The sequence below is a fragment of the Bacillus sp. ISO11 genome (genome assembly GCF_003458115.1).
Classification (GTDB): Bacteria; Bacillota; Bacilli; order Bacillales; family Bacillaceae_G; genus Bacillus_A; species Bacillus_A cereus.
Genome location: NZ_QXCO01000007.1, coordinates 115,343 through 230,685, shown reverse-complemented (window position 1 = coordinate 230,685; position 115,343 = coordinate 115,343). Strand labels below are relative to the sequence as shown.

Sequence of the window (115,343 nt, the reverse complement as noted above, 5' to 3'; positions counted from 1 at the left end):
ATCGGGTTTTTCCAGTTTGACTTAGTAGCAGCCATTTTCGGTGGACAAAATTCAGCTCTTGCACGTATTATTTACGGCATCGTTGGTATATCTGGGCTTATCAACCTTGGTTTACTGTTTAAACCATCTGAAAATCTTGGTACGCACCCAGAAACAAACGAAATTCGATAATCAGTATGTCCTTTCACCTCCGACATACGAATATGATTGCATGCAATCATATTTGCAAATATATATCATAAGATAAAGTAAAAGAGGAACGCTCATATGCGTTCCTCTTTTACTTTGTTAACTCGGACTCTTCAATCCATTCTGCCAACTTTTCTCGCAGCGTATTAAATCCGTTTTCAGATGGGTTCGGTATAAGAATCCTTCCTTGTTTTCTTTTCGCCGCTTTTAACGATAAACTCATTTTTCTGTGCTCTTCATCAATTGAAAGTACCTTTACTTCTACTGTATCGCCGACCTTTAAAAAGTCATGAATATCCTTTACATATCCATTTGTAATTTCAGATATATGCACAAGCCCTTGTGTTTCTGCATCTAACGCTACAAACGCACCGTAATCTTGAATTCCAGTCACTTTCCCTGTTACAACCACTCCTGTTGTATATTGTTCTGACATATGAAACACTCCCATACGTTTACCATTCTCTCTACAATTATAGAGAGCAAAGCAGATATATTTATTTTAAATATCCGATTGGTTAGTACGCATTCTAGATAACGTTATCTAGAATGCGTATACCTTATATTAGTAAATTATACCACTATGACAGAACTCATTCAAAATTCATGAAAAATTTCCCTTAAAGAAGTATAATTATCCAATATTGGGATAGACTACTAACACATGGCTTTCTAGTATTCCCCCCCTTTTATGGACAAAACGTATTACGTTTTGTCCTTTTTTTATTCTCTACAAACCGTTCCATTCTCTTCATTGCTTCCATAAGTTGTTCAAGCGATGTTGCATAAGAACAACGAATAAAACCTTCACCACTTTCGCCAAATACGCTACCAGGGACAACAGCCACTTTTTCTTCCAGCAATAACTGTTCTGCAAATTCCGCTGAAGATAATCCTGTTGAAGATATAGAAGGGAAAACATAAAATGCTCCGCCTGGCACATGACACGTTAAGCCCATTTCATTGAAAGATTTCGTCATGAAGTTACGACGCTTCTTATAACTATCTCTCATTCGAATCACTTCATCGTTCCCTGCGCGTAACGCCTCAAGTGCTGCAAACTGAGACATCGTCGGTGCACACATCATTGAATACTGATGGATTTTGAGCATTAATTCTGAAAATTGAACAGGAGCTGCAATCATACCGAGACGCCATCCTGTCATCGCAAACCCTTTTGAAAATCCCGAAATTAAAATCGTATGCTCACGCATATTTTTAATACTCGCGAAACTTGTATATACTTCGTCGTATACAAGCTCTGCATAAATTTCATCAGATAATACAATTAGATTGTACTTCTCAACAATCACTGCTATTTCTTCAAGCTCGGATTTATTTAGCATTGCACCTGTCGGGTTATTTGGTGAACAAAGCAAAATCGCCTTTGTTTTCGCTGTAATAGCTGCTTCAATTTGTTCTGGTAGTACTTTAAACTCATTTTCTAAAGTAGTCGCCACAGGAACTGGAACTCCTCCAGCTAATGTCACAAGTGGTGCATAAGAAACGAAGCTTGGTTCAATAATGAGCACTTCATCATCAGGATTTATAATGGCGCGCATCGCTACATCTAACGCCTGGCTCGCTCCAACTGTAACAATGATTTCATCACTTGGGTCATAAGATACTGCAAATTGTTTTTTTAGATACTTTGCTATTTCTTGACGGAGCTCCAATAATCCTGCATTTGCTGTATATGACGTATACCCTTGTTCCAAAGAACGAATACATGCTTGCCTTACATTCCAAGGGGTAACAAAATCTGGCTCTCCTACCCCGAGGGAAATAACACCTTTCATATTTGCTGCTAAATCAAAAAATTTTCGAATACCAGATGGTTTTAAAGATTCTGCTGATCTAGATAGTTCAAATTGCTTCATGGTGTCACCACAATTCGCTTATCATCATCGTCTTTTTCATAAATAACACCCTCATGTTTATACTTCTTCAAAATGAAATGAGTAGTTGTAGAAACGACAGATTCAATTGTTGCTAATTTCTCAGAAACAAACATCGCTACTTCCCCCATCGTTTTCCCTTCTAATGTAATAGAAAGATCATATGTCCCTGACATTAAATAAACGGATTTCACTTCTGAATAACGATAAATTTGCTCAGCAACCGCATCAAACCCAACGCCGTGCTTTGGCGTAACTTTCACATCGATCATTGCCGTTAAACCTGTATGTTCTTTCACTTTCGTCCAATCAATATGTGTTACATAATCCACAATAATCTGTTCATTTTCTAATCTCGCAACCATCTTCTTTACTTCTTCTACTTCTATATTTAACAGCTTCGCTAATGTATCTACAGATAATCGACTACTCTTTTCAAGACAAGCTAATAATTCTAATTCTTTTTCTGTCACCATATAAATCATCCTTCCTTTTCGTTTGTGTCTAAATTATACAAATACCCTTTCCAGTTTGAAAAGAAGATTTTTCTATTGAATTATGTCAAAATAAAGTGAAACTTTAATCATCGAAATGCTTCACCACGCTGATTATCAGCCCACACCAATCGGGCTTTTACGGACAGTTGCTCTCCCACCTAACCTCTTTGCTTGAGCTGCTTTTTGAGGTGGGAGACTTACTGTCCGTTAATGCGGGGTAAAGTGAAACTTTAATCAGCAGAAAAATACGTGATAAAGCGAAAGGGGATGGAACCGTGAAACCAAAAGTTTATATTGCTGAACCAGTTCCAACATTTGTAGAAAACTATTTATCAGAACACTGTGATTATGAAAAATGGGATCAAAATGAGAAAGTACCTCGTGATGTTCTATTAGAGAAAATACAAGATAAAGATGGGTTATTAAATTTCGGATCTGCTATTAATGAAGAATTACTGACAGTAGCTCCTAACTTAAAAGTAGTGAGCAACATTTCTGTCGGTTACGATAATTTTGATTTACAAGCGATGAAAAACCGAAATGTTATCGGAACGAATACACCCTACGTATTAGATGATACAGTAGCTGATCTCGTTTTCGCCCTTATGTTATCAGCTGGGCGCCGCGTTTGCGAACTCGATTCTTACGTGAAAAATGGTGAATGGAACGCTGAAATCGGAAAAGAACACTTCGGACTAGATGTACACCATAGCACAATTGGTATTATCGGTATGGGCCGAATTGGAGAAGCCGTTGCAAAACGAGCAAAATTCGGATTTGATATGAATGTTCTTTACTATAACCGCCGTCGTAAAGAAGAAGCTGAACAAAAATTCGATGCTACATATTGTGATTTACAGATGCTACTGAAGCAGTCTGACTTTATTGTTCTTCTTACTCCATTAACAGATGAAACATATCACCTTATCGGAGAAAAGGAATTTTCATTAATGAAAGACACAGCAATCTTCATTAATGCTTCTCGCGGCAAAACAGTAGATGAAAAAGCGTTAATCCATGCTTTAACAGAAAAGAAAATCTTTGCAGCAGGTATCGATACATTTACACAAGAGCCGATTCAAAAAGATAATCCACTCTTATCATTACAAAATGTTGTGACTTTACCACATATCGGATCTGCAACATTAAAAACTCGTCAGCAAATGGCCATGACCGCCGCTGAAAATTTAGTTGCAGGGTTACAAGGAAAAACACCGCCTAATATTGTTCGCGGGTAATGCTGAATAAACGAAAGGCAAGATGACATCGTCATCTTGCCTTTTTTTGTTAACATATTTTCTTCTTCCTTGGAGATGATATGAACAAAAATCAATGGAGTGACAAAAAATGAATCATAAATATACTTGTCCTTATTTCACTTTTTCCACTCGCGGCACTACTGTTCATTACGAATTGTATGAACATGATAATAAAACAGAACGTCCTACTTTCATACTCGTTCACGGCTTTTTATCTTCCTCATTCAGTTACCGCCGTCTCATTCCTTTACTATCGAAGGAAGGAACAGTCATTGCTCTTGATTTACCACCGTTCGGAAAAAGTGATAAGTCTCATCTGTTTAAGTATTCTTATCACAATTTAGCAACGATTATTATTGATTTAATTGAACATTTATCTCTCTCAAACATTGTATTAGTTGGGCATTCTATGGGTGGGCAAATTTCTCTCTATGTAAACCGTATACGTCCTGAACTCATTTCAAAGACGATTTTACTATGTAGCTCGAGCTATTTAGCTCGCGCAACCTTACCTTTACTATACTCTTCTTATTTACCGTTCTTTCATTTATACGTAAAGAACTGGATTATAAGGCGCGGCATTGTTCATAACTTAATGAATGTCGTTCATGATCACTCATTAATTGACGATGAAATGAAAAAAGGTTACTCCGCTCCTTTTTATGACGACCGTATATTTCCCGCTTTAACTCGCATGATACGAGACCGTGAAGGTGACTTATCTTCAACTGAATTACAAAAAATCGAAACACCTATCCTACTCATTTGGGGTGAAAAAGACCGCGTCGTCCCTGTACATGTAGGTCATCGTCTACACAAAGATTTACCGAATTCAAAATTTATTTCTTACGAAAATACAGGACATTTACTACCTGAAGAAAAGCCTGAACATGTTTATGAAGAAATTATCGCTTTTTCCGCGCAATAAAATGAAACTCTAATCAGCCTCCACCTAACTTCTTTGCTTCCACTAAATTTTGAGGTGAAGGTCTTACTACCCAGCAAATAGCGGGATAATATAAAAAAGGCTGTCGGAAATCCGGACAGCCTATAATGAACAGCTTCCGCCTTCTTTTATTACAAGTAATTCCACAGCTAATTTCTCACATTTTTCAAGCGCAGGTACTTCCTCAAAAGACATAAAGTATATATGTTGAATCTTCTTTGCGATATATTTTGGATCGTCAAACACACTTATGACGCTCACAACATCGCTCGCTTCTGTTTCATAAAACTCCGGTCCCATTTGAAACGGATCCCAATTCTTCACAACCTCTATCATCTTTTCATATGTACCCATTCGCTTCCCGCCTTTTCACTTTTTAATACTTTTCTTTATCCTATCACATCAGCTATTCTATAAGAAGAGAGAGAACTTTCATAACTTATTGGTTTTACAGAAGAAGGGAGCAAACTTATGCAACTATTTCATAAAGCAATCAATCGACGTGGAACGCATAGTATAAAATGGGATACATATAAAAACGAAGAACTTATCCATGCTTGGATTGCTGATATGGATTTTGAAGTACCAAAACCAATTCAAACTGCCTTAAAACAACGAATCGAACATCCGATTTTTGGCTATACACTTCCTCCCGAAAATATTGGAGATATTATTTGTAACTGGACAAAACAACAATACAACTGGGATATTCAAAAAGAATGGATTGTCTTTAGCGCCGGAATCGTTCCAGCTCTTAGTACGAGCATACAGGCTTTCACCAAAGAAAACGAATCTGTTCTCGTACAACCACCTATTTATCCTCCATTTTTCGAAATGGTCACAACAAACAACAGGCAGTTATGCGTGAGTCCATTACAGAAACAAAATGATACATATGTGATAGACTTCAAGCATTTAGAAAAGCAGTTTCAGCAAGGCATCAAACTCATGCTTCTTTGTAGCCCTCATAACCCAATCGGACGCGTTTGGACGAAAAAGGAACTTGTGCAGCTCGGATCGTTATGTACTAAATATGACGTAATCGTTGTGGCGGATGAAATTCATTCCGATATCATTTATGCAGACCATACACATACACCGTTCGCTTCTTTATCTGAAGAATTAGCAGCTCGCACGATTACTTGTATGGCTCCAAGTAAAACATTTAATATCGCTGGATTACAAGCGTCGATCATTATCATTCCAAACGAAAAACTCCGTCACGCCTTTACTGCTATCCAGTATAGACAGGGCTTCCACGGGTTAAATATCTTCGCTTATACAGCGATGCAAAGTGCCTATACAGAATGTAATGATTGGCTAAACGAAATTCGATTATATATAGAAGATAATGCTCAATTTGCTTATGAATATATTAAAACTCACATACCTGCTCTTTCCGTAACGAAGCCAGAAGGTAGCTTTTTATTATGGATTGATTGTTCTCGTCTAAAGCTTTCTCAAAACGAGCGTACCGCACTACTTGAGGAAAAAGGAAAAATCATCGTTGAACCTGGTGAGAAATACGGGTTAGGTGGCGAAGAACATATTCGAATTAACATCGGCTGTCCACGATCTGTTTTAGAAGAAATTTTAAACAGACTGCATCATACGTTTTCATAATAAGAAAGGAGTCTGCCCCTAATCATTCTTGGGGCAGACTCCTTTGTCATATTTTGTCGGTAAGTCGATATATTTCAATAATCGCTGATATATTTCAAGTTACGGTCTATATATTCCAATAATCGCCGATATAATTTGAGTTACAGTCGATATATTCCAATAATCGCTGATATACTTTCAATTACATTTCACAAAGAAAGCTACCATTCACGGTAGCTTTTACTTTTTCTTCATATCCGATGCTTTTTTTACAATTACGCCACAAGCAATTCGATCCCCTGATTTACCTGTCGGTTGTGTCATACCATCATCAGGGTTTTCTGTAATAATAATAGACGCTCCATCTTTTCTATGAATCGTCGTTTTTCCTTCTTCGAGCGTTATATGCGGCGCATCGATTTCTGCTTTAATTTTCCCAGAACCGTCTGCAATTACGTTCGGTAAATCACCGTTTTCTGCACCCTTCGGATTGAGCAGTCCATGCTTTTTATTATCAGGGTTAAAATGATTCCCAGATGATTCAAAACGCGGTGCTTTACACTCACCAATTTCGTGCACATGTATGGCGTGCGGGCCTGGCGTGAAACCTTCCCCTTTAATCTTAATTTTCACTCCGCTTGTTTGCTGAGTTACTTTCGCAGTCCCCACTTCATCACCTGAAGCATTATGTAATTTCACGTCAATTTCTTTCGGCTTTCCTTGGTCACAACCTGCCATCAGAAATAGTAAACAACAACTGAAAAAAAGCCGTTTTTTCATTTTATTCCCTCCAAAATATATTCTGCCCTTAGATTGTCCGAGCATAGAGGGAAACATACAAAAATGAGTTACTGTTTCTTTTCAGCTAACAGCTTTTCTTCAACTTTCTGTAATCGCTCTGCTTCTCGTTTTGATACACGAATGAACATACGCCACGTAGCAATCGCACCGATGATAAATAGAACACAAACAATCCCCGGAATAATATATTCTGTTTTATCTTCCGGAAAATATAAAGGCATCATACGGAACACTCCTTATTATAGGATTCGAAAAACATCAGAATTTTCTGTTATATCACTTTAAATTATAGTTGAACCGGTCCATATTCTCAAGGGTCGTTCCGAAAGCGAATGATTTCTTTGACTCCTTCCCTCACTTTCCTTACTATAAACTTGAGGTGAAAAATATGAGAGAAACATTTGAAATTGGCGAAATCGTTACTGGTATTTATAAAACAGGAAAATACATTGGCGAGGTTACAAATAGCCGTCCTGGCAGTTACGTCGTAAAAGTATTAGCTGTTTTAAAACATCCGGTGCAAGGTGACTTACATAACGTAAAACAAGCTGACGTACCATTTTTCCACGAAAGACGTGCTTTAGCTTTTCGTGAGCAAACGAACATTCCAGAACAAATGGTGAAGAAATATGAAGGAGAAATTCCGGATTATACAGATTCACTAAAATTAGCATTAGAAACTCAAATGAATTCATTTTCTGAAGATGATTCACCTTTTGCAGAGCGTAGTCTAGAAACATTAGAACAGTTAAAGAAAGACTACAAACTCTAAAAAACAAAACGACCAAATTACATAATGTGCAATTTGGTCGTTACTGTGTGCTCACTTTCTTTAACACTTTTGAAAAATCAACAAGTTCTCCTAATGTTGGAGGTGCTGGTTTTACTAAATACTCTTTATCTTTTTCTACTAGTTTAAAAATGTTGTACGTCGTCATTGCATCATCAAGCGCACAATGATGCTTCCCTGTCCCTACTTTTCCATACGCCTCAATTGCTTTCCATAATCCTGTTTGATTTCTTTCTCCAAAAAACTTCTTATACTCAAGCGATAAATCACGACACTGTCCGAAGAATGGAAAAGCTATCCCTGCCATTTCACAATTATGCTTCAGCACTTTCATATCCATATTTCCCCACGTTACAATTGTCGGTTTACATTTCGTTTCGTATTCTGAAAGCTTCTTAACGAGTTCAGGAAATGAAATCCCTTTATCCACGACTTCTTGTTTTATTCCTAAAAACTTCTTACATCGATCCGTTAAAGAGGGAAATGTTTTCGGCCTAACATGTGATGAATACGTATCTTCTACCTTACAGCCAGCAACTGAAACGAGTCCTACCTCAATAATCTCTGGAAAAAATCCTTTCGGTTTCTTTCTATGCTGGGGCATCGTAAACTCAAAGTCTAAAAATAAAAATCGTTGTTCATCCATACGATCCCTTCCTTATCATTTTTGTCATTCCTTTCTATTTGACACTCCTACACGAACAAGCTCGAATGCTAATTCCATTTTAAATATTCAGATTGGATGTATCTTATATATATGTCAAATGCCCACAAATATTTTAAAAAATAAGAAAAAATGACCTATGCAGAAAATATGACAAAATCTCTCCTTTCATTTACATCCGCCATTTTCCTACTTTATAATGACGTTATGTGTGTTTCTTCTAGAGCATTTTTGACACACTAAGAACAAGTGAATGAAAGGAGATGAGATTTTTGCACGAAACAACGCAAGAACTCGCTAACTGGCAGTATTATTTTGCTATCGCAGTCTTTTTAATTACATATGCCATTATTATTTCTGAAAAAATTAATCGCGCTGTCATCGCACTTCTTGGTGCAGCACTCATGGTAATTGTGGGGGTCGTCGATTTACATAACGCCTTTACGAAACATATTGAATGGGGAACGATTACGCTACTCATCGGTATGATGATTTTGGTGAACATTACGAGTAAATCAGGTGTCTTCCAATACGTTGCCATTAAAGCAGCAAAAGGGGCACAAGGAAATCCAATTAAAATTTTAATTTCACTTTCCTTACTTACCGCGCTTGGCTCCGCATTTTTAGATAACGTTACAACTGTACTTCTTGTTGTTCCAGTTACTTTATCTATTACGCGCATACTGCAAGTAAATCCTGTTCCTTATTTACTTTCTGAAATTATTTTTTCAAACATTGGAGGAACAGCAACATTAATTGGTGATCCACCTAACATTATGATTGGTTCTGCAAATAAGCATTTAGACTTCAATGCTTTCCTATTGAATCTAGCACCTATTGTAATTATTATTATTGCAGTTACAGCGATAATACTTTACTTCATGTATCGCAAACAATTAATTGCCGATCCTGTACAAGTTAAAAAATTAATGAGCTTAGATGAAAAACAATACATTAAAGACCCAGTATTAATGAAAAAATCTTTAACGGTACTTGGACTTACGATTGTAGGTTTCATGACTCATTCTATTTTCCATATCGATGCCGCTATTATCGCCTTAACTGGTGCTACTGTACTTATGTTAATTGGTGTGAAAGAGCATGAAATTGAAGAAGTATTTGCAAGCGTAGAGTGGGTAACAATCTTCTTCTTCGCAGGGTTATTCGTACTTGTTGGAGGACTTATCGATATCGGTCTTATCAAAATGTTAGCTCAAAAAGTAATTGGTATAACTGGCGGAGATATTTCTTACGCATCCATCCTTATTTTATGGGTATCTGGTATCGCCTCTGCAACAATTGATAACATCCCATTCGTCGCAACAATGATTCCACTTATTAACGATATGGCAGTTGGGCTAGGCTTATCACCATCTGACGCACAAATCGATGTATTATGGTGGGCATTAGCACTAGGTGCTTGTCTGGGCGGAAACGGAACATTAATCGGAGCTTCTGCTAACGTAATCGTTGCAGGTATCGCGAGCCGCGAAGGACATAAATTTAGTTACATGGACTTCCTAAAAGTCGGTTTCCCAATTATGATCGTTTCATTAATCATTTCTCACATTTATATTTATTTACGCTACCTTATGTAGTAGAAAAAGCGCTCTGATAATCAGGGCGCTTTTTTACTTATAGCTACTTATCAACAAAAATGAAAAATCTACTCTTTATATCTCACCGGTTCATTTCGAATAATAAATAAGTGAATCGGTAAGAACACCGAAAATGTGATTACATGAATAATCGTAAATAATATAGAGTTCGTTCCGTATCTGTCTAAAATAGCGTAGATAAGATAAATGGACAATACAATCGATACAGCTGTTGCTAGTAAACTTATAATTGGTACGAAATTAAAAATGAAACATGCAACATATATGCCGAATACTTTCCACCCTGCTTCTTCTTTCAAAAAATCTGGTAATTTATCTTTCGCTAAGTCCCCCCACGTCTTACTATTCAAAAACGGAATAAACGCAAGCACCCCGTCCGTTGCACCATCATTTTTCGCCATCGAATAAAGTGCAAAAGCCGTTAACAAATATGAAATAATTGCCCAAATCAATATAACAAGAATAAACGCAAAACTAAGAGCAAAGAAACCTGCTAGTACGCCTTGATCCTCCATCTTATCCTCTCCTCTCTACTTTCAACATATTTCATTACATTGCAAGTTATGTTTTAAAATTTATCCAAACTCTTTGTATAATAAGAGAAGAAAGAGAATAAGAGAGGAGAAACACGTATGCATCCATTTGTAAAAGCATTACAAGAGCATTTTACAGCTCATCAAAATCTTGAAAAAGCAGAACCCATGGCTCGTTATATGAAAAATCACTTCCCATTTCTAGGTATTCAAACACCGGAAAGACGCCAATTATTAAAAGACATCATTCAAATACATACTCTCCCAGATAAAAGAGACTTCCAAATTATCGTACGTGAACTTTGGGACTTACCAGAACGTGAATTCCAAGCGGCTGCACTTGATATTATGCAAAAATATAAAAAGCATATAAACGAAACACATATCCCCTTCTTAGAAGAATTGATTGTAACAAAATCTTGGTGGGACACTGTCGATAGCATCGTACCTACATTTTTAGGTAATATCTTTTTACAACATCCAGAATTGATTTCTGCCTATATCCCAAAATGGATTGCATCAGATAACATTTGGTTACAACGTGCCACTATTTTATTCCAACTCAAATATAAACAAAAGATGGATGAAGAACTTCTTTTCTGGATTATTGGACAACTACATTCTTCAAAAGAATTTTTCATTCAAAAAGCAATTGGCTGGGTCCTTCGTGAATATGCAAAAACAAATCAGGATGTAGTTTGGGAATACGTGCAAAACAATGAGCTCGCTCCATTAAGTAAGCGTGAAGCAATTAAGCATATTAAGCAAAATTACGGAATAAATAATGAAAAAATAGGCGAGACTCTATCATAGATAGACGCGTTCCTCTATTGAGATTTAAAAAAGAACGTGTTAGAATATGTTCATTATTATTAATATAAGTAGCGATGACGGACTTATAAGTACTTGCATAAAAAGCGATTCAGGGATAGTGAAAGCCTGAAGACGCAAGGAAACGGCAGTCTCGAGCAATACATGATAAAGTGGATGCACCTTTTGTGTATCAACTAGGGTGGAACCGCGGGCAAACGCTCGTCCCTAGGCAAATAAGCCTTGGGATGAGCGTTTTTTTATGTTCTTTTTAACATATACTGCCCGTTTCCAAAGTATCAGAGTATGTCATCGCCAATACGTTAACTTTCAAAAGGAGGATTTTCTTATGTATTCAATGGAACAAGTTGTAAACTTAGCGAAACATCGCGGTTTTGTTTTCCCTGGTTCTGAAATTTACGGTGGTCTTGCAAACACTTGGGATTACGGTCCACTTGGAATCGAATTAAAAAATAACGTTAAAAAAGCTTGGTGGAAAAAATTCATTCAAGAATCTCCACACAACGTTGGTTTAGACGCAGCTATTTTAATGAACCCTAAAACTTGGATCGCTTCTGGTCACGTTGGTAACTTCAACGATCCAATGATCGACTGTAAAAAATGTAAAGCTCGTCACCGTGCTGACAAATTAATTGAGGATGCTTTAGATGCAAAAGGCATTGAAATGGTTGTTGACGGTCTTACTTTCGACCAAATGGCTGACTTAATGAAAGAACATGAAGTAAAATGTCCTGATTGCGGTAGTGAAGAATTTACTGAAATCCGTCAGTTCAACTTAATGTTCAAAACATTCCAAGGTGTTACAGAGTCTAGCACAAACGAAATCTTCCTTCGTCCTGAAACAGCACAAGGTATTTTCGTAAACTTCAAAAACGTTCAACGCTCTATGCGTAAAAAGCTTCCATTTGGTATCGGCCAAATCGGTAAGAGTTTCCGTAACGAAATCACACCTGGTAACTTCACATTCCGTACACGTGAATTTGAACAAATGGAACTTGAATTCTTCTGTAAGCCTGGTGAAGATTTAGAGTGGTTCGCATTCTGGCGTGAAACTTGTAAAAACTGGTTACTTTCACTTGGTATGTCTGAAGAGAGCATGCGTCTTCGTGACCACGGTGAAGAAGAGTTATCTCACTACAGTAATGCAACAACTGACATTGAATTCAAATTCCCATTCGGTTGGGGCGAACTTTGGGGCGTTGCATCTCGTACAGACTTCGACTTAAAACGTCACATGGAACACTCAAACGAAGACTTTAACTATATCGATCCACAAACGAATGAGCGTTACGTACCATACTGCATCGAGCCATCTTTAGGCGCAGACCGCGTAACATTAGCATTCTTATGTGATGCATATGAAGAAGAGCAATTAGAAAACGATTCTCGTACAGTTCTTCGTTTCCACCCTGCTTTAGCACCATACAAAGCAGCTATCTTACCATTATCTAAAAAGCTATCTGAAGGTGCTACTGAAGTATTCGCAGAATTAGCTAAAGACTTCATGGTAGACTTTGATGAAACTGGTTCTATCGGTAAACGTTACCGTCGTCAAGACGAAATCGGTACACCATTCTGTATCACATACGACTTCGACTCAGTTGAAGACAAAGCTGTTACAGTACGTGACCGTGACACAATGGAACAAGTTCGTATGCCAATTAGCGAACTAAAAGGTTTCTTAGAGAAGAAAATCCAGTTCTAATTATAAGAAAAAGAGGCTGCTCATAAGAGCGCCTCTTTTTTATTTTTCACGTTTTTCTTTAATTGCTACTGTACATCTTGATATACATAGTAAATCATCATTTTCATCAATAATGCGAACATCCCAAACCATTGTCGATTGTCCTCTATGTATTGGTGTTCCAATCGCTGTTACAATTCCATCTTTCTTTGAGCGAATGTGGTTCGCATTAATTTCTAATCCGAAACAAATACATTTTTCTTGATCAATTAAATTATATGAACCAACACTTGCCACTGTTTCTGCTAATGCAACCGATGCACCACCATGTAAAAATCCAAATGGCTGATGCGTACGCTCATCAACAGGCATCGTAGCAACCACCTTATCTTCTGTCATCTCTAACAACTCAATTCCAAGTGAATCCATTAAAGTTTTTGCCATATCGCTTCCCCCTTCTCTTACTTTAATTAAATGTATAATTTTACCTATTTATTTTCAAACTACTTATAACACTTATATAAGGAGGCTTCACCTAAATGAAACAGAAATTTTGTATATTACTGCTTATGTTCTCCTTGCTGACTATTGTACCAAATTGTGCAATAACAGCCAAAGCATCTAACCTGACAATCGATGTTAAGACTGTAACGCAAAAAGGTAAGAAACCTTATATAGAATATCAAATAAACAGGCCTTCTTTTCAAAAATTTTCTGACTCTAAATTTCAAAATAAACTCAATTTATACTACAAAAAATCCACTGACAAATTTAAAACCAAATTAGAAAAAGAAGCAAAAAAATATTATAAAGAGACAGAAGGATCTAGTACACCATTTCATCCGTACGTAGCAAATGTTGATTATAAAGTCTCTTTAAACAAACCACCTTTTCTTAGCCTATATGTGAATTACTATCAATATACTGGCGGAGCACACGGTCTTTATACGTGGAAGGCAAATACATTCGATTTAAACGAAAAAAAGGTACTGCACTTAGACGATTTATTTGAACAAAAGGATAAATATAAAGATGTAATCCGTGCGGAGATTGTACGACAAATTAAACAAAATGAAAGCATTTATTTTCCTGATGCAACTGAAAAAGTAATGAGTATGAAAAAATTCCACTTCTTTTTAGAGCCAGACAATCTCGTCATTTATTTCCCTTTATATGAGATTGCTCCCTATTCAAGTGGAATTCCGCAATTTCGTATTCCATATACGTTGCTAAGAGACTATTTAAAGCCTTCTTATCAAAATATTTTGATTGACAACAAGTAAATATTTTCGCTACGATAATGTTAACCTAAAAACAACAGGAGGTTAACATTATGAGAAGATTTCATGTTTTAGATTTAGCATTAGCTGCCATGTTCGTTGCTCTTATGGCAATCGGTGCAAATATTGTATCTTGGGCACCATTCCTTCAAGTAGCAGGCATCCCATTATCTATGCAACCATTTTTCGCAATTTTAGCAGGTCTTCTTCTTGGAAGTAGACTTGGTGCCTTATCCATGACTGTATATATGCTCGTTGGCGTAGCCGGCGCACCAATCTTCGCTAACTTCAAAGCTGGATTTGGAGCACTTTTAGATCCTACTGGTGGTTTTATTATCGCATTTATTATCGTTGCTTACGTATCCGGAAAACTAGTAGAACAAAAAGAAAGACCAACATTCATTACATTTGCAGTTGCCTCTTTCACAGGAATTATTTTAACTTATATAATCGGTACTACTTACATGTACGGGGCAGTCAATCTCTTTATGGGCGGTAATATGAGCTATAAAGCTGCTTGGATGATTATGATGTGGTTTGCAGTAAAAGATATTGCATTTACAATTATCGGTGCTATTATCGCACCTCGCATATATTATGCTGTGCGTCGTTCTGCTTATCAGCATTCTCATTCGACGATTTCATAATAAAAAAATGAGTTATTTCAGTATACTGAAATAACTCATTTTTTATTATGACTCTTGATTCGCTTGTTCTTCTAAAATTTTCTTCATCATTGCAACCATGTCATCACGTAATTCTGGGTGTTGCAGGGCCATTTCAATTGTCGTTTGAACGAATCCTAGCTTTTCACCTACGTCGTAGCGCTTTCCTTCGAAATCGTAGGCAAATACACGTTGGATTTCATTTAAGCTTTGGATTGCATCTGTTAACTGAATTTCACCACCAGCACCGACATGTTGCTGTTCTAAGAACATAAAGATTTCAGGCGTTAAAATGTAGCGCCCCATAATCGCTAAGTTTGAAGGAGCTGTACCTTGTGCTGGTTTTTCAACGAAATTGCGAACTTGGTAACGACGACCTTCTTGTTCTAATGGATCGATAATTCCATAGCGATGTGTTTCCGACTCCGGAACAGTTTGTACACCAATAACAGAAGAAAGTGTTTTTTCATACTCATCCATTAATTGACGTAAACACGGTTTCTCAGCTTGGACAATATCATCACCTAGTAACACTGCAAATGGCTCATCACCAATGAATTTACGTGCACACCAAACAGCATGTCCTAGTCCCTTCGGCTCTTTTTGACGGATGTAATGAATATCTACCATTTTTGAAGAAGCTTGTACTTTTTCAAGCAACTCATATTTTTTCTTCTCTAATAAGTTTTGTTCTAGTTCAAATGCGTTATCAAAATGATCTTCGATAGAGCGCTTTGTTTTACCAGTAACAATAATAATATCTTCGATTCCCGATTTCACTGCTTCTTCTACAATGTATTGAATCGTTGGTTTATCTACTATCGGTAACATTTCTTTCGGCATTGCTTTCGTTGCTGGTAAAAAACGTGTTCCTAATCCAGCTGCTGGGATTATCGCTTTTCTTACTTTTTTCATCACAAAATACCCTCTCTCCTGTCGGAATCAATAGCAAGCATTTCCTACATAAAACAAAAGGGAGATTTCGCTCCCTTTTGTTCCTTACTACTTAAAATTACTTTGTATTATAAACGATTCATAATGTCTTCTTTAATAGTAAGTAACTTTTGTTCACTATTTTGTAAAGAACTATCTTTTACACCAAAGTAAAACTTAATCTTCGGCTCAGTTCCAGATGGGCGTAGGCAGAACCATGAACCATCCTCTAATTGATATTTTAACACATTTGATTTCGGTAAGTGAATCTCTTCTTTATGTCCATCTTGTAAAGATGTAACGATGCTTGCTTTATAGTCTTCCACTGCTACGACTGTTAAGCCCGCTACTTCTTTCGGCGGATTCTCACGGAACGTTGCCATCATCTCTTGGATTTTTTCCGCTCCATCTTTTCCTTTTAACGTTAACGATACAAGGTCTTCACGGAAGAAGCCGTATTTCTCAAATACTTCTAATAGACCGTCATATAACGTTTTCCCTTGTGATTTGTAGTATGCAGCTACTTCACATGCAAATAGGACAGATTGTACTGCATCTTTATCACGGCAGAATGGGCGGATTAAATAACCATAGCTTTCCTCATAACCGAATTGGAATTCATATTGTCCGCTTTCTTCATACTGTCTAATTTTCTCACCGATAAATTTAAATCCAGTTAACGTATCAACTGTATCTAAACCGTATGCTTTTGCAATTGTACGACCAATTTCAGACGTTACGATTGTTTTTAATACGACACCGTTCTCTGGAAGCGTTCCGTTTTCTTTCTTTTGAGATAGTAAGTAATCAAGCATTAATGCACCTGTTTGGTTTCCTGTTAATACTTGGAACTCACCATTATGATTACGCACTGCTACACCAAGACGGTCTGCGTCAGGATCAGTTGCGATTAATACATCTGCGCCTACCTTTTCACCGTCACGAATTGCATACTCAAACGCTGCGTGCTCCTCTGGGTTCGGTGATTTTACTGTAGAGAAGTTTGGATCTGGTAACTCTTGTTCTTTTACAACTGTTACATCTGTAAATCCAACTTCTTTTAAACCACGGCGTACAGAAATATTTGATGTTCCGTGTAATGGTGTAAAGACGATTTTTAAGTCTTTACCAACCTTTTGTACCATTTCTTTATTAATGATGACATTGTTCAATTCTGCAGCATATGCATCATCTACTTCTTGTCCAATAATATGTAATAAACCGTCAGCTTTTAATTGCTCTACATCAGCGACTTCAACTGTTAATTCATCTTCTACTGCATTTACGTAGCTAATTAACTCATCTGCCTCTTTTGGAGGTAACTGTCCACCATCTTCACCGTATACTTTGTATCCGTTATATTCAGGCGGATTATGGCTTGCCGTAAGAACGATTCCACTTACTGTATGTAAATGACGAACTGCGAAAGAAAGTACTGGCGTTGGACGTAAGCTTTCAAACACATATGTTGTGATACCACGTGCACCAAGTGTAGCAGCGACTTCCATTGCGAACTCAGGTGATTTATGACGAGAATCATAGGCTACAACAACACCGCGTTTTTTCGCTTCCTCACCTAACTTTTCGATAAAGCTTGCTAATCCTTTTGTTGCTTTACGAACTGTATATACATTTAAACGGTTCGTACCAGCACCAAGTTCACCACGCATACCACCTGTGCCAAACTCTAGATTTTTATAAAAGCTATCCTCGATTTTCTTCTCATCTTGCTTCATATTTTCTAGCTGTTCTTTTAATTCTGCATCTAATTGTGCGTAAGAAAGCCAGCGACTAAATTCTTGTTTCCAATTCATTCTTCTCTCTCCTCTCGCTCGTCATACCTTTATTATATGAAAAAAACATGCTGTATCTCAATATTTTATAAAATCTAACAGGATTTTACTAGGAATATTTGTATACACTATTATTAAATACTCCACTAAAGGGAATGAGGATTATGCACGAATGGGGCTTGTCAGAAGAGCTCAAAATACAAACAAAGCAAATGATTGAAATTGCTGAAAAAGAACTATCGATTATGAGGAACGCAATCGATAAAGAAGACGAATGTATTTTATGCAAAATGGAAGATATTCATCATATGTTAGCAAATGTACAAACATTAGCAGCTACATACTATATTCAGGCATATTTATCACCTTATACGGAAAGTTCATCTTTTATTACGACAGCTATCCAACATTTAAGCGCCAGAAAACATGGTGCTCTTATCGTCGTGGAACGAAACGAGACGCTTGAAGCTCTCATTCAAACTGGAACGACATTAAACGCTCATTTAACTGCGCCATTACTCGAATCAATATTTTATCCAGGTAACCCCCTTCATGACGGTGCCGTTCTCGTAAAAAATAATCATATTGTCTCAGCTGCTAATATTCTTCCTTTAACGAAAAGTACAGAAGTTGATCCTGAGCTAGGAACACGTCACAGAGCTGCAATTGGCTTATCAGAAAAGAGTGATGCACTTATATTAGTTGTCTCTGAAGAAACGGGCCGTACTTCTTTTGCTTTAAATGGGGTTTTGTATACGATTTCTTTATAAAGTGAAACTTTAATCAGCCCTCACCAATCGAGCGTTTACCGGCAATCCGACCTAACTGCTTTCCTTTCGCTGAATTTTGAGTTATGGGTCTTACTACCCGGCAAATAGTGGGATAAACAAACCTATAAAAAAGAAGACTGTTCCAAAATATCGGAACAGTCTTCACTTATACTCTTATTCTTCTCCAAAACGCTCCACAAGTGTTGCAAGTGTACGTACCATTGCGCCAGTTGCTCCAGCTGGACCTAAGTCGTGCGCACCTTTTGTTTCTGATGTTCCAGCGATATCTAAGTGTACCCATGGTGTATCTTCAGCGAATTCGCCTAAGAATGTACCTGCCATAACCGCATGTCCTTCACGGCCTGGTGAGTTATTTAAATCAGCAAACTTACTGTTTCTCACACGTTCTTTATCACGATCAAAAATCGGTAGTTGCCAAATTGGCTCATCTGTTTCCATAGAAGCCTCTAGCACTTGCTCAAATAACTCTTCATTATTTGTCATTGCGCCTGTCGTATAGTTTCCAAGTGCAACAATTACACCGCCTGTTAATGTTGCAACATCAACAAGGTAGTTTGCACCAAGTTTTTTCGCATACGTAATACCGTCAGCTAAAGCTAGACGACCTTCTGCATCCGTATTTAATACTTCAATTGTTTTTCCGCTCATAGATGTGATTACATCGTCTGGCTTAAATGCCGTACCACTTACAACGTTATCAGTTGAAGGAATAACAGCGATCACATTTTGTTCTGGGCGAAGTTCACCGATAATTTCCATCGCACCTAATACAGCAGCTGCACCGCCCATATCACCTTTCATACCAACCATGCCTTCACGTGGTTTTAAAGAATAACCACCAGTATCGTATGTAATACCTTTTCCAACGAACCCAATGACATCTGTCCACTCTTCTTTTCCTTTATAAATAAGAGCAATCATTTTTGGTGGCTCTACACTACCTTGGTTTACTGCAAGTAACGCACCCATACCAAGGTCTTCCATCTCTTCTTTCTCAAGAACTTTATAGTCCATATCATATTTCTCCGCTAATTCAACAGCATACTCAGCAAGCTTTGTCGCTGTTAATACGTTTGGCGGCATATTTACAAGTGTACGAGCTGAATTTGTTGCACGTCCATGTACGTAGCCAACTGTTAATGCTGCTTCAATTTCTTGTGCATCTTCCGCTGTAATAGCCGTGAACTTCTCTAACTCTACACGATCCTTTTTATCTGATTTATACGTTTGTAACTCATATGTACCAAGGCCTTGTACCTCTGCCGCAATATGAGCGACATCAATCGCGTCTAATTCCTCTGTTACGAAAGAATCAAGTAAGATTGCTGCATCTCGTACTTTTGCTGCTTGCAGTGTTTTAAACGCCTTACCAAGAGCCGCACGTAACGTTTCTGTCGTGTAAGATTCTTTCTTTCCTAAACCAACAAAGTAATAACGTTTCACATTTGTTTTCCCTAAGCTATGTACTTTCGAAATGGCCTTTTTCTTCGTAGATAATTCTTTCTCTTCTAGTAAAACTTGTAATTGCCCTTCAAACGCTTTGTCCAGTTCTTGTACAAAACTACTCATTTTCTCTTCTTCAAATAAAGCAACAATTACCGCTTCATGACCTGCTAATTCTTTTTGTACTTGAAACATGTTCAGACCCCCTAAATTTCTCTACCACCATTATAACTTTATTTTCGATAAAATGCGATAATTCTAACTACAGTTATATGGCGTGTAAAATCGCAGATCCAAAATCTCCTCTATCATGAAATAAGCCAAGAAAAAAAGTCTAGCGTAATTACGACTAGACTATCTTTGTTTTAAATATTGACCACGAAACACTTGCATCGTTTCGTCTTGATTTAACATCGTTAACTCTTCTTCTGTAAACTTACCATTTCCTACTTTTACTACGTACACATTTACTTTTTTCTTACCCCATTGGCTATAAACATCTTTCACCGTATCATAATATAGATCAAGACGGTTTCCTTTTATTGCACCGCCCTTATCAGCTACTACACCATACCCGTAACCTGGCACGAAGAGAATCGTTCCAATCGGGAATACGCGTAAGTCCGCAGCAATTGTGGAATATAAATCCCTTTTCACTTTGACACCTGAATATGTAATACCATACTCTGGATGCCCTGGCCTCTTACCAGTTGACTCAATCCCCGATGTATAACCTGTTGCAGTCATTTCAATTGAACGATATTTAGACCAGTCGTTTGCCTGCTCTAAAGCATTTATCACTTCTTTACTCGGAGCAACATTTCTCTTAACTTCTGCTGCATGTACTTCTTTTGCACTCATTCCTTCATATATCTTTACAATCTCTAATAAAGAAACTCCTGTGAAAGCATTCCATGTTACGCATAATGCAATTGCAAGTAAACAAGTCATCATAATGCGAATACAATATCGTTTTAACATTTTTATATTCCACACTCCTTCATCGTTAATCATTCCCTATACGATGAAGGAATATGCAAAAAAATAATCTCCAACTTAATTGGAGATTAAAACATTTGATATCCGCTTTTCCGAAGTTTCTTGATTACGACTCCTGCTAAAGCAGCCCCTACTAATCCAGTAGATAGAATAAATACGTCTGCTTGTCCTAAGTGCGATACACTTGTCCCAAATGAAGAAAATGCTTCTTTCGGTTTTGAAAAATAATCCCACATACTCGCTTTATTAATAATAAGCATACAAACAATCGGATACACAATAACCATTACCCAAGTAGCTCGCAAAATCATATTGAGTAAAAATCCAATTCCAAAGAACAAAATAAAGAATAACATCATTGAAATAAGTAGTACCGGTATACTCACTCTTTTCCCCTCTCCTCCGCACGTGCCGTAAATACGTGATAAGCTGTATAACCAAATGGTTCACCTGGATTTAATGTTTTGTCCACTTCAAGATGTAGTTCTGATCTTCCTTCTAACAAATATTTAATAAGCACAGACGTATTCGGATCGTCTACAATCTTATCCGGATGTAAGAACGCCACTTCAGACAATTCTTTCTCCTGTACAATAATATTTTCTCCTTCAGGTTCCAAAAGGAAAATAATCATATTATCACTAATCTCATTACGAATAACACCCGATCGAACACCAATAATCCCCTTCACATGAGCAACAATGCCTGTCTCTTCTAACACTTCGCGTTTCACAGCTTCATCAACCGTCTCACCTTCATTTACAAAACCAGCCGGTAAAGACCATTTCCCTTTTAATCCACTGTATTTCTTCTTAACAAATAGCCACCTACCATCTTTTGTAGCTACTAAACCACTAACAGCTAGCCATACCTTCCCTCGTTTCTCCATGATGTAATAACCTCCTCCATCAGAACGGACAGAATATTCTTTCTTTTTTTATATATTATACTATATTTTTAATATGAAAAAAGCAGAAACAGCTCTTAGCCGTTTCTGCTTTTTCTACTATATATTAAAAGAACTTTAATTTACCTTTTTTAAGAACTAATAAAGGTCCACCTAATAAGAATAGGTAACGGTTATCGATTACTTTCTTCATGAAGGAAGCTTTCCAACCTGTTAACTTTTTACCCATAACAACGCCCATTGCATCGTCATGACCTAAAGAACATACAGATCCTTTATTATCGAATGCGAATTTCTTCATTTCGCCCTTGCCACGAACTAATACAGTTAAGTTGTGTGCAATATTGTAACCTTGTTGAATTGCAATTTGTGCTGTTGGTGGGTAAGGACGGTTAATTTCTTCATTAATGATTAACGCTGCGTCACCAACCATGAATACATCTTCGTATCCTGGAGCGTGCATGTACTCATCAACTTTTACACGTCCGCGCATTGCTTCAAAGCCAGACTCTTCCACAATACCATTACCACGAACACCTGCAGCCCAAACTACTGTTTCAGACTTAATTAATTCAGTGTCATCGCCATTCGCAACGATAATACCTTCTTCAGTTGCTTCTTTAATTGCTGTACCGATGCGGAATTCTACACCTTTTTTCTCAAGCTGTTTTACAGCGTATTCTACTAACGCTGGATCGAAACCTGGAAGTGCTGTTGGAGCAGCTTCTACACAGATGATACGTGCTTTTTCACGTGGTACATTATACTCTTTGCAAAGTTCAGGAACACGGTTTGCAAGCTCACCTACGTACTCGATACCAGTAAATCCAGCACCACCAACAACGATTGTTACTAACTCATCGCGTTGTTCAGTTGCATATTTAGAGAAACTAGCTTCCATATGCTCACGAATTTCACGAGTTGCATTAATGTTAGCGATTGAGAATGCATGCTCTTTTAATCCTGTAATTCCGAATGTTTCTGATTCGAAACCAAGACCAATTACTAAGTAATCATACTCTAACTCACCATCTTTTAAGATAATGCGTTTTTCAGCAGCTTTAATTTCTACTACTGTGTCTTGTACAAAGTTCACTTTATTTGTATCAATAACGTCTTGAATATCTAGACAGATTTTTTCATCTTGTAATGTACCAGCTGCGCTCTCATGTAACCAAGTCGCTTGGTAGTGATAGCTGTTGTTGTTTACTAGCGTAATTTCAGCTTCATTTACAGATAATGCTTTTTGCAGACGAACAGTCGTAATCATCCCGCCATAACCTGCACCTAAAACTACGATTTTTGGAGTCTTCACCAAATCACAACCCTTTTCTTTATATAATAGTAATAAAAAATAATACCAAGTACTAAAAACTCTATTTGTCAAGAATGTGGAATTTATCACATTCTATATCATAACAAAACGCAGTCAAAAAATCGTACGAATTTTGTCATAGAAATTTAACATAATACTTCCCTATATTAGTCGGTTTTATTCCAGAATTCAAGCGTCTGGAGAATTATCAATATTTTAAAATAACATAGCGTTTTCAAGGGTTTTTTAGCCTTTTTTTCATGTATTTTCCTTTCTGTATATTTTATACAATAAAAAAGAACCGATGCGAAAACTTACACACAATTCAGTCGTTTTCAGAAGTATTATGAACTCAAATATGCTATCATTTATTTGAAAGTGTCATCATTTGCAGGATTTTCGTGTACATATGAACAATATATGAAATCAATATCAAAATTCCATCTATAGGGGGAATGAAAGTGGCAGAAAATCAAAAAGTTTACGACATAACAATTATTGGTGGTGGTCCAACGGGACTGTTCACAGCATTTTATGGCGGTATGAGACAAGCAAGTGTAAAAATCATTGAAAGCTTACCTCAACTTGGCGGACAATTATCCGCACTCTACCCTGAAAAATACATTTATGATGTGGCTGGATTTCCAAAAGTGCGCGCACAAGAATTAGTTGATAACTTAAAAGAGCAAATGAAGAAATTTGACCCAACTGTTTGTTTAGAAGAAGCTGTCGATACGCTTGAGAAACAAGCTGACGGTATATTTAAACTTGTTACGAATAAGCAAACTCACTATTCTAAATCAGTTATTATTACTGCTGGCAATGGTGCTTTCCAACCACGCCGCTTAGAATTAGAAGGTACAGCGAAATACGAAAAGAAAAACTTACATTATTTCGTTGATGATATGAATAAATTTGCTGGTAAGCGCGTCGTAGTATTTGGCGGTGGCGACTCAGCAGTAGACTGGACAATGATGTTAGAACCGATTGCTGAAAAAGTTACAATCGTTCATCGTCGTGATAAATTCCGTGCGCATGAACATAGCGTAGAAAGCTTAATGAATTCTCGTGCAGAAGTAAGTACACCATACGTTCCAGTAGAACTCATTGGTGATGACAAGATTGAACAAGTCGTTCTTCAACATGTAAAAACGGAGGAAAAAATTATCATCGATGTTGATGACGTAATCGTAAACTACGGCTTCGTTTCTTCTCTTGGCCCAATTAAAAACTGGGGCTTAGATATACAAAAAAACAGCATCCTTGTAAATTCAAAAATGGAAACAAATATTCCTGGCATTTACGCTGCTGGTGACATTTGTACATATGAAGGAAAAGTAAAACTTATCGCTTGTGGATTTGGCGAAGCACCGACAGCAGTAAACAATGCAAAAGCTTACTTCGATCCAAATGCAAAACTTCAACCGATGCATAGCTCAAGTATGTTTTAATATGCAAAAATAAAGCTCCTTCCATACGTGGAAGGAGCTTTCCTTTTATATAACATAAAAGCACACTGAGTCCAATAAACTATCGAACTCAGTGTGCTTTTCGTCTAAAAAATTATTGTTTTCTTCTTCTACCTAATACGAATAATACTCCGCCAACTAAGAATGAAATTCCCGCACCAACTGACATCATCCATGAATGTGCTGCCCCTGTTTTCGGTAATTCTTTTTCTACTTTTACTTGCGGTTCTTTAATTAACTTTTCCAGTCTTACTTCCGGTTTCTCCGGTTTCACTTCTGGTTTCTTCAGATCTTTCGGTTCCTCCGGTTTCACTTCTGGTTCCTTCGGCTCTTTCGGTTCCTCCGGTTTCACTTCTGGTTCTTTCGGCTCTTCTGGCTTCACTTCTGGTTCTTTCGGTTCTTTCGGCTCTTCCGGCTTCACTTCTGGTTCCTTCGGTTCTTTCGGCTCTTCCGGCTTCACTTCTGGTTCCTTCGGTTCTTTCGGCTCTTCCGGTTTCACTTCTGGTTCCTTCGGCTCTTCCGGTTTCACTTCTGGTTCTTTTGGTTCTTTCGGTTCCTCCGGTTTCACTTCTGGTTCTTTCGGTTCCTCCGGTTTCACTTCTGGTTCCTTCGGCTCTTCCGGTTTCACTTCTGGTTCCTTCGGCTCTTCCGGTTTCACTTCTGGTTCCTTCGGCTCTTCCGGTTTCACTTCTGGTTCCTTCGGCTCTTCCGGTTTCACTTCTGGTTCCTTCGGCTCTTCCGGTTTCACTTCTGGTTCCTTCGGCTCTTCCGGCTTCACTTCTGGTTCCTTCGGTTCTTTCGGCTCTTCCGGTTTCACTTCTGGTTCCTTCGGCTCTTCTGGTATCTTAAGATCTTCTTTTGTTTTCGGTAAAATTGTAACTGTAGGCTCAAGTGGTGGATTTATTTTATCGTCCACTACCGCTCTATTTGTTATCCCTTTACTTGGTGCTGCTTTTACCTTCACTTTAAAAATAATACTACGTTCTTTCGTATCTGTAATTTCTAGATACTTTGCTATTACTTTTCCAAACTCCATTTTTAACTCTATTGGATTTGGTTCAGCCCCTTCAAATCTAATGCTATCTTGCACGTACTCTAAACCGGCTGGAATTTCATCTTCTACCTTTACCTCTGCTAGTTTGCCGTTTTCTACCGTATTTTTGAAACTAATTCGGTATTCTACTTCTTCTCCTAGCTTCGGTTCTTTATTATTTACTGTCTTCGTCGCTTTTAACTTACCATCTTTATATTCTGGCTTTATTGTCGCTGTCGGTTCCATAACTGGATGATCTGGATCATCTACATGAATGATCGCTTTATTTGTTATTTCCTCTCCAACTTTTACTGATTCTTTTACCTTTACTTTAAAGATGATACTTCTTTCTTTCGTATCCGTAATTTCTGGATACTTCACTGTTACTTTTCCATTCTCGATTTTAAGTTCTGTTGGCACAGGCTTATCACCTACGGCCTCCAGACTTTCTTTCACATACTCTAAACCAGACGGAATTTCATCTTCAATCTTTACATCAACTAACTTCCCGCCATCTACTGTGCCGTTAAAAGTAATTCGATATTCGATTTCTTCCCCTAGCTTTGGTTCATGGTTACTTACTTCTTTCCTTGCCTCTAGTTTCCCATCTTTATATTGAGGTGTAATTGGTATAAGTGACTCAACTGGTGGATTTGTCGGATTATTATCATCCACAACCGCCTTGTTTATAATTTCTTTTCCTACTTGTACCGTTTCTTGTACTTTCACTTTAAAGATGATACTTCTTTTTTTCGTATCCGTAATTTCTGGATACTTTGCTGTTACTTTTCCATTCTCAACTTTAAGTTCTACTGGATTTGGTTCCGGCCCATCAGACTTTATACTATCCTGTACGTATTCTAAACCAGCTGGAATTTCGTCCTCTACTTTTACCTCAGTTAGTTTGCCGTTTTCTACTGTATTTTCAAAACTAATTCGATATTCTACTTCTTCTCCTAACTTCGGTTCATGGTTACTCACTGTCTTTTCAGCTTGTAATACACCCTCTTTATGTTGAGGTTGTATCGCGACATTCGGTTTCTCTGGTGGATTTATAGTATCTTCCACAACCGCCGTATTCACAATCGCTTCGCCAATTTTAGCTTTTTCTTTCACTTTTGCTTTAAAGACGATACTTCTTTCTTTCGTATCCGTAATTTCTGGATATTCTGCGAGTACTATGCCGTTTTTCACTTTTACATGCAACGGTTTTGGATTATCCCCCTCAGCTCTTTCGCTACCTTCTACAAACTCTAAACTGTTTGGTAATTCATCCTTAATTTTCACCTTCGCTAATTTTCCGTGCTCAACTACGTTACGGAACGTAATTCGATACTCTACTTCTTCTCCTAATTTTGGAGCTGGGTTATTTACTGTTTTCTCAGCTTTTATTTTTCCATTCTTATACTCCGGTGTAATAATCGCTTCTGGTTTTTGCGGAGGATTCTTCGGATTATCATCATCCACAATTGCCGTATTCACGATTTTCTTCCCGACTTTTACTGCTTCTGTTACTTTTACCTTAAAGATAATGCTACGCTCAGCTGTATCAGTAATATTTTCATACTTCGCTGTAATTTTTCCAGCTTCTTCTTTTAACTCTACCGGATTTGGTTCATTACCTTCTGCTTTTAAACTATCCTTCACATACTCTAATCCATTTGGTAGTTGATCCTCAATTTTCACTTCTGCTAGTTTTCCATTTTCTACCGTATTTTTAAAACTAATTCGGTACTCTACTTCTTCTCCTAGCTTTGGATCTTTTTTACTTACCTTTTTATTAGCTTTAAATTTACCATCTTTATGCTGCGGTGTAATATCTACTTCTGGTCGCTCTGGTAGATTTTTTGTATCATCAACAATTGCTTTATTTACAATCGCCTTGTCCACTTCAACGGAATCTTTCACCTTCACTTTAAAGATAATGCTTCTTTCTTTCATGTCAGTGATATTTTCATACTTCGCACTAACCTTACCAGCTTCTTCTTTCAACTCTACTGGGGCCGGCTTATCACCTTCTGCTTTTAGACTATCTTTCACATACTCTAAACCAAACGGAATTTCATCCTCAATTTTAACCTCTGCCAGTTTTCCATCTTTCACCGTATTATTAAATGAAATTCGATATTCGATTTCTTCACCTAGCTTCGGTTTATGATTATTCACCTTTTTATGAGCAGCAATTTTACCATCTTTATATTGTGGTGTAATTTTTGCTGTCGGATCAATTACTGGATGGTTCGGATCATCAACATGGATAATCGCTTTATTTGTAATGTCCTTCCCTATTGTAACCGAATCTTTTACCTTCACTTTAAAGACAATACTTCTTTCTTGCGTATCCATAATCTCTGAATACTTTGCCATTACCTTACCATTTTCTACTTTCAACTCCACTGGTTTTGGCTCTTCACCTTCAGCTTTTTCGCTTCCTTCTACAAACTCTAATCCAGCTGGAATTTTATCTTCTATTTTTACCTCTGCTAGTTTTCCATCTTTCACCGTGTTATTAAAAATAATTCGATATTCGATTTCCTCACCTAACTTCGGTTCATGGTTACTTACTTCTTTTCTTGCCTCAATTTTACCATCTTTATATTGTGGTGTAATCGGTACATAAGGCTCGTCTGGCAGATTCTTTGTATCATCTACAATTGCCTCATTTACGATTTCTTCTCCCACTTTTACGCTTTCTTTTACCTTCGCTTTAAAGACAATGCTTCTTTCCTCTGTATCTGTAATTTCTGGATACTTTGCCATTACCTTATTATTTTTCACATGTAGCTCTACTGGTTTCGGTTTAGAACCTTCTGCCGTGATACTGCCTTCCACATACTCTAAACCATTTGGTAATGCATCCTTTATATTTACCTCTGCTAGTTTTCCGTTTTCTACCGTGTTTTTAAAACTAATTCGGTATTCTACTTCTTCTCCTAATTTCGGTTTTTTATTGTTTACAAATTTCTCTGCTTTAAGCTTACCGTCTTTATATTCTGGCGTAATTGTTACTTCTGAAGTTGTTGGATCTTTTGTATCATCAACAACTACTTTATTGACAAGGCCTTCACCAACTTTAAATTCTTCTTTTACTTTCGCTTTAAAGACGATACTTCTTTCTTCTGTATCCGTAATCTCTGGATATTTGGCGATTACTTTTCCATCTTTCACTTTCAGTTCTACTGGATCCGGCTTAGTACCTTCCGCTCGTAAACTATCTTTCACATACTCTAATCCATTTGGTAAATTGTCTTCTATTTTTACCTCTGCTAGCTTTCCGTTTTCTACCGTGTTTTTAAAACTAATTCGGTATTCTACTTCTTCTCCTAACTTCGGCGTTTCATTATTTACCGTCTTCTTCGCTTCCACTTTTCCGTCTTTATGCTGCGGAGTAATTTCTGCCGTCGGTGTTTCTGGTTCATTTTTCGTATCATCAACAATTGCTTTGTTAACGATTTTTTTACCGACTTTCACTTCTTCCTTTACTTTCACTTTAAAAGTGATACTTCTTTCTTCTGTGTCCGTAATCTCTGGATACTTCGCCATTACCTTACCATTTTCCATTTTCAATTCTACTGGATCCGGTTTAGTACCTTCTGCTTTCACACTGTTTTCTACATACTCTAAACCTTCTGGTAAAGTATCTTCTATTTTCACCTCTGCTAGTTTTCCGTCTTCTACCGTATTTTTAAAACTAATTCGGTATTCTACTTCTTCTCCTAACTTCGGCGTTTCATTATTTACCGTCTTCTTTGCTTTCACTTTTCCGTCTTTATGTTGCGGAATAATTTCTGCTGTCGGTGTTTCTGGCGGATGTTTCGTATCGCTCACAATCGCTTCATTAACAATTGAATCGCTCACTTTACCTTTTACTTTCACTTTAAAGGTAATACTTCTCTCTTTTGTATCTGTAATCTCAGGATACTTTGCCATTACCTTACCGTTTTCAAATTTTAATTCCACTGGATCTGGCTTAGAACCTTCTACTTTTAAACTATCTTTCACATACTCTAATCCATTTGGTAAATCATCTTCTATTTTTACCTCTGTTAGCTTTCCATGTTCTACCGTATTTTTAAAGCTAATTCGGTATTCCACTTCTTCTCCTAACTTCGGCGTTTCATTATTTACTATCTTTTTTGCTTCAAGTTTTCCATCTTTATACTGAGGAGTAATTTCCGCTGTCGGATTAACTGGCTTATTTTGCGAATCATCAATAGTTGCTTTATTAATGATTTTTTTACCGACTTTTACTTCTTCTTTTACTTTCACTTTAAAAACGATACTTCTTTCTTCTGTATCCGTAATTTCTGGATATTTTGCCATTACTTTACCGTTTTCAAATTTCAGCTCTACTGAATCTATTCCGGCACCTTCTGCTTTCAAACTATTTTCTACATACTCTAAACCTTCTGGTAAAGTATCCTCTACTGTCACGTCTGTTAGCTTTCCGTTCTTTACCGTATTTTTCATACTAATTCGGTATTCTACTTCTTCTCCTAACTTCGGTGTTTCATTATTTACGATTTTCTTCGCTTTAATTTTTCCATCTTTGTGTAATGGTGTAATTTTCGCTTCTGGTTCTTTCGGATCTTTCATATCATCAACAATTGCCTTATTGATGATTTCCTTCCCCACTTCCGCTTCTTCCTTCACCTTTACCTTAAAGACAATACTTCTTTCTTTCATATCCGTAATATTGTCGTATTCAGCAATAACTTTTCCATCTTTCACACTTAACTTTAATGGAGCTGGTTTATCACCTTCAGCCTTTTCACTGCCTTTTACATACTCTAAACCGTTAGGAATTGTATCCTCTATTATTACCTTTTCTAGTTTTCCATTTTCTACCGTGTTCTTAAAGCTAATTCGGTATTCTACTTCTTCTCCTAGTTTTGGTGATGGATTATCTACTGTCTTCTTTGAATCAATTATTCCATCCTTATGTTGCGGAGTAATTCTTTCCTCCGGTTCAATCGGTGGATTTTTCGTATCATCAACAATTGCTTTATTGACAATCTCTTTATCTACTTTTACTTCTTCCTTCACCTTTACTTTAAAGACGATACTTCTTTCTTTCATATCCATAATATCGATATACTTAGCTTTGACTATCCCATTTTCAACAGCTAATTCTACTGGTTCAGGTGCTTCTCCTTCGGCCTTGATGCTATTTTCTACATATTCAAGACCTTTTGGAATTGTATCTTCCACTCGCACCGTTTCTAGTTTTCCGTTCTCAACCGTATTATGAAAACTAATGCGGTACTCGATTTCTTCACCTAACTTCGGCTTCTTATTATTAACTACCTTTGTAGCAGCAATTTCACCTTTTTTACTTTGCGGTGTAATAACAACCTTCGATTCAACAGGCTCATTTTTCGGATCTTTTGCAATTGCTTTATTTACAATTGCCTCCCCTACCTTTGCCGAATCTTTTACTTTCACTTTAAAAACAATACTTCTTTTTTCTGTATCCATAATCTCTGGATACTTGGCCATTACTTTGCCATCTTCCACTTTTAGTTCTACTGGCTCTGGTTTTATACCTTCAGCTTTCAAACTATCTTTCACGTATTCAACACCTTTAGGTAGTGTATCTTCTACTAGCACCGTTTCTAGTTTTCCGTTTTCTACCGTATTATAAAATGTAATTCGGTATTCCACTTCTTCTCCTAGTTTTGGTGTTTGATTCGTTACGTTTTTTTCTACATCCACTTTACCGTATTTATAATCCGGCGTAATCTTTTCTTCTGGATGCTCAGACTGTCCATTTGGCTCACTCACAACCGCTTTATTAACAATCGTTTCTCCCGCTTTTGCCTCTTCTTTTACTTTCACTTTAAAGGCGATGCTTCGCTCTTTTGTATCCGTAATCTCTGGATATTTTGCGATTACCTTACCATTCTCTACTTTTAACTCTACTGGATTTGGTTCAGTACCTTCAGCTCTCTCACTGCCTTGAACAAATTCTAAGTTAGCTGGAATTTCATCTTCTATTGTAACTGCATCTAGTTTTCCGTTTTCCACCGTATTTTTAAAGCTAATTTGATATTCAACTTCTTCTCCTAGCTTCGGCTTCTTATTTGTTGCTTTTTTCTTTGCAGCAATTTTACCGGCCTTATGCTGTGGTGTAATCTTCTCTTCTAGATTCTTTGGTGGATTTGTTTTATCTCTAACGGTTGCTTTATTAACAATTTCTTCACCAATTTTTGCAGTTTCTTTTACTTTTGTTTTAAAGACGATACTTCTTTCTTCCATATCCATAATTTCTGGATACTTTGCAATTACTTTTCCATTTTCAAACTTCAGCTCTACTGGCTCTGGTTTTACACCTTCAGCTTTCAAACTATCTTTCACGTATTCAAGACTACTTGGTAATTCGTCTTCAATGGTCTATACATCTAGACGTCCATCTTTTGTCTTATTTTTAAATGTAATACGATACTCTACCTCATCACCTAACTTCGGTGTTTTATTAGAAGCTATTTTTCTCGCCTCTATTTCCCCTGGAACTTCTTTTAGGGTAGTAACCGTAACATTTGCATCGTCCTCAGTTTCATACTTTATCTCGGCACTATCTTGTCCCTTTACAACAACGACATTTTTTACTGTTGTATCTGATTGTACAGAATCTTTCACTTTTACTTTGAATGTAATAACGGTACTTTCACCAGGCTTTAAAACACCGCCGTCTTTAGCATTAGCACCTTCACCAACACGGAAATCAATTTGATTATTTACAAACTCCGCTTCATCATCGCTTGCATCATCTGTTTTATTTCCTTTACTACTTCCAGAAACATATTGAATAGACCCTGGAACATACTCTAAACGGTCATCTAATTTATCAAAACCTTTTACATTCGATACCGGCGCTTGATTATTTTTCGTATCATTTTTCACTTCAATTTGATACGTAAACTCTTCACCAGCTTTAATTTCCTTAACTTCTTTACCGGTACTATCTAATGCCTTTTTATCAACTTGTAAGTTTGGAGCATTATGTTCTGTAACGAATGTGGAGTTGTTTAATACGTAAATATCACCGCCACCACCATATGCTCTAAAACGCATTTTTCCTTCTTTCAAATCATTCTTTACTTGAGTGGGTCCTTCAAGGTGATACGTATGAATATCTGTACTGAAAGAATTTGTCCAATCTGGATTATATCCTGGGTATTTTTTCGTAACAAATTCGTTAGTGCCATCTACTTGTACTTCTGTCATAGATGAGTCATTAACATCATTATCTTTACCTTTAATATTTTTAAACTTTTGATACCCTAACCCAAAATCATACTCTCCATAATCATAGGCATATCCATCATTATCAGCTGGATCACCTTGCGATGAAAAATAACTAAATTTCGCCTTAAAAGCGCCTTCTTTTGGTGTGTTTATTTTATTAACACTAATATCTGTCCAGGCTGTACTTTTTTGAGAGACTAGCCCTTCCCAAATCTTCATGTCTTTTACTGTTTCTTTATAGTTTTCATAAACTAATATAAGATTCCAGTTACCCCAGTAATAGCCGCCACCTGTTACATCTTTAATTTGTGGCACATTTGCAACTGTCAACGTTTGAGAAATACCTTGCTGTGCAATTATATTTGTTACATCTGCATACGCTACATATCCTGCGCCACTACCTGAGTAATTAGAAATATAAGGTAGATAATCAGCTTTTCTTATGCTATCAGCAGTTACCTCTGCATATTCTTTATTTCCCATTCTCATTTCGACTGGTTGCCTTACTTGATCCTCGGTAACCTTTCTATCAGCGATATTTCCTGGTAACCCCATTGCTGCTGTCCAGAATAAGTAAGCCTTTTTCACTTTACTTCCAGCAGGAATGTTAGGAAATGCAACTGTTGACGAATTAAAAGTACTATCATCGTTATCAACATCAACCGTCATTTTATTCGTTTTATAACCCATACTTTGTCTGCCATAATGATCAGATGTCAAACCAAGCGTCACATTACCAGTCTGTACTAAATTACCAGGAGCAATTGTAGAATACAACGGGTCTCCAAATCCTTGTTTATCTCCTGTTTGGATTTGAACCTTCGAAGCATTTTCTGATGCAGCTTGTACTTCTGCATCACTCTGCTTTACTGCTAAAGGTGATTGCTTTTTCTCTTTTTCTAGTTGCTTCTCAGCCTCAGGTTGTTTTATCTTCTCTATTTCTGTTTTTTGTGCAGATGTATTTTTATCTTCTACAGATACTTTTAATTTTCCATCCACTTCTTTAGTTTTTGAATCAGTTGTTGATCCGATAGCTTTCTTACTACTGTCAGCCTCATCATCGGTATTAGCTTCTAACTTCTCTTCAGAAGGAAGCCCTTCAACATCTACAGACATGTTTCCTATTTGTAGTTGATCCTTTTGCACACTAATTTTTTGCTTATACTCTTTATTAAAATGTTGCGCACGACGAGCCTTTATTAATACAGTCATTTTTTCATGTGATTTTAAATCTTGAATTTTAAGATTAGAAGAAAGAACCTTTCCTCCATTATCTTTTTCCTCTACATAGAAATCCGCTACCTTATTTTCAAGTAACTTCTCTCCGTTTACTTTCACAGATTGCGAAAGAAACTCAATTCCATTGTCATTATTTTGTTTAATTACTAATTCTCGGATTGGTGTATCTCCCGTATTTTCAATCTTATATTGAAATACGTGCTCCCTCTCCGCTACTTCTCCCTTATACATTTCAGCATTCACTTGATCTGCCTTAATTTTCACATCATTTCCTTGTAACTCATCCCAGCTTTTTTTATTTATCTCTGTAGCAAAAGCACTGGGCGAAGGCAATATGATGGATAGAAGAAGTGTGATCATTGTTACGACATTAAAACACTTCAATACTTGCTTCATATTTTCTACCTTTCTCCTTTCTATATACTTGCTATCCGCCTACTTCATTTCAGTAACCCTTTCATTTAGTAGCCGAATACATAGCAATATATATCCACTCGCAACAATCCGACCTACGAAAATGTATCGTTGAAATCCCAATGTCAACAATATAAATCTCATAGAATATTACTATTTTAATTTATCAAAAATAACATATATACCGGACACTTATACAAACCTTTACCATACTTTTAATATAGTAAAAACACCGTGCTGTATAGGTTTATATAACAGTTAAAGGATACTTAAAAATTTTAACATACTCCTCATCCTATTTATACATACAATAGAAAATTTACCATTTTTTAGTTATTTTCAGTTTGTTTTTTATGATTAAAATTTTCTAAAAATAACAACCGTTACATGTAAAAATATGTTATATTAAAACAAGAACAAATGTTCTTTTTTTTTAAAAAAGGAGGAATTTTTTATGCTACACGAACCTATTATCGTAAAAAAAGAAGCTTTCCACGCAATCGGCGTTTCGGTTACGACGACTAATGAAAAAGAGGCATCTACTGAAGGAAACATTCCACAACTTTGGAACCGATACTTTCAAGAACAAATGATGCATCACATCCCAAATCAACAAACGAAAGAAACATTCGCTTTCTACTCAAACTACGAATCAGATGAAACCGGTACATATCAATTTACAATCGGTATGCCTGTTTCTTCATTAGAAGACGTTCCTGAAAATATGACAACTTTAACAATACCTGCCGCTACATATGCGGTATTTACAACAAGAAAAGGACCAGTTGCTGAAGTCGTTTGTGAAGCTTGGGAATATATTTGGAAATGGTCGAAAGAAAATAAACGTGCCTTCACAACAGACTTTGAGCTTTACGATGAAAGAGCGTTAGATCCAAACAACGTTCAATTGGATATTTATATTGCGTTAGCCTAAAAAAAGATGCCCATTCGGCATCTTTTTTTGTCGTTAAATAGCTACTGGGCAAATTCATTATTATTGTCTACAATGAGAAAGTGCAGTATAGAAATATTAGAAACTGTATAAAACGATTGTTAATAAGTTTTTTAGTTTAAATTCGTCACATAGAAAGGAAGCAATATGGAGGAACTACAACAAAATAAAACTGCTTTAGAAGGAAGCGGAAAACCGTTATTAAAAAATACGAATTTCCTTTTTCTTTGGGCAGCTACTCTTTTTTCAAGCTTTGCTTTAGCCTTTTTTACTTTTTCACAAACGTGGTACATAGCAAAAACATTAAACCTTGAAGCTTCACTCGGTGTTGTTTTCGTAGCTCTTAGTGTTCCAAGGCTTATTTTTATGATTGTCGGCGGCGCTGTAGCTGATAAATTCCCGAAAAAAAACATTATGTTTTACTCCAATATCATTCGAGCGATTCTTGTCGCAACCATTCTCACATGGTTCATTGTCGGTGATGTAACACTATATACATTTGCTTTATTCGCTTTATTCTTTGGACTTGCTGATGCTTTCTTCTGGTCAGCAGATGGATCTATCTTACCGGAATTGGTAGAAAAAAGCCGGTTAACACAAGCAAATTCGCTTACACAAATGACGAACCAAGCATCGGTCATCTTAGGCCCTGTACTTGGTGGTATTCTCATTAAATTTACGAACTATGAGACAATCTTTTCCATTACGATTTTATTACTGATTGTCGCTGCCATACTCGTTCAAAAAATACAATTTACGATGCCAGAACAAAAAGATACAGATAAAGGTATGTTCACTTCCATTAAAGAAGGAATCTTATATGTAAAGGAATCGCCATTCCTTTCAACTTTCCTTATTTGTAGCGCTTTTTTAAACTTATTTTTAATCGGCCCGATGCAAGTTGGTTTCCCTCTTTTTGTTAAAAACGTTCTGCATGGTGATTCGCTCCAGTTTAGTTACTTAGAAGCATCTGTAGGCGGCGGAATGGCAATCGGTGCTATCATTGTAGGTTTAAAAAATATTAATCGTAGACGCGGTCTATTTTGTATTATCATGATGCTATTGTCTGGTGTATTCTTCTTAGCTATCAACTTTAGCACCGTACTTTGGCAAGCACTATTAGCCGGCATGTTTTATGGTATTACAATCGCAATGGCGATTGTACCGCTTATGGCAATGATTCAATCGACAGTAAAAGAAGAAATGATGGGACGCGTAATGAGTTTACTTATGCTATCATCAATGGGCTTTATCCCGCTCTCTTATGCATTCACATCACTTGCACTTGCAATGGGAATTCCAATCGTAACCGTTATGAAAAGTGGTGCGATAGCTGTTATTGTATTCGTACTATTTGTAGCGATTCGTGTTCCAGTTGTAAGGAAGTTCGATTAGCCACTTAGAGTCATGTATTATACGCATGGCTCTTTTTTGAATGGATCAAATAGTGATATTCCCTTACTTCTCCTTAATGCTGCTCCCCATTCTAATCCAACCTCTAAAAATAAATCTCGCACTGTACTGTATAAAAGTGCCCCAATGTCTTTACGAATTTCCCCATATTTATATGCTCTTACAACACTTTTCACGCGCCAAATTAAATTTCCATACACTTCTTCGTCAGCTAATATTTGCTCTAGTAAAACACCTTGTTCTAGTAACCCACTCTTTTTATACGCAAGCTCGACCTTACTCCAAAATATATTAATTTTCTTCGGATTACTCGTCATCGGCACCAGTGCGTATATAAAAGGCTTCGGTATATCATGACGGCAATACGTCTCATCAAGCTCATACGTTCCTTTTCTTTTCTCTTTTATTTGTGAAATGTTTTTAGAAAGAATTGTTTCCCCAGCAATTTTTTGCTCATTTTTACTACAGCCAGTTGCATTATCCTCAGTTTTACAAGCGGACATTTTCATACGGTCATCCATGCGGTCAATCGCAGATGTAAGAAATACATATAAGTTCGCACTATACCCGCCGCGTTTATGCCTTTCTTTTGTTGCAACACGCTTTATAATTCCTAGTTCCTCTAACTTTGCAATTGAACGGCGTACTGTACGAATACTCTTTCCAACATTCGTCGCAATCGTCCCCATTAATGGACAAGCAACCCCTACTGTTTTTTGTTTCTCATTCACCGCATATTTTCCTAAAAAATGAATAATGATAGAATCAGTTTTATTCAATTGAAATCGGTAGCACTTCAAAACTTGTTTTTGATATGTATTAAACTCTTCTTTACTTCGAAATTCACTATATGGTTTCATTAAATTATATAAGCTTCCCATTTATATCACCTCATTTATAAGTAAGAGGCAGGAAGCGAAATTGGCGTGATAGTTAATATTTTTTAATGGAGATGAAAATATGATCGTAATTAGCGCTTGTTTAGGTGGGATTGCTTGCCGTTATGACGGGAATGACAATCGCGTTTCAAAAATAGAGGAGCTTCTGCAAAAAGAAGATACAGTCCTCATTTGCCCTGAAGTATTAGGAGGACTACCAACACCTCGTCCTTCCGCTGAAATTATTGGCGGGAATGGCGACGACGTTTTAGACGGAAAAGCGAAAGTGATAACAAAAAATGGTGAAGATGTCACAGCAGCTTTCGTAAATGGTGCTTATAAAGCATTAGAACAAATTAAAGATTTACACCCAGAATATATTATTTTAAAAGAACGCAGCCCATCTTGTGGTAGTTCTACGATTTACACTGGAGAATTTAACGGTAATAAGCAAACTGGTTTCGGAGTGACAACTGCTTTATTTAAAAGACACGGATTTAAAGTCATTTCAGAAGAAGAATTTGAAAACAAAAAAAGGAATTGACCCTGTTCGTCAATTCCTTTTTATCTGTCTTATTTCACACTTAGTTTTTCTTTCACTTTCGCTGGAAGCTCGTCTTTTTTCACTTCTTCCCAAGCTGTTACACCTTTTTTATCTGAGTGGTATACGCGTAGGAATGCTTCTTTACGAAGATTTTTTTGAGCTATAAATTCTAATTCTTTCTCTTTACCGTCTTTATCAAAGCCAGTCAGCTTATATTCATAATCTTTAAATTTCTGCCCATTACTAGCTTTACTATCAAATTCTTTTCCATCTACTGTAATTTGAACATAATACTCATCTTTACCCATACGGTTTAAATCACAACCAACTAACAAACTTGCAAATACAACTAAAATACTAAATAGTGCAATGTATCTTTTCATTTCCTTCACCTCATATGTTTTTTCTTATATTCTTATCTTAAAGCCCGGAGCTTAAAGAAGAAATTCAAAAACATGACATGAACATTACACTTTTGTAAGATAATAATTATTTCTTCACTTTAGAAATTGTCATTCCATTAAGCTTCTGTATAACGTTTTTGTTTCTCACGCTCATCAGCTATACTACCGCCAATAACGTCTTTCACGCCAATTTCGCCACTTATCACGTAATTTCCTTATACCGTTTATTACGCCTTCTATTATGCCCTCAATTATAATCTCTATTACAAGATATCTCACTAAACTAATAATAGGTTTAATTACGTATCTCCCTATAAATTCAAGAATATCCTCCATCATATTTTCCTCCTTCTTTTAAAAGGAAGCTGCTACTCCTCCGCGTCCAGTTACAATTTCTGCCCTACTGCGGTATATATCAACAAAGATAATACGACAACAACATCCACGATAACGCTATTGAATTTGGAAGAAACTTCGGTAAATACTAATACTGTAGTTAACATGGCTAAGAGAATTATTTTTTCACCTATATTCGGAGATGCTCCCAAAAACTTTATAAAATCAAAGACAACTTTACTACAATTCTTCCCGTAACTAATTTATTATCGTGGTAAACCGTCTTCCACTACATCCGTAACAGTTCCATTCGGTTCAAAGATTACACGTAATGATCCTTCTCCACCATAACCAGTATAGTCATATACTGAATAAGATTTATATTTCTCAATCACATGTGGCTGTCCAATTGCAGCTTTTACCTGATTCGCGGGCATACCTTTTTTGATTTTCAAATAATGATTGTAACTTACTGCTGCCGAATTGTTATTTACATCTTTATACCACGGTACACGATCGTTTTTTTCTTCATATTCCTTTACAGGCTCTTCACTACGTTTCGTAAATACCTGATTCTCTTTATCTGTATCTTTATCCTTTATAGCAGTACGTTCAATGTTTACAACATAACCATATGTATTTAATTCAACCATAATTTCATATGTACCATCCGTATCTTTTTCAGTATAAAATACGCGTTTTTCATGGTTATTATAATGTTTTATGTTCTCACCACCATAGTCAATCGTATTAAGAATATCCGTATACGTCATCCCTTCCTCAATCTTTTGAGATTCATCATGAGAAATATAACGCTTTTGTGATGATGGTGCATCCTCATTTTTAATACTTTCACGTTTGCTCGTAGTCATAGGTGTTTTCTTCTGATCTTTTAGTACTTCACCTTCCGCCTTCGCTGGTTGCTTTGCTCCTGCTTTTGTTAATACGTCTGTATCGCTAGAACAAGCTCCCAAAATCGATACTGTAGTCAACGCCATCCCTACTATAAGTACTCTCTTAAATGACTTCACTCTAATCCCCCCGGTGTTTTTTATATCTAATAATCAACGTATTTTAATTAATACGGAACTATTCAGTTCTATACAATTTGCTATAGCCTTCTCGCTCATGCACCTTTTTTGTATAAAGTGAAACTTTAATCAGCCCTCGCCAATCATCTTCGTTACAAATATTAACATTAAATATAACTAATAAATAGTATATTTTTGCTAATCATTTACATTTTTTCTACATAATCTTATCTTAAAATGAACAATATGAATCTCGAATTCACAGCATTAATCATATATACCATATATAATAACATTTAAATTAATATCTAAATTAACTTTACATACATTTCCTGTTTTAACGCAAAAAGAAAAGACCTTTCTAACGATTTTATTCTATCGCTAAAAAGGTCTTTCTCTATTTCTGCTAAAAACTTAGCACTCTTCTGGCTTACCAGCATTCGATGCTGTACGGAAAGATGATCCACATCCGCATGATGCGATTGCGTTTGGATTGTCGATTGTGAATCCGCCGCCAAGCATAGATTGTTTATAGTCAATTTTTACTCCTTTAACAATTGGAGCACTTTCTGTATCGATAACAAATTCAACACCGAAAAACTCAAGCACTGTGTCGTCTTCTTTTGGTTCTACTTCAAATCCTAAGCCGTAAGAAAGACCGCTACATCCGCCGCCGTGTACAGCAAGGCGCACATACTTCTCTCCATCTTCAGCATCTTTTAACATATCTTTAATTTGAAAAGCTGCTTGTTCTGTTACTTCAATCATGAAATACACCTTCCTTTCTGTTCTTAGTCCATTATACATCTTTACGCTTCTATCTTGTACTCATACACTCCGCGGCAAATTACTTCCGCAGGTCCTTTCATCAACACGTTTCCTTCTTCAGTCCACGCAATCATTAAATCGCCGCCAGCTAAATGGACTGTAATTTCCTTACCACGTTCCATCTTTCCATTTAAAATAGCAGCTACAACTGCAGCGCACGCTCCTGTTCCGCAAGCTTGCGTTACACCAGATCCACGTTCCCAAACGCGGAAGTTCATCTCGTCATTATTCAAAATTTCGATAAACTCAACATTTACTCGCTCTGGGAACATTTCATGTGTCTCGAGAACTGGTCCAAGTGTTGTAAGAGGTGCTTTTTCTACATCATCAACAAAAATAACCGCATGCGGATTTCCCATTGAAACAGCTGTAAATGCATAACGATGATTATTGTATAAGAAGTTTTCACGAATAAATGGTGTTTCACCTTCACCAAGCATCGGTATTTCTGCACGTGTTAGACGAGGTGCTCCCATATCGATTTTTGCTAATGTCACGACACCATCTTCTACTGTTACTTCAGCCGTTACAATACCAGCTAACGTTTCAATTGTGAAAACTGTTTCTTCTACTAGTTTATGCTCATACGCATATTTCGCTACGCAGCGTAAACCGTTACCACAGCTCTTTCCTTCAGAACCATCATTATTAAACATACGCATCTTCACCGGAGCTACGTCTGAAGGGCAAATTAAAATCATCCCGTCTGCTCCAATACCAGTATTAATATTTGAAACCTTTTCGGCCACAAGGGCTAAATCTTCTTCAGGAATTTGCTCTTCAAACATATTTACATATATATAACTATTGCCAAGACCATGCATTTTTGTAAAAGAAAATTGGCTCATTTATATTCACTCCAAAAATAATTTGTTATGTTAAGTATAAAATGCATGCTTTTAGAACACAATATGAATGTCCCCCGTTTCTCATATTTGACAACGTTTGGCGATGAGCCACTCTTACACAATTTGTGTAAGAAAAAAGCCCTTCTAAAAAGGGCCTTTTTTTATTTATCCTACTATTTTCGATTGGGGAAGACTAATACTCAGTATTAGTCTTCCCCACGAAATAAAGTTTTATCTAATGAAAAAGGTGCTGCTAATTCGCAACACCTTAAAACATTGGATTTTCATCCAAATACTCATATACATTATTAACAAGCTCTTCTACTGTTGCACCTTGTACAACTTCACCATTTACAAGTGCAAATGGTCCTTCAAAACAAATGCCACAATAGCCTAAACAACCATACTCCATTACATCTAAATTCGGATCTTTTTCTAATTTTTCTAGAGCTGCTTGTGAACCACTTGCAAGGTTACCTACACAAAATTCAATTAATGGTTTAATCAAAATTCTCCCCCCTGTACTACAAAACAAATTACCTTTTCACTTTATCTATAAGAAGAAAACTAAGCTGTTTCTTGTTGTTTTCGTTACACAGTCTAAACTATTTAGTTACTTCATTACTTCACTTCAAAGTAGATGATTTCTTCTATATAACATGCTACTTACAATGAAAGAGTAACTTAAAAAGAAAAACAGTTTACTTTTCTTCTTATTGTACAACAGAGTATTCATTCATGCATTGTTATTTGTTCACAAATTCGATATAATTTGATTGAGTAAAGTCAAAATATTTTATTAATATAAAATTTTATGATTAGGGGATATTTCAACAGAAAAGGGGTAATCCATCATGAAACACCTCGTAATACTAGGTGGCGGCTACGGTGGAATGAGAATTCTGCAAAGGCTACTTCCAAGCAACCAACTTCCGGATGATGTACAAGTGACATTAATCGACAAAGTACCATATCATTGCTTCAAAACTGAATATTATGCATTAGTTGCGGGTACTATTTCAGAAACGCATATTCGTATACCGTTTCCTGAACACCCACGCCTCAATATTCAATACGGCACAGTAACAAATATTGACCTCGAAGAAAAAGCTGTTCATCTTGATGGCGGCGAAGCGATCCAATATGATGATTTAATTATCGGACTTGGCTGTGAAGATAAATATCATAACGTTCCTGGAGCTAGAGAATATACACATAGTCTACAATCAATTGAACAAACACGTAAGACATATGAACAATTAAATAGTCTAGAACCAAATGCAACAGTAGCTGTCGTTGGTGCTGGCTTAAGTGGCGTTGAAGTAGCAAGTGAACTTCGTGAAAGCCGTTCTGATTTAAAAATCTATTTATTTGATCGAAAAGATAGAATTTTATTCCCATATCCAGAGAAATTAAGTAGATACGTAGAAGAATGGTTTGTAAAGCATAAAGTTAACATTATACGAAACTCTAACATTACAAAAGTAGAACCAAATATTGTGTACAACCACGATGAACCACTTGAATGTGATGCAATCGTCTGGACAGCTGGTATTCAAGCAAATGAAGTTGTTCGAAACCTTCCAGTTGAACAAGATGGTAGCGGACGGGTTGTCTTAACTAAATATCATAATATTCCAAATAACGATCATGTTTACGTTGTAGGAGATTGCGCAGCACTTCCACATGCACCATCTGCCCAACTGGCTGAAGGTCAAGGAGAACAAATTGTCCAAATATTATTAAAACGTTGGAATAATGAACCACTCCCGGATGAACTACCTGTTATTAAATTAAAAGGTGTTCTAGGATCTCTTGGTAAGAAGCACGGCTTTGGTTTACTAGCAAACCAACCATTAATGGGACGTGTACCGAGATTATTAAAATCTGGTCTTCTTTGGATGTACAAATATCATAAAGGTTAATACTTTACAGGCTGTCTACTATGTAGGCAGCCTCTTTGCATCAGTTTTTAAAAATTATCAGACACATCTTTCTCAATATTTATAATGATTTATTTTTCATTTTTATATTAAAAAATATTGATAAACATTGTATGCTATTTGTAAGTTGTTTTATTACTTCCTTTAAGACCGAGTTCATTCGGTCTTATTTTTCATGTGATAAATACTTTTGTAGGAGGCATTACATTCCACTTATGAACTTATCGAAACTAAACAATCGAATAGAAGCGAAAAAGAAAGAGCTAATCTATCTCGTTGAACGATACGGATTCACTCATGATAAAGTGATTTCTTTCAGCCAAGAATTAGATCGTTTACTTAACTTATTAATAAAACTCAAGACGAAGAAAAAACGTTGTTCGTTATAACCATTTTCCCCTCTTTTTTTGATACGATATAACTAGAATCAGAAAGGAGCGATTTATGTTTATATTAAAAGACGTTATATATAAAGATATACTACACATTCCTTATTTACAGATTCAAAAAGAAAAGATTACTTGTATTATCGGTGAAAGCGGAAGCGGAAAAAGCACATTACTTCGCATGTTAAATGATTTACAATCCCCAACATCCGGTACAATTGAATATAACGGAAAGTTAATTTCTGATTATTACCCTATTCAATTACGTCGTGACGTAGTTATGCTTGGGCAAACTCCACCTATTTTTGATGGAACCGTTAAAGACAACCTATTAATGGGACTTCGTCTTTCTGAAAAACCATTTCCAAATGATGATGCCCTGCGGAGTGCATTACAAACCGTTAGCTTAGACAAGCAATTAGAAGATAGCACCTCCTCATTATCCGGCGGTGAAAAACAAAGACTTGCCTTTGCACGTATTGTACTTATGGATCCGCCTGTCTATTTATTAGATGAACCCACTTCAGCATTAGACAGTGATACAGAACGCCGCGTTATGAAACAATTTACTGAACTAGCACGAAAAAAGAAAAAAACAGTTATCTTCATCACACACTCGCAACAACTTCCAGAAGAAATTGCAGACGATATTATTGAAATTAGCAAAACAAAGGGTGCAACTAGAAAGGAAGTGCTCTCAGTTGAAGGGCGTTATTGAACTCCAAATTTGGCAACTTGCAGCTGCCTATATTTTCATTCTTATTTTAATTGGACTTGTAAAATTAAAAGGAATACCTCGCGAAAAACAAATCGCGCTCGCAACATTCCGTATGACGATTCAGCTCGTACTTGTTGCATATGTCCTTACATACGTATTTGAAAACAGTAATCCATTTTATACAATCGCTCTCATCACTTCTATTACTACCTTTGCAATTTTTAATATTTATAAACGGGTTAACATCCCAATGTCTAAAGAATTAAAACGAGTAGCCGCCCTTTCCATGATCGCCGGATCAATTGGACCACTTCTACTATTTATCTTTGTTATTATCGGTCATGACCCTTGGTATGCTCCGCAATATATCGTCCCTATTACAGGAATGTTAGTTGGGAATGCCATGACTGGTGTTTCTCTTGGTGCAAATACGTTCTTAAACAATATGAAATCGCAAAGAGGTCAAATTGAAGGTGCACTTATGCTCGGCGCAACACCGAAAGAAGCAGCTGCTCCGCTCATTCGAGACGCTTTTGACTCTGCTATTTTACCAACAATTAATTCTATGGTCGGAATGGGAATTATAAGCTTACCAGGCATGATGACTGGTCAAATATTATCCGGTGTATCACCATTCACAGCCATTCAATATCAAATCGCCATCATACTCGGTATTTCTGGAAGTACTGCCTTTGCTGTCATTATCTTTTTACAGCTTGGATATAAAACGTTCTTTAATAAGCGATGTCAGTTGAAAGAGGTTGACTATGATGCGAGGTAAATCGTAACTTTCGCTCAGTAAATGATGCATCGTTCTCGGTGAGTGAAATTATATTAACGATTTTTTCAATATATCTATCATAACTTGCAATATATCAACGATTTTTCAAATATATCTATCATAACTCAGAATATATCAACGATTTTGTACGAAATATCGATTTACCGACAAAAAGTGACATAATAAAAAGAGGAGGCTATTCGCCTCCTCTTCTATTTACTTACGCCTTCTTAACGAACTGTGATTTTAACTTCATAGCTCCGAAACCGTCGATTTTGCAATCGATATCGTGATCGCCATCAACTAGACGGATACTCTTTACTTTCGTACCGATCTTCACAACTGAAGAAGTTCCTTTTACTTTTAAATCTTTAATAACAGTAACAGCATCGCCATCTTGAAGAACGTTTCCGTTCGCATCTTTTACAACTTTTGCACCATCATTATTTTCAGCTTCTGCTTCTTGGCCCCACTCATGAGCACATTCTGGACATACGAAAAGAACGCCATCCTCATACGTATATTCTGAATTACATTTTGGACAATTTGGTAAAGTAGCCATAAATTCATTTCCTCCGTTCATTATTTATACGTAAAAATCAAAATTGATGTTTACATCTCGATAAATAAAATTTGTATAGCATTTCTTTATAGTGCCATAGTCTCACGTTATTGACAACCCTACCTCAAATTCTCATTTTTTATTGTATTTTACAAAATTTCAATTTGTATGCCGTTTTTCTATTTGCTCTTCTACTAATTTTAAAAATCTTCGTTGTGCATTTTTATTTTTTACGAGCAATCGAACTCTTAGCTTACTTTGTAAATATGAGCGAACTTTGTAGTTCGTAATAAATAACTTTCGATACTTCTCGTCTTCATATGTCATTCGAAACCATTCATACTGCCGCAAGTAACGTATGTAACATCAATCTTTTTCGTGTGTAAACCCGTACTTAAACTAATAGATCCTATTAGAGCTTCTATTCATGCTGAAATCATTTCTCTCCCCCTAATAAACAAAAGAAGAACCTTCACAAGATTCTTCTTTTCAAAATGAATGAGTTCCCTCTAGAACCCCCAATTATTTTCTTCAATGTAAATTTGATATTCTTCTACTTCTTCTTCACTTAACTTCTTATTATCTTCATATATCTCTTGCCACTCGAAATAATCTTCATCGAAATAAACAGCAAATTTAATTTTCACGTTTTTCTTCTCTGTATAATCATAACCAGTAAACTCTACTACGTCATAATCTTTTTCTTTCTTCACAAACTTCCAAGTTGGATTATCAGTCATAATCTCTAACGTAACCCCTTCACCACTTGAACGAACAACGTTTTTAATATTCGGTTCAGTTGGTAAAAAGGACAGCCCGAACGCAGCTAACCCAAACACAATCCCGACTATAACTTGTAAACCAATCATACCAGCAATACTCACGCCACCCTTTGATTGTAAGAAATACGCCTTCTCATGATCAGACGCATCTTCTCCCTTACGAAAAACACGAACAGCATGCTTGTAATATAAACGGTTTCCTTGCCATCCAGTAAATATCATCATTCCTAATTGAAGAGCTAAATTAAATGTTACATAAATCCCATCTGGAATATCTATAAAAGGGGGTATAACTATACTAGGTATAGCCAATAACGCAAATATAATAAATAACTTATACATTTTTCGATAAGCTAACCAAAAAGTTGGGAAGAAAAAGGCTACCCAATTCCATGTATTCCCTTGCGCTGGATTTTCTACTTTCCCCCACTTAAAGTCATAATAAGCTGTATTCTTTTGAACAACTTTATGTAATTCTTGTGGAGAAATCGTTTCTTGTAAAACAGTGTCCTTCACGTACATCATCCTTTTCTTATTTCTATATACATTTATTGTATATGCACAAAATGAAGGAATCTAACAAAAAGTACACATATTTCATAAAAATGAACGGAAATCGAATATATTCCGACAATTATCCGTTTCTTATTTCATTTTACTTTTAAATATATTAAAATAATCATGTATCATATCTTTAATACACTAAGTTAATTATTTTATATATTCACTAAAAAGGATGCATCAAAATCATTTTTATACATCTTTTTTAGTGAATATATACTACTATTTTAAAACAAACATCTCGACTTAAAAGAGCTCACAAATTAGCCTTCTACTATTTCAAACATATTTCCACTTACACAACTCATGAATAGTTCATTATTAACTTCCTCTGCATAATGTTTCACATGAAACTATCAACATTCCGGGTTACCTTTCTACTATTTTCGACTGGTTTCAAACGTGGACATCTTATGAAAATTTAGTGGAAATAAATATACATTCCATTACTCCGGTACTAGCTGTCGTTCCAATATTAGAAGAAAAAGCGTTTCTACTTCTTACCTGTTTTTCTTTCTACAAATTAAAACAGTACGAACAAGCTAATCACTATTTACAGCAATATTTACATTGCGCCGTGCATCTGAATACCGAGGAAAAAGAGCCCGTATTCTTTCATGAAATTGATATGTATATAAAAAAACTAGTAGAAAGTGCAATGTAATTTCACATTGTTCTTTCTACTAGTCCTTTATCACAATTTTATATCCTATCCTACAACTCCCAAGTAATATTCATTTCTGCAAATGACTCCTTACTAGCTTCCAATCCTTCGCTATCTTCCGTTCCAATCATTGCTACTTCTTCTTTAGACAACTTAATTTCCTCATTTGGCCTTTGGATTTTTTTCTCATACACGAGTTGTAAAAGCTCTATTTGTTCCTCTGTCAGTTCATACTCTTCTTCCAGTCTTTCCATTGCTGATTCTGTATCAAGTAATGGAATTTCTAATAAGAATCCACCGTGCTCTTCCATCTCTTCAAATGAATCAATTGAATACGCACCACTATCCTCAATCCAAAATGCAGTTGTAATAAAAGGAGCTGTTTCGCCTTCTACTTCTTCTAATACGTATTGAAGTGCTTCTTCTTTCGCAATATCTATTACTTCCGAAGGTGCCCCTTCAAAATAACTTTTCGCATCAATCCACTCATCCATTCTCTCACTATTCACATCTTGAAGACATACAATCGTGTAATTCGGATGAAACGTAATTGCCCCTTGTCCGCCTTGGCTATCTTGCATACTATAGTTAAATCCATCCCATGAACTTTCATGTGAGAAATCTGGACAATGCGCTACATTAATTGCATGGGCAATCGAATTTAAAACGCATCCTTTCCATAATTGTTCTCTATCTATATGTAATTTATATTTACTCATCATCTTCCCCCATGCACATATTTTTTCTATTATCTTTCCTCTACACAATACTTGTAAATACTTTTCTATCTACTACAAAATGAAAAAGACAATACACCCCACTGTATTGTCCATTTTCTTCCCTACCATTTCTCTCTACACGTCTCAATTAAATGCAGTAAGTACCTCTTCGTCATATCTGCCCTTCTCCACCTTGAGATCATTCGCTTTTCTTTTGGGTTCTGCCGTATTCTAGCTACTTCTTTTAATAAAAGCTCCCATTCTTCCGCTGAACGTTGTGACAAGTATTGCAAGCCTCTATCTTTTGAAACGATTGTTTTATGATCTAGTGTATATAAAATACGTCCCATCGTAACGACAGCTGATTCTACCCACTCTTCTATAAAAAATAAATATGGCTTCTTCGCCTTTTCACTCCAGTACTGTTCTACGTTATATTTCATCGTATTTACTACATCATTCCATTGTATTTGCAGTGGAAGATCTTCTGCTTCTTTTCCGGTAACTGTCATGCCTTGATTTTTCAACGTCCACCATGTGACCGCATTAATGTCCCAATGACCAACATTAGCTTTACCATCTGCACAATACACATACTCGTTCATTTCATCATTGTATTTCCCTAAGTCAGCAAGCGGAATATACATACCGTCCATTCTTTTACCTAGCATATTATCACTAAGTTTCTTATGTAGTTCCACAAGCTGCTGTTTTTCAGCTTCATTCACGGAATCATTTATCACTGTAACAAAATCAACATCGCTCGTTTCCTTATGAAATGCACCTAGTGCGATGGATCCGTAAATATATACCCCGACTATTTTTTCATCCAAAAAAATTTCTTTTAATTCTACTGTGTACCGCTCCATTAACTGCTCTACTTCCGTTGGTAACGCATGCTTCACTCCATTTTTCATATCTATCCCTCCAATAAAAAAAGCCTTTGCAAATTCGCAAAGACTTCTTGTTTTATAAATATTTCTCGATTTCTTCGTAAACATCCTTCAAACGAGGATTTCCTTCTCCAACAATTTCTCCATTTACAAGAACGACCGGATAAAATAAATCTTCTTCCACTACGCGCTCTGCGAATGCTTTTTTATCCGCATCTTCTTGTTCTTCCTGGAAATCAATATACTCGAAATTAAATTTATTTTCTTGTCCTTCATATTTACGACCAATTGCCGCTTGTAACCATTCAAACGTTTCTGTTGAAGATGGCATTCCAACACAGCTCGCACAAATTACTTTCGTCCCATACACTTGAACATTAACCATTTCTTCTCCCCCACTTCTTGTCCCAACAGTATATTCAGATGTCTTATTACATAAGCACATCATTTTACAAACTTATTCCATACCCCTATACTGAAAAAACACGACACAATATTTCGACAATAAAACAAGAAGAGAAAAAATAGATTTTCCCCTCTATCTTGATTATAATAAAACTGATGAAAGGAGTCGATAAAAATGGAAAACCCACATATGCAAGAACAAGTATTAGAAGTATTAGATAAATTACGTCCATTCTTACTTCGCGATGGCGGAGACGTTGAATTAGTAGACATTGAAGAAGGTATCGTAAAACTACGCCTTATGGGTGCATGCGGAAGCTGCCCAAGTTCTACAATCACACTAAAAGCTGGTATCGAGCGCGCGTTACTTGAAGAAGTACCAGGCGTTATCGAAGTAGAACAAGTATTTTAATTAAAAGCGGAAGCGGCTCGTTCAGAACAGGAGGTCATTGGAGCTCCTGACGAAGAGGCGCTTTTGCCTCACAGGAAGGCGCGAAATGGCCGACTGTTCTAGCCGCTGGAGCTAGATACTAATCTAAAAGCGGAAGCGGCTCGTTCAAAATGTGAGGGGGATGGAGCTTCTGACATAGAGGCATTTTTTGCCTCGGCGGAAGAAGCGAAGCCACCGAACATTTTAGCCGCTGGAGCTGGATATTATCTAGCGACTCGTTCAAAGTCACTTGCTAAAAGGAGACCAAATTTGGTCTCCTTTTTTTATTCAAATCACATTTATCCGTTAACATCATAAAACAAAATTGGAAATCCCTCTCAAAAAATGCGATAATTAATACTATATAGTGAATCGTTCACACATATAAAGTAAAAAACATAGGGGGACGACACATGCCAAAAATGGGGAACACTTTTTTAACAATTCAAGAACTAGAAAAGAAAAAAGAGTATTTATTAGGCCTTTCATCCGCTATACCAACGTGGAATACAAGCTATCAATTTTTATTTAAAGAAATCCAGCAAGAATTATTGGGTAAAGTAAATGAAAAGCTCGAAAGGCATCAATTCGTTTTAAATATATGTACAGATCAGCAGGTAGGGGCATAATGTATTACATAAAATTGTGGTATATAAAAAAGAGACCTCACTCGGTCTCTTTTTTATATTTTTAAGATAACCAATCTAATTTTCTAATCCCAAGCTTATCTACTGGTAAACGAAGTGAGCCATAAAAATGCTTCATAAATTGCTCTGAGCGGTTCACATCGTGTAAAATGGCTTCTAAGCGATCTCTATATATGCTTTTTTGTTCTTCGTTTCCAGTTTGGTAATATCGTTCGACCGTTTCAAAATAGTGAAGCGGGAACAGGAGCCTTGCAAATAATAAGCGCCAGCCAAATGAGGATAGCGAATAATTCCGTTCATAATCTGTAACAAATTGAACGATTGTTTGCTCCCAGTCTTTCTTTTTTTCTATCGTCATATGGCGGATCCATTCTGCAATATCTCGACTCGGGTGATCATACACCCAATCAAAAGGGAGTTTGAGCCGCTTCGTTTGATGCCATAATAAAGGTGTGAATCGTTCTTGGCAAATTGTTGCTGCATCCGTTAGTTGCGGCGTATCATCCATTTCTGTATCGACAACATATTGAATGGCATTTTCTGCAACTCCTAAGTAATACGGGAAGGATTCAATAAACAATTGATCGAATACATCTGAAGGGTGGTTCATCACTTGTGATTGCCAAAACTTTTCTAATTGATCGAGCCTTTTTTCCCATAACGCTTTCCATTCACCAATTCGGCTTAATTGCTCAATTTCTTCTGGAAAGAATGCACCTCGTTTATGGAATATAGAAAGCTCACTTCCTAATGACATAGCATGTCGTTCTAACGTGCGCATACCTTTTAATAAGCAATAATTTTGTTCTTCTATCTCACTTACATAGTAGCCGTGTATAGTCGGAACGAAAGTCGCTACAGTTATATCCCCTTGCTGGTTCATATAATCACTGAGCTTTTTCATCTCTACAAGTACTTCTTCCTCCATTTCTCCAATTGGAACAAGTACATAAATTTTGTTGCGAATCCAAAAGCTTTTATAGGGGCCAAGGGGGATTAATTCTTTAACATGCATGTGATAATGCTCATAAATATGCTGAATCATCGCAGTCGCCACCTATGGTTTTTCTTTATATATATGAGCTTGTGCTCGCCTTTCATTCCTATGCACATGATAAAGCAACGAAACGTATACAAATACTAAAAAGAAAAAAAGGTGATAAACATGAAAGAATCAAATCAACTACAAGAAAGAGCATTAAAACTATTACAAGAACGCGGTGTAACAATTGACGATATTGCTGAACTTGTTCATTTTCTTCAAAAAAAATATCATCCAAATTTAGAGATGTCAGAATGCCGTTACAATGTAGAACGTGTACTATCAAAACGTGAAGTACAAAACGCACTGATTACTGGTATCGAGCTTGATGTCCTTGCTGAAAAGGGAATGCTAAGTGAACCGTTACAAGATATTGTAAAACGTGACGAAGGCTTATACGGAATTGATGAAGTTATCGCACTTTCTATCGTGAATGTGTACGGCTCTATCGGTTTCACGAACTTTGGATATATTGATAAATTAAAACCTGGTATTTTAGAATACTTAAATGATAAATCAACTGGAAAGGTGCACACGTTCCTTGATGATATCGTTGGCGGAATCGCTGCCGCTGCTTCAAGCCGTTTAGCACACCGAGCTGAGCACTCAGAATAATAGTGTTTTCTAGGCCGTCAGGTTCATGCTGACGGTCTTTCATATTCCATCAGCATAAATTCTCTTCCGCGACTCAAAAAAATAGGCCCTTGCTTAAATCCGATATTTTTATATAACGTAATCGCTCTTGTATTAAATGTCGCTACGCTTAATCGAAACATTTTTGCATTAAACTCTTTCGTGGCAAACGCTATTCCAGCTTGGAAGAATTCTTTCCCCATTCCTTTCCCAGTTAACGCCGGCTTCATGCCAAGTCCAATATCAATCACATCTTCTCCACCATATAAATGAGCATCTCTTCCACCTGGTACTTGTGCATTTGCTCCAAAACAAAAATAACCGATGAGGTCTCCTTGATCATCACAACAGCCATAATACGTTCCATCTAATAACTCTTCCATTACTTCTTTCTCGCCTGAAAAACTATATAAATTATATGGTTCCTCGTACGTCCAAGTATTTATCTCATTTGCTTCTACCTCTGTTAATTTATGTATATCCACTTTCTCTTTCCCCCTATTATATTTCTATTAACAATATTCGATATTCATCTTATAATTCATCTTTCTCAATATATTTTTTTAATTTCTCGCTTCATTTTCATGGAAGATTTTTCTTATTATGTTACGATTAAACAGAATCATTATAAATAAGGTGGTGACAATTTGAATTACTTTTCTTATCTCTCCTCAGAAGAACGGCAAAATTTTTTCTATAAAGAACCTCTTAGTTTTTCAAAAAATATAGGAAAAGAACAACTAGCTTACGCACTAGGCGCTACACTATATACTCCTGGCACGAAAGAAACGATTGCGGAAGATATAATTAGCAGGAAACATGTGGATGCTATCTCAATTATTCTTTGTCTAGAGGACGCTATCAGCGATGAGGAAGTAAAACTTGCAGAGCAAAACATCGTCGTTCAAATACAGCAAATCGCTAACTTAGTCAGTGCCAACATACTAAATCAAGCAGACATCCCACTTCTTTTTATTAGAGTTCGACAGCCAAGTCAAATGAAGAAAATTGTTACTGAATTAGGTAGTGCTGTTCATTGTTTATGTGGTTTTGTCTTTCCAAAATTCACACCGATTAACGGAAAGACTTATATCGATCAGCTTGCATATATAAACGAGTTATACTCATTATCGCTATATGGCATGCCGATTTTAGAATCACCCGAAATTATGTATAAGGAAACACGGGCAGAATCATTATTACAAATAAAGGATTTACTAGATTCTTATCACGATTACATCTTAAATGTACGTATTGGTGCTACTGATTTTTCAAGTATATTTAGTATTCGGCGCAATAAATACACACCTATCTATCATATTACTGTTGTCCGTGATTGTATTTCAGACATTATTAACGTTTTCTCAAGGGCAACAAATGAATATATTATTTCAGGATGTGTATGGGAATATTTTTCTAATGATCATGAAGAAGGGCTTATTCAAGAGGTATCACTTGACCATGCAAATGGCTTAATCGGAAAGACAGTTATTCACCCATCTCATATTAAAGTTGTACAGGCAATGCATATCGTCACAATGGAAGATTATTTAGATGCGAGATTAATTTTACAAAATGCAGATACGTATAATGGAGTGCTAAAAAGCAGTTTTTCTAACAAAATGAATGAAGTAAAACCTCATTATGGCTGGGCTCGCAAAACCATTTTAAAATCTAATATTTACGGGGTGCTACATGAAAACAAACAATTCACCGATCTCCTTATTGCAAAAGCAAAGCAACACGTATAACGTTTTAAATAATATACAAGTTCATGTAGAAGTACGTGATAATCCATATAATTTAGCGCTAGACAATCTTTTTCAAATGGCTGCGAGAATAAATAAGAAACGTAGTTTTTTATTTGTGAGTACAATCCTTGGAAAGCATCTTCCTATTAAACCTGCAGTCTCTCTATCAAGTGGAGTTGCTCTCGCTGCAAGATATATGGAAATACTACATAATATTTCTCATCCATTTCAAAAAGAAATTTTAAATCTCATTTCATTAGAAATTGATGAAATCCCAGAGGAAGTATTTCGTTATCAATATCCTCTGCAAAAAGAAGTTTTGTTCATCGGATTCGCTGAAACAGCGACATCACTTGGTCATTCTATGTTTCAATGCTTTCAAAATGCAAAGTATGTACATACAACTAGGGAATCGATACCCCACCTAGAATCTGTCATTACATTTGAGGAAGAACATTCTCATGCAACATCACACCGTTGTTATGTAGATGAAAGCTTTTTTCAAAACAACAATCCAATTGTTCTCGTAGATGATGAGATGACAACAGGAAAAACAGCATTAAATATTATTAGATCTATTCAAAATAAATTCCCACGAGAAGAATATATAATTGCTTCTTTGTTAGACTGGCGTTCTCATACTAATAGAAAACAATTTAAACAATTAGAAAAAGAACTTCAAATTAAGGTTCATGTTATTTCTTTATTAGAAGGCAGTATTCATACAACTGGCCAACCATTAAATATTACAAAAACAGAGATTCAAATTGAAGAAACAAAACCTGATTTCAAAAAACATACCCTTACCTGCCCAAAATCACCCTATACATCAAATTATATAAAATATACTGGGCGATTTGGCATTTCAGCATATGAACAAAAGCACATTCATTCTTTCGCCCAAGAAGCAGGAAAAACTTTAAAAAGAGAAAGAATGGGAAAACGAACACTCTGTCTCGGAACGGGTGAATTTATGTATATCCCAATGAAAATTGCTGCTGAAATGGGTGAAAATATTTTATATCAATCTACAACAAGAAGCCCTATCCATCCTGTTTCAAATGATGTGAACTATGCCATTCATAATCATTTCTCATATCCAAGTCCTGAAGATTCTACTATTACAAATTACTTTTATAATATTTCACCTCATGATTACGATGAAGTATTTGTTTTTATTGAGCGTGATTTAGGAGAAGAAGCCCTGTTTCCTCTTCTACAGCAGTTACAAACAGTTATTCCTTTTATTCATATCGTCTCATTTTCAAATAGCATAGAAAAGGAAGGTTGATAATTATGGTAAAAGTAAATTCTCATATTAGTAGTTACAATCCAAATGATGCTATTTTTCTATTAAAAGATATTAGTGATTTAATGAAAGAAAGTTCCACGGAAACTAGAGAACAAGCAATTCAAGCTGGCACACATTATTCCGAAATGTTACCAATGGAATATAAACCCTCTAAAGCGTATATGGATTTATTCTTTTCTTCCCTGCAACAATACAAACACAAACTAGCCATCGCTGTTGGAGTTGTCGCCGAACAGATTATACAAACTAAAGGAACTAACCTTGTCCTCGTTTCATTAGCTCGTGCTGGTACACCTATTGGCATTCTTATCAAACGCTACATACGCTATCAATACAACCTTGATGTACCTCACTATTGTATTTCTATTGTTCGCGGACGCGGTATTGATGAAAATGCACTCCATTATATTTTGGAACATCACCCTAAAGAAACAATTCAATTCATTGATGGGTGGACTGGAAAAGGTGCAATAAAAAAAGAATTAGAATATGCAGTACACACATTTAACGAACGAAATAATACACACATTTCTCATTGTATGGCTGTGCTTGCTGATCCCGGTTACTGTACTTCAATTTACGGTACACGTGAAGATTTTCTTATTCCTAGCGCTTGCTTAAATGCAACAGTCTCTGGACTAATTAGCCGCACTATACTAAATGACACCTATATCGGTCCAAATGATTTTCATGGTGTTAAATATTATAAAGAGCTAGAGCAAGAAGACTTATCAAATTTCTTCGTTGATGAGGTAACAGATTTATTCCCTTCTGTTCATTCTCATATAGATAATCAATTACGTTATATTACTTCAACTTACACTGATCCCTCTTGGCAAGGATTAAAAGATATACAGTCTATCCAAAATCACTTTGAAATTGACGATATTAACTTAATTAAACCAGGAGTCGGTGAAACAACTCGCGTATTACTCCGGAGAATACCGTGGAAAATTTTAATACGTAAGCAAAACAATCCCGATTTAAAGCATATTTTACTTCTTGCTAAAGAAAAGAATGTCCCTATTGAAATCTATGAGAATATGGCTTATTCATGTTGCGGGCTCATTAAGCCTCTTAAGAGGGAAACGATATGATTTTCGCCAGTGATCTTGATCAGACGCTTATTTATTCCCGGAAATCGTTTCGTGCCCCTATAGAAGATGAATCAATTCAACTCATTGAAACTTTAGATGGGAAAGAAATTTCTTTCATATCACATAAAACCATTTCACTACTAAAAAAATTGCAACTGCACTCACATTTCATCCCAGTTACAACAAGAACTATTGAGCAGTTTCAGCGTATTTCTTTATTCCAAGACGAAATCATTCCCGAATACGCCATTACAAGTAACGGCGGTAATATCCTTCATAACGGTAAACAAGATGGTACTTGGAACAGGATAGTAAAAGAAAGACTATCGTTTGAATGTATAGAGGGAAACGACATACTAAAGGAATTTGGACAAATAGCTCATAAAGATTGGGTTATATCACAAAAAACAGCTGATGATCTATTCCATTATTGCATTATTAAACGGGAGAACATTCCTTATGATGAATTATCATCCTTCACTTCCTGGTTAGACAAACAAGGCTGGAATCATTCACTTCAAGGTAGAAAGCTATACTTTGTACCAAAACCAATTAACAAATGGGACGCCGTGCAATATATAAAAGAAATTTTGCAAATAGATACGATTATTACAGCTGGGGATTCTTTACTTGATTTATGCATGCTTGAAAAGGCGAACCATGCCTTCGCACCACTTCATGGTGAGTTAGGGGCAATGCATGATAACTTACAACCTCATATTTTAAAAACAGACGCAATCGGCATATATGCCGCAGAAGAAATCGTAAATAAATCACTTCAAATTATTCACAGTTCATTACCTACCTCATGATCATAATATGCACAATTGCATACGCACCACAATTAAACAAATGGTACAATCTATTTGAATCGCTGTTGCTACACTTCTTGATTAAAGAAAAGGCGTTAACACGGAAATTAGCGTCTTATCAACCTCAAGCAATTGGCACATTTTGTCATCTTAAAAGACACTCCACGAGTGTCTTTTTTTCTATATCCAACAAGGACTTACTCATTTCAAAGTATAAATACATAAAATAATGTAAATCATTACACGCATGAATCACTTTCTAAAAGTTATAAAGTAGATTCAAAATAAAAAAGCACTCTTAACTAGAGTGCTTTTTACTTTCAAACAAGGAGGCTATATATATGGATAGTACTCTCGTATTTAACTTCGGCATTGGTATTGTCATTATTTTATTTGTCTTTTTTGTACTTTGTATGAGCGGGGTATAAAAAGGCGATTTTCGGGCGTCTTTTTATACATACATATGTATTACTTGACTTCTATAAAGGTAGTAACCATAATAGTTACAGATATACAAATAACTATTCACATATCCACAAATAGGAGGAAGAAAAATGAAACATGTAATCGTTTATGCACACCCGAATACAGAAAGCTTCAACCATGCGATTTTAGAAACGGTAAAAAGTGAATTAGAAGGAAAAGGTCACGAAGTACGCGTTCGCGATCTATACGAATTAAACTTTAATCCAGTATTAGGCGCTTCCGATTTCATCTCATTTTCTAAAGGAAATACACCAGAAGATATTAAAGAAGAACAAGAGCATATCTCTTGGGCTGACAGCATTACATTTATTTATCCAGTTTGGTGGGCGGGACTTCCTGCTATTTTAAAAGGATACGTTGACCGTGTGTTTAGCCATGGATTTGCTTATGCTTACGGTGAAAACGGTATTGAAAAGTTATTAAGCGGTAAAAAAGGATTGTTATTATCTACAATGGGTAATACGAAAAAGGCATACACAGCAGGCGGCATGTTTGATGCAATGAAGAAAACAGCGGATGTTGGTATTTTTGAATTTACAGGCATTGAAACAATTGAGCATACATTCTATACAAGTGTTCCTTCTGTGGATGACAGTGTGCGTAAACAATATCTTGAAGAGGTTAAAGACGTTGTGAATCGTGCATTCTAATAAAATTATATCAGTGATTTTCTAAATATATCAGCGCAACTCATATTATATCAGCGATTTTCTAAATATATCAGCGCAACTCAGATTATATCGGCGATTTTTCAAATATATCGACTTACCGACAAAAATCGACACTAGTCACAACTGAATGTTAGCCCACACCAATCGGGCTGCCCGCAAATATTAGAAAAAAAGCTGTTCCAAAGTTTGGAACAGCTTTCTTCATTACATCTTCTCAATCCACTCCGTCAAGTTATGCACAACTTGCGTTGGTTGTACTTCGTATTCTGTTAACTTCTCCACAGTTGTGACTCCAGTGTGGACAAGAAGGGTATGCATGCCAGCATTTATTCCTGCTAAAATGTCTGTATCGTAGTTATCCCCAACCATTAATGCTTCATTTTTTTCTATGCCAAGTACTTTTAAAGCTTGTTCCATAATGATTGATTCTGGTTTTCCGATAAAGATTGGATCCACACCTGTTGATACTGCTACAACTGATGTTAATGAGCCGTTACCTGGTAATAATCCGCGCTCAGTCGGAATGGCAATGTCTCCATTTGTGGAAATAAACGTTGCGCCGTTACGCACAGCAAGACACGCTTTTGCTAACTTTTCATATGTGATGTCACGATCTAAACCAACAACAACGAAATCAGGATTTTCATCCACAAGTTCAAATCCTTTTTCCACAAGTGCATCGTGTAAGCCTTCTTCACCAATCATATATACAGTTGCGTCTTGTTTACGTTCATAAATGAAGTTCGCAGTCGCCATACTCGTTGTGAACACTTGCTCTGCTTTCGCTGGAATATCGAAACGAACAAGTTTTTCTGCCACTTGTTCTGGTTTACGCGTTGAGTTATTCGTAACGAATAAATAAGGAATGCCGCGCTCTCCTAATGCTTTTACGAAGTCGCTTGCCTCTTCAATTTGTTCTTCTCCGCGATACATCGTACCGTCTAAGTCAATTAAGTAACCTTTATACATCGATTATGTCTCTCCTTCTATGCTAACGTTCTCACCTTATCATACCACTCTTATATTACCCGCTTTTTCCAAAGAAAAAAACGCTTTACCTAAAAGCGCCCCATAACGTTCATTTTTTCTCTTTTACTTGGTAAGAACAACTACAATCGCCCTCACACATATTTGCTAACGTCTTTACATCTGCTCCTGCAAATAAACGCTTATACATCTCTTTTTCATCTTTACATACTTGCGGGAATCTCTCTGCAATTTCCTTTAACGGACAGTTTTGTTTTTCAATTACGAAAGAATTCTCTCCATCTCTCTTTATTTGAACCATATAACCGTTTTTCTCTTGCATAGCTGCTATCTCTTGCACTTTATATGCTAAATTCTTTTGATTACTCACTCTCTTTTGTAACTGTTCTTCCATTCGCTTCGTTCTCTCTTTTAAAACGTAACGAAGTATTTTTTCATCACCCATTCGAGCTAAATCTTCTAGCATATCAATTGCAAATTGCTTATACTCTTTCGGGAATGTATCTTCTCCCTTTTCACTTAATCCATACAAATAAGTTGGTCTTCCGACATGTTGCCTTACCATCTTAGAATAAATGAGTCCGTCTTTCTCAAGATTACTTAAATGTCTTCGGATCGCCATTTCTGTAATCTCTAAAACGTCAGCTAGTTCAGCTACCGTGTGCTCTCCCTTTACTTTCAACAATTGTACAATTTCGTCTTTCGTCGTACGTGCTTCCCCCATACTTCACCCTTCTCCCTTTTCTTTCTCACATACAATATAAGATCCCCAAAAGGCATTCTCTGGGGATCTTATAAGCATAATTATTCTGGTACAAATGCAGATACAGGTCCTAATTCCTTTTCTAAATAACTGCGAACATTTGCTGGGTATTTCTCTACCACTGCAATATGTTTTTGAATCGTCTTATATAATTCATCATGATTCATTTGAATATAGTCTTGCGTAAGCATTTTTCGAAGAAGGATAATTTCTTTCATCCCTTGTCCATCTTCTTCACTTATCACTCGCTCGTCCATTAAAATATCAATAATATCTTCATAGCTTCCTGGATCGCGCATAATAAACCCATCAATCATCGCATTCCCGGCATCTAATACAGTATCAATAATAAGATGGGCTATGCGCTCTAATGCGTAAAATTCAAACTCGGTTTCATATATCTTTTTCTCTTGAAATGTACTTGTTGCTCGTTCTAAACATACTAGCATTTGTTCTATTTTCTTTCTGTCTACAAAATACATGAATGTCACCTACCTGGAAATTAAAGCATTTACATTTTAATTGTAACGCTTTCTTCTGAAAAAATCGACAATTTTTCGAATTCACCTTTTCTCCGTTATTTGTTATAGTTATATTTGTATGATTTTTGAAATTGGAGGAATGGAATCTTGGAACGTGAACTCGCACTAGAAATTGTCCGTGTAACAGAAGCAGCAGCCTTAGCATCCGCACAGTGGATGGGCCGCGGAAAGAAAAATGAAGCAGATGATGCAGCAACTACAGCAATGCGTGATATGTTCGATTCAGTAAACATGGCAGGTACAGTTGTAATTGGTGAAGGAGAACTTGATGAAGCACCGATGTTGTATATTGGTGAAGAACTAGGAACAGGTAACGGTCCAGAAGTAGACATCGCCGTTGATCCATTAGAAGGTACAAACATCGTTGCAAAAGGTCTTGCAAATGCAATGGCAGTTATTGCAATCGCAGACAAAGGGAACCTTCTTCATGCTCCTGATATGTACATGGAAAAAATCGCGGTTGGTCCAAAAGCAGCTGGTAAAATTAGCTTAGATGATCCAATTGAAAAAACAATTGAAATTGTAGCAGAAGCTAACAATAAAAAGATTCGCGATCTAACAGTTATCGTTCAAGAACGTGAACGTCATCAAGATATTATTGACCGTGTTCGTGCAAAAGGTGCACGCGTAAAATTATTTGGTGACGGTGATGTTGGTGCGTCAATCGCAACAGCACTACCTGGAACGGGTATCGACTTATTCGTAGGTATTGGCGGAGCTCCAGAAGGTGTTATTTCTGCAGCAGCATTAAAATGCCTTGAAGGTGAAATGCAAGCTCGTTTAGTTCCAATGAACGAAGAAGAAGAAGCTCGTTGTCGTGAAATGGGATTAGAAGATCCTCGTCAACTTCTTATGTTAGATGACTTAGTATCTGGGGATGATGCAATCTTCTCAGCAACTGGTGTATCTGCTGGTGAGTTATTAGACGGTGTTAAATTCCTTGGTGGAGATTTAGCTGAAACATACTCTATCGTAATGCGTTACAAAACAAGAACAGTACGATTCATTAAAACACATCACCATTTAGATCATAAGCCACACTTAAACTTAGATATTTAATAAAGGAGCCATGTGTATGGAAGAACGTTTCTTTCTGTACGACGATACTGTCGCTACAAAAACGCGTTTCGTTAGCTTTATGGGAGAAAATGAGCGTCACGATTTAGCGCTTTTATACTCTGATCGTCATTACGGTAAAACAATTGTCCTTGATATGCAGCGCAATAAATTTGCAATCATCGGCGCTGACGATTTAAACGAACCAGGCTACTTAGAGCACGCATTTTCTATGACTGAAGAAATTGCAGAAGAACTACGCTCATTTTTATTTGAACTTATATAATTTATCTTAGGCACCAGCTGTTTTAGCTGGTGTTTTTTCATTGTAAGTGTTTTTAATTTTCAAACTAATATGTTATAATTAAGAATAAATCTATTTGGATAGAAAGGACGTTATCTACGTATGCCAACATTTACTTTGTAATGGACCAGCAATTGGATAGCATTACTCTCAAAAAAGCACCACGCTTTTTCAAGGGAGTAGTCTGCCCATTCCCATTACAAAGGAACGTAACGCATCTGTAGTATGATGTTTACGGAGGTTCCTAAGGGAACCTCCTTTTATTTTTGTCTTTTTCTCATGTCTTCATACTACAAGACATCCAAATAGCTGTATTACGTTCCTTTGCCACTACTATAAGAGGTGAAGGAAAATGCAGAAAGTACAACTTTCTTGGAGTTTATATGAAAATGAACAAAACACAATCGAAAAGTATTGTAAAAATTGCAGACGCACTACCCTATTTACCGACACAAATATTCGTAGGCATAACGCCAACGGAAAAAACATATACCGCTTTGCCATTTATAAATGTCCGAAAGATCATACGTGGAATCAAAAACTGCGTATTTATAAATCATTTACTGATCACGTTGAAACAGTCGATATGACGCAGCAAGATCAAGCCGAAACAACTACTACTATTTCCATTATGCAACATAAAGAAAACGGCATAGCTAAAATCACGATCGTATTAGACATCGTTTTCGGTTCCCACCGCATCGATAAAGCCTTATCCACATATATTTCCGACTGGAGCCGTACACTCATTGTGGATAAAATTAAAAATGGGGATATTCAATTGAATGGACAACAAATGAAGCCAAATACAATACTATCTGAAGGAGATTATATCTCGATTTGTTTATAATGCAAAAAATCCTCTTACAATCGTAAGAGGATTTTTTTATTTCTTCACTTTTCGCAATACGAAGTGTGCACAACCGAAGTTACAGTACTCGTATAAATACTCCGTTAACGTACTAATTTTCGTATCATATGTCGCACGCTGGTTACTATCATCAAAGAATCCGCGCAGTCTAAGTTGCTCATATCCCCAGTCTCCAACGATATAATCATATTTATTTAAAATTTCTGCATAGCGCTCTTTAAATGCTTCTTCACTAAAACCGTCACGAAAGTTTTTAATTACTTCGTACTGAACATTATTAATGCTCACCGTAGCATGAATCTCTTGCTTTTGCTCCATCATTAACTTCCTCTCTAAGCATTCTTCTTTTTATCGTATCACAAAGCATAACAACCAACAATTTCAAATACAAAAAATTGAAAATTAGTACATGCTATGGAGAAGGAGGTGATACATCGTGAAAAAACAAATTTTACTTTCCCTTCTCACTATTTCCTTATTTGCAGGCTGCCAATCAGCGAACAAAGCTGAAATGGAACGTGAAGAAGGAAGCCGTGTTCTTGTTTCCAATAAAAATGACATGTATCATACGGAAAATACAAATACACGGCTCACAAGGGTCGGCTATTCATCTAAACAAAAGCATGAAGTATCTAACAAACAAGTAGGAGCCATTAACCGTGAGAAAGTTGCTGAAATGATTACAAGTATGACAGTCAAACTTCCTGACGTTACAAACGCTGCTACGCTCGTTACCGATGATGAAGTATTTGTTGTATACCGTGCAAACACAACGGATCCAAAACTCGTAGCAGATCAAGTATATAGAGCTGCTTTGTCCATCGTCCCTCGCTATTATAAAGCATATGTATCAACAGACCAAAAGTTGATTTCCCAAATTCAAGGTCTTCAATCTGGCGCATTAAATGATACAGAATATACGCAAAGCCTCGATATGCTAAAACGTGAAATGAGTAAAAATCCTCATTTGAACAATACGGGAGATCAGACTTTGAATGATATGATTAAAAAGTAAAACAGGTGGAGAAAATCTCCACCTGTTTTACTTTTTATTTTTTATTACGATTCGCATAAACCTCCATCGCATCACACATAAATTGCGCTAACCCCTCACCAAACTTATCGATATTTTTCGTGAAGCGCTCATCAGCGACGTACATTTGACCGAGTCCTTTAAAAGCATCTAATGAATATGCACCGAAGTTTTGCAAGTAATCGTACCACACTCCAATTGCTTCTTGTGCCTCTTTAGAATCTGGTGCTCCGTGTCTAAGCGCTGCTAAATTTCTATAAATAGCATTAAACTCCTCTTGGTTCTCTTTTGACATACCTTTTGCATATTCGTTCGCTTTATCTACAGCTGCATCTCCCCATTTTTCACGTGCTTCTTCTTCATATGGGTTATGGCTGAAATCGAATCCTTCAAATTTCTCTTTGTTCGTCATTTCAATCTCTCCTTTTGTATGCTGAATTGTTTTATCAATCGTCGCAATCACTTTATCTAATCTAGCACGCTTTTCAAGAAGCATTTTCTTATGAAGCTCTAGTGCCTCTTCGCGATCAAATGATGGACTCATGATAATCTCTTTAATTTTTTTCAAAGGGAAGCCAAGCTCTTTAAAAAACAAAATTTGCTGCAATGTCTCTAAATTTTCATTGGAATACAGACGATATCCAGACTCTGTCGTCTCGTCTGGGGTTAACAACCCAATTTCATCGTAATGATGCAGTGTGCGCACACTAATTCCAACTAAATCAGCTACTTCTTTTACTCTCATTGTCATTTGTATCTCCCCCTTAGTACATACGATAAAGTATGACGCAACGTTAGAGTCAATAAGTAAATTCATTTTATCTTAAAAAGTTTCATCTCTCCTATATTTGATGCATAATAGTTATGTACATATATTAGAAAGCGGTGAAAGTATGGTTTCAAATACTGTAATTGCCAGCATCATCTTTCAACTCATTGTCTCGATTCTGGTCCCAATTATTGTACTCGTTTATTTCCGTAAAAAATATAATATGAATTGGAAAGTAGTCGGCATTGGTGTTCTTATCTTTATCGGATTTACTCAAATTCTTGAAACACCATTCCACCTATTTATGCGCGGTAATCCAACAATCGCTCCATTTTTAGAAAATCCGTTTGGCTTCGCAATTTATGGCGGATTGACTGCTGGTATTTTTGAAGAATTAGGACGCTTCGTTGCCTTCTTCTTCTTACTAAAAAAATATCTAGAATATAAAGATGGCTTCGCTTATGGAATTGGTCACGGCGGAATTGAATCTATTTTAATTGGCGGTTTTTCTGCATTACAAGCATTAATCTTTGCTAATTCTATTAACGATGGTAGCTTCGCTCGACTGATTGAACAAAAACCCGAGCTGAGCATTTTACAGGACATGTTAATTCAGCAACCTGCCTACTTATACTTCCTTGGTAGCTTAGAAAGAATTATGGCACTCGTGCTTCAAATTGCCTTTACAATGCTTGTTTTATACGCAGTAAAACAGAAGAAATATATCTTCCTAGTATACGCTATACTATTCCACGCATTTGTAGACTTTTTCGCGGCACTTTACCAAACAAAAACAATCAATATCTTCGTTGCAGAAGGAATTACACTTCTTTGTACAATTGGCGCTGTCGTTCTTATTCGCAAAATGAAAGCGAAATTAATGAGTGTACCGGAGTAAAAAATAAACCACCGATTGGTGGTTTATTTTTTATGGATTGTCGCAATTATGATAGCTTTTTCCTTCTTGCAGCTCCCTCTTTGTTTCTGCATCTATAACGATATATTTATGAAACTCTTCTACTTCATTTTGAGAAAAGGAAGCAAAAAAATAAACTTGGCGATCAGGATGAACAAAAAAATCTTGAAGCATCACACTACTCCGACAACCCACGGCTGTTTTTTGTAGGAAAGAAAATTCTTCATCGGGCACTTCTTTAAATAAGATTTTTTTTCGAACACTATATGCTGCATTATTGTATTCTTTATAAATTTTCTTATCTAACTGTTTATAAAAAATATCCTCACTCACAAATGACTTATTTCGATTGCTTGGATAATTTACTTTTTGATTCGACTCTGCATAAGTTGTGGACAAGTGTATAAAAAAAACAAAGACTAACTACAATACATATCATTTTATTCATGATTGCACCTCAAATGTTCATTATCCACATTACTTTTCCACATATTTAAATCCATATGCCGTTTTCCAAGAAAAAGGAATTATTTCCACATTTGTCGAAGTATATAGCGTCAACTTGAAAGATGGGGATGAATTATGAAGAGAATTATTGTAATACGACATTGTTCAGCAACTGGGCAAAAACGTGATGCTGAATTAACGACCGATGGAAAAGACCAAGCAAATACCCTTGCTACATTTCTCTTAGAAAATCATCTACAAATCGATCATATTATTTCAAGCCCATTTGTCCGAGCTATCGATTCCATTCGGCCCTATGCGCTCCAAGCTAACTTATCTATCCAAGAAGATGAACGATTAACTGAACGCATATTGAGCAACGTTCCAATGGATGATTGGATGCAAAAACTAGAATCTACTTTTACAAATATAGATATTGCCTTTTCAGGCGGAGAGTCAACAAAACAAGCAACAGACCGTGCCATATCGCTTATTCAAGACGTTTTACAATTAAACCATACAACAACACTACTTGTTACACATGGCAATTTACTTACGCTCATTTTAAAGCATTTTAATCATACGATTGGCTTTAATGAATGGAGAACTTTAACGAATCCTGATATTTACGAAATTACAATCGACGAACAATGTATCATAAAACGCTTATGGGAAGCATCGTCTAAGTAATATCCCTTTCCAAAACATTCAGTTGACGCCACGAGAAGAAACTGTACTAATAATAGAAAGGGGTATCACTCCATATGTACGAAGATGTACTTGCTCTACTACATAAAACAAATGTTTCTTATGAAAAATTTGAACACGAACCAGTACTCGATTATGAGACAGATCGGATTGTACGTGAGAGACTCGGCTTACAAGGCACTCCAAGTAAAAGCTTATTTTTAAAATCAAAGTCTGGAGATTATTACGTATTTTTTACGTTAGAGGGCACAAGGCTCAACCGGGGAGAGATGAAAGAACTAACAGGAGAACGCTTATCTCTCTGTTCTCCTGATGAACTGCGAGACAAAACTGGTTGTACGCCGGGATGTGTGGCTCCTTTCGGATATTCACACGATGTAACAATTATTGTGGATAACGCTATTTATACGTACGATAAAATTTTAATTACACCTGGTGTACCTGAATTTACAATTGAATTATCCACAGAAGAATTAAAAAAGATTTTATTAACATGTCCAAATACCGTTTTAGAGTATAAACAAAAAGAGAGCTAATCGTTAGCTCTCTTTTTTCATTATTTAGCTTCTGCTGTTTTTTCTTTTGCAGAACGTACTTGCTCATCCGCATGGTAAGAAGAACGCACAAGTGGGCCAGCTTCACAGTGGCTAAATCCTTTGCTAAGTGCAATTTCTTTAAGCTCTGCAAATTCTGCTGGTGGGTAATATTTAAGAACTGGTAAGTGCTTCTTAGATGGTTGTAGGTATTGCCCAAGAGTTAAAATATCCACATTGTTTGCACGTAAGTCATCCATTGCTTCAATTAAATCTTCTCTCGTTTCACCTAAGCCCACCATAATGCTCGATTTAGTTGGAATATCAGGCTGCATTTCTTTCGCTCGACGTAAAAACTCTAATGAACGTTCATATTTTGCTCTAGCGCGAACTCGGTCAGATAATCGACGTACTGTTTCAATGTTATGGTTTAAAATATCTGGTTTTGCATCCATTAACATTTTTAAGTTTTCTTCTACTCCACCCATATCAGATGGTAATACTTCGATAGACGTGAATGGGTTTTTACGACGTACTGCTCGTACTGTTTCAGCAAAAACAGCTGCTCCCCCGTCCTTTAAATCATCACGTGCAACCGCTGTTATAACAACGTGCTTTAAGCCCATTTGTACTACTGAATCTGCCACGCGTTCTGGTTCTTGTAAATCAAGCTCAGTTGGTAAGCCTGTTTTAACCGCACAAAAACGACAAGCACGTGTACAAACCGCACCTAAAATCATAAATGTTGCTGTTTTTCTTACAGCCCAGCATTCATGAATATTCGGACATTTTGCTTCCTCACAAACTGTATGAAGATTTTTAGAACGCATCATTTTCTTTAAGCCTGTATAGTTTTCATTCGTGTTTAACTTAATTTTCAACCATTCGGGCTTGCGCTTATATTCTGTTTGTTTTGTCATGGTTATCAACTCCGCACAATATGAAATAGTTTACCGTGTTCGCTTCTTTCAATGTAACATATCTATTCTAACGTATGAAAGCGATTTGCTCAAATGAAGATTCTAAGATTTTTTCCAATCGTTCCCTATAATGAAATACTCCGTATATCCCACACTAAAAAGAGTGATGTTGTGAAAGGAGTCTATTTCATGCTTCGAAAAATTTCTCTTTTGCTTTCTATTTGTTTTCTTCTCCACCAAAACATCGCTTACGGTGAAGATAATCAGCAAAGCATATACGAAAAGCGCATGGCACTATATAAAGAAACCGAGCAGTCTTCAGGCATTCCATGGTATTACTTAGCTGCAATGGATCAATATGAAAGAAATATACGGAGCGTAAGAAAAGATATTCCGAAAAAACCAGATGCCATCATTTCCCTTTATTTCAAACCAGAAATATGGGCTGGACCTATTAATAGTAACGATACTCTTCCCCATACAATTTCTCTATTTGGCGGAATAGGTTTAGATGGTGACAAAGATGGATTTGCAAATGCAAATAGCGACCGTGATCTTCTGCATACCGCAGCGACTATTTTAAGGAAACAAGGAACATCAGAAGACCGTATTAAAATTATGCTCTGGGAATACTATAGACGTGCCAAAACAGTTGATTTAATTAGCGAATACGCCCAAATTTATAAACATTATGGACGTATTAATTTAGAAGGAAATGCTTTTCCTCTTCCGATCCGTAGTGACCATAGCTACCGTAGTACTTTCGGCGCTGGAAGAAGTTTTGGCGGCAGAAGGATTCATGAAGGAACCGATATTTTTGCCGGATATGGCGTGCCAGTAAGATCGACTTGCTATGGCATTATTGAAACGAAAGGTTGGAACCGCCTTGGTGGATGGCGCATTGGTATTCGCGACCTTCATAACAATTACCATTATTACGCTCATTTAGGCGGGTTTTCAAAAGAAATACAGCTTGGACAAATTGTTGAGCCAGGGAAAGTAATCGGATTTGTTGGTAGCACTGGTTATGGACCTCCTGGTACAGCCGGAAAATTTCCGCCCCACTTACATTTTGGCATGTATAAAGACAATGGCTATACAGAATGGGCCTTCGATCCATACATGCATTTAAGCCTTTGGGAGCGCAAAGAACGAGCAAATACAAAACGATAACCGTAGCTGCATTGCTACGGTTATTTTTTATCCAGTAAAAGTCTGACTGAGCCGGGTTTCACTTTATTTACAACTAACTATCTGTTTTCTTTTTATCAGGTACAGCAACACTTCCGCTTCCATAATACGTAGGCACTTCCCCTTGAACGATACGCGTCGCAATCGGAACATTTTGTTTCACCTTTATCTCTTTCGTATGAAATGGAATAATCACTTGCAATGTTACTTCCATTTCCATAACAATTTGAATCGCTGTAGTATTAATCCCATGCGGCTCAATTTTTTGTTTAATATCTGTATTCACATGTCCAACTGGCGTGAAATGAATCGGAATATCTGGTCCTATATTACCAAGAAGTGCATTATCAGTTACACGCCCAAAAGGAACTGCCATAGTCGCGCCGTTTTTTTCAGCAATACCTAGCTCCTTCAACTTCCCTTGTTCTACTTGCTGCAAATATTTTTCTATGTATGTGGTCGTTGATGTTACGATTTCATTTACTTGCTTTGTATTTAAATTAATTGTGGATACTTTTCCGTTTTTATCATTCTGTACTTTCATTAATGAATCTACATCGAATCCTTCATTAATTCGATCCTTTACTGCCTTCGTCATAATTGCCGTCGCCATTTTATGTGTCTCTACTTCCCCATATTTAATTAAGGTCGGCTGAATATTATTATTCACAATCCACAACCCTTGCGTAAGTAATATAACAAAAAGAATAAACGACATAAGCAGTATATACCGAAAGGCAATAGGTCCCCTTCGAAACCGCGAGTTTTTCGAGCGAAATATACTCATAAAAAAACCTCCTTCTTATATCATTTCTATGCAAGAAGGAGGGACGATATATGCTTATCTCATTTTTAATAATGCTTCTTTTCCAATCGTACCTGCTGGAATGCCTAATGCTTCAGCTCCAGTCGTTACCGATTCTAGTGGCGCTTCAAGAAGTTGTTCAATCGTTCTTACACCAACCGCACGGCCAGCAATAATTCCTCGATCACCTAATTTCTCATTTAAAAGACCTACATCTAATGCACCACACATAATATATCCTTTATCGCTCATTACAGCTAGCAAATTCGTCTTTGGAAGTTTCACGCTAACTGCAATAAACGTATAATTATCAATTATAATTGGCTCCACATTAACCATAGTTCACACTCCTCTCTTTCTTATCTGTATGACAAGAGAAAAATGAGTGTTACAAGTTAACTAGCCTATAGTTTAACGGAAGATGTATAAGTTATTAACATATCTGTTAACACATCTCTAAGTAGTTCTGGCATATAATATTGTTTGTCAGAAAGTGTGGATAGCTCTGGGTATAAGTAGCCAAATGTAAACATATCAATCGTTCCTACTGTATATATACGATCTAATTCCAGCGATTCCCCGTTAATTAATACATCTTCGAGTAAAATTTTATTCCCGGGAATCGTATCTGGAATGACTTCTACACCAGCGTAAATCATTTTCCCCATCACTTTTCCCCGAAATCCGAATCCTTTCACCTCAAGATTCTCCATATTCGGCTTACGTGCTTTCAAAATAACTTCTCTTAATATCTTTCCTGGAACTTTCAAAGCACACGGATTAATTGGATGTGGACAAATTCTGTGAATATCTCCGCGCGTTACAACACCCTCTTCTAACCCTTCAAGAAGTACACCAGCGTTCACCATGCCAATCTCTGCATTGCACCATGTTTTCAGCGCACTTGCTAACATGTGAGAAAACGGCGTCTCATGAAACCAATCAACCGGTAATGACTCTTTTAAATGAACGACAGACTCTGCCATTATATGCTCACTTTCTTCCTGCAGTATTTCAATTGTGGATAACGGCTCGCTATAAGCACCTAAACGTTCCGTCTTAATCGCCCTACCGTCTTTTTTCAGCAATTTCTTCATCTCTATATCCACAGTAAGCTGTACGTGACCAATGTAACGCCCCCACTTTTCACAACAACAAAGTAAAGTATTATTCAGTAGAATACCACGCTCAAATAAATGATGCGTATGTGCTCCTAAAATAACATCTATATCATAATGCTCTGCCATATACTCATCCATACTTTTTCCAAGGTGAGAAAGGACAACCGTAATATGAGCCTCATCTTTCACTTCTTCTAAAATAGACTCTAAATGAATAATGGGATCTTCAATATGCCAATCGAGCATCTGATAAAACTCTGGATAAGCTACCGTTAATCCGATAAAAGCAATGGTAATCCCATCCGTCGTTGTATGCAATTTATAAGGCCTTGCCCATGACGGACGTACCCCTTCTTTTTCAAATAAATTTGCGACAAGTATTTCAAATCCAGCATCATCATAGAGCCGATTCAAATGCTCCTTCGCTAACGTAATTCCTTCATTATTTCCGATCGTTACATAATCATATAACGCCTCATTTAAAAGCTTCGTATTCCCAAGTCCATTCGTCGCTTCCGAAATACTATGAAAACGATCCACATGATCGCCGATATCAACCGTCAAAACAGTCTCTCCCGCTTCCTGTCTTCGCTTTTTCTCCCCTAGAACAAACCGAGAAATTTGCGGCCAATTTTCAAAATGACTATGTATATCGTTTGTATGATAAAGGTGGATGATTGTTTCTTTATTTGTATTCAGAGAAAAAACCTCCTCTCAGTTCCTTACTGCCATTTACGCTATGCGCACACAATAATCCTGTAAATACTTTTCGTCTTTTCTTGCTATTTTACATTGTACTCGCATTGTGAGAAAAAGCAAAAGATTGTCCTTTTTATATGAGAAACTTTATTTTTGCCAGTGTGGGGATTAGTTGGTAGAGCGGGGATTTGTCAGAAAGTTAGCCGTGGGGATTTTCCCATAAGTTCTTTGCTGCATTTGTCAGTATTTTAATCTAAATTACTTCCAGTCGCCCTCTTTATGTATAAATGCTCCTTTCCTTTTTGAAGGGTGCGGGGTATTCGTTCCTCTTGCTATGTCGTAATTTGTTGATAAGTCGATATCCCTTGTCGAATCGTCGATATATTGAAATAATCGCTGATATATTCCGAGTTATGGTCGATATATTTGAAAAATCGCTGATATATTTAACTGAACACCCACCCGGGTATCCTCTCCCAAGCCAAGACAAATCCGCAAAACAAAAAAGCGCCCTGCACAGCAGGGCGCTTTCTTCATACATATATTATCCAGCTTTGCCTCCTAGACCCTCATGTCTAAGAACCTTCCGCACGAGAAGATAAAAAGCATCTTCTGTGCGAAAGAACCTTAGCCAACGGGTCTGAACAGTCGGCTCCGCATTTCTATTTAACCAATAGAACCTTCCATCTCAAACTTGATTAGGCGGTTCATTTCAACTGCGTATTCCATTGGAAGTTCGCGAGTGAATGGTTCAATGAAGCCCATTACGATCATTTCTGTAGCTTCTTGCTCAGAAATACCGCGGCTCATTAGGTAGAATAATTGTTCTTCTGATACTTTAGATACTTTCGCTTCGTGCTCAAGTGAAACGTAATCGTTTTTGATTTCGTTGTAAGGAATTGTATCAGATGTAGATTGGTTATCCATGATTAACGTGTCACACTCGATGTTAGAGCGAGAGTTTTTCGCTTTTGGTCCGAAGTGTACGATACCACGGTAAGTTACTTTACCACCATGCTTCGCAATCGATTTAGAAACGATTGTTGAAGACGTGTTTGGTGCTAAGTGAATCATTTTCGCACCAGCATCTTGGTGTTGGCCTTTACCAGCAATCGCGATAGATAATGTTAAACCACGAGCGCCTTCGCCTTTTAAGATAACTGCTGGGTATTTCATCGTTAATTTAGATCCGATATTACCGTCAATCCATTCCATCGTTGCGTTTTCTTCACAAACCGCACGTTTTGTAACTAGGTTGTATACGTTGTTCGCCCAGTTTTGGATTGTTGTATAACGGCAATAAGCATCTTTTTTAATGATGATTTCTACTACCGCACTGTGAAGTGAGTTAGTAGTGTAAACAGGTGCTGTACAACCTTCTACGTAGTGTACGTGTGCGCCTTCGTCTACGATGATAAGCGTACGCTCGAATTGTCCCATATTTTCAGAGTTAATACGGAAATACGCTTGAAGTGGTGTATCAACTTTAACACCTTTTGGAACGTAGATGAATGATCCACCAGACCAAACTGCAGAGTTTAATGCAGAGAATTTGTTGTCTGTTGGTGGGATTACTTTTCCGAAATGTTCACGGAAAATATCTTCGTTCTCTTTTAATGCGCTATCTGTATCTTTGAAGACGATTCCTAGAGCTTCTAGGTCTTCTTTCATGTTGTGGTATACAACTTCAGATTCGTACTGTGCAGATACACCAGCTAAATATTTTTGCTCAGCTTCTGGAATACCTAATTTATCAAATGTTGCTTTAATTTCATCAGGTACTTCATCCCAAGACTTCTCAGATTTCTCAGATGGTTTTACGTAGTACGTAATTTCATCGAAATCTAAGTCGTTTAAGTCGCCGCCCCATTGTGGCATTGGCATTTCGTAGAACTTATCCAGTGATTTTAAACGGAAGTCTAACATCCACTGTGGTTCTTCTTTCATACGTGAAATTTCTTCAACGATTTCTTTTGTTAAACCGCGTCCAGCACGGAAAATCGAAACGTCTTTGTCTTTGAAACCATATTTATAATCGCCGATATCTGGCAGTTGCTTCGCCATGTTGGTGTGTCCCTCCTTAGATAACCTCGTTTTTAGGAACCTGTAACATTACTTATCTTCGTTTAAGCCCTTTTCTAACGCTTTCCACGCTAATGTTGCACATTTAATACGTGCAGGGAACTTGCATACGCCTTGTAATGCTTCAATATCTCCTAAATCGATGCTGTCATCGTACTCTTTTCCTAGCATCATGTCAGAGAAAATTTTCGAAAGCTGAAGTGCCTCTTCAATTTTCTTACCTTTTACTGCTTGTGTCATCATTGAAGCTGAAGACATTGAGATTGAACATCCTTCGCCTTCAAACTTCGCCTCTTGCACAATACCTTCTTCTACTTTCATCGTAAGTTGAATACGATCGCCGCAAGTTGGATTGTTCAAGTTAACGGTAACACTATCTTCTAACACGCCATGGTTACGAGGATTTTTGTAATGATCCATAATAACTTGACGATATAACGTATCTAAATTATTAAATGACATTTGTGAAATACTCCTTTGTCTTGATTAGCGAGTCAACAAATGTATCAATTTCTTCTTTTGTATTATATAAATAGAAGCTCGCACGTGCTGTTGAAGAAGCTTTTAGCCACTTCATAAGCGGTTGTGCACAGTGATGTCCTGCGCGAACTGCAATGCCTTCTACATCTAATACAGTCGCTACATCGTGAGGATGTACGTCTTCAATATTAAATGTAACAAGACCAGCGCGATGCTTTGGACCATAAATTGTAACGCCATCTACTTCTGATAGTCTTTCTAAAGCGTATTGCGCTAATTCATGCTCATGCTTTTCAATATTATCAAGACCGATTTCTTCTAGGAAATCAATTGCCGCACCAAGTCCGATTGCATTACCGATAATCGGTGTACCTGCTTCAAACTTCCACGGAAGCTCTTTCCAAGTAGATTCTTGTAAATCTACGAAATCAATCATTTCACCACCAAATTCAATTGGCTCCATATTGTTTAGCAATTCTTTTTTACCATATAATACGCCGATACCTGTAGGGCCACACATCTTATGAGCGGATAATGCGTAGAAATCACAGTTTAAATCTTGTACATCTACTTTCATGTGAGGTGTACTTTGTGCACCGTCAACGACCATAATTGCGCCATTTTCGTGTGCAATTGCTCCGATTTCTTTTACAGGGTTAATCGTTCCAAGTACGTTAGAAACATACATGATAGAAACGATTTTTGTATTCGGTGTAATTGTTTGACGAGCATCTTCTATTGAAATTGTCCCATCTGGTTGAAGCGGAAGATATTTTAAAGTTGCACCAGTTTTCTTCGCAACTTGTTGCCACGGAATGATATTACTATGGTGCTCCATGTAAGAAATAACGATTTCATCGCCCTCTTTTACATTTTCAAGACCATAGCTAGCCGCTACTGTATTTAATGCAGTTGTCGTTCCGCGCGTGAAAATAATCTCTTCCATTGATTTCGCATTGATAAACTTGCGAACTTTCTCACGTGCACCTTCATACGCGTCGGTAGCTTTCGTACCGAGCGTATGAACACCGCGATGCACGTTAGAATTATATTCTTTATAGTAACGTTCTAACGTTTCAATGACTTGAATTGGTTTTTGAGAAGTTGCTGCACTATCGAAATAAACAAGTTGTTTGCCGTTCACTTTTTGATCAAGAATTGGAAACTGTTTGCGTATTTCATGAATATTCATTAGCGAACTTTCCTTTCAATTACCTCAACAAGCTGTGCCTTTACTCCTTCAATTGGAAGCTCATTAACTACAGGTGCTAAGAATCCATGGATGACTAAACGTTCTGCTTCGCGTTTTGGAATACCACGGCTCATCAAGTAGTATAGTTGGACTGGATCTACGCGACCTACTGAAGCTGCGTGACCTGCCATTACATCATCTTCGTCGATTAAAAGAATTGGGTTTGCATCACCGCGAGCTTTTTCATCTAACATAAGAACGCGAGAAGATTGTTGTGCATTTGATTTAGATGCACCGTGTTCAATCTTACCAATTCCGTTAAAGATAGATGTTGCACTATCTTTTTGTACACCGTGTTTTAAAATCCAACCTTCAGAATGTTTACCGAAGTGAACAACTTTAGTTGTAAAGTTTTGTGTTTGGTTACCACGGCCAATTGTTACTGTTTTCGTATCAGCATATGAACCGTCGCCCATTAAGTTCGTAACGTTTTCTGAAATTGTGTTTCCGTCATTCATAAGGCCTAGAGCCCAATCAATACGGCCGTCGCGTCCTACAACGCCGCGGCGGTTAACGTAAGTTGTTACGTCTTTTGCTAATAGATCAACCGCACCGAATTTCACTTGTGCGCCTTGTTCCACGATTACTTCTGCTACGATATTTGCAATACCTTTAGCATTTTCATTTGCAACATAGTTTTCTACATAAGTTGCAGTACTGTTCGCATCAGCTACGAATAGTACGTGGTTATATACGTTAGCTTCTTCGCCGTCTACTAAGAATACAGCTTGAAGTGGAGTTTCAAGAACAACGTTTTTCGGAACATATACGAATGCACCACCGTTGATTAATGCAGCATGAAGTGCAGTTAGACGATGCTCGTCTACTTTCACGCCGTCTTTCATTAAGTACTTTTGTACTAGTTCAGCATGCTCAGTTGCAGCTGTTACGATGTCTGTGAAAATAACACCTTTTTCTTTTGCTTCGTCTGCTAAAGAAACGAACGCAGTTGTACCAGTGCGTTGTACTAATACGCTGTTATTTTCATCGATTAAGTTTTTCACTGCTTCTGGAAGTTCAGTTAAAGAACTTACAGGCTCTTGCTTAGCAGCGTCGCCTTTTCCGATAAAGTCCCATTTGTCAATTTTCGTTTTATCAGGCGTTGGCATTGGAAGTTCAGTTGCTTGTGCAAGAGCTTGTAAGCGGAACTCAGTCAACCAAGCAGCTTCGTTTACTTCGCTTGCGCGTTGACGGATTGTTTCTTGATCGAAAGGTAATGTACCGATTGTCATGTTTATGCTCCTCTCTTACGCTTCTTGCTCTGTTGTTTCGTCTTCAATACCTAATTCTTTTTTAATCCAGTCGTAACCTTCAGCTTCTAGACGTTGTGCAAGCTCAGGGCCACCAGATTTAACGATACGACCGTTCATCATAACGTGAACGAAGTCTGGAGTGATGTAGTTTAATAAACGTTGGTAATGCGTAATCATTAGGCAACCGAACTCTTCGCCGCGCATTTCGTTAATACCTTTAGATACAACTTTTAATGCATCGATATCAAGACCTGAGTCGATTTCATCTAAGATTGCGATTTTTGGCTCAATCATCATTAATTGAAGAATTTCATTACGTTTTTTCTCTCCACCAGAGAAACCTTCGTTTAAGTAACGTTGTGCCATTTCTGGATCCATTTCTAGGAATTCCATGTTTTTATCTAATGTACGGATAAATTTCATAAGAGAAATTTCATCGCCTTCTTCACGACGTGCGTTAATTGCAGAACGTAAGAAGTCAGCGTTTGTTACTCCGCTAATTTCACTTGGATATTGCATTGCTAGGAATAGACCTGCTTGTGCGCGCTCGTCTACTTCCATTTCTAATACATCTTCACCGTCGATGATGATGCTACCTTCTGTTACTTCATACTTTGGGTGACCCATAATTGCAGAAGATAAAGTTGATTTACCTGTTCCGTTAGGTCCCATAATTGCATGGATTTCTCCACCTTTTACTTCAAGGTTTACACCCTTTAAAATTTCTTTGCCATCAATTGATACGTGTAAGTCTTTAACCGTTAATGTAGAACCAGCCATCTCAATACCTCCATTAATCCTATATATACATTTTAAAAATTCCTAAAACGTTCATATTCTCATTTTATTCTCATTCTAATTTTATATCAAATAAAATGATATCGCAAACGACGAAAAAAAGTAACCGTTTTTTCACAAATGTATATAAGTATTTCCTTCACATCTTTCTATGATACACCTTTCTTCTTATTTATATAAAGAAAAAAGGACTGGTAATTTTCCAGCCCTTTCTTTATATTTATTCACTTACCGGAAGTACAGCACCTTTATATTCTTTATTAATAAAACCTTGAATTTCTTTTGAATGTAGCACTTCTACTAGCTCTTTAATTTCTTTTTTCTTCTCATCACCTTTACGAACTGCAATGATGTTTGCATACGGAGAGTCTGCTCCTTCAATCGCAATTGCATCCTTTGTTGGATTTAATTTTGCATCAATTGCATAGTTTGAATTAATAAATAAAGCATCACCTTCATTATTTTCATACAGCTTTGGTGACAATCCAGGCTCTACATCTGTTTTAAACTTTAAGTTTTTCGGATTTTCGACTACATCTTTTACTGTTGCCTTAACAACATCTACTCCGTCTTTTAATTTAATAACGCCGCCTTTTTGTAACAGTGCTAGCATACGGCCACGCTCCGCTACGTTATTACTCATAATCACTGTCCCGCCATCTGGTAAGTCTTTTAAGCTTTTATACTTCTTAGAATAAATACCCATCGGCTCTAAATGGATTTTTCCTGCGTTTACAATTTTATATCCCTTTTCTTGAATTTCTTTATCTAAGTACGGAATATGCTGGAAGTAGTTCGCATCAATTTCTTTATCCGCTAACGCTTTATTTGGCAGTACATAATCCTGAAACTTTTTAATCTCTAACTTAATGCCTTTTTTCTCTAATATCGGCTGTGCCTTTTCTAAAATAACAGCGTGCGGCACGTTAGAAGCTCCCACAACAAGCTTATTCTCTTCCTTCCCTCCGCAAGCAGCTAATGTAAATACAGATAATGCTGTAACAACTGACAATAGAATCTTTTTCATATGACGTCCCCTTCTCCCTATAGTTATGTAGTAAAAAAGGACCGGCATACACCAGCCCTTTTTCAGCAATTATTCTTTTACAGGAACAACTGCACCTTTATATTCTTTAGTAATAAAGTCTTCAATTTCTTTAGAATGTAATACTTCTACAAGCTCTTTAATCGCTTTTTTATCTTTATCACCTTTACGAACCACTAGTACGTTTGCGTATGGAGAATCATCGCCTTCAATTGCAATTGCATCTTTTTCTGGGTTTAATTTCGCATCAATTGCATAGTTCGAGTTAATTAAAACAGCGTCGCCTTCTTTATTGTTATACACTTGTGGCAACAAACCAGGCTCAATATCCGTTTTGAATTTTAAGTGTTTCGGATTATCTGCAATATCTTTTGGAGTTGCACTAACTGGATCTACTCCGTCTTTAATTTTTAAAATGCCTTCTTTTTGTAAAATTGCTAAACCACGTCCATGGTCAGTAACGGAATTACTCATAATAATTGTCGCCCCGTCTGGAAGTTCTTTTAAACTCTTATATTTTTGAGAATATACACCAATTGGTTCAATATGAATTTTCCCTGCTATTTCAAAATCATATTTTTTATCTTTAATTTCTTTTTCTAAATACGGAATGTGCTGGAAATAGTTTGCATCTAATTCCTTATCCGCTAACGATTTATTTGGCAACACGTAATCTTGGAATTTTTTCACTTCTAATTCAATTCCTTTTTTCTCAAGTAACGGTTTTGCTTTTTCTAAAATTTCAGCATGCGGTACGTTAGAAGCACCAACAACAAGTTTCTTTTCATCTTTATCTTTCCCGCCACAAGCAGCTAACCCAAAAATTGAAGTTGAAATAAGTGCCGTAAGTAATAATTTTTTCATTTAAAATATCCTCCCGTTTTTATTATCGTTTATCTATTCGAGTCGTTAAACTATCACCAATCCACTGGATTAAAAATACAACTAGTAATACACAAATTGTCGCAACGATTGTTACATCGTTATTCCCTCTCTGGAATCCTTCTAAGTAAGCAAGTGTTCCAAGGCCACCAGCACCAACAACTCCCGCCATTGCTGTATAGCCTACTAAAGCAATTGTCGTAACCGTAATACCAGATACTAATGCTGGTAATGATTCTGGAATTAACACTTTCAAAATAATTGTGCTTGTTTTTGCTCCCATTGCTTTTGAAGCTTCAATTACACCTTTATCAATTTCGCGAAGTGCAATTTCAACCATTCTCGCGTAGAATGGTGCGGCTCCAATAATTAAAGCCGGCAGAGCTGCACTTGCTCCAAGAATTGTTCCAAGAAGAATCTTTGTAAATGGGATTAATAAAATAATTAAAATGATGAACGGTATAGAGCGGAATATATTTACGAATGCTCCAATCACCGTATTAATTGATTTGTTTTCCCATAAATTATCTTTTGCTGTCATGAAGAGTAACAATCCTAAAATGAGTCCTAAAACAAATGTCGCAAGAGCTGCGATTGCCGTCATATATAACGTTTCACCAGTTGCTTCTAACATTTGATTCCAATCAACATTTGCGAGTAACTTATCCATGTGCAATCACCTCCAGCTCTACTTGATCTTGATGAATTCCTTCTATTGCTTGCTGGATCGCTGTTTCCTCACCATTTAAATGAACAACTAAACTACCGTAAGAACCGTTATTCGTTTGTGCAATATTTCCTTGCAAAATGCTAACTTCTATATCACTGCGTTGCATTAATCGTTGAAGCACTGGTCTTTCTACAGCCTCACCGATAAACTGCAAACGAATTACTTTTCCATCTGGATATTTTTCAATTAAACTTTCAATTGTTTCATTTGTATCTTCAGAATCTGTTAACTGCTGTACAAATCGTTTCGTAATATCTTGCTTCGGATTACGGAATACATCAAGTACTGGACCTGTTTCTACAATCTTTCCTCTCTCCATTACCGCTACTCGGTTACATATCTTTCGAATCACGTGCATCTCATGTGTAATGAGTACAATTGTTAAACCAAGGCGCTTATTAATGTCTAATAGTAAATCCAAAATTTGATCTGTCGTTTCCGGATCAAGAGCTGACGTTGCTTCATCACATAAAAGCACTTGTGGATTGTTAGCTAATGCTCTTGCAATACCAACACGTTGCTTTTGTCCTCCGCTCAGCTGAGATGGGTATGCGTCTCCTCTTCCTTCTAATCCAACAAGATGAATTAATTCATCAACACGTTTTCTTCTCTTCGCTTTATCAACACCTGCAATTTCAAGTGGAAACTCTATATTTTCACGTACAGTTCGCGACCAAAGTAAGTTGAAGTGCTGAAAAATCATTCCGATTTCTTGCCTTGCCTTACGAAGTTCACTTCCTGTAATTGCTGAAATCACACGATTTGCAATTGTAATTTGGCCAGAAGTCGGTTTCTCTAACTGATTAAACAATCTGATTAACGAACTTTTTCCAGCGCCGCTATATCCAATAACACCAAATATTTCGCCTTTTTCTATTTTTAAATTGGCGTTATCTACAGCAGTGACATCACCGCTTTTCGCCTTATATATTTTCTTTACGTTCTCTAATAGAATCATGATGTTCACCCCTTTTTTGTTTGGATCGACTCCGCAATTTTTTATTTTTAATGCGTGTAGTCCACTGTTATCATTACTTTTATTATTTGAATGTCCTCCACATTCAAACAATAAAAAAACCTTTCTGCTTTAGAGAAGCAGAAAGGTTTATATGCGTATATAACAACATTATCCCTCTCTCTCATCTCTCAAAGCATTCGCTTTGCAGGAATTGGCACCATTTCAACATAAGTTGACGGTTGCCGGGCTTCACAGGGCACAGTCCCTCCACCTCTCTTGATAAGAGAAATCAGATTCAATTTTCGTCTGATTTGAAATTTATGAAATTGTCTATATTTTATGACTTGAATTGTATCAATATACACTCACCATGTCAACAGAAATTTTCGCAAAAAATGAAACTTCAGAATTTTAAGCACCTACTGACATCGGTTTACATATATGAAACATCGATTCCACTAATAACATCGTTCGGTACGTTCCTGAATATTGTACACGTCCATCGTTCATTAACATTTGCAATCGTACATTTCCATTCACCAATTGTTCTATATCCTTTTCATCTAAGCAAATGATTTGTTCCGTTCCTCTTTCCTCATGTACCAGCTCTATATAATCTCTTGAAATTTGTAACGAACAACTTTCATCTCCAAAGCGAAAATTAACAGTTTTTTCTTCTTGTCTTAAAAGCGGTTCTAAATGATATTGACCATTAGCGTAATTTACAAATGATTGAAGCAAAGAATATAATCTCACCCTAAATCACATCCTTCATATCACTTTCTATTACATACCATTCCCTCTCACTAAAGAGCAATCCTGTTATTTTCGCTCGACAAATACTGTATCCACCCTGCATCTCGACATATTTCCCAAGAAATATGTCGAGGCGGCAAAAATTTTGCCGCCTACTTTAATTCCGTATATAAATATTCAACCGAATGAAATGCGTATATCTTCTTCATCAGTGTCCCATTTTCAAAAACAAGTAAACAAGGTACACTTTCAATCCCATACTCTTTCGCTAAATACGGAGCATAATTTAAATCTAACATCCCAATTTTGAGGCCTTCAATTGTCATCTCAACGACTGTTAACATCTTTTTTGCTAATTGGCATGTTCCACACATTGGAGTATATACATATAATACTGTTTTTTCTTCGTTCTCTATTAGGGCTGTAGCTTGGGCTCCTGTCCAATCAATCACTTCTATCATTCCTTACCGTAAATATTCTGTATAAACGTCAATGTCGGCTCCCCATAATACATTTGCTAAGTGTGTAGATGGCGCAGTTGCCACTTCTCGGTACGAGCGATCAATATAGATATGCTCGGCTTGCGGAAATTCTTTTCGAAATTGTTTCCTTAACTTTTCTCCAGCATCATCAGCATCCACTAGCACATACACTTCCTTATCAAAAAACTGATCAACGAGCTCATCCATTTTCGACAAACCAATTGTACCATTTGTACAAACAATTTCCACCGGTTCACGAATAATAGATTCAATCTTTCTTCTATCTGATGTACCTTCTACAATAATGACTTTTTCTACATAAATCATATGTCATCACCCGATCACCATATACTATATAACCTTGAACTTAGTATATAGTATATTCGTTATTTTCATGTTGTTTCCTGTTTATTTTTGCAAAAGAAAAGCGGAAGCGGCTCGTTTAGAACAGGAGGGCATTGGAACTCCTGAACTAGAGGCGCCTTTTGCCTCAAGTGAAGGAGTGAAATGACCGACTGTTCTAGCCGCTGGAGCTAGACAACGAAAAGCGGAACCGACTGTTTAGCCCTGTTGGCTAAGGTTCTTTCGTACAGAAGACGCTTTTTGTCTTCTCGTACGGAAGGTTCTTAGACATGAAGGGCTAGGAGGTGGAGCTGGACAATGAAAAGCGCAAGCGGCTCGTTTAGATTGTGAAGACTTATGAAACCTTACCACAAAACAGTTTTTCTCATAATAGCTTATTTATTTACATATAACTTGAATTTCATTATTTCACACAAAATAAAAAAGGACAGCACAAAGGCTGTCCTTTAGTCGACTATAATTAGTCTTGGTTTGTCATTTCTGCATATTTTTCTGCAGTTAATAACTTCTCAACTTGGCTTGCATCAGAAAGTTCAACTTTAACCATCCATGCACCCTCGTATGGAGATTCGTTAACAAGTTCTGGTTGGTCACTTAATTCTTCGTTTACTGCTACAACTTTACCGCTTACAGGTGCGTATAACTCAGAAACTGTTTTAACAGATTCTACGCTTCCGAATGGCTCGTCAGCTTCGATTGTTGCACCTACTTCAGGAAGTTCAACGAATACGATATCGCCTAGCTCACCTTGTGCAAAGTGAGTGATACCGATAACAACTTCATTACCTTCAGTTTTTACCCATTCGTGTTCTTCAGAGTAACGTAAATTATTTGGAATGCTCATGACTGTACCTCCAGTGAATGTATTAATTATGTAAAAATACCTTATTGGTACTTTTTCCACACACTTTCAAACTGCTCTTCGTTAAAACCAAGTGTTACATTCGTTCCATCTGTTACAATTGGACGTTTAATCAACATGCCATCAGATGCTAAAAGCTCATACATTTCGTCTTCGCTTGCATCTTTCAACTTATCTTTTAGACCAAGTTCACGGTAACGCATTCCACTTGTATTAAAGAATTTTTTTAATGGTAATTCACTTTTTTCATGTAAATTACGTAAATCTTCTTTTGATGGTGGATTTTCAACAATATGAATCATCTCATATGCTACATCGTTTGCCTCAAACCATTTCTTTGCCTTTTGACATGTGCCACACTTTGGATATGAATAAAATGTTACTGTCATAAATTCACCTACTTTTTTACTAACCTTTACCTTTATCATATAGAAAACGTTTTATTATTTCAAACCATTATTCGCTAAACTTTTACTTATTTCGTGATAATTTTTAATAATCCTGCGAATTTTTCTTATTTTTCCGCCATTTGTTAAGAAAAAAATAAATATATAAATTTTTTAGATTCTGCACCAAACATATATCTTAAACAAGCGTTTGATTAATTCTCCATTTTTCTTTCTTAACCTTTGAACTACAGGAGTTTCTTCCTACCGAACATACAGCTTAAACAAACGTTTGATTAATTCTCCATTTCTCTTTGTTAACCATTGAGTTACATCAGTTTCTTCCTACCGAACATACAGCTTAAACAAACGTTTGATTAAAAAAATAAGAAGCCTCGTTTACAGGCTCCCTCATCATCTATTCAAATAATCTGCGATGGTTTGAAATACGACGATATACATATTATGAATACTTTCTTCTGTATTTCCACCATTAGATAAACCAATTGCCCATTGTTGCCCTTCACCACTTCCGATATTTGCAAAGCCTTGCGTATACATAGCATTTACATCTTTTCGTGCACTGTTATACTCTATTCCTTTTGTAATAAAAATTGAATATGATTTATCTTGTAAACCGATAAAAAACACTGGTTTCTTTAGCGATGAAAATACATTTTTATACTGCTCTGTTGAGGCTTCTTGAAAGTGATCTTTCATTATTAGAAAACCATCCACTTCCTTAGATTTCTTTTCTAGTTCCTCTAACTTCATTTCTTCAAACTTTACATTCCTAAACGTATCTTTCGGCTTTTCTCCAACAACTCCAATTACGAGTGCTCTTCCGTTATATTCTAATTTCTCTCCTGCTTTATCCTTTGCACACCCAGCACCTACTAGGCATATCAATATAAAAAATAAGAAATACGATAAACGCTTCATTTAGCACCCTCTCCTTCTTTTTAGTCAAGTGACAAAAACGTAAGGTTAATTCAAGAAAATGTAAGTAAAATCGATAGCCCAATTCACGTTTCTATATTATAATCAATTGAATTTACTTACATTACTAAACATAGGAGATCAACATGAAGAAATTTAAACTTTCATCTTTTCTTCCGTTAAGTTATATACTTCTACTCGTGCTCGTAAGTCCCCTTTACGACGTATTAAATAAATCGACTGTTCACGCAGTAGACGTTACAACTGTAGTAGATGATTGGATTCCATTTGTAAAAGCATTTATTATTCCTTATTTACTTTGGTTTCCATACTTATACGGCGCACTTATTTATTACTGCTTTGCTGACCGAAAGCAATATTATGTCACTTTAAGTAGTGTTATTTTTGGAAAGCTTGCTTGTTTTTCTATTTATTATTTTTGGCAAACAACTGTACCGCGTCCGACTGTCGTTGGAACAGATGTATTTTCTGAACTAGTTCGCTATATTTATAGTATCGACCAGCCAGTAAACTGTTTCCCTAGCATTCACGTTCTTACTACATTTGTAATTATGTTAGCTGCCTTTAAGCGTAGAGAACAGCATGCTTTTGAATATTACATCCTTACTTTCTTCGGTACACTTATTATTTTATCAACGCTATTTACGAAGCAGCATGCCTTTGTAGATGCCATTTCTGGAATGACGCTTGCAAGTATACTTTACTTCGGCGTTCAGCTCTTATTGGCCAAAGAACCAATAAGAGTTCCAGTAAAACAAAATCATAGAATGTAGCATGACAAAAAAGCAGACTGTGGCTTCTCAGTCTGCTTTTATATATTATTAAGGAGATTTTCAACTTAAGATTGCGGTACAGTCATATCACCAGAGTGAATACGACCTGCTTTTTTAAGAGCAATGTAAAGTATATAAGAAACAGCTACTGGAATGACGATATAAGTAATTACCATCGCCGGGAGAACTTCCCATCCTTGGCTGGAAATTAAATTAATTGGTGCGATAAGAGAACTTAATCCAAGACCTGCAATTTCCTTTCCTGCTTCCAGTTGGAAAATTAATGCGGATACTGGACCGACTATAGCACTGGCAACGACAGTTGGGACGAGAATCATTGGATTTTTAGTGATATTTGGTAACTGTACTTTCGGAGTACAAAGTGCTTGAGCTAATATGCCACCTAAATTATTTTCTTTCGCTGAGATGACAGAGAATCCGATAAACTGAGCGACGCATCCGGCAAGAGCAGCACCACCTGCAACACCGTCTAAGCTAAGTGCAATTGCTAACGCAGCTGATGAAGCTGGAGAGATAAGTAATAGCCCCCAAACTACTGCAATGACGATAGAAGCAATAAACGGACTACCAGCTGAGCTATCTTTAATAAACGCTCCAACTGCATTTAAAACAGGAGTAATATTATGAGATAACCAAATACCAACTAAACCAGAACCTAATATTGCTGCAAATGGAACGAGCATCATATCTAACGCAGTTTTTCCGCTTAAACGTTTACCAATATATACAGCTAAAGTTGCTGTTAATAATGCACCGATTGGCTCACCTGTTTTAATAATTAGACCGGCTTCAGTAATTGAAATGGATCCGGCACCAATTGCTCCGGCTACCATCGCCGAGAAGATTACAAGACCGTTTGCACCGAGCATAAAAGCAATGCCGGCACCAATCGCCGGTGCCATAAGGGATTTTGCAACAACTCCGATTGTAATAAGTAATGGTATATCAACAATTCTTCCTATATTTTCGATCAGTAAACCAATTCCGAGGGATACGAAAATACCTTGTGCGATTCCAGCAGATGCTTTAAATACACGAGACATTATATATTCCTTCATTCGTTTCACCTTCTTCTATAAGTTAGTAACCAATTGTTTTCATATAATCACGTAAAATATCGTTTGATTTTGCGAATCGAGATTCTTCATCCTCTGTTAAATTGAGTTCTACAACTTCTCTTATACCGTCTCTAGTAATAATAGCGGGTACTCCTGTACAAATATCATATTCACCGTACTCACCATCTAAAATGGCTGATACAGCAATGACACGGTGATCATCATTAAAGATGGAACTCGCAATATATGCTAGAGAATTTCCAATTCCGTAATAAGTAGTTCCTTTACGTTTATAAATTTCCCAACCAGCTTTTGCAGTCTTCTCAACAATTTCATCTAAATCTATTTTACCAAATCGTTCTTTTTGTTCTTCTAAAATTTGCAGAATTGGCTTTCCACCAACAGTTACGTGAGACCAAGCAACCATTTGAGAATCACCATGTTCTCCTAATGAATACCCATGAATACTACGAGGGTCTACATGTAACATTTCAGATAAAATTGTTCTTAAGCGAGAAGAATCTAATGATGTACCTGTACCGATTACGCGATTTCTAGGTAATCCAGATAATTTCCACACTTCATATGTAATAATATCAACTGGGTTCGATGCAAGTAAGAAAATACCATCAAATCCACTTTCCATTACGCCGCCAACAACACTTTCCATAATCTTCGCACTCGCTCCTAAAGTATCTAAGCGACTTTGTCCAGGTTTTGGTGCTGGCCCTGCTGTAATAATAACGATGTCCATATCTTTGCAGTCTTCATAGCTTCCTGCATATACTTTTGTTCTTGTATTTGTAAAGTTAATGCAATGTGATAAATCCATCGCTTCCCCAACTGCACGTTCATGATTTATATCAATTAATAATAGCTCTTCGCAAATTCCTTGATTTACAATGGAATACGCACAACTTGATCCAACTAATCCAGTACCGATAATTGCAATTTTTCTTGTATGTCTTTTCATAGCAATCTCTCCTAATTGATCATATAATCTATTTCTTTTGCTCTTTACACTCCTAATTATAGAGGTTATCACGATAGAAACCATGGATACTTTGTGAAATATTGAACAAAGTATTTGTCCTTTTTGTGAATTGTTATATTCCATTTTCGTCATATTTGTTACAATTGGAAAAATATTTATTATGTATTTATTGACATATAAAAAAAGAAGACGAGCGAATAAATTCGCTCGTCTTCTTTTTCCTGTTATTCCGCACTTAATTGACTTTTTAATTGCTGCACAATCATTGGATTCGCAGGTGCTGCCGGTTTGTAATAACTTTTTTGCTTTGCGTACTCATACATATTACGTTGGCGCATCTCATCTTGATTACGAATTTGAATTAACGTTTGATGTAACTGCTCATTATCAGACTGAGCAATATAATTTGCATAGCTTGTTAAACTTGCATTTAATCCTGCTAAATAATCATTTACCATATCTTTTTCATTCATGTTCCGCTTCCTCCTATCCTAGGAAAGTCATTAATTGCTGTTTCGTATTTCGTGCATCTTGCGCATCCTTTTGTAACATTTGTTTCAATTGTGGATCTGTACACGTTTCTGCATACTGCTCCAACTTGTTAATAATTGTTGCGTGTCCACCAATTAAATGACGTAAGTTTTCTACTTCAAGCTCTGTTAAATTTTGCATGGAATACTCCTACCTTTCTTTATTCGTTCACTGTTAGTATTTAGCTATTTTTTGATTGTATACATGAATTAACTTTTTCACGTGCATACAAAATAAAAGATGAATAGCTAAGCCATTCATCTTTTATACTGGTTATGTATTTATTTTTATAGAGATACAATCATACTTATACTCACAAGTAAGTTCCATACAATGTGTAAAATAATACTAGGTATAATAGATTGCGTCTTTTTGTATAACATTGCAAATACCATTCCCATAATCGTTGCTGTAATTAGAAGACCTCCATGAAGAATTCCAAAAATGAAGGAAGAAATAATGATACTAACTAAAAAATTATATCTCTTTTCTAAAAATCGATATAAAATACCTCGAAATAGAATTTCTTCTTTAACCGGTGTAATGATAGCAACACTTAACACATATATAATACTTTGTATGCTATTTTGAAGCCTTAAACTCCCTAATTGTTCCTTTTGTTCCGCTGCACTTTCAAAACTAAACACATGTAACATTAAATATTGTGATACTGCAATGATAATAAAACCAATTAATAGATATAAATATGTCTTCCCACTCTTCAAAACGGATACATCCCAAATAGATTTAATAAAATGAAAAACCGGTTTATAGGCTAATAAAACGATAGCAACAACAATTGCATCGAATAAGAGTAAATAATATCCTTCTAATTTAGTACTTAATGCTTCTTCTCCATAAATCTCAAAGGCTAAACCAAGAAATAATCCTCCTAGGAGTGAAATCCCTATAATCATTGCTATCATTACAAATAGATTTTTATATGTTATATTCTCGATTTTTCTTTCCACACTATACGCTTCTAACACTGTTTTACTCACAGTATCCCTCCAGTTATTCTCATTTACCTTATTAAAATCCTTGAATTTGAATATATGGATAATATAACAAAATTTACAAAAAGAATAATATGCAATTTTACATATTATGAAAACTTTATATTTTATAGTTTTAGGAATAGGATGGCTATGCAATAATTATTATATGAAATTTCAAAAAACACTTCCTATCCACCATAATCCTCGCATCATATAAAACTTATTAGTTAAAGGAGCAATAAACATGAAAACACATGACTTCCTTACAGAAATCCAGAAGGGCTCTGAGCCTAGTCCATATCAAGACCCCATCGTATTCAGTTTCGTTTGCTTTTTCTTAGCGATATATACATTTTTCAAACCTGCAAAATAATATCATTTCATAAGAAAAAGCCTACCATTCTTTTCGAATCATATGCACTAAAAAACCTTAGAATCACTTCTAAGGTTTTTGTTTACCTTGCTTCTTATTCACGTAACCCTTTAATAAACGTTTCCAATAATACATGTAAACTTATATCTAGATCTAACGGCAAACCAAATCCGCCTTGCTGTTCAATCGAAGCAAATCCATGACAAATACTTCTGAATCCGCGTGTCGCATGAAGTGCATTCTCTCCTTCTAAGCCATACTGTTGTAATACTTGAAGACAAAGCTTTACAATTCCGTCACCTGCTTTTCTTACTTCTTCATCTCGTAAAAAAGTTGCTTCATATAGTCCAGGATGTTTTCGGACAAATGCTACATACGCTTCTCCTAATGCATGAATTGCTTCGTCCGTATATTTACCCTCAGTAGCTTCTTCTAGTCTGTTATGCAGCTGTTTGATTCCGTAAATACCAAGATTTTTCCGTACATCTTGTAACCCTTTTACATGATTATATAGTGAGGGCGAACGTATCCCTAACCTTTGCGCTAATGAAGCTAACGTTACTTCTTGTATTCCATTTGTATCTGCAATTTCTGCAGCTGTTTCTACAATTTTCTGTAATGTAAGTCCGATTCTCGGTGACATAAATTAACCCTCTTTCTTACTTTCTATATTCCGTTTCGCTTCCTTAATAGCAAGCTCTATGACAGTCCCTGGATTCTTTATCATTTCCCCATGCCCTGCCGCAAGTAAGGAAGGCTCATATTCGCTTAACTTCTCTGCACTTTGTAATGATATTTCTTTGCTCCACGTTGCCATCGCAGGAAACGGAAACCAAAATTTCATTTGTCCCGAAACAGCCATACCTCCTCTTGTTTGGAATGCATCCCCAACAATAAGAGCTTTATTCCGTACATCAAGAAACGACATGGATCCTGGTGTATGTCCCGGTGTCATAATTGCAAGAAGCGATCCAACTCGGTCGCCATCTTCTAATAAAACATCAGGTACCGTTTTTACTTTTTTAGGTACACCGCCTTTTATCGGTATATTCGGTTCATCCTTTTGTAACGTCGTATCTCCTTCTAACAGCTTTGCGTCCCGCTTAGAAATATAGACTGGAACATGAGGAAGTACTTCCTTTAATGCATCTAATGCACCGATGTGATCATCATGCGCATGTGTTAATACAATTTTAGTAATTGGTTTTCCTATTTTCTCAGCCGCCTGTAAAATGCCTTTTGCGCTATATGGCAAAGCCGCATCAATTAAAGTTAAACCATCTTCTTCCTCTACAAAGTAACAATTTACAGGAAACGCTCTTGGCAAAAATGACAATTGATATAACGTTTTTTCATGTATCATCCTCATAGTCCCATCTCCCTTTTCACGAAAACTAATACCATTAGTTTTATTATACTAATAGCATTAGTTTTGTGTCACTAAAAAATTTCTTTTTTTCAAAAAAAAGAACAGTAGCCGTGTAAACGACTACTGTTCTTTAAAGATATTAAACTGTGTAACGCTCATCTTCTAAAATTTTCGCAGCGATTTCACGTTTCTTCGGAATTACGTTAAGTGGTGTGTGGCGAGTTAATTTACGTAATGATGATAACATCATGCGCAGCATGTCGCCGTTTTCAACTGCGATAAGTGTTTCTTTCGCATCTGCTTCGATTTCGTTAAATGCTTCTTGGCAGAATACTTCAGTGTATAACACTTTTTGTTTATTCTTTTCAAGACCAGTTGTTTTGATCGCTTTTTCTGTACGAAGAACAGCTGATTCCATTGCGTATAGATTGCTTACGATGTCAGCGATATTTACAAGAATTTCTTGCTCTTTATCTAATGCTTTACCATATTTTTGAGCCGCTAATCCAGCTACCATTAAGCCGATTTTCTTCGCATTAGTTACTAAATACTTTTGAAGTGCTAATGGCTCATCGCCTACTTCTTCTGGCATCATCATCATTAACTCTTCTTGTAATTTTTGTGCTTTTTGAAGAAGTGGTAATTCACCTTTCATCGCTTTACGTAAGAACGTACCTGGTACGATTAGGCGGTTAATTTCGTTCGTTCCTTCGAAAATACGGTTAATACGAGAATCACGGTACATTCTTTCAATCTCGTATTCTGCCATAAATCCGTAACCACCGTGAATTTGAACACCTTCATCTACTGTATAGTCTAATACTTCAGAACCAAATACTTTGTTTAAAGAGCACTCGATTGCATATTCAGCGATAGAAGCTGCTACTGCTTTACCATCTTTTACTTCTTCTTCAGATAATGTGCTCATGCGGCTTTCGAATAAACCTACTGTACGATATACAGAGCTTTCAGCTGCATATGTTTTTGCTGCCATATTCGCAAGTTTCTCTTGAATTAATGGGAAGCGAGCGATTGGTTGTTTGAACTGTTGACGTTGGTTTGCATATTGTGCTGAAATTTCTACTGCACGTTTCGCAGATCCAACTGTACCAACACCTAATTTATAACGACCGATATTTAAAATGTTGAATGCGATAATATGACCTTTACCGATTTCACCAAGTAAGTTTTCTTTCGGTACTAACGCATCTTCTAAAATTAACGTACGAGTTGAAGAACATTTAATACCCATTTTCTTTTCTTCTGGGCTTGTAGATACGCCAGCGTAGTCTTTCTCTACGATAAATGCTGAGAAGTGCTCTCCATCGATTTTTGCATATACAACGAATACGTCAGCGAATGCAGAGTTTGTAATCCACTGTTTTTCACCGTTTAATACATAATGTGTACCTTCTGCATTTAAACGTGCAGTTGTTTTTGCGCCTAATGCGTCAGATCCTGAACCTGGCTCTGTTAATGCGTATGCAGCTAATTTTTCACCAGTTGCAAGTAATGGTAAATACTTTTTCTTTTGCTCTTCGTTACCGAATAATACGATTGGTAAAGATCCGATACCTACGTGAGCACCGTGAGTAATTGCAAAACCACCAGCGCGAGAGAATTTCTCTGCGATTAACGCTGAGCTTACTTTATCAAGACCAATTCCGCCGTACTCTTCTGGTACGTCAGCGCCTAATAAACCAAGTTCTCCAGCTTCTTTTAAAAGACGAACTGAACGATCAAACTCATGTTGCTCTAAATATTCAAGCTCTGGAAGAACTTCATTTACGATAAAGTCCTCTGTCGTTTTAGCAATCATTTTATGCTCAGATGAAAAATCTTCTGGCGTAAACACTTGATCAATCGTAATCTCATCTACTAAAAAGCTACCGCCTTTAACCGCATTTCCTACTGTTTTTTCCATGAAAATTTCCTCCTTCATATTTTCATGAGCCGCTTCTCTCTTTTTGAAAGAAGCTGGCTCTCCCTTTTTTTATAAACCTTTGTTGCTTCCATTTTTTTATAATCCAGTTCCAGCGGCTAGAACAGTCGGTCGTTTCACCCCTTCCTGTGAGGCAAAAAGCGCCTCTTCGTCAAGGCTTCCAACGCCCTCCTGTTCTGAGCAAACCACTTTCACTTTTTTTATAGTCCAGTTCCAGCGGCTAGAATGTTCGGTGGCTTCGCTTCTTCCTACGAGGCAAAGAGCGCCTCTACGTCTGAAGCTCCATCCCCCTTACATTCTGAACAAGCCGCTTCCACTTTTTTTATAGTAATTCAAATACTCCCGCTGCTCCCATTCCGCCGCCGATACACATTGTTACGATACCGAATTGTTCGTTGCGACGTTTCATTTCGTGAATAAGAGATAGTGTTAGTTTTGCTCCTGTACAGCCAAGTGGATGTCCAAGTGCGATTGCACCACCGTTTACGTTTACTTTTTCTTCATCTAAACCAAGTTCACGAATAACTTGGATCGATTGAGAAGCAAATGCTTCATTTAGTTCGAATAAGCCAATATCAGATAACTCTAAGCCAGCTAGTTTTAACGCTTTTGGAATTGCAGCGATTGGGCCGATTCCCATTACTTCTGGTGGTACGCCAGCTACTGCAAATGAACGGAATTTCGCAAGTGGCTTCATGCCATCGCTCACTGCTTTTTCGCGATCCATTAATAATACAGATGCTGCACCATCACTCATTTGTGAAGAGTTACCAGCTGTTACAGAACCGCGAACGTTAAATGCTGGACGTAATTTACCTAAAATGTCTAGCGTCGTCTCTGCTCTTACACCTTCGTCTTGTGCGAAAGTGATTGTTTCTTCTTGAAGTTTATTGTTTGATCCAACCGAGCGTAACGTCACATCTACAGGTACTGTTTCATCAGCAAAGTTTCCTGCCGCTAATGCTTTCGCAGCACGTTGATGGCTTCTTACTGCAAATGCATCTTGCTCTTCACGAGAAATTCCATATTTCACAGCAACTTGCTCTGCTGTATGTCCCATACCCATATAATATTCTGGAGCCGCTTCTACAAGGCGACTATTCGGACGAACAACGTGTCCCATCATTGGAACTAAACTCATTGATTCTGCTCCGCCTGATAATACAGCTTCAGAGTGACCAAGCATAATACGCTCAGCTCCGTAAGCGATACTTTGTAAACCTGAAGAACAGTAACGGTTAATCGTAATAGCTGGAACATCGTAAGAAAGTCCTGCTAATCCGCCGATATTACGAGCCATATTTAAACCTTGCTCTGCTTCTGGCATCGCACAACCGAAAATTAAATCATCGATTGGTCCTTCATAATTTGCACGCTTTAACGTTTCCTTTACTACTAACGCCCCTAGATCGTCAGGACGAACTGTTTTTAATGAACCCCTCTTTGCTTTTCCAATTGGTGTTCTTGCTCCCGCAACAATGACAGCTTCTCTCATGAACGATATCTCCCCTCGTTATTAGTTACGTAATGGCTTTCCTTTTACAAGCATGTGCTGCATTCTTGCTTGTGATTTCATCTCACTTACTAAGCTAATAAATGCTTCACGTTCTACATCTAATAAATATTGCTCATCAACTTCTGTTCCGTACGGCACTTTTCCGCCCGCAATGACATATGCAAGTTTCTTAGCAATGTGAAGATCGTACTCTGAAATGTAACCAGATAAATGCATTGCTTCAGCACCAAGTGCAAGAGTTGCATATCCTGTTTCCCCAACAACTGGTATCTTTTTACGGATCGGCGCTTTATAACCAGCTTCATATAAAGCAAGTGCTTTCTGTTTCGCATCGTATAGTAAGTGATCACCATTCACACTAATACCATCTTTATCACCTAAGAAGTTATGAGAAACTGCTTCTTGTCCTGAAGTTGAAACTTTCGCCATTGCGACTGTTTCGAACACTTTATTTGCAACTTTTTGCAGATCAAACTCTACACCGTTTGCCATTTTGTTTAAGTGTTTAATGTATAGCTCTTTATTACCGCCTCCGCCAGGGATTAAGCCAACACCAACTTCTACTAAGCCCATATACGTTTCACTAGAAGCTTGAATGCTCGCTGCTGGTAAGCAAACTTCTGTACCTCCGCCAAGCGTCATACCGTATGGTGCTGCTACAACTGGCTTAGAAGAGTACTTAATTTTCGTCATTGCATCTTGGAAGTTTTTCACAACCCACTCAATTTCAAAGTAGTTGTCGTCTTGTGCTTCCATTAAGATCATTGCTAGGTTCGCACCAACGCAGAAGTTCTTCGATTGGTTACCGATAACAAGACCTTTATAATTCTTTTCTACTTCATCAACAGCGTAGTTAATCATTTGCGTAATATCCATACCGATTGCATTACTCTTCGAATGGAACTCTAAGCAAAGGATGCCGTCGCCTAAATCAATTAAGCTCGCTCCGCTATTTTTCTTTAATACACCATTTTTCGCTTTTAATTGCTTAAGAGAAATTGCTTTTTTATTACGTTCGATTAGCTTATATTCGCCATTATCGTAATAGTAGCTATCGCCGTTATCATGTTTATAGAAAGTAGTGAAACCTTTCTCTAACATTTCTTTCACCCAAGTAGGAACGACTACGCCGTTTTCTTCCATCTTTTGAACAGATTTTTCAACGCCGATTGCATCCCAAACTTCAAACGGTCCTTGCTCCCAGCCGAAGCCCCACTTCATCGCTTGGTCAATTGCAACGATATCGTCAGCAATTTCTTTATGCAGTTTTGCAGAGTATAAAAGAGTTGGTGTAATGATGTTCCATAATAACTCTCCTGCACGGTCTTTCGCGTATACAAGCGCTTTCAATTTATTCGCTAATCCTTTTTCTTGTTTACTTAACTCTACGGATGCAGCTTTTAATTTTTTACGCGCTTCGTATTCCATCGTTTCAGGATTTAATTCTAAAATTTCTTTTCCTTGTTTTAAGAAGAAGCCTTGCCCCGTTTTACTTCCAAGCCATTTTTTCTCAAGCATGTCATGCATGAAAGCTGGTACTTTAAATACATCACGCTCTTCTTCTTGCACATTTTCATATACGTTATTTGCAACGTGTACGAATGTATCTAAACCGACAACATCTAATGTGCGGAACGTTGCGCTCTTCGGACGACCAATAAGTGGGCCTGTTACAGAATCAACTTCCCCAATGCTATAGCCGCGTTTTACCATCTCTTGAAGAGTAACAAGTAAACCGTACGTACCGATGCGGTTTCCAATAAAGTTTGGTGTATCTTTTGCGATAACAACGCCTTTTCCAAGAACGTCTTCGCCAAATAGTTTCATGAAGCTTAATACTTGTGGATCTGTTTCTTTCGTCGGTATTACCTCTAGAAGTTTTAAATATCGTGGTGGGTTAAAAAAGTGTGTGCCTAAGAAGTGTTTCTGGAAGTCGTCTGAACGACCTTCTGCCATTTTTTCAACTGAAATGCCTGACGTATTCGAGCTTACAATTGAGCCCGGTTTACGAACAGCGTCTACTTTTTCAAATAATTTCTTTTTAATATCTAAGTTTTCAACTACTACTTCAATAATCCAATCTACATCAGCTAGACGCTCAAGATCATCTTCTAAGTTACCTGCTTCAATCAGTGCTAGATTTCCTTTCACTGTCAGAGGAGCTGGTTTTTGCTTTAATAGTTTTTGCACAGCCGTATTACTAAAACGATTTCTCACACTTTTATGTTCTAATGTAAGTCCCTTCGCTTCTTCTTCTTTCGTAAGCGCAGGTGGTACAATATCAAGCAATAATGTCGGAATACCAATATTAGCTAAGTGTGCCGCAATTCCCGAACCCATTACGCCTGAACCTAGAACAGCAGCCTTTTTAATTTGGAACATCCAATTCTCCCCCTATTCTTGAATGAATGCTCATTCAATTTTTCGACATAAGTCGCAATCAATGAGTGAGCCTCTACTAATAAATATATGATACTGTTTAAATTTTCGCAATATATTTATTGATAAAATTTTCTGAAATAAATATTTTTCTTTCATTTGGCCATGCTATATATGTATTTTCTTCACTAAAATACACTTTCCCTTTTTATAATCTGACGAAACTGGAGGAATATATATGGCAAAACTTAAGAAGAACCCTTCAAAGGCTGGAATTAGTGCAGCTAGTGTAACTGGAAATGCAGGTCCGCATAACCACGGCGTGGAAAAAGGACGTCAAGGTAATAACCAACAATATAAAAAGCATAATATGGGCGAAAAATAACGCTATATTTTTGGGCAGAGAACGTGGCATAATGATTAATGGCTGCTTTTTCTGCCCAATTTATTTGTAACAAATGAGGGAATTATAATGAAACGAACAATAGTTATGATTGTAATGATTGCTACACTATTTACAGGGATGATTTTCTTCTCTTATGCACAAAGGCAACAATCTGTAAGAGCTGATCAACCTAATATTACTGGGCAATACGGAGTTACAATCGATGCAGACACAGGTGAAATTTTGTATGGGAAACGTGAAGACGAACGCTCTTATCCGGCTAGTATAGCCAAAATGATGACAACCCTTCTTTTACTAGAGAATGTAAAAGAAGATGAAGAAATTACAGTTACAGAAAACGCAATTAAAACAGAAAGTCAAAGCAAGAAAATTAAACTTCGTGCTGGAGAAAAATTAAAGCGTGATGAGGCATTAAAACTTATGCTTATCATTAGTGCAGATCCAATAGCTGAATCAATTGCAGAACATATCGCAGGATCAAAAAATGAATTTGTGAAAATGATGAATGCTAGAGCGAAGGAACTTGGTACAAAGCATGCGACTTTCAAGAACGCAAGTGGTGCTGATGCACTTGGAAATAAAGTATCGCCATATGACATTGCTATTATTACGAAAGAAGCATTAAAGTATCCAGTTGTTTTAGAATATATGAATTCAACACGTACAACTCTACATACTTCAGAACGCTCTCCAAACATCGCAAACTACGGACGAGAAGAACTATATGACGATCCATATGCGATTGGAAGTAAAAGCGGTCTATCAGCACTTGGCAAATATACAGTCGTAACAGTGGATGAAAAAGACGGTAAACGTGTCATTAATGTTGTATTATCTTCTACCCGCAAGCAACTGTATCCTGATACGAAGAAAATGGCACATTATGCATTTCAGCAATTAAAATAACCAAGGAGTATTTTCTCCTTGGTTATTTTTTAACCATACCTTTTAATACGAACGCAACGTTTGCTGGACGCTCTGCTAGACGACGCATGAAATATCCATACCAGTCGTTTCCATAAGGTACGTAAACTCGCATTTTGTAGCCTTCTTTTACTAGCTCAAGTTGACGCTCATTACGAATACCATATAACATTTGGAATTCAAATTGATCCCTTGGAATGTTGTGTTCTTCAGCAAGTTTTTTTGTATATTCAATAATCGCTTCGTCATGTGAAGCAATTGCAGTATAATTTCCATTTAATAAGTGCATTTTAATAATTTTTTTATAATTGTCATCTACATCTTTCTTGTCTGGGAATGCCACTTCTTCAGGTTCTTTATAAGCACCTTTTACAAGACGTAAATTGGGATTATAAGCATTTAAATCTTCAATATCTTTTTCTGTACGATATAGGTAAGCTTGAATAACAGTACCAATATTATCGTATTCAGATTTTAATTGTTTAAAGATATCAATTGTTTTACCACAGCGTGTATAGTCTTCCATATCAATGGTAACGAACACACCATTTTCTTTCGCCGCTTCTAAAATACGGCGCATATTGTTCATTACGATTTCATCAGAGATATCTAATCCCATAGAAGTCATCTTTAAAGAAAGCTGCGAATCAAGACCTTCTCTTCCAATTGCACGGATTGCTTCAATCGATTGGTTAGCCATTTCATTTGCTTCCGCTTCATTATCAACGAATTCCCCTAAATAATCGATTGTTACACAAAGTCCTTGCTTGTTCAATTGTTTAATAGCTGCTGTCGCTAATTCAATTGTCTCCCCTGCGACAAAGCGACCTGCACCAAAGCGTAAACCGTACTTTTTAGCCAGTTTTGTTAGCGCTTTATTTTTAGATAAGAAAAGAAACGAATTTCGCATTAATTGTTCCATGTAATTCACCCCTATGACTTGATTTATCTGTTTTTTACCCCTCTTCAAAATTATATCATTGTTTAAAATTATTGGATACAAATAATTATTTAGATAATTTATAAAATACTATAAAAACATTTAAAACCCTATATTTCCGCTTATAAATATAACTGAAATATTTTTCGACATTTAGAAAAATGGAGTTTACTAGGCATAAAATAGGCATGTCGAAAATATTCGACATGCCTATAAAACCCTTAATATTCCATGTAAATTATATAAGGATATTAATACAGAAAACTTACGATTATATTTCCCTCAAGTTTTTTTATTGCTCATTTCGCTTCTCTTCATTCAGCCTTTTAATATCCGTAATTAACTGCACCATCTCTTCTTTCGCATCGGGATACGTCTCATTCCAATGCTTCACTAAAGCTGGCATCGTCTTCGCTATGTAAGAATAAAGTGCCCACTTCTGTACCTGTTCTTTTCTCTCTTCATTGCTCTCTCCAAGTAACAGTTCCGTGTATTTCTCTAACAACCCGTCAAATTGTTCGTTAAACTTTTCACTCATCTTATTTACCTCCTATATGAAAAAAGCAGCGAAAATCGCTGCTTTTCTTTATAATTTTGATCGAACAGAGTTTAATTTTTTCTCCATTGTGCTTACTTTATCACGACGATCATCAATACGAATTGTTGTTGCAACACGCTGTGCACCTTTCGTATATGGAACTTCATGCATTTGTTGAATTACTTCTAGAATGACAGGAAGATCTCCTTCAATAATTGTATTCATCGGTGTTAATTGATACTTCACGCGATCCGCATTTTTCTCTAGCACCTTTTGTACTTCTGCTACATATTCACTAACACTTGGATTACCTGTTCCTACTGGAATAATCGATACATCAACAATTGCCATAGTAGTCTTCCTCCTATAATCGTTTCTTATATATCCATTGTCTATTTTACCGAAATCCTCATCATTTTACTAATATGTTACTCTTCCACTTTAAACTGCTCGACTAATCTTTCTAAATCTCTCATATGTTCTGTCAAACTTTCCATCGTGTGAGCTACCTTTTCTAAATGATTCACCTGTGATTCCGTTGCAGCATGTACCTCTTCAGAAACAGCTGCACTTTCTTGACTCGTACCAGCAATTGTATGCATTACCTCTGTAATTTCCCCTTGCTCGTAACCTATGTTATGTACCTCTTCTACAATTTTTTCAACTGAAGTACTAATCGTATTTACGACTGACATAATTGTGCGGAACTCCATTTCCGCCTCTGTCGTCACTTTATTTTGCACATCTGCAATGTCTTTCAATTTACTTACAACTTCTACAACCCTTTTTACTTCTAATTGTACATCACCAATCATCGTTGTGATTTCTCCGGTTGCCTCTTTTGATTGTTCCGCTAATTTCCGAACCTCTTCAGCAACAACCGCAAATCCCTTACCTTGCTCACCTGCACGGGCAGCTTCAATCGATGCATTTAAAGCAAGTAAATTTGTTTGATCCGAAATGCCTTTTATAAGCTCAACAACATTTTGAATCGATCCAACTCTTTGTTCTAACTTATCCGATGCTTCTTCTGTATGAACAACAATCGAAGATGATTGTCCCCTCGTACGGATTAAATTCCTCATTGTATTTAATCCTTGCTTAGATGCCTCTTCCGCTTTGCCAGCCACTCCTTTTATTTCACCAACGGAGCTATTCATTTGTTCCACTGACTCCGCCATATTCTCGAGCTGAGCTGAAACTTCATCCACACCATTCGCAAGAGTAGAGGCTCCTCCACTCACATCATCCATTGCTCCTGAAACTTCTCTACTAGCCGCTACTGTTTCATTCGTTAAGTAATGTAAACTATTCGTTGATTGTTGCACCGTTGATACGCTGTTTTTAATTTTACTTACCATTTCATTCATTTGTTCAACCATATCATTAAAGTGCTTAGTCAACTCTCCAACTTCATCTTTACTTGTCACTTTCATTCGCAGCGTTAAATCGCCTTCTGCTACTTTTTGCACGTGATTCTTTAATAGTTGCAGTGGTCTTGCTAATCTTCTTGAGAACAAGTAGGAAGCTACGATTCCAACTAATAAACTAATACATGCCATTATAATAACTGTATTTCTCGTACTATTTAATAGCCCATCGATTGTTTCTTTCGGATAAAAGATTCCTATCGTCCATTTCATCGTATCAAATGATTGACTATAAACAACTACATCTTCACTTTTTATTGTAGTGACCGCATATTTTGTTACCTCTTTATTTAAGCTCTTTATAAGTGGCTCTTTAGAAACATCTTTCCCTATCTTTTCTGGATAAACAAGAGCCATATTTTTATCATTTATAATAAACATTTCTCCATCATTATTGTATTGAATATTGTGAAGCAACTTCTGAATCGTCCCAAGCGATACATCCATCGCAACAACGCCTAATACAGACCCATCTTGAGCTGTAATTGCTTTAGAAACACCTACACTTAACTTTCCTGTTGCAATTTCATAAGAAGGTTGTCCCCAGTGGACCTTTTTTACATCAGCCTCTGAATCTTTATACCATGGTCTTGTCGTTGGATCGTATCCTTCTGGCACTTGCCCACCTTCAGCAAGATTGGCACTTAATGTTTTTTTATCTTTCGTACCAATATATAAATCTAAAATACCAGGATGATTCTTTTTATACTCTGCAAACTCTTTCGTTAAAAACGCTTCCTCTTCTGGAGTAACCCCACCTTGAAGTATATTACGAATCATCTCACTGTTCGCGTAATACCCCATATCTTCATCCGTTCTTTGAACAAATGTCGTAAGTTGCTCTGTCACAAGATCCATCGCATTTTGAGAATACTCGTCTAAGGAACGCACTTCCTTTTCTTTCTGTAATTGATACACAGCTGTACCCAATATTACGAACATCATAGAAATAAGTACTGAAAACACTACCGCAATTTTTAAACGTAAACTTCTTAACATCTTCCCCAAAGCATCCCCTTCGCATTAAATTAAAATCTTATTAATCATTATATTAAGTATAATAGATAAAATTAAAAAATTGAAATTAATTCTCACCTTAATACAATTAGAAAACGGACTACCACTTGTGCAAAAACAAATAGTTCATTATCCTTAAAATATAATCTCATTCGTTCGGAGGGAACTATGTTACAAAAATTCGGTTTCTCACAATATGAAAGCCAAGCTTATGAAGTTGTCGTATCAAGCAATGAACCATTAGATGCTACAACAATTGTGAAGCATTCAGGTGTTCCAAAAGCAAAAATATATGAAGTGCTAGCACGCCTAATCGATAAAGGAATGGTAATGGATTCTGTTTCAGAAAAGAAAAAATTGTATACAGCATTACCACTAAAGCTAGCAATTGAAAAATTAACGACAGAATTCCAATCAAATATTAAAGAACTGGAAACAAATATATCAAAAAAATCATTTACAGATGACCGTGTGTGGAGCTTAAAAATGCAATCTTCTATTCGAGTTCAAAGTAAAGAACTCATTGAAAGTGCAAAAGAATCAATCCGCATTTCAGCTTGGAATGATACTCTTTTAGAATATCTTCCTTTACTAGAACAAAAAGCAAAACAAGGTGTTCAAATTGAATCCCTTATTGTTGGAGAAGTAGAAACAAACTTAGAAAACATGCATTTTCTAATCCCAGCTGAAGAACCTAATGCATTAGAGCGCTACTTGCTACTCATCGTTGACGATCGTGAAATTTTATTTGCTGGCGTAGAACAAGAGTCATGGCAAGCAATGAAAACAATGTCACAACCATTTGTAAAGTTCTTTACAGAATTTTTCTATCATGACGTTGCACTTGCAAAGATTACCCAGAAACACCATGACCTCTTTATGGAAGATGAGGAAATTAAGAGTTTGTTAATGAAATTAAGATACTAATTAAATAATAAAAAGGAGTCTAGTTTTTCACTTAGACTCCTTTTCGTTTTGTTCCTTTATCTCAATCAACAGCTCAATGATTTTCTCATTTTGCTCCACTTGTTTCTCTGAATTTTGATAGATGAAACGAACCCATCTAAGTGCAAAAATAATAAGAAACAAAGGGAGCATTGAAATTAGAAGACCAATAATTGAAAAATTCGTATACATATCCATCACCTCGCTATATACAACGTTCTCCATACATCTACTAAAACCTGCAATTTTTTACAAAAAAAAGAACCTATCAAACGATAGATTCTTCTTTTGCAAACTGAGTAGAACGTCCTCTTGTAATCGAGAAAATCGCACAAAGCAGCGCTAATATAATAAAGCCACCGCCTACCCAAGCGTTATATATAACAGATGATTTTTCAATAACAACTCCGCCTACTGTTGAACCGAGCGCAATCCCTAAGTGAAGGGCAGAGTTATTTAAACTTTGCTGAATACCAGCTGATTCTGGTGCAATTTCAATTAAATAGTTTTGTTGCGCTGGTGAAATCGCCCAGCTCAGCATACTCCAAAGTCCCATCATAATGATGAAGAGCGGGAATGAGAATGTCATTAATGGCAGTATGAAGATTGCACACGCAAATACGATAATGATAGAAATAATACTTTTCTTCGATCCCCATTTATCAGCAAGCCAGCCACCGAATCCGCCACCAATTACTGCTGCGATTCCGAAAATAAAGTAAAACACACTAATCCAGTTTGCTTCAACATGCATGACATCTTTTAAAAACGGTGTTAAATATGCATACAATGTTAAATGCCCTGTTAAAAACAAAAATGATGTTAACTGTGCACTTACAATTTTTTTATCTTTTAAAGTAGCAAGTTGTTCTTTTATTGATAATACCGATGTCGGTGGTACTTTCGTTAAGAATAATGAAATACAAGCAATTGCCATAACTGTTAATACCGAAATTAATACAAATGGTGCACGCCATCCGTATGCATTTCCGAGTACAAGACCAAGCGGTACTCCAAGTACAAGTGATCCACTAATTCCCATAAAAATGATTCCAATTGCACGCGCACGAAAATGCGGTTCTACTACACTAGAAGCAAGTGTTACCGATAGTGCAATAATTAATGAACCACTGGCCGCACAAATAACCCTTGAGAACATCAGCATTCCGTAATTCACACTAAATGCCGAAATAATATTTCCGATTAAGAAAATCGATAATGCTCCAACATACAATGTTTTTCTTTCAAACTTCCCTGTCAAAGCTAATAAAACTGGACCTGACAAAGCAAATACTACCGAAAATATTGTTATAAGCTGACCAGCTGCACTAATAGATACTCCTAAATCATTGGCAACTAAATCGAGCGTTCCTCCTATAATTAGCTCAACCGTTCCGACTACAAAAGCCGCGATAGCTAAAATATAAACACGAAAATTCAAGTCTTTCCCCACGCTTTCTATTTTGGTTACTACCATCATAGTAACCAAAATAGAAAGTGGAAGCAAGTACAATTTTTTTACAGTAAAAAAGGTAGGCGTATAATACGCCTACCTTTTCATCATTCTGTTTCTTTCTTCTTATTCAAGTACCAATACACCGGCAGTCCCGTAAATACAATTCCAATCGATAAGAAACAACTTACTGGATCGTTAATAATCGCACTACCAATTACAAATAACGAACCTAAAATCGCTACGATTGGTACGATTGGGAATAACGGTACACTATATGCACGCTCTTTATTCTTATTACGTTTTCTTAAAATAAAGACACCAATAAACGTCATTACATAGAAAATATAAATAATGAATACGGAAATCTCAGATAGCTTATTTGGATCACTAATAATCATTAAAATAATTCCTAAAATGATTTCAACAGTAATCGCATTTGCTGGTGTTTTAAATCTCGGACTTTCCTTTGCAATAAACTTAGAAAATGGAAGTTGTCCACGCTCTGCCATAGACATTGGGATACGTGGGAACGTTAAAATCTTTCCATTTAAACAGCCGAAAATAGAAACGATAATACCGATACTAATAATTTTTCCGCCATATTCTCCAAGTAACATGCCTGCAGCTGTCGCTGTTGCATTTTCTCCAAGGTCTACAATTTTCGCTGCTGGTAATACATTTAATAACGCCAAGTTAATTAATACGTAAGCAGCCGTTACGATTAAAATCCCTACTGTCATTGCTTTCGGTAATAACTTTGTTGGATTCTTCATTTCTCCACCAATCGAAGCAAGTAAAATCCAGCCGTCATAAGCAAATAACGTTGCTAAAATTGCCATACCGATACTTTGATTTTCCGATATCGGTACAACTACGTTAAAAATATCGCTATTCCCTTTCCAGAAACCTAGCACAACAATTAACACAATCGGAATCATCTTCCCAATTGTCGTGATTGTTTGAACGATACCTCCGTATTTTGTTCCCATACTATTTACAACGCCAAGGAACACAACCGTTCCAATTGCGATTGGTAAATTCCACACTTTATCTAAATAGAAAAAATTAATCATTAAAGAACTAAAGTATAAACCTAATGTTCCGATAATAGCAGGTCCATAAACAATTGTTTGCATCCAACCTGATAAATATCCCCAAAAACTTCCGTAAATCTCCTCTAAATACGTATACAACCCACCATTTTTCGGGATTTGCGCTCCAATTTCAGCTACTGTTAAACCACTTGCTAGCGTCAACAGACCACCAATTACCCAAGCAAGAATGGCCATATTAGAACTCCCCGAGTAATCTAATACGCTCCCTGGTTTCATAAACACACCAGATCCAATAATCGTTCCTACTACGATAGAAAGTGCTACTGTTAAACCAATTTTGTTCTTCTCATCATGATGCATGCTGCGTATCCTCCTTCCAATCCTAGTGTGATGCAAAAATGAAATAAAAAAACACTCCTCCCTAAAAAAGGGACGAGTGTTGTATTCGTGGTTCCACCCTTGTTTCAATTCGTAAAGTAATACACTTCACCAATTTCTCAAGTCTAAATAACGGTTTTTGCCGGCAAGCAATTACTAGATGCTCGTTCACTGCTGCAGTTCAGAGGTGGTAATCTATTTTTCCGTATTAGGAAGCTCACAGCCAAAGGCTTCCCTCTCTGAGAATCGTAAAAAATTGATCGTGTCCTCATCATCACTTCTTGATGTCGAATTTTGTAGTTATTGTTCATTATATTGAATTGTTAGAAAAAATCAATATATTTTTTATATAACATAGGAAATATTTATCTTCTTATATTATAACAGAAGCTGTAATATTTCTCTAATTCCCTCGTATCTTTGGAGCAGTGTAGCTGTAAAAATTATATCAGCGATTTTTCAAATATATCGATTTACCAACAAAAAACGCCAACAATAAAAGGAGGTCTTTCAAAAGAAAGCCCCCTCACGCCTGTACCTTTCGGTTGCCCACACGAAAGATACGACTTCATTCAATTATTTCTCATCTTTTTTCATAAAAAACTTATGGTGCGGTAAATCAACATTCAATGCCTCTAATTGTTTCTTTTCATTGTCTAAAATCGCTTTTGCTTTTGTTTTTGTTGCTTCATCTAATCCTGCAAAGATGTCTTCATGCTTCTCTTTCTCTGGAAGTTTCACACCTAATTTTGTTAATTCTTCTTTTGCTTGCTCATGCGTTAATTTTCCAGATTTCTTTTGCTCTAAAATTGACTTTGCTTTTGCTTTTGCCTGTTCATCTAAGTTAGCAAACATGTCTCCATGTTTACCTTTCTCCGGCATTTTCACGCCTAGCTTTGTTAATTCCTCTTTTGCTTGCTCATGCGTTAATTTTCCAGATTTCTTTTGCTCTAAAATCGACTTCGCTTTCTCTTTCGCCTGTTCATCTAATTTAGCAAACATGTCTCCACGCTTACCTTTCTCCGGCATTTTTACGCCTAACTTTGTTAATTCCTCTTTTGCTTGTTCACGTGTTAGTTTTCCGGATTTCTCTTGCTCTAAAATTGACTTCGCTTTTTCTTTCGCCTGTTCATCTAATCCTGCAAACATGTCTTTACGCTTCTCTTTCTCCGGAAGCTTTACACCTAGTTCCTGTAACTGTTTCTTTGTATCGTCCATAATCGTTTTTACTTTTTGTTTTGTAGCGTCATCTAAATCTTTTTTCGCTGTTTTTGTCGCTTGCTCAGCTTTTGGAGTATTTGTTGCCGCGAATGCCGGAACACCGACTCCTCCAATGATTCCGAATGATAAAGCACCTGCAATCGCTAAATAACCAACTGTTTTCTTCTTCATAGGAAATTTCCTCCTTCATATTTCTAAAGCATGTACACTTTCGTATACACCGCCAATAGTAATATTGGTTTCTTAAAATTTCCTTAACGATTGAAATAAAAAACACCGCTCGTAATGAGCGGTGTTTCTCTATGCTTTTTGTAATTGTAACTCTTCACGTTCCATTATTTTTCTTAATACAATTGTTTGTGTCATTGTAAATAAGTTACCTGTTATCCAGTACAACACAAGTCCTGATGGCGCCGCAAACCCCATAAATAGAATCATTGCTGGCATCATAATTTGCTGCATCTTTAGCATCTGCACTTGTTCTCCAGGTGTAATATTCGATTGGAAAACTTTCATCTGAATAAATGTCGTTAACGCTGCAATAATCGGTAATATATGATATGGATCTGCATGTCCTAGGTTCACCCATAAAAACGAAGATGTGCGAATCTCTTCCGTTCTGCTAATCGCATAATACAAAGCAGAGAAAATCGGCATTTGTATAAAAATTGGCCAGCAACCAGCAAGTGGATTCCAACCGCCTGATTTCATTAGTTCTGACATTTCTTTTTGATACTGCTTTTGTTTTTCAAGGTCTTTGCTTACATCACCGTATTTTTTCTTTAGCTTCTGCAATTCAGGTTGCATTTTCTTCATTTTCGCTTGGCTGCGATATTGCGAAACAGCTAATGGAATCATGGCTGAACGAATAACGAGCGTCATAATAATGATAGCAACCCCGAAGCTAGCTCCCGGTATATGATGAGCAACAAATTGAATCATATACGAGATTGGATATACGAAATAATGGTTCCATATCCCCGTACTATGTGAATCAATTGTGCCTGCATTACTGCAGCCAGATAAAACAAAAACAAGTACTACTGATAAACTAATGAGCGCAGCTCGGTATGATTTTAACATGTTCATTCCTCCAATGTTTCGTAATTATTTAGCGAAACATTGGTGTATACGGACCAACCTCATCATTCTCTTCACTTGATTCTTGTCTGCGTACGGAACGAATCATTCCATATTTATAAAAAATTGAAAATAGCGGTACATTTCCCGCACTATCTTCACATGTATCAACTAACGTAAAAGCTCTTTGTCTACCGCTTGATGCTTGTTGACGCACAAAGCGAGAAACATTAGCAAGGAAGAAAACTTCTAATAAACAAAGTGCTGTCGTTACAAACGATATATATAGAATTGCATCCTGCAATAAAAATTCCATCGCTTCACATCCTTAATAAGGTCATTTTAGCACATCGGGCAAACATTCTCTATTTCCTTTTATTTTCAAAAAAAGTATTTTGCATATTTTCTCAAGAAAACAATAATTAAGAAACGTTGTATTCGCTTTCTTTAGTATATTCACACACATCAATGAATAGGCTTGATTTATTAGAAATTTATAAAATTTTTGCATTATAATAAAACTATTGCCAGTTTTTGAAAAAACCTTTATTCTCTTCTTGTAATCAAAAATGAATATGGAGATGAAACATACTATGGGTCAACTAGGAGACGCCGATTACGTTCCCGACACCGCCTTTTTATCCTTCCCAGCAGCTAAAACATTTCACTTAGAATTTATGATACAGTTGGTTGTTATTTTTATAGCTTCTATTTTGTATGCAATTTCTATGAATATGTTTTTTATCCCGCATAATATGATTAGCGGTGGATTCGCTGGTGTAGGGATGATTATCGGTTATTTAATGCACTACAATATCGGTGCACTTATCTTTTTACTAAACATTCCTCTTCTTATTTTAAGTCACTTTTACTTAGGAAAGAAGACAACCTTTTTAACAGCGTACTTTGTAGCTGTGTCATCGTTAGCGATGAACATTATCCCGGTACACCAAGTTTCAGACGATATTTTACTTTCTTCTGTATTCGGTGGTGTTATCTGCGGAGCAGCTTCAGGAATTATATTCCGATTTGCTTCTTCAACAGGTGGTTTTGATGTTGTTGGATTGATTGTAGCGAAATATCGAGATGTTTCAATTGGAGCAATCATATTTGTATTCAACTTAATCTTACTTGTAGCAGCAGGTTTTATTTTCGGATGGGATATTACACTTTATACGTTAATTAGTCGATTTGTAGTCAGCAAAGTTATCGACGCTGTGCATACGAAACATATTAAATTAACGATAATGACTATTACAGAAAAAGGCGAGGAAATAAAAAGCGCACTACTACATCACGGCATACGCGGGGTGACAATGGTAGACGCTGTCGGCGGCTATACAAACCATAAGAAAAAAATGATTTACACTGTCGTGACTCGCTATGAGTTAGGCGAAATGAAACGTATTATCCGTCAAGTGGATAACAAAGCATTTATGAACATTACTGAAACAGTTGAAATTGTCGGCCGTTTCAAACGCATATAAAACAGGTTAATAAATTAAAGGGCATAACATATTAGTCATATATGTTATGCCCTTTGTTATTCAACTAACGTACCTTTTAGCATAATAAAATCACTAAGTTTATTACTACAAATCGGAGGATAGCATTCCATATACAATACTATCTGTCCATTCATCTTTATTCCAAAAATCTTGTATGAAATGGGCTTCCTTTCTCATGCCTATTCGTTCACACAATTTTTGTGAAGCTGTATTACGTGCATCAAGATTAGCCTGTATACGATGTACATTACATTCATTAAATAATTTCAATACCAAACTACTTACTGCTTCTGTTGCCAAACCTCTCCCAGCTACTTCATTTGAAAAACTATAACCAATCTCAACAGTGTCTTTCATATTTGTGTACCATACTGATAAATCACCAACTACTTTAGTTTTGTATATAACTGCCAAACTTAATATTGTTTCTTTAGTAAGTACATTATTTGCTAGCTTCTTATTAAATCTTTCCTGCATATCTTCATGAGTCCACTTATTATGTAATAGGAACTTACATGTATCATCACTATTATAAATAGCAAATACATCCTGTAAATCAGTACTCTTAAAAGGTCTAATTATTAATCTTTCTGTTGTGAACTCCAAGTTAGCTCTCCTCCCTTACATTCATGCTATAAAACATTTTTTATAGTATTTAGGCCTCATTCTTAGATTTCACCTTGATTACATATTTCATCATAATAAATTAAAATCCTTCTTCCACTAAACTGCACCGTTAATGGTATTTCCTTACGCTTTTTATTTTTTACACTTATTACAAAATCAGATAATTCTATTATTATGTCCCTAAATGTGTTATAATGAAAGCAGACTCACAAAAAAAAGAGTATATAGACTTGGAAGTTTCTCTTATTTTACAAGCAAAAAGAAACGAGCAGTCGGGTATATTTCAGACACCATACACGTAACGGTTTAAACAACCGATCATCTTAGTTACTCTTCAATGATCTTTTTATAAAAAGATACGTACAATTAAAACTCACTTCAATATACTATACCTACCTTTTTGACTTCCAAATCATCTTATTACATAGGGAGATGAACATATGAATCAATATATACGATATACAATAGCTGTCCTGTTTGCTATTATCGGCGGAACAATCTGCTTCTGGACAAACACTCAGCTTGGAGAGAATATCATTTTTAATGGAATCGAAACGCTTGTAAGCGCTTCAATTTTAGGCGGATACATTTACTTCCTCTTCAATCCAGAAGAAAATGCTCAAAAAACAATGTTATTAACAATGATCGGAATCGTTGGTGGATGTATTTCCTACTCAATGACAAACTATACATTACCACTTCAATTAAGCTCAGCTTTCTTCCACGGTCTATGGACTTGGTTCATTGCATTCTGCCTAGCAGACGTATTCAACCTATTACAAGACACTGAAGAAGATAGCGGTCGTCAAATTGAAAGTAACTCTTAAGCTGGAAGATACTCTTCCAGCTTTTTTATGTTGGTTTGCATACCCCGCATCACGATAAAAAGAAGTTGCCCTCACGGCAACTTCTTTCTCACATACCCCATCCAGTACCAACCGGATTATATCAGCGATTCTCCATATATATCGGCGATTTCTCCACTTATATCAGCGATTTTTTCATTATATCGACCGTTCGACACAGGATATCGACTTACCGGCAATTTTCGGCAACCTATTTATGCTCTATACCCTGCCACTACAATAAAAAGAAGCTACCCAACGGCAACTTCTTTTCCACATACCCCACTTCGTATTCACTAAAATATATCAACGATTTTTCAAATATATCGATCATTTCTCCACTTATATCAACGATTTTTTCATTATATCAACGGTTCAACACAAGATATCGATTTAACGACAACCTTCGACACTCGAAACGCACAATATACCCTATCCCCCAAGCAACTTACTGCCGAACTCTACGATTAAAAAGATAATTAATAGGATCGCGAGTATCTTTAATGCTACATATGCCACTTTAAAAACAACATAAATGAGCAAGACTATCAAAATAATTGATAAAATTTCCATATTTACTTCCTCCAAGCTTTGCTCTTCTTATCTCATTTTACTCGCCCCAGGCTGTTTATGGAACGGCATAAGGCGACATAGAAAAAAGAGGATACCTCATCCATCGTAAGATACCCTCACCTTCAACTGCTCAAACCATTCTCTTTCTAATTGTAAATATCCAATCTCACTCTTCTCGGCGCTCTTTAATTCTTTATCAGCTTTCTTCATATAAGTATGGGAAGCTTCTAAATCATTCTCTAAATATTTGATAATTCCTTGTGTACGATAATATCCGTTTAAGTCCATTTTTGTAATAGCCTTTGCATGTTCCTTTGCTTCTTGCAAAGAAAGACTATCCATCTCATAAAGGGCTTTATATAAAAGATACCAACTATGAAAACTACTAACGAAAAACTTATTTTCTTTCGTTACAGGTAGTTGAACAATTCTTTCTATATACGGTATCGCTCTTTCCATTCCCTCTTGATCTGCACGAGCAAAAAAGACAAGCATAAGTCTACTCATTATCTCTCTTATCCCTTTATTCTCTTTTATTTTCTCCTCACTCAATTCTACTAATCTTTCATCCCAATCTTTCGGTCTTTTATAACTAAATAACTCACTCGATATTTGAATCTCATATAAATGATTTCTAGCTCTTTCATCATCTTTAATTAAAATAAGAAATTGCATCCCATCACTCATAAGCGTTCCTTTTATCGGCACAATTGTAACCGCAAAGATTGCAAAATGGAAAAAGGAAAAATATAAAAGATATTGATAATAACTCACCATGTATATGTAACCGGAAGTAATACCAAACAGTAAACTCGTAATTGGTCCACCTAAAGTGAGCCACGCCCATTTTTTCGAAAGATTCGGTGTCTCTATAGAAGGTGGTACTAGTGTTGCAACGCCTCCAAAGTAAGCCCATAATTTATTTGCTCGAATGCGTAATTTTCCCTTTTCTTTTTGAATAGTAATGGGTCCTACTGTCATAAATTTAAATGTTAAACCACCTATTACACCAAATACTACATGTCCTAGCTCATGAATGGCTAACACTAATAATGAAATTCCAACTATTGCCCATAGGTTCAAAATTACTTCTAATTTCCCAGTTCGGATTACTCCGTATAAAATGGACAGAATTAACGCCACTGTCATTGAGCCAGCTGGCCTTCTTAAAATATCCACCTTTTTCTCCCCTTAATAAATCATTTTCCTTTGCATTTCGTACATGAACTTCCCAAGATGCAATATCCAAATAAATGAGATTAAGCCAATTAATACAAAATCTATATTACTAGCAGCTGTATATATAACGGCAGCCCACCATACATATGCCAATATTGTATTCGTAAATTCATATGCTTTATATCCAGCCTCATGCACAATGTGCTTTAATCCTTCATCTGCGTTTTTCGTCCACATTTTCATAGATTCCATATACGTTACACCTTGTTCAGGATATAGCTTATTATAACGATTTTTTGTTATGAGTCCGATAATTACTACAGTAGTTAAACAAACAATAGAAGCTACTAAATTCCACACCGCAAATGAAACATTTGTATCCTGCAACAGTGCACGTCTACATGTAATAACTGCATATACAAACCATGCCTGCGTCACTATATCACCTACACGTAAATATATACTTATAATGCCTAATTTTCTGCCTTGTACGCTCTCTTCTTCATCGCGTGCCTCTGCTAACATACGTGTATTCTTCCAAGTATAGTACATCATTAAAATTCCAAAAATAGTACATATACCTATAAATGTATTGGATGATAATTTTCTCGGTTCATCCGAGAGTAAATTTAAAGCTATATAAGACGTTAAAAATCCTCCTATCATACTTAATGCTATTTTCCCCACAGAATCAAATTGTTTTTTTCGCTTACTCTTCATCGTCCTCTTCCCCCTCTACTAACGTAAATATTTCCTCCACCGGTACATTGAAAATTTGTGCGATTTTTAACGACAATACGATAGATGGTGCATAATCCCCACGCTCAATTAAACTAATCGTTTGCCGTGATGATCCAATCGCTTTCCCTAAATCCCCTTGTGATAAACGATGCTTTGCTCGCAATTCCCTCACTCGATTTTGAAGCTTCATGTCTTCCCTCT

Annotated in this window: 119 protein-coding genes, 6 pseudogenes, 1 riboswitch and 1 other annotated feature (1 of these 127 cut by a window edge); of the genes and pseudogenes, 42 read left to right on the top strand and 83 right to left on the bottom strand. The window is 36.5% G+C overall.

From position 1 onward, the window contains the following. Nucleotides 1–171 carry the 3' portion of a DUF378 domain-containing protein gene (locus D1166_RS10310; RefSeq protein ID WP_000105788.1) on the top strand. Its footprint begins 63 nt before the window's first position, so 171 of the gene's 234 nt are visible here — the last part of the coding sequence; its start codon lies off the left edge, out of view; its stop codon occupies nucleotides 169–171. A gap of 109 nt (nucleotides 172–280) precedes the next feature. Here D1166_RS10310 and yugI read toward each other — a convergent pair whose 3' ends face one another. From yugI to D1166_RS10295, 3 genes are all read right to left on the bottom strand, one after another. Then, nucleotides 281–625, bottom strand: coding sequence for a S1 domain-containing post-transcriptional regulator GSP13 (yugI, locus tag D1166_RS10305; RefSeq protein ID WP_000003764.1), 345 nt, complete (start codon nucleotides 623–625; stop codon nucleotides 281–283). A gap of 253 nt (nucleotides 626–878) precedes the next feature. Next, a complete protein-coding gene (locus D1166_RS10300; RefSeq protein WP_048568252.1) occupies nucleotides 879–2,069 on the bottom strand; it encodes an aminotransferase in 1,191 nt (396 codons plus the stop codon). Then, nucleotides 2,066–2,563 (bottom strand): Lrp/AsnC family transcriptional regulator, encoded by a 498-nt coding sequence (locus D1166_RS10295; protein ID WP_000255698.1) that lies wholly within the window; start codon nucleotides 2,561–2,563, stop codon nucleotides 2,066–2,068. The genes D1166_RS10300 and D1166_RS10295 overlap by 4 nt, the downstream gene beginning before the upstream one ends. Before the next feature lie 266 nt (nucleotides 2,564–2,829). On the opposite strand from D1166_RS10295, the gene D1166_RS10290 reads away from it, so the two are divergent. Beyond that, complete coding sequence (locus D1166_RS10290; protein ID WP_097797008.1) at nucleotides 2,830–3,822, top strand: 2-hydroxyacid dehydrogenase; 993 nt, start codon at nucleotides 2,830–2,832, stop codon at nucleotides 3,820–3,822. Between the two features lie 109 nt (nucleotides 3,823–3,931). After that, the gene (locus tag D1166_RS10285) at nucleotides 3,932–4,771 is read left to right on the top strand and encodes an alpha/beta fold hydrolase (protein WP_001015858.1); all 840 of its coding nucleotides are present in this window, start codon (nucleotides 3,932–3,934) and stop codon (nucleotides 4,769–4,771) included. Between the two features lie 120 nt (nucleotides 4,772–4,891). On the opposite strand, the gene D1166_RS10280 is transcribed toward D1166_RS10285, so the two are convergent. Then, a complete protein-coding gene (locus D1166_RS10280) occupies nucleotides 4,892–5,143 on the bottom strand; it encodes a YugE family protein (protein WP_000537645.1) in 252 nt (83 codons plus the stop codon). A 117-nt stretch (nucleotides 5,144–5,260) separates the two neighbouring features. On the opposite strand from D1166_RS10280, the gene D1166_RS10275 reads away from it, so the two are divergent. Beyond that, a complete protein-coding gene (locus D1166_RS10275; RefSeq protein WP_001175819.1) occupies nucleotides 5,261–6,412 on the top strand; it encodes a MalY/PatB family protein in 1,152 nt (383 codons plus the stop codon). A gap of 219 nt (nucleotides 6,413–6,631) precedes the next feature. Here the strand turns inward: D1166_RS10275 and sodC are convergent, their stop codons facing one another. After that, nucleotides 6,632–7,171, bottom strand: a complete 540-nt coding sequence (sodC, locus tag D1166_RS10270) for a superoxide dismutase [Cu-Zn] (protein ID WP_097856212.1) — start codon at nucleotides 7,169–7,171, stop codon at nucleotides 6,632–6,634. A 68-nt stretch (nucleotides 7,172–7,239) separates the two neighbouring features. Continuing rightward, nucleotides 7,240–7,416, bottom strand: a complete 177-nt coding sequence (locus D1166_RS31225; protein WP_000982757.1) for a hypothetical protein — start codon at nucleotides 7,414–7,416, stop codon at nucleotides 7,240–7,242. 164 nt (nucleotides 7,417–7,580) lie between these two features. Between D1166_RS31225 and kapB the strand changes: the two genes are divergently transcribed. Further along, nucleotides 7,581–7,964 carry a kinase-associated lipoprotein KapB gene (kapB, locus tag D1166_RS10265; RefSeq protein ID WP_001209340.1) on the top strand — a complete coding sequence of 128 codons (384 nt, stop codon included), beginning with the start codon at nucleotides 7,581–7,583 and terminating at the stop codon, nucleotides 7,962–7,964. A 40-nt stretch (nucleotides 7,965–8,004) separates the two neighbouring features. Here kapB and kapD read toward each other — a convergent pair whose 3' ends face one another. After that, entirely contained in the window at nucleotides 8,005–8,628 is a 624-nt protein-coding gene (gene kapD / locus D1166_RS10260) for a 3'-5' exonuclease KapD (protein WP_000344358.1), read from the bottom strand. Nucleotides 8,629–8,918: 290 nt separating this feature from the next. Here kapD and D1166_RS10255 point away from each other — a divergent pair, with 290 nt between their 5' ends. Further along, nucleotides 8,919–10,244, top strand: coding sequence for an ArsB/NhaD family transporter (locus tag D1166_RS10255; protein ID WP_000545231.1), 1,326 nt, complete (start codon nucleotides 8,919–8,921; stop codon nucleotides 10,242–10,244). Between the two features lie 68 nt (nucleotides 10,245–10,312). Here D1166_RS10255 and D1166_RS10250 read toward each other — a convergent pair whose 3' ends face one another. Beyond that, nucleotides 10,313–10,780 carry a hypothetical protein gene (locus tag D1166_RS10250; RefSeq protein WP_000390061.1) on the bottom strand — a complete coding sequence of 156 codons (468 nt, stop codon included), beginning with the start codon at nucleotides 10,778–10,780 and terminating at the stop codon, nucleotides 10,313–10,315. A 117-nt stretch (nucleotides 10,781–10,897) separates the two neighbouring features. Here D1166_RS10250 and D1166_RS10245 point away from each other — a divergent pair, with 117 nt between their 5' ends. Then, a complete protein-coding gene (locus D1166_RS10245) occupies nucleotides 10,898–11,611 on the top strand; it encodes a DNA alkylation repair protein (protein ID WP_000553303.1) in 714 nt (237 codons plus the stop codon). Nucleotides 11,612–11,957: 346 nt separating this feature from the next. After that, nucleotides 11,958–13,334, top strand: coding sequence for a glycine--tRNA ligase (locus D1166_RS10240; RefSeq protein WP_000287147.1), 1,377 nt, complete (start codon nucleotides 11,958–11,960; stop codon nucleotides 13,332–13,334). A 39-nt stretch (nucleotides 13,335–13,373) separates the two neighbouring features. Here D1166_RS10240 and D1166_RS10235 read toward each other — a convergent pair whose 3' ends face one another. Then, nucleotides 13,374–13,757, bottom strand: coding sequence for a hotdog fold thioesterase (locus D1166_RS10235; protein ID WP_001140612.1), 384 nt, complete (start codon nucleotides 13,755–13,757; stop codon nucleotides 13,374–13,376). Between the two features lie 95 nt (nucleotides 13,758–13,852). Between D1166_RS10235 and D1166_RS10230 the strand changes: the two genes are divergently transcribed. Both D1166_RS10230 and D1166_RS10225 read left to right on the top strand, forming a co-directional pair. Then, complete coding sequence (locus D1166_RS10230) at nucleotides 13,853–14,596, top strand: DUF3298 and DUF4163 domain-containing protein (protein WP_048568248.1); 744 nt, start codon at nucleotides 13,853–13,855, stop codon at nucleotides 14,594–14,596. 50 nt (nucleotides 14,597–14,646) lie between these two features. Continuing rightward, complete coding sequence (locus D1166_RS10225) at nucleotides 14,647–15,240, top strand: biotin transporter BioY (RefSeq protein ID WP_016118807.1); 594 nt, start codon at nucleotides 14,647–14,649, stop codon at nucleotides 15,238–15,240. Nucleotides 15,241–15,285: 45 nt separating this feature from the next. On the opposite strand, the gene galU is transcribed toward D1166_RS10225, so the two are convergent. Both galU and D1166_RS10215 read right to left on the bottom strand, forming a co-directional pair. Continuing rightward, complete coding sequence (gene galU / locus D1166_RS10220) at nucleotides 15,286–16,173, bottom strand: UTP--glucose-1-phosphate uridylyltransferase GalU (protein ID WP_002097988.1); 888 nt, start codon at nucleotides 16,171–16,173, stop codon at nucleotides 15,286–15,288. A 107-nt stretch (nucleotides 16,174–16,280) separates the two neighbouring features. After that, nucleotides 16,281–18,005, bottom strand: a complete 1,725-nt coding sequence (locus tag D1166_RS10215) for a phospho-sugar mutase (protein WP_001104221.1) — start codon at nucleotides 18,003–18,005, stop codon at nucleotides 16,281–16,283. Nucleotides 18,006–18,148: 143 nt separating this feature from the next. Here D1166_RS10215 and cdaS point away from each other — a divergent pair, with 143 nt between their 5' ends. Then, complete coding sequence (gene cdaS / locus D1166_RS10210) at nucleotides 18,149–18,754, top strand: sporulation-specific diadenylate cyclase CdaS (RefSeq protein WP_000545253.1); 606 nt, start codon at nucleotides 18,149–18,151, stop codon at nucleotides 18,752–18,754. A 174-nt stretch (nucleotides 18,755–18,928) separates the two neighbouring features. On the opposite strand, the gene pepA is transcribed toward cdaS, so the two are convergent. The 5 genes from pepA to D1166_RS10185 form a co-directional block, all read right to left on the bottom strand. Then, a complete protein-coding gene (gene pepA / locus D1166_RS10205; protein WP_097856210.1) occupies nucleotides 18,929–20,413 on the bottom strand; it encodes a cytosol aminopeptidase in 1,485 nt (494 codons plus the stop codon). Nucleotides 20,414–20,572: 159 nt separating this feature from the next. Next, nucleotides 20,573–21,199: a 3D domain-containing protein gene (locus tag D1166_RS10200; protein ID WP_000920098.1), complete on the bottom strand. Its 627-nt coding sequence runs from the start codon at nucleotides 21,197–21,199 to the stop codon at nucleotides 20,573–20,575. 86 nt (nucleotides 21,200–21,285) lie between these two features. Beyond that, the gene (locus D1166_RS10195; RefSeq protein WP_000027011.1) at nucleotides 21,286–21,603 is read right to left on the bottom strand and encodes a YuiB family protein; all 318 of its coding nucleotides are present in this window, start codon (nucleotides 21,601–21,603) and stop codon (nucleotides 21,286–21,288) included. Further along, nucleotides 21,600–22,106: an NUDIX hydrolase gene (locus D1166_RS10190; protein WP_000415320.1), complete on the bottom strand. Its 507-nt coding sequence runs from the start codon at nucleotides 22,104–22,106 to the stop codon at nucleotides 21,600–21,602. The genes D1166_RS10195 and D1166_RS10190 overlap by 4 nt, the downstream gene beginning before the upstream one ends. A 124-nt stretch (nucleotides 22,107–22,230) precedes the next feature. Next, nucleotides 22,231–23,439, bottom strand: coding sequence for an NAD(P)/FAD-dependent oxidoreductase (locus tag D1166_RS10185; protein WP_000856612.1), 1,209 nt, complete (start codon nucleotides 23,437–23,439; stop codon nucleotides 22,231–22,233). 461 nt (nucleotides 23,440–23,900) lie between these two features. Here D1166_RS10185 and D1166_RS10180 point away from each other — a divergent pair, with 461 nt between their 5' ends. After that, a complete protein-coding gene (locus D1166_RS10180; protein WP_000829788.1) occupies nucleotides 23,901–24,890 on the top strand; it encodes an NAD(P)/FAD-dependent oxidoreductase in 990 nt (329 codons plus the stop codon). Between the two features lie 112 nt (nucleotides 24,891–25,002). Here the strand turns inward: D1166_RS10180 and D1166_RS10175 are convergent. Next, nucleotides 25,003–34,824, bottom strand: a pseudogene (locus D1166_RS10175) (isopeptide-forming domain-containing fimbrial protein). Between the two features lie 472 nt (nucleotides 34,825–35,296). Here D1166_RS10175 and D1166_RS10170 point away from each other — a divergent pair. Further along, nucleotides 35,297–35,776 carry a GyrI-like domain-containing protein gene (locus D1166_RS10170; RefSeq protein WP_000902159.1) on the top strand — a complete coding sequence of 160 codons (480 nt, stop codon included), beginning with the start codon at nucleotides 35,297–35,299 and terminating at the stop codon, nucleotides 35,774–35,776. Nucleotides 35,777–35,941: 165 nt separating this feature from the next. Beyond that, the gene (locus tag D1166_RS10165; protein WP_000391942.1) at nucleotides 35,942–37,189 is read left to right on the top strand and encodes an MFS transporter; all 1,248 of its coding nucleotides are present in this window, start codon (nucleotides 35,942–35,944) and stop codon (nucleotides 37,187–37,189) included. Between the two features lie 17 nt (nucleotides 37,190–37,206). Here D1166_RS10165 and D1166_RS10160 read toward each other — a convergent pair whose 3' ends face one another. Further along, a complete protein-coding gene (locus D1166_RS10160; protein WP_000535260.1) occupies nucleotides 37,207–38,088 on the bottom strand; it encodes a helix-turn-helix domain-containing protein in 882 nt (293 codons plus the stop codon). Between the two features lie 79 nt (nucleotides 38,089–38,167). Here D1166_RS10160 and D1166_RS10155 point away from each other — a divergent pair, with 79 nt between their 5' ends. Further along, nucleotides 38,168–38,629 carry a 2-thiouracil desulfurase family protein gene (locus tag D1166_RS10155; protein WP_097856208.1) on the top strand — a complete coding sequence of 154 codons (462 nt, stop codon included), beginning with the start codon at nucleotides 38,168–38,170 and terminating at the stop codon, nucleotides 38,627–38,629. A 29-nt stretch (nucleotides 38,630–38,658) separates the two neighbouring features. Here D1166_RS10155 and D1166_RS10150 read toward each other — a convergent pair whose 3' ends face one another. From D1166_RS10150 to D1166_RS10130, 6 genes and pseudogenes are all read right to left on the bottom strand, one after another. Further along, entirely contained in the window at nucleotides 38,659–39,012 is a 354-nt protein-coding gene (locus tag D1166_RS10150) for a YxeA family protein (protein WP_000833145.1), read from the bottom strand. A gap of 143 nt (nucleotides 39,013–39,155) precedes the next feature. Then, nucleotides 39,156–39,224: pseudogene (locus tag D1166_RS32155) on the bottom strand (methyltransferase); the annotation flags it as partial. A gap of 411 nt (nucleotides 39,225–39,635) precedes the next feature. Further along, nucleotides 39,636–40,400 carry a hypothetical protein gene (locus D1166_RS10145; protein WP_097856207.1) on the bottom strand — a complete coding sequence of 255 codons (765 nt, stop codon included), beginning with the start codon at nucleotides 40,398–40,400 and terminating at the stop codon, nucleotides 39,636–39,638. A gap of 414 nt (nucleotides 40,401–40,814) precedes the next feature. Then, nucleotides 40,815–41,168: a HesB/IscA family protein gene (locus D1166_RS10140; RefSeq protein WP_000573825.1), complete on the bottom strand. Its 354-nt coding sequence runs from the start codon at nucleotides 41,166–41,168 to the stop codon at nucleotides 40,815–40,817. Nucleotides 41,169–41,209: 41 nt separating this feature from the next. Continuing rightward, nucleotides 41,210–42,076 carry a diaminopimelate epimerase gene (dapF, locus tag D1166_RS10135; RefSeq protein WP_000077397.1) on the bottom strand — a complete coding sequence of 289 codons (867 nt, stop codon included), beginning with the start codon at nucleotides 42,074–42,076 and terminating at the stop codon, nucleotides 41,210–41,212. Between the two features lie 268 nt (nucleotides 42,077–42,344). Further along, nucleotides 42,345–42,584 (bottom strand): YuzB family protein, encoded by a 240-nt coding sequence (locus tag D1166_RS10130; protein WP_000595026.1) that lies wholly within the window; start codon nucleotides 42,582–42,584, stop codon nucleotides 42,345–42,347. A gap of 346 nt (nucleotides 42,585–42,930) precedes the next feature. Here D1166_RS10130 and D1166_RS10125 point away from each other — a divergent pair, with 346 nt between their 5' ends. The 4 genes from D1166_RS10125 (at nucleotide 42,931) to D1166_RS10110 (ending at nucleotide 45,904) form a co-directional block, all read left to right on the top strand. Continuing rightward, the gene (locus D1166_RS10125) at nucleotides 42,931–44,001 is read left to right on the top strand and encodes an NAD(P)/FAD-dependent oxidoreductase (protein ID WP_000682077.1); all 1,071 of its coding nucleotides are present in this window, start codon (nucleotides 42,931–42,933) and stop codon (nucleotides 43,999–44,001) included. A 233-nt stretch (nucleotides 44,002–44,234) separates the two neighbouring features. Further along, nucleotides 44,235–44,408, top strand: coding sequence for an aspartyl-phosphate phosphatase Spo0E family protein (locus D1166_RS10120; RefSeq protein WP_001054089.1), 174 nt, complete (start codon nucleotides 44,235–44,237; stop codon nucleotides 44,406–44,408). A gap of 55 nt (nucleotides 44,409–44,463) precedes the next feature. Next, on the top strand, nucleotides 44,464–45,123 hold the full coding sequence (locus D1166_RS10115) for an ABC transporter ATP-binding protein (RefSeq protein ID WP_000470265.1): 660 nt from the start codon (nucleotides 44,464–44,466) through the stop codon (nucleotides 45,121–45,123). Further along, nucleotides 45,107–45,904 carry an ABC transporter permease gene (locus tag D1166_RS10110; RefSeq protein ID WP_000679246.1) on the top strand — a complete coding sequence of 266 codons (798 nt, stop codon included), beginning with the start codon at nucleotides 45,107–45,109 and terminating at the stop codon, nucleotides 45,902–45,904. The genes D1166_RS10115 and D1166_RS10110 overlap by 17 nt, the downstream gene beginning before the upstream one ends. A 220-nt stretch (nucleotides 45,905–46,124) precedes the next feature. Here the strand turns inward: D1166_RS10110 and phnA are convergent, their stop codons facing one another. The 3 genes and pseudogenes from phnA to D1166_RS10100 all read right to left on the bottom strand — a co-directional run bounded on the left by phnA (nucleotide 46,125) and on the right by D1166_RS10100 (nucleotide 47,773). Continuing rightward, nucleotides 46,125–46,466 (bottom strand): alkylphosphonate utilization operon protein PhnA, encoded by a 342-nt coding sequence (gene phnA / locus D1166_RS10105; RefSeq protein WP_000212737.1) that lies wholly within the window; start codon nucleotides 46,464–46,466, stop codon nucleotides 46,125–46,127. A gap of 159 nt (nucleotides 46,467–46,625) precedes the next feature. Next, nucleotides 46,626–46,891, bottom strand: a pseudogene (locus D1166_RS31220) (hypothetical protein). Nucleotides 46,892–46,975: 84 nt separating this feature from the next. Further along, complete coding sequence (locus tag D1166_RS10100) at nucleotides 46,976–47,773, bottom strand: DUF2628 domain-containing protein (RefSeq protein ID WP_118043303.1); 798 nt, start codon at nucleotides 47,771–47,773, stop codon at nucleotides 46,976–46,978. 367 nt (nucleotides 47,774–48,140) lie between these two features. On the opposite strand from D1166_RS10100, the pseudogene D1166_RS32150 reads away from it, so the two are divergent. Then, nucleotides 48,141–48,473, top strand: a pseudogene (locus tag D1166_RS32150) (DUF4304 domain-containing protein); the annotation flags it as partial. Nucleotides 48,474–48,523: 50 nt separating this feature from the next. Here the strand turns inward: D1166_RS32150 and D1166_RS10090 are convergent. From D1166_RS10090 to D1166_RS10080, 3 genes are all read right to left on the bottom strand, one after another. Further along, nucleotides 48,524–49,192, bottom strand: coding sequence for a hypothetical protein (locus tag D1166_RS10090; RefSeq protein ID WP_118043302.1), 669 nt, complete (start codon nucleotides 49,190–49,192; stop codon nucleotides 48,524–48,526). Nucleotides 49,193–49,314: 122 nt separating this feature from the next. Then, nucleotides 49,315–50,109 (bottom strand): nucleotidyltransferase domain-containing protein, encoded by a 795-nt coding sequence (locus tag D1166_RS10085; protein WP_118043305.1) that lies wholly within the window; start codon nucleotides 50,107–50,109, stop codon nucleotides 49,315–49,317. Between the two features lie 52 nt (nucleotides 50,110–50,161). Continuing rightward, a complete protein-coding gene (locus D1166_RS10080; protein WP_000248588.1) occupies nucleotides 50,162–50,470 on the bottom strand; it encodes a YuzD family protein in 309 nt (102 codons plus the stop codon). Nucleotides 50,471–50,665: 195 nt separating this feature from the next. On the opposite strand from D1166_RS10080, the gene D1166_RS10075 reads away from it, so the two are divergent. Then, nucleotides 50,666–50,902, top strand: a complete 237-nt coding sequence (locus D1166_RS10075) for a NifU family protein (protein WP_000431159.1) — start codon at nucleotides 50,666–50,668, stop codon at nucleotides 50,900–50,902. Nucleotides 50,903–51,333: 431 nt separating this feature from the next. Next, nucleotides 51,334–51,549: a hypothetical protein gene (locus D1166_RS10070; protein ID WP_001125495.1), complete on the top strand. Its 216-nt coding sequence runs from the start codon at nucleotides 51,334–51,336 to the stop codon at nucleotides 51,547–51,549. Nucleotides 51,550–51,610: 61 nt separating this feature from the next. On the opposite strand, the gene yutH is transcribed toward D1166_RS10070, so the two are convergent. Then, on the bottom strand, nucleotides 51,611–52,612 hold the full coding sequence (gene yutH / locus D1166_RS10065) for a spore coat putative kinase YutH (protein WP_000614218.1): 1,002 nt from the start codon (nucleotides 52,610–52,612) through the stop codon (nucleotides 51,611–51,613). A gap of 120 nt (nucleotides 52,613–52,732) precedes the next feature. Between yutH and D1166_RS10060 the strand changes: the two genes are divergently transcribed. Next, on the top strand, nucleotides 52,733–53,224 hold the full coding sequence (locus tag D1166_RS10060) for a phosphatidylglycerophosphatase A family protein (protein WP_000665094.1): 492 nt from the start codon (nucleotides 52,733–52,735) through the stop codon (nucleotides 53,222–53,224). Between the two features lie 23 nt (nucleotides 53,225–53,247). On the opposite strand, the gene D1166_RS10055 is transcribed toward D1166_RS10060, so the two are convergent. Next, nucleotides 53,248–53,727, bottom strand: a complete 480-nt coding sequence (locus D1166_RS10055; protein ID WP_000351155.1) for a GNAT family N-acetyltransferase — start codon at nucleotides 53,725–53,727, stop codon at nucleotides 53,248–53,250. 162 nt (nucleotides 53,728–53,889) lie between these two features. Between D1166_RS10055 and D1166_RS10050 the strand changes: the two genes are divergently transcribed. The 5 genes from D1166_RS10050 (at nucleotide 53,890) to D1166_RS10025 (ending at nucleotide 59,350) form a co-directional block, all read left to right on the top strand. Beyond that, the gene (locus tag D1166_RS10050; protein WP_098283956.1) at nucleotides 53,890–54,993 is read left to right on the top strand and encodes an HpcH/HpaI aldolase/citrate lyase family protein; all 1,104 of its coding nucleotides are present in this window, start codon (nucleotides 53,890–53,892) and stop codon (nucleotides 54,991–54,993) included. Then, the gene (locus tag D1166_RS10045; protein WP_098283955.1) at nucleotides 54,938–56,284 is read left to right on the top strand and encodes a phosphoribosyltransferase family protein; all 1,347 of its coding nucleotides are present in this window, start codon (nucleotides 54,938–54,940) and stop codon (nucleotides 56,282–56,284) included. Before D1166_RS10050 ends, D1166_RS10045 begins: the two co-directional genes overlap by 56 nt. Before the next feature lie 5 nt (nucleotides 56,285–56,289). Then, a complete protein-coding gene (locus tag D1166_RS10040) occupies nucleotides 56,290–57,402 on the top strand; it encodes a cysteine protease StiP family protein (RefSeq protein ID WP_000241502.1) in 1,113 nt (370 codons plus the stop codon). Beyond that, on the top strand, nucleotides 57,399–58,214 hold the full coding sequence (locus tag D1166_RS10035) for an HAD family hydrolase (RefSeq protein WP_000575383.1): 816 nt from the start codon (nucleotides 57,399–57,401) through the stop codon (nucleotides 58,212–58,214). The genes D1166_RS10040 and D1166_RS10035 overlap by 4 nt, the downstream gene beginning before the upstream one ends. Before the next feature lie 554 nt (nucleotides 58,215–58,768). Beyond that, nucleotides 58,769–59,350: an NAD(P)H-dependent oxidoreductase gene (locus D1166_RS10025; RefSeq protein ID WP_098283954.1), complete on the top strand. Its 582-nt coding sequence runs from the start codon at nucleotides 58,769–58,771 to the stop codon at nucleotides 59,348–59,350. A 225-nt stretch (nucleotides 59,351–59,575) separates the two neighbouring features. Here the strand turns inward: D1166_RS10025 and D1166_RS10020 are convergent, their stop codons facing one another. The 3 genes from D1166_RS10020 to D1166_RS10010 form a co-directional block, all read right to left on the bottom strand. Next, nucleotides 59,576–60,340: a TIGR01457 family HAD-type hydrolase gene (locus tag D1166_RS10020; protein ID WP_000276467.1), complete on the bottom strand. Its 765-nt coding sequence runs from the start codon at nucleotides 60,338–60,340 to the stop codon at nucleotides 59,576–59,578. Nucleotides 60,341–60,449: 109 nt separating this feature from the next. Then, nucleotides 60,450–61,082: a helix-turn-helix transcriptional regulator gene (locus D1166_RS10015; RefSeq protein WP_000503350.1), complete on the bottom strand. Its 633-nt coding sequence runs from the start codon at nucleotides 61,080–61,082 to the stop codon at nucleotides 60,450–60,452. An 80-nt stretch (nucleotides 61,083–61,162) separates the two neighbouring features. Beyond that, entirely contained in the window at nucleotides 61,163–61,603 is a 441-nt protein-coding gene (locus tag D1166_RS10010) for a DUF86 domain-containing protein (RefSeq protein ID WP_000274008.1), read from the bottom strand. Nucleotides 61,604–61,750: 147 nt separating this feature from the next. Here D1166_RS10010 and glpX point away from each other — a divergent pair, with 147 nt between their 5' ends. The 3 genes from glpX to D1166_RS09995 all read left to right on the top strand — a co-directional run bounded on the left by glpX (nucleotide 61,751) and on the right by D1166_RS09995 (nucleotide 63,873). Continuing rightward, complete coding sequence (gene glpX, locus D1166_RS10005) at nucleotides 61,751–62,722, top strand: class II fructose-bisphosphatase (RefSeq protein ID WP_000439090.1); 972 nt, start codon at nucleotides 61,751–61,753, stop codon at nucleotides 62,720–62,722. Nucleotides 62,723–62,738: 16 nt separating this feature from the next. Next, entirely contained in the window at nucleotides 62,739–63,005 is a 267-nt protein-coding gene (locus tag D1166_RS10000) for a DUF3055 domain-containing protein (protein ID WP_000392606.1), read from the top strand. A 370-nt stretch (nucleotides 63,006–63,375) separates the two neighbouring features. Continuing rightward, nucleotides 63,376–63,873: a cytoplasmic protein gene (locus D1166_RS09995; protein WP_053514370.1), complete on the top strand. Its 498-nt coding sequence runs from the start codon at nucleotides 63,376–63,378 to the stop codon at nucleotides 63,871–63,873. A gap of 36 nt (nucleotides 63,874–63,909) precedes the next feature. Here D1166_RS09995 and D1166_RS09990 read toward each other — a convergent pair whose 3' ends face one another. Then, a complete protein-coding gene (locus D1166_RS09990) occupies nucleotides 63,910–64,212 on the bottom strand; it encodes a YutD family protein (RefSeq protein WP_000435943.1) in 303 nt (100 codons plus the stop codon). A 118-nt stretch (nucleotides 64,213–64,330) separates the two neighbouring features. Between D1166_RS09990 and D1166_RS09985 the strand changes: the two genes are divergently transcribed. Continuing rightward, nucleotides 64,331–64,909 (top strand): YhcN/YlaJ family sporulation lipoprotein, encoded by a 579-nt coding sequence (locus D1166_RS09985; RefSeq protein WP_000744128.1) that lies wholly within the window; start codon nucleotides 64,331–64,333, stop codon nucleotides 64,907–64,909. A gap of 34 nt (nucleotides 64,910–64,943) precedes the next feature. Here the strand turns inward: D1166_RS09985 and D1166_RS09980 are convergent, their stop codons facing one another. Beyond that, complete coding sequence (locus D1166_RS09980; RefSeq protein ID WP_000178768.1) at nucleotides 64,944–65,678, bottom strand: MerR family transcriptional regulator; 735 nt, start codon at nucleotides 65,676–65,678, stop codon at nucleotides 64,944–64,946. Nucleotides 65,679–65,778: 100 nt separating this feature from the next. On the opposite strand from D1166_RS09980, the gene D1166_RS09975 reads away from it, so the two are divergent. Then, nucleotides 65,779–66,594 (top strand): YhfC family intramembrane metalloprotease, encoded by an 816-nt coding sequence (locus D1166_RS09975; protein WP_118043301.1) that lies wholly within the window; start codon nucleotides 65,779–65,781, stop codon nucleotides 66,592–66,594. 30 nt (nucleotides 66,595–66,624) lie between these two features. On the opposite strand, the pseudogene D1166_RS09970 reads toward D1166_RS09975, so the two are convergent. Then, nucleotides 66,625–67,060, bottom strand: a pseudogene (locus D1166_RS09970) (hypothetical protein). Between the two features lie 134 nt (nucleotides 67,061–67,194). Here D1166_RS09970 and D1166_RS09965 point away from each other — a divergent pair. Both D1166_RS09965 and D1166_RS09960 read left to right on the top strand, forming a co-directional pair. Then, nucleotides 67,195–67,749 carry a histidine phosphatase family protein gene (locus D1166_RS09965; protein ID WP_098283952.1) on the top strand — a complete coding sequence of 185 codons (555 nt, stop codon included), beginning with the start codon at nucleotides 67,195–67,197 and terminating at the stop codon, nucleotides 67,747–67,749. A 74-nt stretch (nucleotides 67,750–67,823) separates the two neighbouring features. Further along, the gene (locus D1166_RS09960) at nucleotides 67,824–68,303 is read left to right on the top strand and encodes a YbaK/EbsC family protein (RefSeq protein ID WP_000272747.1); all 480 of its coding nucleotides are present in this window, start codon (nucleotides 67,824–67,826) and stop codon (nucleotides 68,301–68,303) included. A 20-nt stretch (nucleotides 68,304–68,323) separates the two neighbouring features. Here the strand turns inward: D1166_RS09960 and lipA are convergent, their stop codons facing one another. After that, nucleotides 68,324–69,220, bottom strand: a complete 897-nt coding sequence (gene lipA / locus D1166_RS09955) for a lipoyl synthase (RefSeq protein ID WP_000166372.1) — start codon at nucleotides 69,218–69,220, stop codon at nucleotides 68,324–68,326. A gap of 189 nt (nucleotides 69,221–69,409) precedes the next feature. Here lipA and D1166_RS09950 point away from each other — a divergent pair, with 189 nt between their 5' ends. Then, nucleotides 69,410–70,393, top strand: coding sequence for a M23 family metallopeptidase (locus tag D1166_RS09950; protein ID WP_000944665.1), 984 nt, complete (start codon nucleotides 69,410–69,412; stop codon nucleotides 70,391–70,393). A gap of 73 nt (nucleotides 70,394–70,466) precedes the next feature. Here the strand turns inward: D1166_RS09950 and yunB are convergent, their stop codons facing one another. From yunB to D1166_RS09855, 18 genes are all read right to left on the bottom strand, one after another. Beyond that, nucleotides 70,467–71,198 carry a sporulation protein YunB gene (gene yunB / locus D1166_RS09945; protein ID WP_000021802.1) on the bottom strand — a complete coding sequence of 244 codons (732 nt, stop codon included), beginning with the start codon at nucleotides 71,196–71,198 and terminating at the stop codon, nucleotides 70,467–70,469. Between the two features lie 54 nt (nucleotides 71,199–71,252). Beyond that, nucleotides 71,253–71,555 carry a YunC family protein gene (locus tag D1166_RS09940; protein ID WP_000248466.1) on the bottom strand — a complete coding sequence of 101 codons (303 nt, stop codon included), beginning with the start codon at nucleotides 71,553–71,555 and terminating at the stop codon, nucleotides 71,253–71,255. 65 nt (nucleotides 71,556–71,620) lie between these two features. Continuing rightward, nucleotides 71,621–73,012, bottom strand: a complete 1,392-nt coding sequence (locus tag D1166_RS09935) for a bifunctional metallophosphatase/5'-nucleotidase (RefSeq protein WP_118043299.1) — start codon at nucleotides 73,010–73,012, stop codon at nucleotides 71,621–71,623. 690 nt (nucleotides 73,013–73,702) lie between these two features. Beyond that, nucleotides 73,703–75,100, bottom strand: a complete 1,398-nt coding sequence (sufB, locus tag D1166_RS09925) for a Fe-S cluster assembly protein SufB (protein WP_001118827.1) — start codon at nucleotides 75,098–75,100, stop codon at nucleotides 73,703–73,705. A gap of 48 nt (nucleotides 75,101–75,148) precedes the next feature. Continuing rightward, a complete protein-coding gene (sufU, locus tag D1166_RS09920; RefSeq protein WP_000009523.1) occupies nucleotides 75,149–75,580 on the bottom strand; it encodes a Fe-S cluster assembly sulfur transfer protein SufU in 432 nt (143 codons plus the stop codon). Further along, nucleotides 75,570–76,790, bottom strand: a complete 1,221-nt coding sequence (gene sufS / locus D1166_RS09915; RefSeq protein WP_001020760.1) for a cysteine desulfurase SufS — start codon at nucleotides 76,788–76,790, stop codon at nucleotides 75,570–75,572. The genes sufU and sufS overlap by 11 nt, the downstream gene beginning before the upstream one ends. Beyond that, nucleotides 76,790–78,082 (bottom strand): Fe-S cluster assembly protein SufD, encoded by a 1,293-nt coding sequence (gene sufD / locus D1166_RS09910; RefSeq protein ID WP_000152167.1) that lies wholly within the window; start codon nucleotides 78,080–78,082, stop codon nucleotides 76,790–76,792. The genes sufS and sufD overlap by 1 nt, the downstream gene beginning before the upstream one ends. 15 nt (nucleotides 78,083–78,097) lie before the next feature. Continuing rightward, complete coding sequence (sufC, locus tag D1166_RS09905; protein ID WP_000929160.1) at nucleotides 78,098–78,883, bottom strand: Fe-S cluster assembly ATPase SufC; 786 nt, start codon at nucleotides 78,881–78,883, stop codon at nucleotides 78,098–78,100. Between the two features lie 238 nt (nucleotides 78,884–79,121). After that, nucleotides 79,122–79,928 carry a methionine ABC transporter substrate-binding lipoprotein MetQ gene (metQ, locus tag D1166_RS09900; RefSeq protein WP_098283603.1) on the bottom strand — a complete coding sequence of 269 codons (807 nt, stop codon included), beginning with the start codon at nucleotides 79,926–79,928 and terminating at the stop codon, nucleotides 79,122–79,124. A gap of 69 nt (nucleotides 79,929–79,997) precedes the next feature. Beyond that, entirely contained in the window at nucleotides 79,998–80,810 is an 813-nt protein-coding gene (gene metQ / locus D1166_RS09895; protein ID WP_000735096.1) for a methionine ABC transporter substrate-binding lipoprotein MetQ, read from the bottom strand. A 22-nt stretch (nucleotides 80,811–80,832) separates the two neighbouring features. Further along, nucleotides 80,833–81,498 carry a methionine ABC transporter permease gene (locus tag D1166_RS09890; protein ID WP_000359401.1) on the bottom strand — a complete coding sequence of 222 codons (666 nt, stop codon included), beginning with the start codon at nucleotides 81,496–81,498 and terminating at the stop codon, nucleotides 80,833–80,835. Continuing rightward, nucleotides 81,491–82,516: a methionine ABC transporter ATP-binding protein gene (locus D1166_RS09885; RefSeq protein WP_000601780.1), complete on the bottom strand. Its 1,026-nt coding sequence runs from the start codon at nucleotides 82,514–82,516 to the stop codon at nucleotides 81,491–81,493. The genes D1166_RS09890 and D1166_RS09885 overlap by 8 nt, the downstream gene beginning before the upstream one ends. A gap of 178 nt (nucleotides 82,517–82,694) precedes the next feature. After that, nucleotides 82,695–82,802, bottom strand: a riboswitch (SAM riboswitch). A 125-nt stretch (nucleotides 82,803–82,927) separates the two neighbouring features. Further along, entirely contained in the window at nucleotides 82,928–83,272 is a 345-nt protein-coding gene (locus D1166_RS09880; protein WP_001242139.1) for a hypothetical protein, read from the bottom strand. A gap of 152 nt (nucleotides 83,273–83,424) precedes the next feature. Continuing rightward, nucleotides 83,425–83,733 carry a thioredoxin family protein gene (locus D1166_RS09875; protein WP_098281372.1) on the bottom strand — a complete coding sequence of 103 codons (309 nt, stop codon included), beginning with the start codon at nucleotides 83,731–83,733 and terminating at the stop codon, nucleotides 83,425–83,427. 3 nt (nucleotides 83,734–83,736) lie between these two features. Beyond that, nucleotides 83,737–84,081, bottom strand: coding sequence for a toprim domain-containing protein (locus D1166_RS09870; protein WP_000640870.1), 345 nt, complete (start codon nucleotides 84,079–84,081; stop codon nucleotides 83,737–83,739). A gap of 496 nt (nucleotides 84,082–84,577) precedes the next feature. After that, the gene (gene gcvH / locus D1166_RS09865; protein ID WP_000026896.1) at nucleotides 84,578–84,961 is read right to left on the bottom strand and encodes a glycine cleavage system protein GcvH; all 384 of its coding nucleotides are present in this window, start codon (nucleotides 84,959–84,961) and stop codon (nucleotides 84,578–84,580) included. Between the two features lie 41 nt (nucleotides 84,962–85,002). Next, on the bottom strand, nucleotides 85,003–85,368 hold the full coding sequence (locus tag D1166_RS09860) for an arsenate reductase family protein (protein WP_000218968.1): 366 nt from the start codon (nucleotides 85,366–85,368) through the stop codon (nucleotides 85,003–85,005). Between the two features lie 411 nt (nucleotides 85,369–85,779). Beyond that, entirely contained in the window at nucleotides 85,780–86,307 is a 528-nt protein-coding gene (locus D1166_RS09855) for a hypothetical protein (protein WP_000826869.1), read from the bottom strand. A 143-nt stretch (nucleotides 86,308–86,450) separates the two neighbouring features. Here D1166_RS09855 and D1166_RS09850 point away from each other — a divergent pair, with 143 nt between their 5' ends. After that, complete coding sequence (locus tag D1166_RS09850; RefSeq protein WP_000713771.1) at nucleotides 86,451–87,098, top strand: phosphatase PAP2 family protein; 648 nt, start codon at nucleotides 86,451–86,453, stop codon at nucleotides 87,096–87,098. Between the two features lie 65 nt (nucleotides 87,099–87,163). On the opposite strand, the gene D1166_RS09845 is transcribed toward D1166_RS09850, so the two are convergent. The 10 genes from D1166_RS09845 to D1166_RS09800 form a co-directional block, all read right to left on the bottom strand. Next, nucleotides 87,164–88,177, bottom strand: coding sequence for a PTS sugar transporter subunit IIC (locus D1166_RS09845; RefSeq protein ID WP_000666172.1), 1,014 nt, complete (start codon nucleotides 88,175–88,177; stop codon nucleotides 87,164–87,166). 22 nt (nucleotides 88,178–88,199) lie between these two features. Continuing rightward, a complete protein-coding gene (locus tag D1166_RS09840) occupies nucleotides 88,200–89,150 on the bottom strand; it encodes an L-lactate dehydrogenase (protein ID WP_000820651.1) in 951 nt (316 codons plus the stop codon). A 245-nt stretch (nucleotides 89,151–89,395) separates the two neighbouring features. Further along, nucleotides 89,396–89,644: a spore coat protein gene (locus D1166_RS09835; protein WP_001002987.1), complete on the bottom strand. Its 249-nt coding sequence runs from the start codon at nucleotides 89,642–89,644 to the stop codon at nucleotides 89,396–89,398. 13 nt (nucleotides 89,645–89,657) lie between these two features. After that, nucleotides 89,658–89,843 (bottom strand): hypothetical protein, encoded by a 186-nt coding sequence (locus D1166_RS09830; protein ID WP_001180551.1) that lies wholly within the window; start codon nucleotides 89,841–89,843, stop codon nucleotides 89,658–89,660. A gap of 146 nt (nucleotides 89,844–89,989) precedes the next feature. Next, complete coding sequence (locus tag D1166_RS09825) at nucleotides 89,990–90,703, bottom strand: CPBP family intramembrane glutamic endopeptidase (RefSeq protein WP_065702912.1); 714 nt, start codon at nucleotides 90,701–90,703, stop codon at nucleotides 89,990–89,992. Nucleotides 90,704–91,167: 464 nt separating this feature from the next. After that, entirely contained in the window at nucleotides 91,168–91,716 is a 549-nt protein-coding gene (locus D1166_RS09820) for a TetR/AcrR family transcriptional regulator (RefSeq protein WP_053514367.1), read from the bottom strand. A gap of 3 nt (nucleotides 91,717–91,719) precedes the next feature. Then, nucleotides 91,720–92,442 carry an MBL fold metallo-hydrolase gene (locus D1166_RS09815; RefSeq protein ID WP_001242324.1) on the bottom strand — a complete coding sequence of 241 codons (723 nt, stop codon included), beginning with the start codon at nucleotides 92,440–92,442 and terminating at the stop codon, nucleotides 91,720–91,722. A gap of 139 nt (nucleotides 92,443–92,581) precedes the next feature. After that, nucleotides 92,582–94,366, bottom strand: a complete 1,785-nt coding sequence (locus D1166_RS09810; RefSeq protein ID WP_000416291.1) for an acyl-CoA dehydrogenase family protein — start codon at nucleotides 94,364–94,366, stop codon at nucleotides 92,582–92,584. Nucleotides 94,367–94,706: 340 nt separating this feature from the next. Next, a complete protein-coding gene (locus D1166_RS09805) occupies nucleotides 94,707–95,879 on the bottom strand; it encodes an acetyl-CoA C-acetyltransferase (RefSeq protein WP_001206324.1) in 1,173 nt (390 codons plus the stop codon). 21 nt (nucleotides 95,880–95,900) lie between these two features. Further along, complete coding sequence (locus tag D1166_RS09800; RefSeq protein ID WP_000486378.1) at nucleotides 95,901–98,282, bottom strand: 3-hydroxyacyl-CoA dehydrogenase/enoyl-CoA hydratase family protein; 2,382 nt, start codon at nucleotides 98,280–98,282, stop codon at nucleotides 95,901–95,903. 235 nt (nucleotides 98,283–98,517) lie between these two features. Between D1166_RS09800 and D1166_RS09795 the strand changes: the two genes are divergently transcribed. Both D1166_RS09795 and D1166_RS09790 read left to right on the top strand, forming a co-directional pair. Continuing rightward, the gene (locus D1166_RS09795) at nucleotides 98,518–98,664 is read left to right on the top strand and encodes a YuzL family protein (protein WP_001096344.1); all 147 of its coding nucleotides are present in this window, start codon (nucleotides 98,518–98,520) and stop codon (nucleotides 98,662–98,664) included. Nucleotides 98,665–98,751: 87 nt separating this feature from the next. Continuing rightward, nucleotides 98,752–99,591 (top strand): D-alanyl-D-alanine carboxypeptidase family protein, encoded by an 840-nt coding sequence (locus D1166_RS09790; RefSeq protein WP_000831483.1) that lies wholly within the window; start codon nucleotides 98,752–98,754, stop codon nucleotides 99,589–99,591. 22 nt (nucleotides 99,592–99,613) lie between these two features. On the opposite strand, the gene D1166_RS09785 is transcribed toward D1166_RS09790, so the two are convergent. From D1166_RS09785 to D1166_RS32305, 5 genes and pseudogenes are all read right to left on the bottom strand, one after another. Then, the gene (locus D1166_RS09785) at nucleotides 99,614–100,531 is read right to left on the bottom strand and encodes a proline dehydrogenase family protein (RefSeq protein WP_000436772.1); all 918 of its coding nucleotides are present in this window, start codon (nucleotides 100,529–100,531) and stop codon (nucleotides 99,614–99,616) included. Between the two features lie 310 nt (nucleotides 100,532–100,841). Then, the gene (locus D1166_RS09780) at nucleotides 100,842–101,087 is read right to left on the bottom strand and encodes a YusU family protein (protein ID WP_001290594.1); all 246 of its coding nucleotides are present in this window, start codon (nucleotides 101,085–101,087) and stop codon (nucleotides 100,842–100,844) included. A gap of 48 nt (nucleotides 101,088–101,135) precedes the next feature. Beyond that, nucleotides 101,136–101,438 (bottom strand): MTH1187 family thiamine-binding protein, encoded by a 303-nt coding sequence (locus D1166_RS09775; protein ID WP_001018860.1) that lies wholly within the window; start codon nucleotides 101,436–101,438, stop codon nucleotides 101,136–101,138. Between the two features lie 77 nt (nucleotides 101,439–101,515). Continuing rightward, complete coding sequence (locus D1166_RS32310; RefSeq protein WP_481747869.1) at nucleotides 101,516–102,340, bottom strand: methyl-accepting chemotaxis protein; 825 nt, start codon at nucleotides 102,338–102,340, stop codon at nucleotides 101,516–101,518. Between the two features lie 123 nt (nucleotides 102,341–102,463). Next, nucleotides 102,464–103,459, bottom strand: a pseudogene (locus D1166_RS32305) (cache domain-containing protein); the annotation flags it as partial. A gap of 243 nt (nucleotides 103,460–103,702) precedes the next feature. Here D1166_RS32305 and D1166_RS09765 point away from each other — a divergent pair. Beyond that, nucleotides 103,703–104,461 (top strand): TrmB family transcriptional regulator, encoded by a 759-nt coding sequence (locus tag D1166_RS09765; RefSeq protein WP_000939480.1) that lies wholly within the window; start codon nucleotides 103,703–103,705, stop codon nucleotides 104,459–104,461. Between the two features lie 27 nt (nucleotides 104,462–104,488). Here the strand turns inward: D1166_RS09765 and D1166_RS09760 are convergent, their stop codons facing one another. The 6 genes from D1166_RS09760 to D1166_RS09735 all read right to left on the bottom strand — a co-directional run bounded on the left by D1166_RS09760 (nucleotide 104,489) and on the right by D1166_RS09735 (nucleotide 109,985). Further along, nucleotides 104,489–104,671 (bottom strand): hypothetical protein, encoded by a 183-nt coding sequence (locus D1166_RS09760; RefSeq protein WP_000288470.1) that lies wholly within the window; start codon nucleotides 104,669–104,671, stop codon nucleotides 104,489–104,491. A 76-nt stretch (nucleotides 104,672–104,747) separates the two neighbouring features. After that, the gene (locus tag D1166_RS09755; protein ID WP_033697573.1) at nucleotides 104,748–105,932 is read right to left on the bottom strand and encodes an MFS transporter; all 1,185 of its coding nucleotides are present in this window, start codon (nucleotides 105,930–105,932) and stop codon (nucleotides 104,748–104,750) included. A gap of 107 nt (nucleotides 105,933–106,039) precedes the next feature. Continuing rightward, nucleotides 106,040–107,350 carry an APC family permease gene (locus tag D1166_RS09750; RefSeq protein WP_000546312.1) on the bottom strand — a complete coding sequence of 437 codons (1,311 nt, stop codon included), beginning with the start codon at nucleotides 107,348–107,350 and terminating at the stop codon, nucleotides 106,040–106,042. A 65-nt stretch (nucleotides 107,351–107,415) separates the two neighbouring features. Then, nucleotides 107,416–107,652 (bottom strand) — a binding site (T-box leader). Nucleotides 107,653–107,944: 292 nt separating this feature from the next. Further along, complete coding sequence (locus tag D1166_RS09745) at nucleotides 107,945–108,760, bottom strand: hypothetical protein (protein ID WP_098283600.1); 816 nt, start codon at nucleotides 108,758–108,760, stop codon at nucleotides 107,945–107,947. 129 nt (nucleotides 108,761–108,889) lie between these two features. Next, entirely contained in the window at nucleotides 108,890–109,672 is a 783-nt protein-coding gene (locus D1166_RS09740) for a membrane protein insertase YidC (protein WP_000920519.1), read from the bottom strand. A 28-nt stretch (nucleotides 109,673–109,700) separates the two neighbouring features. Next, entirely contained in the window at nucleotides 109,701–109,985 is a 285-nt protein-coding gene (locus D1166_RS09735) for a hypothetical protein (protein WP_000394934.1), read from the bottom strand. Nucleotides 109,986–110,262: 277 nt separating this feature from the next. Between D1166_RS09735 and D1166_RS09730 the strand changes: the two genes are divergently transcribed. Further along, the gene (locus tag D1166_RS09730; RefSeq protein WP_000530044.1) at nucleotides 110,263–111,156 is read left to right on the top strand and encodes a YitT family protein; all 894 of its coding nucleotides are present in this window, start codon (nucleotides 110,263–110,265) and stop codon (nucleotides 111,154–111,156) included. Between the two features lie 105 nt (nucleotides 111,157–111,261). Here D1166_RS09730 and D1166_RS09725 read toward each other — a convergent pair whose 3' ends face one another. Continuing rightward, a complete protein-coding gene (locus D1166_RS09725; RefSeq protein ID WP_016110904.1) occupies nucleotides 111,262–111,783 on the bottom strand; it encodes a GNAT family N-acetyltransferase in 522 nt (173 codons plus the stop codon). A gap of 461 nt (nucleotides 111,784–112,244) precedes the next feature. Here D1166_RS09725 and D1166_RS09720 point away from each other — a divergent pair, with 461 nt between their 5' ends. Further along, on the top strand, nucleotides 112,245–112,631 hold the full coding sequence (locus D1166_RS09720) for a DUF3938 domain-containing protein (protein WP_001077776.1): 387 nt from the start codon (nucleotides 112,245–112,247) through the stop codon (nucleotides 112,629–112,631). Between the two features lie 450 nt (nucleotides 112,632–113,081). Here D1166_RS09720 and D1166_RS09710 read toward each other — a convergent pair whose 3' ends face one another. From D1166_RS09710 to D1166_RS09695, 4 genes are all read right to left on the bottom strand, one after another. Further along, complete coding sequence (locus tag D1166_RS09710; RefSeq protein WP_000404758.1) at nucleotides 113,082–113,222, bottom strand: DUF3985 family protein; 141 nt, start codon at nucleotides 113,220–113,222, stop codon at nucleotides 113,082–113,084. A gap of 96 nt (nucleotides 113,223–113,318) precedes the next feature. Then, nucleotides 113,319–114,371, bottom strand: coding sequence for a site-2 protease family protein (locus tag D1166_RS09705; RefSeq protein WP_033668377.1), 1,053 nt, complete (start codon nucleotides 114,369–114,371; stop codon nucleotides 113,319–113,321). A gap of 42 nt (nucleotides 114,372–114,413) precedes the next feature. After that, nucleotides 114,414–115,121: a DUF3169 family protein gene (locus D1166_RS09700; RefSeq protein ID WP_016110907.1), complete on the bottom strand. Its 708-nt coding sequence runs from the start codon at nucleotides 115,119–115,121 to the stop codon at nucleotides 114,414–114,416. After that, on the bottom strand, nucleotides 115,111–115,332 hold the full coding sequence (locus tag D1166_RS09695; protein WP_000776168.1) for a helix-turn-helix transcriptional regulator: 222 nt from the start codon (nucleotides 115,330–115,332) through the stop codon (nucleotides 115,111–115,113). The genes D1166_RS09700 and D1166_RS09695 overlap by 11 nt, the downstream gene beginning before the upstream one ends. Nucleotides 115,333–115,343 lie beyond the last annotated feature (11 nt).

Excerpts from the sequence above, each read along its gene's own strand:
- D1166_RS10160 (WP_000535260.1), bottom strand. The coding sequence starts at position 38,088 with ATGGGAAGCTTATATAATTTAATGAAACCATATAGTGAATTTCGAAGT.
- D1166_RS10230 (WP_048568248.1), top strand. The coding sequence starts at position 13,853 with ATGAAACAGAAATTTTGTATATTACTGCTTATGTTCTCCTTGCTGACT.
- phnA (WP_000212737.1), bottom strand. The coding sequence starts at position 46,466 with ATGGCTACTTTACCAAATTGTCCAAAATGTAATTCAGAATATACGTAT.
- D1166_RS10300 (WP_048568252.1), bottom strand. The coding sequence starts at position 2,069 with ATGAAGCAATTTGAACTATCTAGATCAGCAGAATCTTTAAAACCATCT.
- kapD (WP_000344358.1), bottom strand. The coding sequence starts at position 8,628 with ATGGATGAACAACGATTTTTATTTTTAGACTTTGAGTTTACGATGCCC.
- D1166_RS09845 (WP_000666172.1), bottom strand. The coding sequence starts at position 88,177 with ATGAAGGAATATATAATGTCTCGTGTATTTAAAGCATCTGCTGGAATC.
- dapF (WP_000077397.1), bottom strand. The coding sequence starts at position 42,076 with ATGAGCCAATTTTCTTTTACAAAAATGCATGGTCTTGGCAATAGTTAT.
- D1166_RS09740 (WP_000920519.1), bottom strand. The coding sequence starts at position 109,672 with ATGTTAAAATCATACCGAGCTGCGCTCATTAGTTTATCAGTAGTACTT.
- D1166_RS09830 (WP_001180551.1), bottom strand. The coding sequence starts at position 89,843 with ATGCAAAATTTAACAGAGCTTGAAGTAGAAAACTTACGTCATTTAATT.
- D1166_RS09835 (WP_001002987.1), bottom strand. The coding sequence starts at position 89,644 with ATGAATGAAAAAGATATGGTAAATGATTATTTAGCAGGATTAAATGCA.
- D1166_RS10280 (WP_000537645.1), bottom strand. The coding sequence starts at position 5,143 with ATGGGTACATATGAAAAGATGATAGAGGTTGTGAAGAATTGGGATCCG.
- D1166_RS09705 (WP_033668377.1), bottom strand. The coding sequence starts at position 114,371 with ATGACAGTGGCGTTAATTCTGTCCATTTTATACGGAGTAATCCGAACT.
- sufD (WP_000152167.1), bottom strand. The coding sequence starts at position 78,082 with ATGACAATCGGTACATTACCTTTCGATCAAGAAACAATCCGTCAACGC.
- D1166_RS09940 (WP_000248466.1), bottom strand. The coding sequence starts at position 71,555 with ATGGTTAATGTGGAGCCAATTATAATTGATAATTATACGTTTATTGCA.
- D1166_RS10040 (WP_000241502.1), top strand. The coding sequence starts at position 56,290 with ATGGTAAAAGTAAATTCTCATATTAGTAGTTACAATCCAAATGATGCT.
- D1166_RS09990 (WP_000435943.1), bottom strand. The coding sequence starts at position 64,212 with ATGGAGCAAAAGCAAGAGATTCATGCTACGGTGAGCATTAATAATGTT.
- sufC (WP_000929160.1), bottom strand. The coding sequence starts at position 78,883 with ATGGCTGGTTCTACATTAACGGTTAAAGACTTACACGTATCAATTGAT.
- pepA (WP_097856210.1), bottom strand. The coding sequence starts at position 20,413 with ATGTTTCAAGTACAAAAAGAATTAGCAGGTCATGAAGCGGTAATTGTT.
- D1166_RS09965 (WP_098283952.1), top strand. The coding sequence starts at position 67,195 with ATGAAGAGAATTATTGTAATACGACATTGTTCAGCAACTGGGCAAAAA.
- D1166_RS10150 (WP_000833145.1), bottom strand. The coding sequence starts at position 39,012 with ATGAAAAGATACATTGCACTATTTAGTATTTTAGTTGTATTTGCAAGT.
- D1166_RS10120 (WP_001054089.1), top strand. The coding sequence starts at position 44,235 with ATGAACTTATCGAAACTAAACAATCGAATAGAAGCGAAAAAGAAAGAG.
- yutH (WP_000614218.1), bottom strand. The coding sequence starts at position 52,612 with ATGATTCAGCATATTTATGAGCATTATCACATGCATGTTAAAGAATTA.
- D1166_RS09795 (WP_001096344.1), top strand. The coding sequence starts at position 98,518 with ATGGCAAAACTTAAGAAGAACCCTTCAAAGGCTGGAATTAGTGCAGCT.
- D1166_RS10155 (WP_097856208.1), top strand. The coding sequence starts at position 38,168 with ATGATCGTAATTAGCGCTTGTTTAGGTGGGATTGCTTGCCGTTATGAC.
- D1166_RS09995 (WP_053514370.1), top strand. The coding sequence starts at position 63,376 with ATGCAGAAAGTACAACTTTCTTGGAGTTTATATGAAAATGAACAAAAC.
- D1166_RS09775 (WP_001018860.1), bottom strand. The coding sequence starts at position 101,438 with ATGGCAATTGTTGATGTATCGATTATTCCAGTAGGAACAGGTAATCCA.
- D1166_RS09950 (WP_000944665.1), top strand. The coding sequence starts at position 69,410 with ATGCTTCGAAAAATTTCTCTTTTGCTTTCTATTTGTTTTCTTCTCCAC.
- D1166_RS09720 (WP_001077776.1), top strand. The coding sequence starts at position 112,245 with ATGAATCAATATATACGATATACAATAGCTGTCCTGTTTGCTATTATC.
- D1166_RS09710 (WP_000404758.1), bottom strand. The coding sequence starts at position 113,222 with ATGGAAATTTTATCAATTATTTTGATAGTCTTGCTCATTTATGTTGTT.
- D1166_RS10295 (WP_000255698.1), bottom strand. The coding sequence starts at position 2,563 with ATGGTGACAGAAAAAGAATTAGAATTATTAGCTTGTCTTGAAAAGAGT.
- D1166_RS10275 (WP_001175819.1), top strand. The coding sequence starts at position 5,261 with ATGCAACTATTTCATAAAGCAATCAATCGACGTGGAACGCATAGTATA.
- D1166_RS10010 (WP_000274008.1), bottom strand. The coding sequence starts at position 61,603 with ATGTATTTTGTAGACAGAAAGAAAATAGAACAAATGCTAGTATGTTTA.
- sufU (WP_000009523.1), bottom strand. The coding sequence starts at position 75,580 with ATGTCATTTAATAATTTAGATACGTTATATCGTCAAGTTATTATGGAT.
- D1166_RS10245 (WP_000553303.1), top strand. The coding sequence starts at position 10,898 with ATGCATCCATTTGTAAAAGCATTACAAGAGCATTTTACAGCTCATCAA.
- metQ (WP_000735096.1), bottom strand. The coding sequence starts at position 80,810 with ATGAAAAAATTATTACTTACGGCACTTATTTCAACTTCAATTTTTGGG.
- D1166_RS10225 (WP_016118807.1), top strand. The coding sequence starts at position 14,647 with ATGAGAAGATTTCATGTTTTAGATTTAGCATTAGCTGCCATGTTCGTT.
- D1166_RS10200 (WP_000920098.1), bottom strand. The coding sequence starts at position 21,199 with ATGTTAAAACGATATTGTATTCGCATTATGATGACTTGTTTACTTGCA.
- D1166_RS09745 (WP_098283600.1), bottom strand. The coding sequence starts at position 108,760 with ATGAAGAAGAAAACAGTTGGTTATTTAGCGATTGCAGGTGCTTTATCA.
- D1166_RS09980 (WP_000178768.1), bottom strand. The coding sequence starts at position 65,678 with ATGACAATGAGAGTAAAAGAAGTAGCTGATTTAGTTGGAATTAGTGTG.
- D1166_RS10070 (WP_001125495.1), top strand. The coding sequence starts at position 51,334 with ATGCCAAAAATGGGGAACACTTTTTTAACAATTCAAGAACTAGAAAAG.
- D1166_RS09780 (WP_001290594.1), bottom strand. The coding sequence starts at position 101,087 with ATGAGTGAAAAGTTTAACGAACAATTTGACGGGTTGTTAGAGAAATAC.
- D1166_RS10235 (WP_001140612.1), bottom strand. The coding sequence starts at position 13,757 with ATGGCAAAAACTTTAATGGATTCACTTGGAATTGAGTTGTTAGAGATG.
- D1166_RS09760 (WP_000288470.1), bottom strand. The coding sequence starts at position 104,671 with ATGTATACGAATTTTTCAATTATTGGTCTTCTAATTTCAATGCTCCCT.
- D1166_RS09765 (WP_000939480.1), top strand. The coding sequence starts at position 103,703 with ATGTTACAAAAATTCGGTTTCTCACAATATGAAAGCCAAGCTTATGAA.
- D1166_RS10080 (WP_000248588.1), bottom strand. The coding sequence starts at position 50,470 with ATGGTTAATGTTCAAGTGTATGGGACGAAAGTAATTTGTGCGAGCTGT.
- galU (WP_002097988.1), bottom strand. The coding sequence starts at position 16,173 with ATGAAAAAAGTAAGAAAAGCGATAATCCCAGCAGCTGGATTAGGAACA.
- D1166_RS10075 (WP_000431159.1), top strand. The coding sequence starts at position 50,666 with ATGGAAAACCCACATATGCAAGAACAAGTATTAGAAGTATTAGATAAA.
- D1166_RS10285 (WP_001015858.1), top strand. The coding sequence starts at position 3,932 with ATGAATCATAAATATACTTGTCCTTATTTCACTTTTTCCACTCGCGGC.
- D1166_RS10215 (WP_001104221.1), bottom strand. The coding sequence starts at position 18,005 with ATGAATTGGAAACAAGAATTTAGTCGCTGGCTTTCTTACGCACAATTA.
- metQ (WP_098283603.1), bottom strand. The coding sequence starts at position 79,928 with ATGAAAAAGATTCTATTGTCAGTTGTTACAGCATTATCTGTATTTACA.
- D1166_RS10190 (WP_000415320.1), bottom strand. The coding sequence starts at position 22,106 with ATGGAGAAACGAGGGAAGGTATGGCTAGCTGTTAGTGGTTTAGTAGCT.
- D1166_RS10170 (WP_000902159.1), top strand. The coding sequence starts at position 35,297 with ATGCTACACGAACCTATTATCGTAAAAAAAGAAGCTTTCCACGCAATC.
- D1166_RS10085 (WP_118043305.1), bottom strand. The coding sequence starts at position 50,109 with ATGAAAAATGGAGTGAAGCATGCGTTACCAACGGAAGTAGAGCAGTTA.
- cdaS (WP_000545253.1), top strand. The coding sequence starts at position 18,149 with ATGCACGAATGGGGCTTGTCAGAAGAGCTCAAAATACAAACAAAGCAA.
- D1166_RS10035 (WP_000575383.1), top strand. The coding sequence starts at position 57,399 with ATGATTTTCGCCAGTGATCTTGATCAGACGCTTATTTATTCCCGGAAA.
- D1166_RS09700 (WP_016110907.1), bottom strand. The coding sequence starts at position 115,121 with ATGAAGAGTAAGCGAAAAAAACAATTTGATTCTGTGGGGAAAATAGCA.
- yunB (WP_000021802.1), bottom strand. The coding sequence starts at position 71,198 with ATGAGTATATTTCGCTCGAAAAACTCGCGGTTTCGAAGGGGACCTATT.
- D1166_RS09820 (WP_053514367.1), bottom strand. The coding sequence starts at position 91,716 with ATGTCACCGAGAATCGGACTTACATTACAGAAAATTGTAGAAACAGCT.
- D1166_RS10090 (WP_118043302.1), bottom strand. The coding sequence starts at position 49,192 with ATGAGTAAATATAAATTACATATAGATAGAGAACAATTATGGAAAGGA.
- yugI (WP_000003764.1), bottom strand. The coding sequence starts at position 625 with ATGTCAGAACAATATACAACAGGAGTGGTTGTAACAGGGAAAGTGACT.
- sufS (WP_001020760.1), bottom strand. The coding sequence starts at position 76,790 with ATGAATATTCATGAAATACGCAAACAGTTTCCAATTCTTGATCAAAAA.
- D1166_RS09975 (WP_118043301.1), top strand. The coding sequence starts at position 65,779 with ATGCATAATAGTTATGTACATATATTAGAAAGCGGTGAAAGTATGGTT.
- D1166_RS09800 (WP_000486378.1), bottom strand. The coding sequence starts at position 98,282 with ATGTTCCAAATTAAAAAGGCTGCTGTTCTAGGTTCAGGCGTAATGGGT.
- D1166_RS09850 (WP_000713771.1), top strand. The coding sequence starts at position 86,451 with ATGAAGAAATTTAAACTTTCATCTTTTCTTCCGTTAAGTTATATACTT.
- D1166_RS10165 (WP_000391942.1), top strand. The coding sequence starts at position 35,942 with ATGGAGGAACTACAACAAAATAAAACTGCTTTAGAAGGAAGCGGAAAA.
- D1166_RS09815 (WP_001242324.1), bottom strand. The coding sequence starts at position 92,442 with ATGAGGATGATACATGAAAAAACGTTATATCAATTGTCATTTTTGCCA.
- D1166_RS09695 (WP_000776168.1), bottom strand. The coding sequence starts at position 115,332 with ATGAAGCTTCAAAATCGAGTGAGGGAATTGCGAGCAAAGCATCGTTTA.
- D1166_RS10100 (WP_118043303.1), bottom strand. The coding sequence starts at position 47,773 with ATGATGTACGTGAAGGACACTGTTTTACAAGAAACGATTTCTCCACAA.
- D1166_RS09735 (WP_000394934.1), bottom strand. The coding sequence starts at position 109,985 with ATGGAATTTTTATTGCAGGATGCAATTCTATATATATCGTTTGTAACG.
- D1166_RS09750 (WP_000546312.1), bottom strand. The coding sequence starts at position 107,350 with ATGCATCATGATGAGAAGAACAAAATTGGTTTAACAGTAGCACTTTCT.
- D1166_RS09855 (WP_000826869.1), bottom strand. The coding sequence starts at position 86,307 with ATGAAGCGTTTATCGTATTTCTTATTTTTTATATTGATATGCCTAGTA.
- D1166_RS32310 (WP_481747869.1), bottom strand. The coding sequence starts at position 102,340 with ATGGATGATGTGAGTGGAGGAGCCTCTACTCTTGCGAATGGTGTGGAT.
- D1166_RS10020 (WP_000276467.1), bottom strand. The coding sequence starts at position 60,340 with ATGTATAAAGGTTACTTAATTGACTTAGACGGTACGATGTATCGCGGA.
- D1166_RS10015 (WP_000503350.1), bottom strand. The coding sequence starts at position 61,082 with ATGGGGGAAGCACGTACGACGAAAGACGAAATTGTACAATTGTTGAAA.
- sufB (WP_001118827.1), bottom strand. The coding sequence starts at position 75,100 with ATGGCGAAGCAACTGCCAGATATCGGCGATTATAAATATGGTTTCAAA.
- D1166_RS09890 (WP_000359401.1), bottom strand. The coding sequence starts at position 81,498 with ATGGATAAGTTACTCGCAAATGTTGATTGGAATCAAATGTTAGAAGCA.
- D1166_RS10250 (WP_000390061.1), bottom strand. The coding sequence starts at position 10,780 with ATGGAGGATCAAGGCGTACTAGCAGGTTTCTTTGCTCTTAGTTTTGCG.
- D1166_RS09885 (WP_000601780.1), bottom strand. The coding sequence starts at position 82,516 with ATGATTCTATTAGAGAACGTAAAGAAAATATATAAGGCGAAAAGCGGT.
- D1166_RS09790 (WP_000831483.1), top strand. The coding sequence starts at position 98,752 with ATGAAACGAACAATAGTTATGATTGTAATGATTGCTACACTATTTACA.
- D1166_RS10000 (WP_000392606.1), top strand. The coding sequence starts at position 62,739 with ATGGAAGAACGTTTCTTTCTGTACGACGATACTGTCGCTACAAAAACG.
- D1166_RS10125 (WP_000682077.1), top strand. The coding sequence starts at position 42,931 with ATGAAACACCTCGTAATACTAGGTGGCGGCTACGGTGGAATGAGAATT.
- D1166_RS10240 (WP_000287147.1), top strand. The coding sequence starts at position 11,958 with ATGTATTCAATGGAACAAGTTGTAAACTTAGCGAAACATCGCGGTTTT.
- D1166_RS10025 (WP_098283954.1), top strand. The coding sequence starts at position 58,769 with ATGAAACATGTAATCGTTTATGCACACCCGAATACAGAAAGCTTCAAC.
- D1166_RS10060 (WP_000665094.1), top strand. The coding sequence starts at position 52,733 with ATGAAAGAATCAAATCAACTACAAGAAAGAGCATTAAAACTATTACAA.
- gcvH (WP_000026896.1), bottom strand. The coding sequence starts at position 84,961 with ATGAGCATTCCAAATAATTTACGTTACTCTGAAGAACACGAATGGGTA.
- kapB (WP_001209340.1), top strand. The coding sequence starts at position 7,581 with ATGAGAGAAACATTTGAAATTGGCGAAATCGTTACTGGTATTTATAAA.
- D1166_RS10045 (WP_098283955.1), top strand. The coding sequence starts at position 54,938 with ATGAAAACAAACAATTCACCGATCTCCTTATTGCAAAAGCAAAGCAAC.
- D1166_RS09805 (WP_001206324.1), bottom strand. The coding sequence starts at position 95,879 with ATGAGAGAAGCTGTCATTGTTGCGGGAGCAAGAACACCAATTGGAAAA.
- D1166_RS09810 (WP_000416291.1), bottom strand. The coding sequence starts at position 94,366 with ATGGAAAAAACAGTAGGAAATGCGGTTAAAGGCGGTAGCTTTTTAGTA.
- D1166_RS09730 (WP_000530044.1), top strand. The coding sequence starts at position 110,263 with ATGGGTCAACTAGGAGACGCCGATTACGTTCCCGACACCGCCTTTTTA.
- D1166_RS10140 (WP_000573825.1), bottom strand. The coding sequence starts at position 41,168 with ATGATTGAAGTAACAGAACAAGCAGCTTTTCAAATTAAAGATATGTTA.
- D1166_RS31225 (WP_000982757.1), bottom strand. The coding sequence starts at position 7,416 with ATGATGCCTTTATATTTTCCGGAAGATAAAACAGAATATATTATTCCG.
- D1166_RS09960 (WP_000272747.1), top strand. The coding sequence starts at position 67,824 with ATGTACGAAGATGTACTTGCTCTACTACATAAAACAAATGTTTCTTAT.
- D1166_RS09875 (WP_098281372.1), bottom strand. The coding sequence starts at position 83,733 with ATGATAGAAGTGATTGATTGGACAGGAGCCCAAGCTACAGCCCTAATA.
- sodC (WP_097856212.1), bottom strand. The coding sequence starts at position 7,171 with ATGAAAAAACGGCTTTTTTTCAGTTGTTGTTTACTATTTCTGATGGCA.
- D1166_RS09840 (WP_000820651.1), bottom strand. The coding sequence starts at position 89,150 with ATGAAAAGACATACAAGAAAAATTGCAATTATCGGTACTGGATTAGTT.
- D1166_RS09870 (WP_000640870.1), bottom strand. The coding sequence starts at position 84,081 with ATGATTTATGTAGAAAAAGTCATTATTGTAGAAGGTACATCAGATAGA.
- lipA (WP_000166372.1), bottom strand. The coding sequence starts at position 69,220 with ATGACAAAACAAACAGAATATAAGCGCAAGCCCGAATGGTTGAAAATT.
- D1166_RS09860 (WP_000218968.1), bottom strand. The coding sequence starts at position 85,368 with ATGACAGTAACATTTTATTCATATCCAAAGTGTGGCACATGTCAAAAG.
- D1166_RS09785 (WP_000436772.1), bottom strand. The coding sequence starts at position 100,531 with ATGGAACAATTAATGCGAAATTCGTTTCTTTTCTTATCTAAAAATAAA.
- D1166_RS10115 (WP_000470265.1), top strand. The coding sequence starts at position 44,464 with ATGTTTATATTAAAAGACGTTATATATAAAGATATACTACACATTCCT.